Source organism: Mesorhizobium sp. B2-2-4, from assembly GCF_006442375.1.
In the GTDB taxonomy this organism is placed as follows: Bacteria; Pseudomonadota; Alphaproteobacteria; order Rhizobiales; family Rhizobiaceae; genus Mesorhizobium.
Map to the genome: position 1 here is coordinate 1 of NZ_VFWB01000008.1, position 112,031 is coordinate 112,031.

Here is a 112,031-nt window from a genome sequence, read left to right on the forward strand (position 1 = left end):
GTAGTCGAAGGTGGTCTGCTGGAGCTGCGGCAATATTTGCGTGGTGCTGAACAGCACCGCGCCGACCGCCATCATCACCAGGAAAGATGTGCCGAACTGGCGGGTGAAAACCAGCCGCATGTCGACGATCGGATCGCGATGGCGAAACTCCCAGGGGATCAGGAAAAGGAACGAGACGGCCGAGATCACGGCGAACGTCGTGATGAAGCCCGACGCAAACCAGTCGTTGCGCTGGCCCTCGTCAAGGAAGATCTCAAGGGATCCGAGCGCCAGCACGACGAAGATGAAGCCGACCCAGTCGATCTTGAGGCCATCCTTCAGCCTCTCTTGGCGCTCGCGCTCCAGCACGTCTGGTTCGACCAGCAGCCATTGCACAAGGGCCAACGACATGATGCCGAAGGGCACGTTGATGAAGAAGATCCAGTGCCAGGAGAAATGGTCGGTCAGCCAGCCGCCGATGGTCGGCCCGACCGTCGGTGCAACGATGACGGCGATGCCGTAGAGCGCGAAGGCCTGCGAGCGTTTTTCGGGCGGGAAAGTATCGGCGAGGATCGACTGCTCGCTGGGTGCCATCCCACCGCCGCCCAGTCCCTGAAGGATGCGAAACAGGATCAGCATTTCCAGGTTCGGCGCGAGGCCGCAGAGCAGCGACGCGAGCGTGAAGGTAGCGACGCAGATCATGTAGTAGCGTTTGCGGCCGATCACGCCTGCGAGCCAGCCGCTGATCGGGATGATGACGGAATTGGCGACCAGATAGGTGGTGATGATCCAGGTGCTTTCGTCCATTCCGGCCGCGAGGCTGCCGGCTATGTTGCGCAGCGCCACATTGGCAATGGACGTATCGAGCACCAGCATGAAGGTGGCGATGGAGACGACGATGGCGATAAGCCAGGGATTGCGCCCGCCCGCGGCGGACCGGCTTTCGCCGGCTTGCGCGGTCGCCTGGCCGGTCATCGCACCTTGACCGTCGGCACGACGGACATGCCGGGCCCGAGCAGCAGGCCGGTCTTCTTGTCGAAGACGATCTTCACGGGCACGCGCTGCACCACCTTGACGAAATTGCCGGTCGCGTTCTCTGCGGGCAGCAGGCTGAAAGCGGTTCCGCTGCCGGCCTGGATGCTGTCGACGTGGCCCCTGAAGGTCTGCTCCGGGTAGGCGTCGATATCGATCTCGACGGGCTGGCCAGGCCGCATAAGGTCGAGTTGTGTTTCCTTGAAGTTGGCCTTCACCCACACGTCCTCGGGCACGAACATCATCAGCACTTGCCCCGGTTGGGCATATGCGCCCACGGCGGCGGATATGTTCGTCGCCCGTCCGGCCACCGGAGCGGTGATCGAGGTGCGGGAAAGCGCGGTGCGGGCCTGCTCTTCGCTGGCATGGGCCTGGTCGAGTTTTGCCGCCACGCTTTTGCGCTGGGCCTCGAGGACGGCGACTTGTCTCTGGGCCGCCACGACGTTCGCCTGCGAGCTGTCGAGCGTCGCCTGGGCCTGGCGAAGCGTCGAGGCAGCCTGTTGCGCCTGCTGCAGCGTTCCGGTTCCCTTGGCAAGCAATTCGCTGTTGCGCTGATTTTCGGCTTTCGCGAAATCAAGCGCTGCCCGGCCTTGCGACACCTGCTTCTGGGCTTGGTCCACCTTGGCCTGCTGCGCTTCGATCTGGGCTGCGATGTCGGCGGTTTCGGCGTCGGCCTGCGCCACCTGCGCCTGAACCTGCTTGAGGGATGCCTGATAATCCCTGTCGTCGATGCGCAGCAGGACGTCGCCGGCCTTTACGCTCTGATTGTCGGTCACCGCCACATCGGTGATGCGGCCGGCGATTTCGGCACCTATGGTTACGGTACGGGCGTCGATGAAGGCATCGTCGGTCCATTCATACTGTCGCGCCTGGAGCCACCAGATTATCGCTGCGGCCGATGCCAGCAGCAGAACAAGGATGACCGCGGCGGTGACGTAGGGGTGCCGCCTGAGCGAGCCGAACAGGCCCTCTTTGTTCCCGGCGGAAGCATCGAGGTCCTGTTTCGGTTGTGGGCGCGACGAGGCGCGCTTCGGTCGTGCATCGGGGCGACGTTTTGTTTGAGGTCTTTCGTCGACCGGTGCGACGTCTGGAGAGTTCGTGTCCACGTTAGCGGTCCGCGGTAGGGTTGGTGCGGCAAAGGCCGCGTGCTGGAAGGACGTAAATCAACGGACCCGCGTCCGAAAAAGTTCCTGTTTCAGATTGAGCGTTTGTGGCCGGCCGCGCTAGGCGAAGTGCAGCAGCATCATCACCAGCACGATGCCGACAAGTCCCGCAATGAAGACGATACGGCGCGTTCGCGTTCGCAGGATAATCTCGCCTTGCCGCGCATCCTCTGCGGAAAAACAGGCCCCTCCTTGTCGGGATCGTTGCTCATGAGCTGCTCCTTCCGACGAATTTGGAGTGTCTCAGGCAGCTAAACCTGCTCATCCCGGCAAGGTTCCCCAGAAATCACGGGGGCTGACGGCCGGGGTCACGCTTTGCCAGCCGACAAGCGCAAGCCAGTCCGGGCCACGCCGGGAGCGCCATCAGTCGGCCGGCAACGCATAGGCGATCACGTCGTCGCCGACCTTCGTCTCCATGAAATGATGACCGCCGGGCGCGATGACGACATATTGCCGGCCGCCGACCTCATAGGTCATCGGGGTGGTCTGGCCGCCAGCGGGCAGATCCGTCTGCCAGACCACCTTGCCGGTCTTGATGTCGATGGCGCGCAGCTTGTCGTCCGTCGCCGCCGCGATGAAGATCAGGCCGCCGGCGGTCACGAGCGGCCCGCCATTGTTTGGCGTGCCGATATCCAGCGGCAGCATGGACGGGATGCGCCAAGGGCCATTCTCGACCGCCTCGCCGAGCGGCTTGTCCCAGAGCGTCTTGCCTGTCTTCAGCTCGATGGCACGGATATGGCCGTAAGGCGGCTCGGAACAAAGCAGCCCCGTCGAGAGGCGCCAGCCCGCGTTGACGGCAATGGCGTAGGGCGAACCCATCTGCGGGTCACCCATGTCCTTGGCCCTTTTCGAAGCGCCGCCCTGTTCGATCGACCTGAAGCCTATCTGGTCCGCCTTTTGGCGCGGTATCAACTGATCATAGTTGGGCATGTCGTTGTAATTGGCGACCAGGATGCCGGCGTCGGTGTCGACGGCAACGCTTCCCCAGTCGGAGCCGCCATTGTAGCCGGGATATTCGATGAAAGGCTTGTCCACCGTGGGGGGCGTATATTCGCCCTGGTAGGAAGCCTGCCGGAACTGGATGCGGCAGTAGAGCTGGTCGAGCGGACTCATGCCCCACATATCCTTCTCGGTCAGCACAGGCTGGTCGAGATGGGCATAGCCGGAATAAGGCTGCGTCCTGGACAATTTCTCTGGTTCGACGCCGCCCGACGGCACCGGCCGTTCTTCGACCGGGAACAGCGATTTTCCGGTCTTGCGATCGAGCACATAGGTCTGGCCCTGCTTGCTGGGCACGATGATTGCGGGAACCTTTCCGTCGGTAGACGGAATATCGACGAGCGTCGGCTGCGAACCGAGGTCATAGTCCCAAAGGTCGTGATGGACGGTCTGAAAATGCCAGACCGGCTTGCCCGTCGTGACATCGATGGCGACGATTGAGGAATTGTATTGGTTTTCGAAGTCCTTGCGATCGACACCATAATAGTCGACGGCGGCGTTGCCGAGCGGCAGGAAGACATAGCCGAGCTGCGGATCGGCGGCGGCTACGGTCCACATGTTCGGCGTGCCGCGCGTGTAGGTATCGCCCTGGGGCGGTGCGCCCGTGCGGTCCGGATGGCCCATGTCCCAAGCCCAGACCAGTCTCCCCGACATCACGTCATAGCCGCGCACGACGCCTGACGGCGCATCCTCGGCCTGGCCGTCCAGTACCTGGGCGCCAAGCACGGCAATGCCGCGCACGACGGTCGGAGGCGCCGTCACCGAATACCAGCCGGGCACGGTCTTGCCGAGCCCCTGGGTGAGATCGACGACGCCCTGCTGGCCGAAATCGCCACATGCCTTTCCGGTCCTGGCGTCGATGGCAATCAGCCTTGCATCGAGCGTGCCCCACAGGATGCGTGTTGCGCATGGTCGATCGGCGCTTGCGCCTGGAACGGCGTAGTAGGCGACGCCCCGGCAACTGGCGCCGTATGGGATGGCGGCGTCGGATACCTTCGGATCATAGCGCCACTCCTCCTTGCCGGTTGCCGCGTTGGCCGAGATGACGATGCCCTTGGCCGAACATGCAAACAGGTGCCCGTCCACTTCGAGGGGGGTGTTTTCCGGGGAGTATTTGTCGGTCGCCGCCTTGCTTGGCATATCGCCCGTGTGGAAATCCCAAACTTTGGTCAGCTTCGCGACGTTGTCGGCGGTGATCTGTTTGAGAGGCGAATAGCGGGTGGCAAGTTCCGAGCCGCCATAGACGGGCCAATTCGGTCCAGCCTGGTGTATCGCGACATCGGGCTGAGGGCTGACCGGAGACTGACCAGATGCGCTTCCTGCGGCGGGTGGCGTGACCGGGGCAACCGGGGATGCCTCCTGGGATTGTGCCGAGGGCGTGAAATGCTGAAGCCCGATCGCGCAGCCGACAATGAAAAGGGCAGCGGATGCGGTCGCGCAGCCGCGGTCGCGAACCCGTTTCGCGTGCCCGGCGCGAAAGGCAGGCAAGGTCAAAAGAACGAAGATCAGGGTGACCGTCGGCGCGAGCACCCGGGGCATCAACCCCCAGCCGTCCATGCCAACTTCCCAATAAGCCCAGGCGAGCGTCGCGATCCAGGTCAGGACGTAGAGCCAGACTCCGGCGGCATTGCCGCTCAAAAGCAAAACACCCGCCGCCAGGAGAGCCACTCCGGTGGGCAAATAGTACCAGGAGCCGCCCAGCGCGACGAGCCAGGCGCCGCCTGCGCCGATCAGCAGACCAAGTATTGCCAGCAGCACACCCACGAACATAGTCCACCAGAAGGCGACGCCGGAGCGACGCCTGTCCGCGAGATTCGGATTGGCAGAAGTCATGACAGCATTTCCATTACGACAGGCTCATGATTGTTTCGAACGCTGGCCGTCCCGCATGGTTGCGATCGGCCGCGGTTTTCGAGGGTGCTCCCAACTCACCATTTTGTGAGCATTCCGCGCCGACGGAACCTTTGTCGCTTTGCCGCCGTTAGGCGCTCGATCCAAAAGCTTGTTCCAAGCGAAAAATCGGCGAGGATGCCGCAGGTCTTTTCCAGCAACGCCAATGGGATTGCCCGCTTCTTTCTGTGGGGTGTTTGCTGTTTCGCGCTTCTGGCGGCCGTCGGCGGCACGGCGTTTTTGCGTTCAGGGTTCGTTACCGGCGTGGGGCAACCGGTGGCTCAGGCCGTTCCGTTCAGCCACAAGCATCATGTCGGCGATATCGGACTGGACTGTCGTTATTGCCACAACGGGGTCGAGACATCAGCCTCGGCGGGGCTGCCGGCGACAGAAGTGTGCATGACCTGTCATTCGCAGCTCTTCACCAATGCCGAGATGTTGGCGCCGGTGCGCGCAAGTCTCGCCTCGGGACAGCCGCTGCAATGGCAGCGGGTCAATTCGGTGCCGGATTTCGTTTACTTCAACCACTCCATCCATATCGCCAAGGGCATCGCCTGCGAGACCTGCCATGGCGCGGTCGACGAGATGCCGCTGACGCGACGGGCGCATTCATTGTCGATGGAATGGTGCCTTGGCTGCCACCGCGACCCCGGTCCCAACCTTCGCCCGCCGCAAGCCGTTTTCCTGATGCACTGGAAGCCGCCTAACGACATCGAGCAGATCCGGCGTTCCCTGATCAGCGTGCTCGACATTCATCCCGAGACCATGACGGATTGCTATGTCTGCCACCGTTGACCGAAATCCGGCTTTCGATCTTGCGGCATTGCGGGTCGCCGCGGCGGGGCGCGAGCCATGGCGAAGCATGGACGAACTGGCTGACACGGCGGAGTTCCAGCGCTTTGTGGAGGCGGAATTCCCCGCGATGGCCGATCCCCTTCAGCCTGGCTTCGACCGGCGCACCGTCCTGAAACTGATGGGTGCATCGCTGTCGCTGGCCGGACTGGCCGCCTGCAGCGAGGCCGAGAGCATCGTGCCTTATGTCCGCCAGCCGGAGAACATCATTCCCGGCCGGCCGCTCTACTACGCGACAGCCCTCTCCAGCGACGGCTACGGCATCGGAGCCGTGATCGAGAGCCATGAGGGCCGGCCGACAAAGGTCGAGGGTAACCCGGATCATCCGGCATCGCGCGGCGCCACCGATGCCGTCATGCAGGCGGCGGTGTTGTCGCTGTTCGATCCCGAGCGATCTCGCACGCCGCTCAAGCTGGGCGAGCCCGCAAGTTACGATGAGTTCCTGAAAGATATCGCCGAACTGGCTGGTGGATTCCTCGCTTCAGGCGGGCAAGGGCTGGCATTGCTGCTCGAGGCGACGACATCGCCGACGACGAAGGCGCAGATCGCGGCGCTGAGGGTGCGCTATCCCAGACTTCGCGTCTTCCGCCACGATCCGCTTGCGGCCAATTCCGGTGAACAGGCAACGGGTACATTGTTCGGCAGGCCGTTGACGGCGATCTACCGTTTCGACCGCGCCGATGTGATCGTCAGCCTGGATGCCGATTTCCTGGGCGATGGGCCGGGGCGCCTGGCCTATGCTCGTGATTTCGCGCAGCGGCGGCGGGTGCGCAAATCGACGGACACGATGAGTCGCCTCTATGTCGTCGAGACGACTCCCACCATCACGGGTGCTGCCGCCGACCATCGCCGAGCTATCAGGTCAAGCGCCGTCGCAAGCGTTGCGGCGGCGATCAAGGCCGCCCTCGATGGCGACAATGCCGCGGCCGGCTTGTCGCCGCTCGATCCGGAGTGGATAAAGGCGCTTGCCGATGATCTGCACAGTGCCGGCCGCAATGCGCTTGTGGTGGCCGGAGCGCACCAGGCACCGATCGTGCATGCCTTGGCCCTAGCGATGAATGCCAGGCTTGGTGCCCTTGGCAACACGCTGCAATTGATCGAGCCGCCTGATGCCATGCCGGTGGATGGCGATCTTGCCACGCTCTGCCGGGCCATCACGGATGGTTCGATCGACAAGACCGTCGTGCTCGGCGCCAATCCCTTGCACACGGCGCCATCGGACATCGATGCGCGGAAGGCTCTTTCGAGCCTGAAGCTTCTTGTCCACTGGGGACTCTACCGCGATGAGACGGCGTTTCTGGCTCGCTGGCATATCCCAGCCGCGCACGAGTTGGAGAGCTGGAGCGATATCCGGGCCTATGACGGTACGGTCTCGATCGTGCAGCCGCTCATAGAGCCTCTGTTCGGTGGCAAGAGCCTGCATCAGTTGCTTGCCGCGCTGGGCGGTGAATTCGGCCCCAATGCGCAGGCACCGGTGCGCCGGACGTGGGCCGCCATGGACGAGGTGGCCTGGCGCAAGGCGCTGCGCGAGGGCATCGTGCCGAACACTGCTGCTGGTCCCGCTGCCGTTTCGGCACCGCCGGATAGCGATGGCTCGGCACCCAATGCCGCCACCAAGGGGTTGGAGGTTCGCTTCGTCGCCGATCCCTGGCTTCGCGACGGCCGCCACGCCAATTCATCCTGGCTTCAGGAATTGCCCCGGCCGTTAAGCAAGCTCGTCTGGGGCAATGCGGCGCTGGTCTCGCCAGCCACCGCGCAGCGCCTGAGGCTCGAAAACGGGCAGGTGGTCAACCTGGCGCGGGACGGCAGGACGCTGGACGCACCCGTCTGGATCACGCCGGGACAGCCTGACGACACAGTGACGCTGTCGCTCGGTTTTGGACGCAAGGCCGGCTCGGTGGCGGCACTCGCGGGCGGCTACGATGCCTTCGCGATCCGGACCAGCGATGCGCCATGGTTTGCCGACGATGTCGTCCTGAGCCCGCGCGGCGGTTCGGCGCGTGTAGTCACGACCCAACATCATCAAGCGATGGAGGGCAGGGCGATCATCCGCCATGCTTCGCTCGATGCGTTCAGGGCAAATCCCCATTTCGTGCGCGACCACGCGCCCCCAGCGCCCGTGGAATCGCTCTACCCCGACTGGAGCTACGACCAGGAAGCCTGGGGCATGTCGATAGACCTGTCGGCCTGCATCGGCTGCATGGCCTGCGTGTCGGCCTGTCAGGCCGAGAACAACATCGCAACGGTGGGGCCGGACGAGGCGGCACTCGGACACGAAATGCACTGGCTGCGCGTCGACCGCTACTATGCGGGCGGGATCGACGATCCGGACATGTTCTTCCAGCCAGTGCCGTGCATGCATTGCGAGAAGGCCCCCTGCGAGGTCGTCTGTCCGGTCAATGCGACCATCCATACGCATGACGGTCTGAACGCGCAGGTGTACAACCGCTGCATCGGCACGCGCTACTGTTCGCAGAACTGTCCCTACAAGGTGCGGCGGTTCAATTTCCTGGAGTACCAGGAGTTCGACAATGACAGCGCGGGACCGGAGCAGGCCGTCCACAATCCCGATGTCACCGTGCGTTCGCGCGGCGTCATGGAAAAATGCAGCTACTGCGTACAGCGCATTTCGCAAAAACGGATCCGCGCCCAGATCGAGAACCGGGAGATCGAGGACGGTGAGATCGTCACCGCCTGCCAGCAGGCGTGCCCGACAAAAGCCATCACCTTCGGCGATCTCAACAGGAAGGATTCGCAGGTCGTCCAGGAAAAGGCCTCGCCACACAATTACGCGCTGCTCGAAGAACTGAACACAAGACCGCGCACCACCTATCTGGGCAAGGTCAGCAACCCTAACGACAGGCTCGCCGCGACATCCGGCTCGGAGGGCGGCGATGGCTGACGTGGCCGCCCGCAGGACGAGCAAAGGCATGACACCTGTGCTGCGCGGGCGTCACGATTTTCCAGAGATCAGCGGCCGTATCAGCGCGGTGGTCCTGCAAGGGAAGTTGCCGCGGTTCTTCTGGTCGGCGTTCTTCGTCTGCTTCGCATTCGTATTGCTGTTCCTCTATTCCATCACCTACCTGGTCTCGGTCGGCGTTGGCGCCTATGGGGTCAACATTCCCGTGGTCTGGGGCACGATGATCTCGAGTTTCGTGTGGTGGATCGGCATTGGCCATGCCGGTACGCTGATCTCAGCGGTGCTGCTGCTGCTGCGCCAGCCCTGGCGCGCCTCGATCAACCGCTTCGCCGAGGCGATGACGCTGTTTGCCGTGGCGATGGCCGGCCTCTACCCTATCCTGCATCTTGGCCGGCCGTGGTTCTTCTATTGGCTCCTGCCCCTGCCCAACACCCACATGCATTGGCCACAATGGCGCAGCCCGCTGGTCTGGGACTTCGCCGCGATTTCCACCTACGCCACCGTCTCGCTGCTGTTCTGGTACACGGGATTGCTGCCTGATCTCGGCGTGCTGCGCGACCGGGCGAAGTCGCGTGGCGGGCAACTTTTCTACGGCGTCCTCGCGCTGGGCTGGCGCGGCTCGGCCTATCATTGGGCGCGCTATCGGACGGTCTATTTCCTGATGGCGGCACTCGCAACACCGCTGGTCGTTTCGGTTCATTCGATCGTCGCTCTCGATTTCACCTTCGCCATCACGCCGGGCTTCCATTCGACGATCTTTCCGCCCTATTTCGTCGCCGGCGCGCTCCTCTCCGGCTTCGCCATGGTGCTGACCATAGCCATTCCCTTGCGCTGGGCATTCGCTGTGGAAGACCTGATCACGCCGCGCCACATGGACAACGCCGCCAAACTGATGATCGCGGCCGGCATGGTCGTCATTTACGGCTATGCATCGGAAGCGTTCTTCTCCTGGTATTCGGGTGAGCCTTACGAGCGCGCGATGATGGTCCAGCGCGCCGTCGGCCCTTATGCGCCGCTGTTCTGGACCATGCTCTTCTGCAATTGCGCGGTGCTGCAACTGCTTTGGTTTCGCCGTGTGCGATCCAATATGCCGCTGCTGTTTTCGATCGCTCTGGTCATCAACATCGGCATGTGGCTCGAACGCTACATCATCGTGGTGACCGGCCCGAGCCGCGACTACCTGCCGTCGTCCTGGGGCGAGCAGTCGCTGACCTGGCTCGATTTCGGCATCCTGTTCGGATCGATCGGCACCTTCTTCGCGCTGGTCTTCCTGTTTATCCGCATCCTGCCGGCGATAACCATCTTCGAGGTCGAGGAACTGGCCGAGCAGAAAGGCGGCGCGGCATGAGCGTCCATGGCGTCATCGCGGCTTTCGCCGATCCGGATGCGCTGACCAGGGCGGCGCAAGCGATGCGCGACAAGGGGTACCGGCATATGGATGCGTTCTCGCCGTTCGAGGTGCACGGCCTGACAGACATATTGGGCATGCGAAAGACACGGCTGCCATGGGTCATGCTGGCGGGTGGCGTCGCCGGCGGCGTGCTGGTGTATGCATTGATCCTTTATTCCGTCGAGATCGACTATCCGGTCAATGTCGGCGGCCGGCCGCTGCATTCCTGGCCGCCGTTCACGGTCATCGCCTTCGAAGCCGCGATCCTGGCCAGCGTGTTTGCCGGCTTCTTCGGCATGCTGGCCGAGAACCGGCTGCCGCAATATTATCACCCCGTCTTCAACGCCGAGAGCTTCACCTACGCGAGCGGCGGCAAGTTCTACCTGCTGATCGAGGCCACCGACCCGAAATACCGCAAGGGCGTCACCAAGGGGCAGCTGACACGGCTTGGCGCCGAGACGGTCGAAGAGGTGGCGATATGAACCCGCGGCTGCTTTTGCCGGTTTGCCTGCTCCTCGGCGCCTGCAAGCAGGACATGGCCGACCAGCCTCGCTACGATCCGCTCGAAACCAGCAGAGAGTTCGCCGACGGCATGTCGGCAAGGACACCGGTCGAAGGCACGGTGACGCGCGACGCCGACCTGGCGGCGACGCCGGACAAATTCCCGTACCCGATCACCATGGCGCTGCTTCAGCGTGGGCAGCAACGCTTCGATATATTCTGCTCTCCCTGCCATGGCCGCACCGGCGACGGGCACGGGATGGTGGTCAGGCGTGGTTTCCCGCCGCCTCCGACCTACCATCAAGATGCGCTGCGCAAGGCGCCGGACCGGCATTTCTACGACGTCATCACCGACGGTTACGGTGCGATGTATCCCTATGCCGCGCGTGTCGAGCCGCGGGACCGCTGGGCGATCGTGGCCTATATCCGGGCGCTGCAATATTCGCGACATGCTGCGGCCGGCACGCTGCCCGAATCCGTTCGCGCGAAACTCGATGCCGAGGCGGCACGATGAAGCGCGCCGCCCGGCCCGACGACCACCTCGTCCTGCTGCTCGCAGCCGCCGCCGCAGGGCTCTCTCTGTGCGCGGCCGGGCTGTTCGTCGCCCCGCGCGCGACACTGGCCGGCTGGCTGATGACGGCGGTGTTCCTGCTCGGATTGCCGCTTGGCGCAATGACCCTGCTCATGGTGCACGGGCTGACCGGGGGGCGCTGGGGCGACGCGTTGCGGCCGCCGCTGCGGGCCGCCGTCGCGACCTTGCCTGTCGCGCTGCTGTTGATGCTGCCGGTGCTTGCGCGGCTCGATCTGGTCTTTCCCTGGGCAGGAGCCGACCCGGCGCTGACGGAAGCGGTGCGCCAGAAAATGACCTATCTCAACGTGCCATTCTTCGTCGTTCGTTTCATCGTCTATGCTGTCGTCTGGCTGGCGCTGGCCTGGCTTGTACTTGGCTGGACGGCGCCCGGTTCGGCCTCAAGCAGGACCGGCGGCGGCTACGCCATCGGGCTCGTCGCGCACGGCTTTGCCGTGACGGTGTTTGCCATCGATTGGATGATGTCGATAGAGCCGGATTTTTCCTCCACCATCTATGCGATGCTCGAAGCGGCGGCCGAGGTCGTCGGCGTGTGCGGGCTGGCGCTGGCGGTGCTCTCGGCCGGCCGTGCGATCGAGTCGGCGCCGGGTGGCGAGGAGGACGTGGCGCTCGGCGAAGACCTCGCCAACATGATGTTCGGCTTCATGCTCATCTGGGCCTATCTGGCATTCATGCAGTGGCTGGTCGTCTGGGGCGGCGACCTGCCCGACGAAATCCATTGGTATGTCATCCGTGGTCGAAATGGCTGGCAGTATCTGCTTTGGCTGCTGATCGCGCTGCAATTTGCCTTGCCCTTCGCCGGTTTCCTGAACCGCTCCGTCAAGCGCAGCCGCGTTGGCCTGATAGGGCTCGGCGCGTTCCTGCTGGCCGGACATTTCGCCGATGTCGCCTGGCGCGTCCGGCCGGCTTTGTCCGCCCTCGGTGCAGGAGTGTCGTGGCCGGACCTCGCGGCAATGGTCGGCGCGGGCGGCATCTGGTTCGGGTGCTTCGTCTATATCTGGACCAGGCCTGATCGCATCGTCGTCTGGCGCGGGAGGCTGGCCCGTGGCTAAGGTCGTGCGTCATCCCGAAACACGCGATGTCTGGCCGAGGGCGCTCGTGCTCATTGGCCTCGGCCTGCTTGTCTTCCTGGCGCTCGCCGCGCTTGGGCTGAGACTGATTTTCGATACGGCCCCGTTCTGGCCACTTGCGGGCACGCAGATGAACGGCAGCGCCGCAGGTCCCGCCTTGCAGGATTTCCCCGGGGCCGATCTTGCCGCGTTCCGTCAGCAGGAAGATCGTGAACTCGGCATGCTTGCATGGGTCGACCGCAATGGTGGCATCGCGCGCATTCCGATCGACGACGCCATGAAGCTGATCGCCGCGCAGGGACTGCCGGAGGCGGTAACGCCCGCTGCGGCCGGTGAGGACTGCGCCTTGCTCGAAGGCCAGGTTCCGCGCGCGCCGCAGGCCGGCATTTGCCGCGCCCGAGCGGACGCGGCGCAGCCAAACGCCAGGGCGCCGCAGCAGGGCCAGGCCGCACCGGCCATGGGGGCGAGGCCATGAGGCGTTTGGTCCTGCCGCTCGTGCTCCTGGCTGCAATGACCGCCAGCGTGCGCGCGCGGCCGGTTTTCGAACCGCAGATCGGCGCGCAGCTCAGCCTCGATACAGTCTTCCGCGAGGCTTCGGGCGGACGGCAGACGCTTTCCGGCATTCTCGGCGGGCGGCCGGCGCTGCTCATCTTCGGTTACGACAAATGCCCCAACCTCTGCGGCGTGACCCAGCAGGCGGTTGCCTCGGATCTGAACAAGACCGGCCTCGATCCCGCGACCTACCACGCTCTCTTCGTCTCGATAGATGCTTCCGAGACCGTCGCGGATGCGGCGTCCATCCAAGCCGAAGTCGGGCGGTCCGCCGGTCAGGCAGGGTTGTCCGCGTGGCGCTTCTTGACCAGCGAGGATGGCGCTGGCGCCGCCCTTGCCGTGGAGGCCGGCATCACATTCGACCGGCGCGACCGGATCTCGCAATATGTCCACCCGATCGCGGTCATCGCGCTGACGCCGCAAGGCCGCATCGCGCAAGTACTTCCGGCGCTGAGTTTCGAGCCGCGAGATCTCAGGCTTGCCCTGGTCGAGGCGTCGGCCGGGCGGCTTGGCTCCATCGCCGATCACGTCTTTCTGCTGTGTGCCGGCTTCGATGCATCAAAGGGCCAGTACACGCCAGCGGTCTGGGCAGTCGTGAAGGTGACTGGCATGGCGACGCTGCTTGGCCTTGGCGCCACCATCCTCGTTCTGTCGCGAAGGAGGCCGATTTGACGTTCGGCATCCCTTTTACGCCGCCGCAGGCCTCCTCGATTGCCGGCAGTGTCGACGCCCTGTTCTACGTGCTGCTTGCCTTCACCGTCGCGCTGGGCGTCTTCCTGACCAGCCTGGTCGTTTTCTACGCCATCAAATATCGCGCCGGCTCCAAGGTGGAGCGAACGGGGGAGCGTGCGCGCAGCACGCCGCTCGAGGTGACCTGGACAGTCGCCAGCCTGCTGATCGCTTTCACCATCTTCGGATGGGGAGCCGTGCTGTTCCTGCGCCGCGAACACCCGCCCCTTGACGCACTCGAGATCGCCGGCCTTGGCAAGCAATGGATGTGGGAGTTCCGTCATCCTGGCGGCCAGCGTGAAATCAACGAACTGCATGTGCCGGTCGGCAAGGCGGTGATCGTGTCGCTGGCATCGCAGGACGTGATCCACTCATTCTTCGTACCTGCCTTCCGGGTCAAGCAGGACGCGGTGCCGGGGCGCACCACGCATGTCTGGTTCATCGCCAGCGAGCCCGGGCGGTATCATTTGTTCTGCGCGCAATATTGCGGCACCCAGCATTCGGAGATGGGCGGCTGGGTGACCGTGATGCCGCCGCAAGAATATGCGGCGTGGCTGGGCAACCAGGGCCAGGGTGAAACGCTTGCGGCCGACGGCGAAAAACTCTTCCGCGCGCTCGGCTGCTCCGGCTGCCATGGCAATTCCAGCAAGGTGAGGGCGCCGGATCTGGCTGGGGTCTTCGGACGGCCGGTGGCCTTGGACAATCAACAGACCGTCATCGCCGACGACCGCTATTTGCGCGATTCCATCCTCAATCCGAAGAAGGAGATCGCCGCCGGGTATGAACCCGTGATGCCGAGCTTTGACGGCCTTGTCGACGAGCAGGAGCTACAGATGCTGCTGGCATATCTCAAATCCCTGTCGCCGCGAGCAACCAGGGAAAGCGGGGCGACCCAATGAGCAGGCAAGCCTTGGCGCCTTCGAGCTATCTGCATGGGGAGGCCGGACCTGCCGCCTGGCTCTTGACCACCGACCACAAGCGCGTCGCCTGGCTCTACCTGATGTCGCTGACGGCGTTCTTTTTTCTTGGCGGTGCCTTTGCCGTGATGATCCGGATCGAACTCGCGTCGCCTGCGGGCGATCTGGTGTCGGACGATGTCTATAACAGGCTGTTTTCCCTGCATGGCATCATCATGGTGTGGTTCTTCCTGGTGCCGTCGATCCCCGCGACGCTCGGCAATTTCCTGCTGCCGCTGATGATCGGCGCGCGCGATCTCGCTTTTCCGCGGCTCAATCTCGCCAGCTGGTACGTGTTCATCTTCGGCAGCGCCTTTGCCCTGGCCGCGGTGCTCGCCGGCGGTGTCGACACGGGTTGGACCTTCTACACGCCGCTCTCGACGCTCTATGCCAACGGCTTCGTTTCGATGGCCGCGCTGGGTGTCTTCATCGTCGGCTTCTCGACGATCATGACCGGCATCAACTTCATCGTCACCGTCCACACGTTACGCGCGCCGGGGCTGACCTGGTTCAGACTGCCGATCTTCGTCTGGACGATGTATGCGACCGCGCTGGTCATGGTGCTGGCGACACCGGTGCTGGCCGCCTCGCTGATCCTGATCGTGCTGGAGCGTGCCTTCGGTATCGGCATCTTCAATCCCGCTCTGGGCGGCGACCCGCTGCTGTTCCAGCATCTGTTCTGGTTCTACTCACATCCCGCGGTCTACATCATGATCCTGCCCGGCATGGGCGTGGTTTCCGAAGTGCTGCCCTGCTTCAGCAAGCGCCCGCTGTTCGGCTACAAGGCGGTGGCGATGTCTTCGATGGCGATTGCCGTGTTCGGCTTCCTGGTCTGGGGTCACCATATGTTCGTATCAGGCCAGTCGGCCTATGCCGGCATCGTGTTCTCGTTCCTGTCGTTCTGCGTCGCGATCCCCTCGGCGATAAAGGTGTTCAACTGGACGCTGACGCTGCGCAAGGGCGAAATCACTTTCGAGACGCCCATGCTTTATGCGCTGTTTTTCCTGGCGCTGTTCACTTTCGGGGGGCTGGCCGGCCTGTTCCTGGCCGCTCTCGCCGTCGACGTCCACGTTCATGACACCTATTTCGTCGTGGCGCATTTCCATTACATCATGGTCGGCGGCATGGTGACGGCCTACATGGCGGGGTTGCATTTCTGGTGGCCGAAGATCACCGGCCGCGTCTATTCCGAAACCTGGGGCCGTATCGCCGCGACCGTGACCTTCCTCGGCTTCAACCTGACTTTCTTCCCGCAATTCGTGCTCGGTTTTCTCGGCATGCCGCGGCGCTATCACACCTATCCGCCGGAGTTTCAGTTCTGGCACGTATTGTCCTCGGCCGGCGCGGTCGTTCTGGCCGTCGGCTATCTTATGCCGCTGCTCTATCTCGGCTGGTCGCTGTTTCGCGGGACGCGGGCGCCGGCCAACCCGTGGGGCGCGACCGGCCTTGAATGGCAGACGGCTTCGCCGCCGCCCCCGCATAATTTCGACACCATGCCCGTGGTCAGGCGGCCGGCCTATGACTATGCCATGAAAGGCCTGAGGCACGAGACGTTCAGCCCGCACAGGGACGAAGCCTCATGAGCGGGCCGACCGAAAGCATTGCCTTCGATACACGGGCCCGCGAGAAGGCGGCCGATGCGTTCGGCATGTGGATTTTCATCGGCTCCGAGGCGATGCTGTTCGGCGCGATCGTGCTGGTGTTCCTCTACGCCCGATTGAGCTATGGCGCGGCATTCGCCGCGGCGTCGCAACATCTGTCATTGCCGCTCGGCACGCTGAATACGGCGGTTCTGATCACCAGCAGCTTCGCGATGGCGCTTGCCCATATGTTCACGGCTGCCCGGCGTTGGCGGCCCGCCTTCTGGGCCTTGATGTCCACGAGCCTGCTTGGCTGCATCTTTCTGGTGATCAAGGCCGTCGAATACAGCAAGGAATTCAGCGAGGGCCTGGCGCCGGTGCTCGGCGCGTCGTTCCGCTTCGCAGGCCCAGATCCGGCCCATGCCGAATTCTTCTTCGCGCTCTATTTCGCCATGACATCGCTGCACGCGCTGCATCTGATAGGCGGCATCGCGGTGATTGCCGGCATGCTGTTGCTCTGGCCGAGGACCGCGCAGGCGAGCCGGGCGCGCCGCGTGCAGGCGATCGGACTCTACTGGCATTTCGTCGACATCGTCTGGGTGTTCCTGTTCCCGGTCCTCTATCTGATCAACCGGGCCTGATGACGATGAGCGACCTCGCCAAGCTCACATTCGCCTATCTCGCGCTGCTCGCCTTGCTGGCGCTTACCGTCGGCTCTTCGTTTGTCGACCTCGGTGGGTTCAATTCCGCGATCAACCTTGCCGCGGCGGCTGCCAAGACAGTGGTGATCGCGCTGCTGTTCATGCATCTGGCGGGCGAGGGCATCCTCCCCAGGCTCGCGGTCGCGGCGGTGGGCCTGTGGCTGGCCATTCTCTTTGGCCTGACCCTGATCGGGCAATAGCCTGCGGGGCCTAGTGTGGCGCGCGTCATCAACGGTCACGCGGATTGCCCAAGGCTGGATCGCGGCGCCTCGTGTAGCCGTCGACGCGGGGCAAGCCGTCGGCCATGTCGATGAATGGCAGGCGCATATCCCAATAGGCCTGTGCCTGTGGCGGAAACCGCTCCGGCGCGTCCATGAAGCCGATCGAGACATAGAGTTCGTCACGCAGGCCTTCGTCGGCATAGAAGATCGAGGTACCGCAATCGGCGCAGAAGGAGCGGACGACTCCCTTCGTCTTCGAAAAGGTCTTAGGCTTCCCGGCGGTCAGCTTGACCTGGTGCGGACGATAGCCGATCCAGATGGTCATCGGTCCGCCGATCGCCCGCCGGCAATCGTCGTCATGGTCGAAGCAGATCCAGAAGGGCTCTCCTTCCATCACCGCCGTGACGGCACCGCAGAAACAATGTCCGCGCTCGATGCGAGCCATGTTGCTGCCCGTTGTCAGAGACTGTCGGTCGTCAGGACGGCGCTTCCGCTGCGGTCGAGCATGAATTTTCTCCGAAGCTGTTGGGGGATCTGATCCTGCGGGGTCAACGCAGCGCCGCCAAATTGGTTTCCGGCCATAGGAGCGGCGGCGGATTCAAATCTGCGCTTCCGGCCTAGCCGCTGGAACCTGCCGGTCGAAACCAGGTTATGACTGTGCCAAAGGAGGACCGGCCATGACTGGAAGCGAAAATCGCCGCGAGACTGGTGCCACCAAATATCCGGCCAGGAGCGACGGCGATCCCGCCGATTCATTCTCCCAGGACGCCGCAGGCAACAAGCCGCCGGCGTCCGGGCAAGGCCTGACGCGCCCTTCAGGCGAGGTGAATGAGAAAACGCATCAGTCCGAGGGGCAGAATCCATCCCGGCGGGCGACCCCAGACCAGCCGTCCAGAAAAGGCGCCGGCTCAGCCACTTCCGAGCACTCAAAAGACGGCCAAGTGCCGCCCGGAGGCCGGGAGCCTGGTGCGTTCGACAAGGAATGAACGATTCACAATTGACAAGCCGGCGGTGCTTGTGGATTAGTGAGAACGTTCTCAGAGAACGTTCTCACCGCTGCGGCGGACTTGCCTTTTGGGAGCAGGTATGGGTACCGACGAGATCCGGCTGGCTGTTCGCATCGCGAACATTGCAAAATCCTACGGACCGACAGTCGCACTCGATTCCGTCTCTATTGATCTGCGGCCAGGCGAAGTCCATGCGCTGTTGGGCGAGAACGGCGCCGGCAAATCGACGCTCGTAAAAATCCTCAGCGGCGTCGTGACGCCTGACGGCGGATCCATGTCGATCTTCGGCAAGCCTTATGCGCCGCATGGCATCATCGATGCGCGGGCGCAGGGCGTGGCGACGGCCTTTCAGGAACTCAGCCTGCTGCCGAATCTCAGCATCGCCGAGAATCTCGTGCTGCCGAAAATGCCGAAGGGCAAGCTAGGTCTCGTCTCGCGCCGCACCGCCACGGCATCAGCTGGCAAGGTTCTTAACGACTACGCTCTCTCCCACTTTGATCCTGACACGCCCGTCGGCGTGCTTTCGCTTTCGGATCGTCAGCGGCTTGAGATCGTGCGCGCCTTCACCCATGCCTCGAAGCTCTTGATCCTCGATGAGCCGACGGCCGCGCTGGCGGACGTCGAATGGCTGTTTGAGCTCGTGCGCCGGCAGAAGAACCTGCAGACCGCCATCCTCTACATTTCCCACCGCCTCGGCGAGGTGCGCACCCTGTGTTCGCGCGCCACCATCCTGCGCAATGGCCGCAGCATCGGCACCGTCGAGTTGTCCGGCGCTTCGGACGAGAACATTTTCGAGATGATGGTCGGCCGAAGCGCGCGTGAGACGACCGCCTCGCAGCCTTTGGTCGCCGACACCGCGCCCGTCGCGCTCAGCGTTCGGGGCCTCTCCGGCGGCATTTTGCGCGACGTGTCGTTTGATGTCAGGCGAGGTGAGATCGTCGGCATCGCCGCGCTCGAGGGGCAGGGCCAACGCGACCTGTTCAGGACGATGATCGGCCTCTCCAAGGCGAAAAGCGGCGGCATCGAGATCGACGGCGTGCCCGCCCAGATCGCCAGCCCGGGCGCCGCGCTCCATTTCGGCAACGGCCTTGCCTACCTGCCGGAGGACCGCAAGTCGGAAGGGATTTTCGCCGGCCTCAGCACCGCCAGCAACATGGTGTTGCCTATCATTTCGCGTATCGCGCAGGGTGGCGTCGTCTGGCCGGCCAGCGAGCGTCGCATTGCGAAAAAAACCGCTGAGGCGGTCGAACTGCAGGAGCGCTATCTGCAGTTCAAGATCGACGAGCTTTCCGGTGGCAACCAGCAGAAGGCGCTTCTGGCGCGCGTCATGATGACGGGTGCGCGCACTCTACTGCTTTTCGATCCGACGCGTGGAGTCGATGTCGGAACCAAGCAGTCGATCTACGAGGCGATCCGGAAGTTCGCTGCCGATGGCGGCTCGGTGCTCTTTTACTCGTCCGAACTGCCGGAACTCGTCCATCTCGCGCATCGCTGCATGGTGCTCTATGGCGGCCGCGTCTTCGCCGAATATCAGGGCGATGCCATCGATGAGCCGACTATCGTCGGCGCGCTGATCGGCCACGCTGCGGGCGCGGTGAATGGAGTGGCCGCATGACCGCGGTCCAGGCAAATCCCGCGCCCCGCCGCTCCGCGTTATGGAGGGCTGTCATCAGCGGCACCGGCATCGTGGCGATGATCTATGTCCTGCTTTATGCGCTCTACGCGTTCTGGCAACCGGATGCGCTTTCGGTCTACACCTTCACCGACCTCGTCAACAACTCGACGCCATTGGCGCTCGCGGCAGCGGGCGAGACGCTGGTCGTCATCAGCCGCGGCTTCGATTTGTCCGTCGCAGGCGTCGTCTCGCTGACCAATGTGCTGATGGCGGTCTATCCGTTCGATGGTCCGGGCGGTGCCCTGGCCAGCCTTCTGATGTGCTGCGCGATCGGCGGTGCCGTCGGCGCAGTCAACGGCATTCTCGTGGCCAGGCTTGGGCTGCAGACCATCGCGGCGACGCTCGGCACGATGATCGTCTGCCAAGGGCTTGCGCTGGTTATCCTGGACGCGCCTGGCGGTATGGTTGCCGACTTCATCACCTACACGCTGACCGACACCCTGTTCGGTATCATCCCGATCGCCGGGCTGTTTCTGGTTGCCGCCATCGCGCTTTGGCTTGCCTTCCGGCGGACCAATACCGGGATCGGCCTCTATGCGATCGGCGCCGACGAGCAGTCGGCTCGCTTCTCCGGCGTGCCCGTGGCAGGGGTACGCATCACGGCCTTTGTCGGCGCCGGCATCCTTTACGGCGTCGCCGGCTTCATGCTGAGCGCCCAGACGGCGACAGGAAATCCGACAGCCGGCACGCCATTCCTGATGCTCACCTTTGCCGCAGTGGCGCTCGGCGGCACGCCGTTGAGCGGCGGCCGGGGCAGCCTCGTTGGCTCGATCCTGGGCGCCGGTACGCTGATGCTTTTGCAGAAGGTGCTTTTCTCGGGTGGGGTCTCGTCCTTCTACACCGGCATATTCCAAGGTTTCGTGCTGGTGCTTGCGATCGTGTTCGGCAGCGCCGTGGCGCGCCTGCTCAAGAAGGAAGAGATCCGGTGAACGCGCATAAGGACGTTGCGACGCGTTTCGAGGCCAACTCCGACCGGCGCGGCAGGCAAAGGCTCGACCGGGAGGTGGTCAATACGCTTGTCGTATTTGGGCTGAGTATCGTGCTTGTGGTGTGCTCGCGCTTCATCAGTCCGGCGCTGGGTTCCTGGGATCAGGTGCTGACGGTTCTCATCCTCGCGTCCTTCCTGATCGTGTTGTCGTTTGGGCAAGGGCTCGTCATCCTGATCGGTGGGCTCGACCTATCGGTCCCCGCCCTCATCACGCTCGGCGGCGTGTTGACGACGACGTGGATTGGTAGCGGCGATGCCGGCATCTGGTACATGCTGCCGGCCATTCTGGTCATTTGCGCGCTGGTCGGCACGATCAGCGGACTGGGAATTGTCTGGCTGAAGGTTCCTCCCTTCATCATGACCATGGCGACCTCGATCGTCGTGGCATCGGTGGCGCTGGGCTACACCAGCGGGACGCCGCGCGGCGGTTCTCCGTCCGCCTTGCTGTGGCTGATGAAGGAATGGTTCCTCGGCGTGCCGCTGGTCATCTACTTCACCGTCGCTTTCATCCTGTTCGGCTGGTTCTTGCAGAATTTCACTGCGCTCGGCCGCCGGCTCTACGCCCTTGGCACCAACAGGAACGCCGCTCTCATCGCCGGCGTCGCTGTCAATCGGCTCGAGCTCGTCCCCTATGCGATCAGTGCCGCTTGCGCAGGCTTCGTCGGCATGATGCTGGTGGGCTATTCGAACGGGGCGACGCTGAGGATGGGCGACAGCTACATGCTGCCTTCCATTGCTGCCGTCGTGGTCGGCGGCTCCTCGATCCTCGGCGGCAGCGGAACTTTCATCGGGACGGTCGGCGGCGCAATTCTTCTGACGACGCTTGGCACCGTTATCTCCGCTATCGGCCTCAACGAAGGATGGCGCACCGTCATAGAGGGCGCAATCATTGTCGCCGCCCTGCTGGTGCTGCGCGGTGAATTCCTGGCCGATCTCGGAAATCGAATGCTGACGCGGAGGAAGTGACCATGCCTGTGCGTGGAAATGCGTTTTGTCCAATTGTGAGAACGTTCTCACAAGCTCTGGTCCGGCACCTGCAAGGGCCAAATTCCAACGGGAGGTTGATCGAAATGAGGCTGTTAAAAAGACTGGGACTGGCCGCGTCGCTGACGCTTGCCACCGCCATGGGCGTTGGGATGGTTGTCGACCATGCCCAAGCGCAGGACAAGAAGTTCAAGATATATCTGTCGCTGAGCTACAGCGGCAATTCGTGGCAGTCGGAGGCTGCGAACATTGTCAAGGCGTTGGCGCAGACGCCGCCCTACGACAAGACGGTGGAGCTGAAGGAAGTCATCTCGGGAACCGACCCCCAGGCTCAGATCTCGGCCTATGAAAGCATGATACAGGCTGGCGCCGACGGCATCATCAGCTTCCCGATCTCGTCGACGGCGCTGAACCGCACGGTCCATCGCGGCTGCCAGAAGGGCGTGCTCTTCTTCATGTACGACGCCACGGTGACCGAGCCTTGCGCCTACAATGTCAGCTATATCACCGCAGGCTTCGGCGAGAATACCGCCCAGGCCTTGGTCAACATCCTGGGAGGCAAGGGCAAGATCTTCCTGAGCCGTGGCGTCCCGGGCAACTCGGTGGATAAGCGCCACACCGACGGCGCGATGCACATTTTCAACCAGTATCCCGGCATCAAGGTCGTCGCGGAATACTACTCCTACTGGGATGACCGCACCACGCAGCAGGAGACAGCCAAGGCTCTCGCGGCGCATCCCGACGTCGACGGCATCTGGGCTCAGGCAGGCGAATATGGCGCCGTACAAGCGCTACTCGACAAGGGCAACAAACTGGTTCCGATGACCGGCGAGAACTCGGACGGTTTTCGTCTCGGACTGGCAGACCCGAAGATGCAAGGCATGGGTCTCAAGGGTGTATCCGCCGGTTCGCCGCCCGCTACGTCAGGCTATGCCTTCAAGCTGATGATGGAGATCCTGACCAAGAAGCGCGACCTGAAGCCGATGAACATCGAGTACCCGCTGCCTTGGGTGCCAGCGGATCAAGTCAAATCCTGCAAAGCCGATACCTTCGCCGACGGGTGCAATGTTTTCCCGTCCGACAAGGTCCCGAGTTCCTTCGTCACCGAGGTCTTCAATCCCGATTTGCTGCCGGAACTGTCGCTGCAGTCGGCGCTCGAGGGCAAGCCAACACCAGGAGCGACCATTCAGGCATTGCCCGCGGACGTGAAGCAGGCGCCCGATGCCCCTGGCATCAACTGCTCATCGTGCAAGGCTCTGGCCGACGAATACAAGCTCACCAAGATCGAGCCGACGGTAAAACCCTGACGATCAGCAATGCAACAGGTGGACGGCATCCTGCCGCCCACCTGACTCAACATAAGGATGAGAATATGCCGACTTTTCTGAAACGGGGCAGGGATCCCGAAGCTGTCGCCCAGAGCGATGCGGCCGTCCGGACGACCGTCGAGACGATCCTTGCCGACATAGAAAAGCGAGGCGATACCGCTGTCCGGGAGTTGTCGGAGCGTTTCGACAAATGGTCGCCGCCAAGCTTCCGGCTCAGCGACAGCGAGATCGAGCAGGCGATGTCCAAGGTGTCGGCAAGCGACATCGAGGATATTCGCTTCGCCCAGGCCCAGGTTCGCAATTTCGCCGAGAAGCAGCGCGCCTGCCTCCAGGACCTCGAAGTGGAAACGCTTCCCGGCGTTGTCCTCGGCCACAAGAACATTCCCGTGGAAACAGTCGGCTGCTACGTGCCGGGCGGGAAATACCCGATGGTCGCCTCCGCGCATATGAGCGTGGTGACGGCCAAGGTCGCCGGGGTGAAGAAGATCATCGCCTGCGCGCCGCCGTTCCAGGGCGGTCCGCATCCGGCTATCGTGGCCGCGATGCACATGGCCGGCGCGGACGAGATCTACGTTCTGGGCGGTGTGCAGGCCGTCGGCGCCATGGCGCTCGGAACCGAAACCATCGGGCGCGTCGACATGCTCGTCGGTCCTGGCAATGCCTTCGTCGCTGAAGCCAAGCGGCAATTGTACGGCCGTATCGGCATCGACCTGTTCGCCGGCCCGACCGAGACGCTGGTCATTGCCGACGACAGTGTCGACGGCGAGATCTGCGCGACCGATCTGCTCGGCCAGGCCGAGCATGGTCCGACCAGTCCCGCCGTGCTTCTGACAAATTCGGAGAAGCTCGCGCGCGACACCCTCACCGAGATCGAGCGGCAGCTGAAGGTCCTGCCGACCGCCGAGATCGCCGCCAAGGCATGGGCGGACTATGGCGAAGTGATCGTCTGCGCTTCCTATGAGGAGATGGTCGCCGAGGCCGACCGGATCGCATCCGAGCACGTCCAGGTCATGACGCGCGATCCGGACTACTTCCTCGACAACATGCACAATTACGGCGCTCTGTTTCTGGGAGCGCGTACGAATGTTGCCTATGGCGACAAGGTCATCGGCACCAACCATACGCTGCCGACCAAGAAGGCGGCCCGTTACACAGGCGGTTTGTGGGTTGGCAAGTTCATCAAGACCTGCACCTATCAGCGCGTCCTGACCGACGAAGCGAGCGCCATGATAGGCGAGTACTGTTCGCGCCTGTGTGTCCTCGAGGGATTCTATGGGCATGCCGAGCAGGCGAACATCCGGGTCCGCCGCTATGGAGGTCGCAACCAGGCCTAAGCCAGCGCGCCAACGGAGTTTTCATGTCGATCATCGCCCGCAACAAGAACAGCAAGCCCCGCCTGACCGTGAAGGATCTGGCGCGCGATCTCGGCATGTCTGTTTCGACCGTATCCAGGGCCTTTCACGCCGATGCCGTGATCGCCAAGAATACGCGGGACCTGGTGCTGAACCGTGCGAGGGAGATCGGCTATTCGCCGAACCCTTTCGCGCGCAGCCTCATCACCAAGAAGACGCGTATCGTGGGTATCGTCGTCGCGGACATCAAGAACCCGTTCTATCCGGAAGTGCTGACGCGGCTGACCACCGCCCTTCGTGCCATCGACATGAACGTGATGCTCGTCGCCGCCGACCAGTCGGGAGACGTCGACCAGGCGCTACGCCTGCTGCTCAACTACCAGCCAGATCTTGCCATCATCCTGGCGGCCACCCTGTCTTCGGCGGCCGCGCAGGAATGCCGTAGGGCCGGCACTCCGGTGATCTTTTTCAACCGACTCTCGGCCGACGACCACGCGTTCGGCATTTCCTGCGACAATATACTCGGCGGCCGCAGCATCGCCGACTATCTCGTCGATACCGGCCACCAGCGCCTGGCCTACATCGCCGCCTTGCCCGATGCCTCCACCAATGTCGCACGCCACAGGGGCTTCAGCGAACGCGCCGTCGAGCGTGGCCTCGCCGCGCCGATAGTTATCGAGGCCGGCCAGTTCAGCTATCACGCCGGCTACGAAGCGGCGCGCAAGCTGCGTGACCTGAAAGAGGTTCCCGACGGTGTCTTCTGCGCCAACGACATTCTCGCCATTGGCTTTCTCGACGGCGTGCGGCGAGAGCTGGCGCTCGGCGTGCCGGACGACATTTCGATCGTCGGCTTCGACGATATCGAGATGGCCCACTGGCCTTCGCACGGGCTGACGACCGTCCGGCAGCCCATTGACCAGATGCTCGAGGCCACGGTCAGCCTGGCGAAGGAATTGAGCACGAATTCCGGCCGGGAGCCGATCGTTCAACTAATCCCGCCCGGCGCGGTGATCGAGCGCGCGACGACGCGAAAAAGGCACCATGGCTGATATCCCGGGAAAGCGCTTCTTCGAGCGGGCGGTAAGCGTCCACCGCTATGACTGCGAGGTCGTCGCGGCGCCCCATGTCTCCGTCACCGGAAGCGAGGAACCCGTCGCCACCGTGAACGATGCCGCGTTGGCCGACGAAGCCATCGTCCGCTACGTCGTGGCAACCCGCCCCGTCTACGAAGGCCTGCGCCGGCTGATCGGCCAACTCGCTGGCCTGCTGGTCCTGGCTCAGGCCGGCGGACGCCGCGACGTGCTCGATCTGCCTGACATTCCGGTGGCCCGCGAACGGTGGACGGAGGTGGAGCAGCGGCTGGGCGCCTTGCACGCGCCGCATGGGCTCGAAAGCCATTGCGCGCGTCTGGGGGCCGCTCATGCAACGCTGGGCGAGGTCCTGGACGATTTCGGTTCGGCCCGACTGCGGCGCGACTGGCAGCAGGAGCTCGACCGGGCCGGGGAGAGGATCAAACGCGCCTACGCCGGGCTGCAGGCGGCGTCGGAACCGCGGGCCGGTATGACGCCGGTCGATTTCAATCACGCCTGCTGCAGCTGTGCGCAGCGTTGGCGACAACAGGGAGGAAGCAATGGGCCAATATTCGATCTGGGTGCTTGAGTACAGCTATGTCAGCAACTACCACAAGAGCGGGGTGCTCTACGGCGCCCACAACCAGGGCTACGTGAAACTTCCCTACTGCTACGCGCTGATCAAGGGCAACGGTCGCGTTGCCATGGTCGATGTCGGCTACAACAACAAGGACTACGGCAAGCATCTCGCCGACAAATTTGGCGTCGAGAACTGGCACTCGCCCGACGCCGTTCTTGGCGAAATCGGCCTCTCGCCCAAGAACGTCGACACAGTTTTCGTCACGCACGCGCATTTCGACCATTTCGGCAATGTCGAGGACTTCCCGAATGCGACCTTCTACATCCAGGAGAGGGAGATCGCGAAGTGGGTCTGGGCGATGTCGCTGCCGGACCGCATGCGCTGGATGAACGTAGCCGTCGACCCCGGCGACATCGTGCGCGGCGTCGATCTGGCCCGTCAGAAGCGGTTGGTAACGATCGACGGATCGAAACAGGACGTCCTGCCCGACATCGATCTCCATGCCGCTTTTGACAGCCATACCTACGGGTCGATGTGGGTCACCGTGCGCAACGGCAAGGACGACACCTGGGTGCTGGCTGGCGATCTGGTCTACGTCTTCGACAACATCGAGGGCTCGGGAGCTGCCGTCGATATCGAGACGCTCTACGTTCCGGTGGGGCTTGCGGTCGGCAGCCAGACCAATCTCGTTCTCGCTACCGAGGAGATGATGAAGCAGGTGGGCCACGAGGCACGGCGGGTTATTCCCATCCACGAAGAGCGGTTGAAGGACCGGTTCCCATCCCGCATCACTCAGGATGGCCTGCGGATCACCGAAATTTGCCTCGCGGACGGCGAGACGTCACGGGTGCAATGATGGATGCAATCCGCAAAGTCGCCATTGTCGGTGCCGGACTGGTCGGCCGTGGCTGGGCGATCGTCTTCGCCCGGGCCGGCCATGATGTGACCATCTATGACGGCAGCGCCGACATCCGCGCCGCGGTGCTCGACAAGATCCGGGCCAGCCTTGCCGATATGCAAGAGGCCGGGCTGGTAGATGCCGTCGATGCAGTCATGCGGCGGCTGAACGTTGTCGATACGCTGGAGGGTGCGGTAGCGGATGCCGACTACATCCAGGAGTCGGTGCTGGAAGTGCGCGACATCAAGGAGGCGGTCTGTCTGGAGATTGACCGGGCGATGCGGCCCGACGCGGTCGTAGGCAGCTCCAGCTCCGGCATTCCGGCCTCGGCCTTCACCGGGTCCTGTGCCAACCGCCGGCGTTTTCTTGTCGCTCATCCCGTCAATCCACCGCATTTGATCCCGTTGGTGGAACTGGTCCCGGCGCCCTGGACCGACGCGGAGGCCGTTGCGTGGCTGCGGGTGCAGATGCAGGCCGTAGGGCAGGCTGCCGTGATCGTGCGCAAGGAAGTCGAAGGGTTCGTCCTCAACCGGCTTCAGGGGGCATTGCTGAACGAAGCCTGGGCCCTGCTCGAGGAGGGCGTGGCAAGTGCCGCCGATATCGACCTTACGGTGTCGCATGGGCTCGGCTACCGGTGGTCCTTCATGGGGCCTTTCGAGACGATCGATCTGAATGCGCCCGGCGGGATCGCGGACTACGCGAGACGTCTGGGACCGCTCTACCATTCGATCGCCCTCGCCAGGCGCGATCCGGCCCCCTGGTCGGAAGGGCTGGTTGCCAAGGCCGAGGAAGCGCGCCGCGAAAAGTTGTCAGCATCCCAACTCGCCGAACGCAGCGCCTGGCGCGACCGCAATCTAATGGCGCTGGCCGCCCATAAGCGAAGCACCGGGGTTTGACACTCAGGAGACGGCCATGACAGCCACACTCACAGGCAAGGTTGCCCTGGTCACTGGAGCAACCGGCGGCATCGGCGCGCGGATCGTATCCAGGCTTGCTGCGGAAGGGGCTTCGGTTGTCATCGGCTACAACCGTTCGCGGCAGACGGCCGACGATCTGGTTTCGTCATTGGCGTACGGCGATCACTTCGTCGCCGAGGCGACCGTGACGGACAGCGATTGCCTCGCGCGCCTCGCTGGTCAGATCGAGAAAAGCTTTGGCCGGCTGGATGTCCTGGTCAATTGCGCCGGGACAACCCGCTTCGTGCCACATCCGGACCTCGACAGCCTGGACGATGAATTGATCGACCGCATCTTCAGCGTCAACGTGCGCGGTGTGATTGCTGCGACGCGGGCCATGCGGCCGCTGCTCGACCGCACCGGCAGCGGGGTTGTTGTCAACATCTCGTCGATCGCAGGGGTCACCGCCATGGGAAGCAACGTCGCCTATTGTGCGTCGAAAGCCGCTGTCGATAATCTGACCAAGTCGCTGGCGCGTGCCCTGGCCCCGAGAATCAGGGTCGTGTCGGTCTCGCCCGGCGTCGTCGACACCGACTTCATCAAGGGCCGTGACGAATCCTGGCGGGACGAACAGGCAAGCCGGACGCCGCTGGGGCGGCTGGGCACGCCCGACGATGTCGCCGAGGCGGTTTTGGCGGCTGCGACCCATCTCCGTTTCGTGACCGGCGTTATCATTCCGGTCGACGGCGGTCGGCCCCTGGCCTAGAGCCCGGGACAGGATCAGGTCGAACGGACCTCGTTTCTACGCGTGGCCGCCAATCATCGATCTGCGGTCAAGAAGTGCCCGCGCCCGCTGATCGATCTAATCCTCCAGCAGATAGCCTGTCCGGTGGGCGAGGGGCTTTTGGCCCACCACCTTGGCAATGACCTGATTGGCGGCGACAAGTTTCTTCAGCCTTCGCGTCACCACGAGCCCGTCGGTGCGCGCCCGTACCGTCACGCGCGCCTCGCGGCCCAGCGAAGAAGGCACGATGATGTCCGCGATCGGCTGTCCACAAGTGACGCGTTCACCCAGTTCGGCGCGGTAGACGATGACACCGAAAGCGGGCGTGCGAACCACATCGCACGCATCGAAGCCGGTGATCTCGCAAAGCGCGGCGGGCGGCAGGCCCGCTTGCCCCGCGACGTAGCCGCGGCGGCGAAGCACGTTGAGCAAGGCGGAAGCGTCAGCCGACGCCATCTCATCACTGATGTCGATGAAGCCGCGCAGTTCCACCGTCGCGGCGAGGCAGCCGATCGGGATCACCTTATCGGGAAGGGCAGCCGCAAGCCTGATCCAGGGCTCGACGCTTGCTTCGGCGAAGGTTGAGCCGCCCGACGAACCCTGTGAGAACACCGCCCGGCAACCGAGTTCCCGCGCAAGGTCGGACAATTCGGCCGAGATCTCGGGCCGCACGAACAGATGCATCAGCCCTTCGTCGTCGCAGTGCAGATCCAGCACAAGATCGGAATCGAAAGCCTCGCGTGCCAAGGCGGTGTAAAGGGAATCGACAGGCTGCCCTGCGCCGCGTTCGTCGAGAATTTCGCGAATCGTGCTGCGGATGAGCACCGTGTTGTCGTCGGCGCTGCTTCCGAGCCGATCGGCAAGTCGGATGGTCAATTCGCCGGCGACATCAGGCCATTTGCGGTTGAAATTCCGGCCGCTGGCCAGATCGTAACGCCCCAGATGATCGCCATTGACGAACTGCGCCAGGCCGAGCGGGTTGGCGTAGGGAACGACGACGATCTGGCCCCGGATTTCGCCGCGCGCGTCGGCGGCGTCAAGCTGCTCGACCAGATGGTGTAACACCAGCAGGCCGGGCGCTTCGTCGGCATGCAGCGCGGCATGTATGTAGGCTTTCGGGCGCGCGTCGGCGGCACCATACCGGATGATGCGCACGCTGTGTTGGCTGCCCGGCGTGCCGTTGGCAAGAGGAACATCGAGGATTTCACGAGACATTGGTGGCTCCGGCGAGCGCACGTTCCGATAGCGGGAAGTGGCAATTGAAGACATGGCGGGGATCTTCCCGGTCGGCTGCCCGGGACGGGAAGACGCTTTTGCAGATGCCCTGCGCATAGCGGCAGCGGGTGTGAAACTCGCAGCCCGTTGGGCGCGTCATCAGGCTCGGCACCTCGCCGCTGAGCTCGACCCTGTCGAGCACGGCGTCCGGGTCGGGTTCCGGATTGGCCGACAGCAGCGCCTCCGTATAGGGGTGGCGCGGCTGCGCGAATATCCGCTCGGTCGAGCCGACCTCGATGAAGCGGCCGAGATACATGATCGCCATGCGATCGGTCATGTGGCGCACGACATTGAGATTATGCGTGATGATGAGAATGGCGATGCCGAGTTCGCCCTGCAAACGTCCAAGCAGATTGAGGACTTCACCCTGAACGGACACGTCCAGTCCCGCGGTCGGCTCGTCGGCGATGATAAGATCGGGTTGCAATGCAAGGGCCCGCGCCACGCCGACGCGGCGCGCTTGGCCTCCGGAAAGCTGGTGTGGATATCGCCGCCCGAAATCGGCGGGCAGGCCGACCATGTTGAGCAGGCGTTCCGCTTCGGCGGCGGGGTCGCGGCCGGTAACGCCGTGAATGCGGAAAGGCTCCATCAGCAGTGAGCGTACAGTGAGTCGCGGCGACAGCGATCCGACCGGATCCTGGAACATCATCGCCATGCGCCGAAGATGCGGCTTGCGCTCCGTCGGGGCGAGGCCGTTCAGCACCTGACCATCGAAGCGTATCGTGCCGCCCGTTGGCGGCCGCAGGCCCATGATGGCGCGGGCGATGGTGGATTTTCCCGAACCGCTTTCACCGACGAGGCCGAGCGTTTCGCCCTTGCGGATCTCGAAGGAAACGCCGCAGACGGCGTCCACGAACGGGTTCTTAACGCCGCTGGCGAGCGCCTTCAGCGCGCCCATGGTGCGGAAGCGTACGCGAAGATCCTCGACAGAAAGCAGGGGGCTCATACCGGCGCCACCAGCGTGTCGTCGAGACGATGGCAACGTGCGGTGTGCGTTGCGCCGATAGCGCACGGGACAGGACTGTCATCCACGCACCGGGTAAAGGCTTGCGGGCAGCGCCGACGGAAGATGCAACCCGCCTGGGTACCGAGGAGGCTCGGCACCTCGCCTGGGATCGTCGGCAACTGGCGGGTGCGTTGCCTGATGCGTCCGGGATCACATTCGAGCAGCGCGCGCGTATAGGGATGCCCCGGTCGGCGGAAGATGTCGCGCACGGTGCCGTATTCGACCACCTCGCCCGCATACATGACCGCCACCCGGTCGCAGAGCTCGGCGACAGCGCCGAGGTGGTGAGAGACGAACAGGATCGAGCAGCCGATCTCCTTTTGCAGCTCTTTCAACAGATGGATGATCTGCACCTCCAGCGTCGCGTCGAGCGCTGTGGTCGGTTCGTCCGCGATGAGCAGCGCCGGCTTCACCAGCAGCGCCATGGCGATGCAGATACGCTGGCGCATGCCACCGGAAAACTCGTGCGGATAGCCGCCGATGCGGCTCTCCGGGTCCGGAATGCCGACCCGATGGAGCATATCCAGGGCGCGCTGGCGCTTGGCCCGGTGCGAGCCGCCCTCGTGATGCTGGATATCGATCATCTGGCTTTCGATGCTGCGCACAGGGTTCAACGCCGTCATCGGATCCTGGAAGATCATCGACATGCGGTTGCCGAGTAAGCCGCGCCGCTCCGCCGGAGCCATGCCGAGCAGGTCGCGCCCCTCGAACAGGATGGCGCCGTTCACCATCTCGGCATTTTCCGCCAGCAGCCCCATCACGGCATAGGCGAGCGTCGATTTGCCCGAACCGCTTTCGCCGACGATGCCGACCACTTCGCCCGCCGGCACGTCGATATGGATATCGCGCAGTGCATGGGCGCGACCGCGCGGCGTGCCGAAATCGAGAGACAGACCACGGATCGCCAGAAGCGGGTCGCGGTTTGGAGAATGTCCTGCCTGAGCGCCGGGATTCATAGGTCTTTCCGAAGCTTGGGGTCGAAAATGTCGCGCAGCGCCTCGCCGAGGAAAGTGAAGCCCAGCGTGGTTATGACGATCGGGATGCCGCCGGCGATCACCAGCCACACCGTCTTGTGGATATAGCCATAGCCGTCACTGAGGATGGTTCCCCAGTCCGGCGTCGGCGGACGGACACCCATGCCTAGGAAGCTCATGCCGGCCTCCAGCGTGATGACCAGCGGAACATCCATGCTGACCAGGATCAGCAGCGGCCCGATCACATTGGGCAGCACGTGCACGGCAAGGATTCGCACGATGCCGGCGCCCATGGCGCGCTCCGCAGTGATGAACTCGCTCTCGCGCAGTGCGTGGGCCTGCGTGCGCACCACGCGCGCATAGATCGGCACGGACGTGATCGCGACGACGAAGATGACGCTGGCAAGGCTCGGCCCGAGCAGCGTCACCACTGCCAAGGCGAAGATGATAACCGGAAAGGAGCGGATCGTGTCGAAGACCAGCAGCAGCAGATTGTCCAGCCAGCGCGGACCGAAGGCGGCGATGAGGCCGAGCACAAGCCCTGCGCTGAGCGAGGCGCCCAACGAGACGAAGGCGACGAGCAGCGCGATCCTTCCGCCCATGACGACCCGCGAGAAGACATCGCGTCCCAACTGATCGGTGCCGAGAAGAAAATGCAAAGAGGGCGGCGCCAGCCGGGGCCCAACCATGATCTTGATCGGATCGTGAGGCACGATCCAGGTGGCGAAGACCGCAGTCGCCACCATCAGCACGACCAGCACGGCGCCCATCATGCCGAGCGGAGACTTGCGCAATTGCCGCAGGAACATGGTGGCCGCGCCCGGCCCGCGGCGTTCATCGACCGCCTCGCGAATGATTTGAACTTCGGACACGCTACAAATTCTCGCGAATTCTTGGATCGAGCGCCGCGTTGACGAGGTCGGCGAGCGTCGTGGAGATGACGAACAGAACGGTGGTGACGAGGACCGTGCCCATGACGATCGGATAGTTGCGCGAGTCCACCGCCTTGACGATCAGCGCGCCGATGCCGGGCCGGGCGAAGACCACCTCGACGAAAACCGCCGCCGAGAGCAGGTGCGCCATGCCGACGCCGATGATCGTCACTGTCGGCACGATCGCGAGCGGCAGCGCGTAGCGCGCCACGATGCGCCGCTCTGAAAGGCCGAAGGAGCGCGCCATGCGAATGTGGTTCTCGCCAAGAATCTCCAGCATGGAGGCGCGCACGATGCGCGAGATGTAGCCCACCCAGCCGATACCGACGACGAAGGCTGGAAGGATGAGATGGACGAACCCGTCGCGGAAGCCTGAGCCGGCGCCGATGGCCGGCAGCCAGCGCAGGCCGACCGAGAAGATCAACAGCGCATAGATCGCCATGACGAAGGACGGGATGGCGATGGTTCCGACCGCGAATACACCCACGACCTTGTCGATCACGGAGTTGCGGCGCAGCGCCGAATAGCAGCCGAGCGGCACGCCGACGATAACGGCCCAGGCGATCGAAACCAGGATGAGTTCGATCGTGTAAGGCAATTGCTCGAAAACGATGGCCGCGACAGGGCGCTGGGTAAAGACATCGGTGCCGAGATTACCGTGCAGCAGCCCCCCGAAGAATGAGACGATCTGCACGGGCAGCGGCTTGTCGAGGCCCATTTCCTCGTGCAATTGCGCCTTCAGTTCCGGCGTCGCACGCGGTCCGAGCAGGACCGCGGCGGGATCGCCGGGAACGGCCTGGATCATCAGGAACAGCAGCGTGACGGCAACGACGACAATTGCCGCCGCCAGCACGATACGCTTGCCAAGATATAACCACATGTTTTGACTCAGCCTGTCCCAGCGACCGCGTCAGAGCGGTTCAGCGTTTGATAGAATCGCCGACCCGCTCTAACCCTTTGTTTTTTCGCAATTCCGGACGGAAAACCGCTACGCACTTTTCCTAGAACGCCCTAGGCCGATTTCGGCTCAAAGCCGAGATAGAGTGGCCGCCCGTCTGGGCGCGTCTCGGCCTCGAGTTGCGTCGTTCGGTACATGATCGGCGAGCCTTCATGGGTGAGGAACCGGTAGGAGCCGGAATCTTCCATGATGTCCTGCATCTCATAATACATCTTGGCCCGTTCCTGCGGGTCTTCGACGGTTACCGCCTTGGCGTTGAGCTCGTCGAAGCGCTCGCTGCGGAAGCGCTCCCAGTTCCACACACCGACCTGGTCGCGCACGAAAAAGGTGGTGGCGTAATAGGGATCCGGCACCATCGAGAAACGCTGCACGATCAGCTGCATGTCCTTCCAACGTTCGCCTTCCGATTCCATGCCGATGGTCCAGAACGAACCGGAATCCTGAACATTGACCTCGACCGTGATGCCGATCTGCGACAGCTGCGCCTGGACCATTTCCGCGATCGTGGAGAAGGTGGTCACGTTGAGCGCGTCGATGGTGAGGCTGAGTTCGGTGATGCCGGCCTTCTCAAGATACTGCTTCGCCTTTTCGAGATCGCCCTCCGGCGGTATCAGCGCTTTTTCCCGGTGTCCCACCAAGCCTGGAGCGATAAGGCCGGTCGCGACCTGGGCCTGGCCTGAATAGGCCGCGTCCATGATCTGCGGCACATTGATGGCCCATTGAATCGCCTTGCGGACATTGACGTCCTTCAGCTTCGGATGGTCCGAGTTCATGCCGATATAGACATAGTAGAGCGAAGGCTTTTCTTCGATCTTGGTGTTTTCGGGCGGGCTGTCCTTCAACGTGGCCAGCGAATCGAGGCTGAAATCGGTGAAGTCGATGTCGCCTGCCTGATAGGCGCGCTCGGCGGTCTTGATATCGCTCATGGGCAGGATATGAATTTCGTCGAAGCCCGGCCTAGGGCCTTTCCATTCGGGATTTCGGGTCAACAGGACGAGCTGGTTCGGCTTCCAGTCCGACAACACGTAGGGACCTGAATAGCAGGGCGGCTTCATGCCGAAATCGCCGCCGTCGGCAACTGCCTTCGTCACCGCTTTTTTCGAGACGATGTGGCCGCAACCATAGGGAAGAGTGATGTTCCAGAGCGGCACGAAAGGCGTCTTGAGCACGATCACGCCAGTATGGTCGTCCTCGATCTCGATGCGGTCAAGCGGACCCCAGTCGCCCTTGACCGGAGAATTGTGCTGGATGACGCGCTCAAACGAGAACTTCACGTCCTCGGCGGTCATTTCGCCAAATCCGCCAGTGAAGTTGATGCCCTTCTTCAGGCGGAAGCGGATGTGCGTCGGATCGATCTGCTCGACGGATTCGGCGGCCTCGAGTTCCCAGCCCCACTCCGAACCCGGTTTATAGCGCGTAAGCTTGGTGTAGATGCAGTTCATGACGTCGACATTGTACGCGTTCTGGTAGAAGCCAGGATCGAGCTTGTCGATATCGGAATAGGCGCGGGCCTTGAGTACCTTGCCTTCGGCCGCCCATACGGCCTGCGACAAGGGCAGGCCGGAGGCGATGATCCCCGCGCCGAGGCCGGCGCCTGCCTGCAGGAAATGCCTGCGATTCAATTTCATTCCATTCACGGTTTCGTTCCCCTTTCAACTGAGCGGGTTTCCCGGCGATTGCCGGGATCCCTCTTTTTGGTACCGCGCCGCCTGATGGGGCCGCGAGTTCGGACGGCGCATTCTTCAATTCAGCCGGCAAGCCGGTCAATTTCGCTGCCGACGCAGATGTGAGCGAGATTAGCGTCAGTTCGCGAATGTCACAGCAGGCGACGCTCTATCGCCTCGGTCCATTTCTGTTCGTGGACAAGCTCGTCGCCTTCCCATGCCTCGAGATGCGCCTCGACGTGGAAGTGCGATGGCGTCGCGGTCATGGTCGTTTCGGTCACAGAACGCATGCGCCAATCAGCGCGCGAAAATTCGAACTCCCATTTCGCCTCGGCCCTGGCCGACCCGAAATCGTCGCCGCGGAAGGAATAGCGTTCGCGGCCGAGCGAGGTAATGGTTAGGTCGTTGTCGACGATGCGATAGGTGCCGGCGCCTTCGCCGATCTCAACGACGGTCGAAGCGACTGCCAGATTCTCCGTGATCGTCCAATCCTTTTGCGGCTTTGAGATCGTCTCCACCCGTAAGGGCGGCGCCCCTTCGGGTTCGGCAAAAGGCGCCGGTGCCGGATCTCCGGCGCCCCCGACGCGGACCGGAAGTTCAAGGCGGCAATCCGCCGGATGGACGGTGAGCGTGACCGGCTCGGGCGAAGGCCAAGCGATCGGGAAGTAATTTGTCGAGATGGCAAGGCGTATGCGATGCCCCGCGCTGAAGCGCTGTGCTACGTGCTTGAAGGGGACAGAGGTGCGGTAGCGCCTTGCCGGTTCGAGCGGTTCGGGCCTCTCATGGCTATCGCGATGCGTCAGGTTCAAAAGGCCGTAGCTGACGCGCGTCGTCGCGCCATCGGGGGCGACATCCGAAAGACGGACGGCCACCATGGCGACGGGCCTGTCGCTTTCGAAGACAAGATCGAGCATTGCATCGCCGGCGATCTCAACATCGTGCGCCAGCTCTTGCGTCTCATAGACCAGACTGCCGGCATCGTCGCCGCGCTGGTCAGCCGGCTGGTCGCCGGGCACGGCATAGGAGCACCATTTGCCGCCGCGCAGGCCAACCGACAAGGGCGAGCGGACCGTCTGCGTTCCGGCCGCATCGTCTGCCCGGCGTAGGGACAGGCGCCCATTGCCGGAAAGGAAGAAGGACTGCCGCTCGATATTCGGCGATGGCCATGCCGGCTCCGTGACCCAGCGTCCGGCGCGCGTCTCGTAGGAAGTTTGCGGCGGGGCGCTATCCTGCATGAACAGGCGCAGCATCGGCTCGTCCATGATGCCGGTGTCACGGCCCTTCAGCCATTGATCCCACCAGCGGACGCATTCCTGCAGAAAGCCGATGGCAGGACCAGGCTTGCCGATATGGGGATAAGTGTGCGCCCATGGCCCGACCAGCCCCTTGCGCGGGCCCTGCAGCTTTTCCATCAGGCGGAAGACCGAGCGGCAATAACCATCGGCCCAGCCGCTGACGGCGTAGACCGGGCAGGTGATCGCGCCGAAATCCTCGCAGACCGAACCGTGTTTCCAGAACTTGTCGCGGTGCTGGTGCTCCAGCCAGTTCTTCAGCCATAGCCCGCTTTCCTTCAATCGACTGTGCCACAAAGCGCGCCAATTGTGCGGCTTGTTGCGTGGGTCGGGCGGCAGCGTGTTGCGCCCGAACATGATCGCCGCCCAGGAGAGATTGTCGATGAGCAGCGTGCCACCCATGTGGTGGACATCGTCGGCGTAGCGGTCGTCGGTCGAGGCGCAACTGATCACCGCCTTCAGCGCAGGCGGCCGCATGGCCGCGATCTGCAATCCGTTGAAGCCGCCCCAGGAGATGCCGATCATGCCGACGTTGCCGTCGCACCAGGGCTGGGAGGCCAGCCATTCGATGACCGAGCAGCCGTCGTCCAGCTCCTGCTGAAGGTACTCGTCGAGCATCAGCCCTTCGGAATCGCCGGTTCCGCGCAGGTCGACGCGCACCACTGCGTAGCCGTGGCCGGCCACGTAGGGGTGCATGACGACATCACGCGCGGCGGTCAGATCGTTCTTGCGATAGGGGATGTATTCCAGGATAGCCGGCACCGGCTTTTGTTCGGCACCCTCGGGGAGCCACATGCGCGCCGCAAGCCGGCAACCGTCCGGCATCGGAATCTCGAAATGGTCGACCGAGCGGATCGGATGGGGGAAGTTGGACACTGTGCGCATGACGAGGCCTCTGTTGGAGAGCGCCACTTTGGGCAAATCGGCGGTGCCGCACAATTTCGCGACCCTTCGCGACTTGACACTGTTCTGGCGTCAGTATGCATTAGGTCATGCAGACCGAACCGCTTCCCCAGAACCTCGCCTTCCTGTGCAGCTATTATCCGTCTATCGCCGCCGTGTGCCGGCGCCTGCAGATCAACCGCCAGCAGTTCAACAAATATCTGAGCGGCCAGACCTGGCCGTCCCGCCGCAACATGCGCAAGATCTGCGATTTCTTCGGCGTGAGCGAAGGCGAGCTTTTGATGGACCAGCAGCGCTTTGCCGAGATCGTCGGCCTGCGCCGCCGCCCGCTCGGCGTCCACGCGCCGTCGGACATGCTGGTGCATATGGAGCAGCTCTATCAGCGTTCCGGCGATCTCGGGCGCTATGTCGGCTACTATTTCCGCTATTTCTACTCGTTCGGCTATGCCGGCAAGATCATCAAATGCCTGGTCGTGATCTATGAAAAGGAAGGCCGCTATTTCTGGAAATGCATGGAAAGGCTCGTCCATTTCGGCAAATATGGCGTGAAGACCTCGAAATATTCGGCCGCCCTGCTGCTGCTCGGCGATCGCATATTCGCGCTCGAATCCGAAACCCTGCTCAAGACCAGCATCACCCAGGTGATCCTCTATCCGAGCTACCAGACGAGCGTCGCCTATCTGGTCGGCATCCAGACGGGCATGCCCCTTTTACGAGGGCGGAGACCAGCGGCCTCGGTCGTGCTTCTGGAATATCTCGGCCGCTCCGTCGACCAGCGCAAGGCGCTGCAGGCCTGCGGCCTATTCGACGAAACTGACCCCGCCATCGATGCCGGCATCCGCGCCATGATCACCAACCGCATCCCCGTTGGGACATTCGTGCTCGAGACGGAAGAGGTGTAGACGTTCCTCCCCACGCGACCCGCATCAGCGTGGGCCTGTCCAACCCGTTCAGCGCGAGGTTGTCACCCATGTCTTAGGTACAGTCTGTTACCTATGTCTCCGGGCCGTACAGGTGAGAGGTGGTAGCGGGAGAGGGACTTGAACCCCCGACCCCAGGATTATGATTCCCGTGCTCTAACCAACTGAGCTACCCCGCCAGGGCGGCGAAAGGCCCGAAATCCGCCTTAAATCGCAAGGCATTTCGAGGCGTTCGCCAAGGTCGCGCGGATATAAGGTTGGGAGGGTGAGCCTGTCAAGCTTCGAACCGCTCGGCAGGGGCGCTTATTCTCGCTGCCGAAAAGCTTTGCCGCGCCGATAATTGGTTGCAGCCGCCGGGGTTGAGTTCGAAGAGGCACGTCGCTATGTCTCGGCCACGAGTTTTTAGAGTTTGAGAACAGATGAAGCCGCGCATTGCAGTCCTCGGTTGCGGATACTGGGGCTCCAACCACATCCGCACCCTCAAGGCGCTCGGCACGCTGCACGCGGTCTCCGACGCCAACCGTGCCCGCGCCGAAGGCTTTGCCAGCGAACAGGACTGCCTCGCGATCGAACCGGACCAGTTGTTCGTCCGCAATGACATCGACGCCATCGTCATGGCGCTGCCGCCGCAATTTCATGCCGAGATGGCGGTGCGCGCCACCGAAAGCGGCAAGGACGTGCTGGTGGAGAAGCCGATCGCGTTGACGGTTGCCGATGCCGAGCGCTCGGTGCAGGCGGCGAAGGACAAGGGCCGCGTCTTCATGGTCGGCCACGTCTTGCGCTTCCATCCCGCGTTCGAGACGCTGAAGGCGCTCATCGACAAGGGCGAGCTCGGCGAGGTCCGCTACATCCATTCGCACCGGCTCGGCCTCGGCAAATTCCACACCGAGAACGATGCGCTATGGGACCTGGCGCCGCATGACCTGTCGATGATCCTGGCCATCACCGGCACCGAACCGATCGAGGTGCGCGGCGAAGGGGCGGCGCTGCTCGACAATCTCAGCGACTTCGCGCATCTGCACATGCGCTTTCCCAACGGTTTGCGCAGCCATCTCTTCGCCTCGCGGCTGAACCCTTACCGCGAACGGCGGCTGACCGTGGTCGGCACCAAGGCGATGGCTGTCTTCGACGATGTCGAACCATGGGAGCGCAAGCTCGCCGTCTATCGCCACGCGGTCTGGCAGGACAGCGGCCAATGGGCGTTCACCACCAATGAGCCCTCCTATGTCGCGGTTGGCCAAGGCATGCCGCTGACGCGCGAACTCGAGCACTTCATCCATTGCATCGAAACGCGGGCCGAACCGCGCACCAGCGGCGAGGAGGCAATCCGGGTGCTGCGCATCCTGACCGCAGGTACGGTCACGCACACCAAATCCAATCCCTGAAGAAGATCGGGCCGCGTCGCGGCGGAGAGATCGTTGCCTACTCGGCGGGAACCTGCGCCGGTGACGCGGCAAGTCGGCTCAACATCGCCTCGGCCTCGGCGCCGCGCTCGGAGCGTTCGATGAAGCCGCCGCCGAACACGCGGGCCTCGTTGCCGTCGTCGGAATAGAGCACGCAAGCCTGTCCAGGCGCGATACCGGACTCGCCATCGGCCAATTCGACCGATGTGACGCCCGCCTCGTGACGCAGCATCGCCGGGCGTGGCGGCCTGGTCGAGCGAACCTTGGCGAACAGTTCCAGCCCGCCCGCGGGCATGTCGGCCAGCGCGCCGTCACCAAGCCAGTTCATGTTGCGCAGGTAGATCTTGTGCGTCTCCAGCGCCTCGCGCGGCCCGACCACGACACGGGCGCGCTCGGCGTCGAGATGGACGACATAGAGCGGCTCGCCGGAGGCCACGCCGATGCCGCGGCGCTGGCCGATGGTGTAGCGCAGAATGCCTTCATGGCGGCCGAGCACCCGGCCGTCGATATGGACGATGTCACCCGGATTGGCGGCCGTCGGCTTCAGCTTGGCAATGATGTCGGAATATTTGCCCTGGGGCACGAAGCAGATGTCCTGGCTGTCCTGCTTGGCGGCTACCGTCAGGCCCATCTCCTCGGCAATGGCGCGAACCTGCGGCTTCGGCAGGCCGCCGAGCGGAAAGCGCAGATAATCGATCTGCGCCTGCGTGGTGGCGAAGAGGAAATAGCTCTGGTCGCGATCGGCGTCGACCGGCCTATAGAGCGCGCGATGGGCGCCATTGGCGCCGGAGCGAATGTAGTGGCCCGTGGCCAGCGCGTCGGCGCCGAGATCCTTGGCGGTGGCCAGCAGATCAGCGAACTTCACCGTCTGGTTGCAGGAAACGCAAGGGATCGGCGTCTCGCCGGCGACATAGCTCTCAGCGAAGGGATCGATGACCGCCTTGCGGAAGCGCTCTTCGTAGTCGAGCACATAATGCGGAATGCCGAGCGTCTCGGAAACGCGGCGGGCGTCATCGATATCCTGCCCGGCACAGCAGGACCCGGCCCGGTGCGTCGCGGCGCCATGATCGTAAAGCTGCAAGGTGACGCCGACGACATCATAGCCTTCGCGCTTCAAGAGACCCGCGACAACGGACGAATCAACGCCGCCCGACATGGCGACGACGATACGGGTGTTTTCGGGACGTCCGGGGAGATCGAGGCTGTTCATGGTTCTTTCGTTCTGCGCGGCGCTTGCATGCCAATGACTCGAATATAGGTCAAGCTTGGCGGCTGCGCCAGCTTGCGGGACCGATCGGCGGGCAACTGCCGGCCCGGTGACCGCGCAGATTTTTCGAGCGAATCCGGAACTTCCCGGCAGATATTTCAAATGTTTGCGAAAAGACTAACGCGGCGTTCATGATCATTACCTAGCTGTTAGGGTCTGCTTAGGCAATTTTTAAAGCTGTGGCGGTAACGTGGTGGGGATTGGGTCTTTGAGTTTTTTGTAGAGAGTACGATGACCGATCTGGTTAGACCGCGAGTCAAATATGTTATCGGGCCTGACGGCAGCCCTCTCACAATTGCCGATCTGCCGCCGACGAATACACGTCGCTGGGTTATCCGGCGCAAGGCAGAAGTGGTTGCAGCGGTGCGCGGCGGGCTTTTGAGCCTCGAGGAGGCATGCCAGCGCTACAAGCTGACCACCGAGGAGTTCCTGTCCTGGCAGGCCTCGATCGACGAATACGGCCTGGCCGGGCTGCGCACGACGCGCATCCAGCAATACCGGCACTGACACTCAAGAATCTGCAAAGGGCGCGAAGTTCGCGCCCTTTTGGTCTCTTGACAGCATTTGCGCGTTTCAGACCGTCAGCACCACCTTGCCGACCGGCTTGCTGGCGAGGAAAGCGTGCGCGGCGCCGGCCTGTTCGAGCGAGAAGGTCTTTGCCACATGCACGGTAAGCTTTCCCGCATCGACGAGCCTGCCAAGTTCCAGCAGGCCTTCGCGGTCGGGAACAACGGACATGCGTTCGACGCGGATGCTTCGCGCCTTGGCATCCGCCCTGGTCTTGTCGCTGATGTCGAGCAGTGACACCAGCACGCCGCCGTCCCTGAGCACCTTCAACGATTGATGGGCGTGTTCGCCGCCCACCGTCTCGAGCACCAGGTCGATGTCCTTCGCCTTGTCGGTAAAATCATCCTTGGTGTAGTCGATGACCTCGTCGGCGCCGAGCTTGTGGACGAAATCCAATTTTTCCGTGCTGACGGTGGCGGCAACCCAGGCGCCGCCCGCCTTGGCGACCTGCACCGCCAGATGGCCGACGCCGCCGGCCCCGGCGTGGACCAGCACGCGCTGGCCGGCTTTCATCGCGCCATGACGCACGAGGCCTTGCCAGGCGGTGAGGCCGGCCAGCGGCAATGCGCCTGCCTGGACGTAATCGGCGTGCGCGGGCTTGCGCGCGATTTCATCGGCGGGCACCGCGGCCAGTTCGGCATAGGCTGCCGCCTGCTTTGGGAAGCGCGGCATGCCGAACACCGCGTCACCTGGTTTCAGGCCGCTGACACCAGGCCCCAGCGCCTCGACGGTTCCCGAAAGGTCCCAGCCGAGGATGAAGGGTGGTTCGCCGAGCAGCGGGTAATAGCCGGCGCGCACGGCGCCATCGACCGGATTGATGCCGGCCGCCTTGATGCGGACCAGCACTTCGCCGGCGTTGGGCGAGGGCGCCGGGCGCTCGGCGATGACAAGGACATCGGGTCCGCCGACGGAATTCTGGATAATGGCACGCATAAGATTTCTCCTGATTGACCGGTCCCACTATCATTTGGAGAGTAATGGTCTCTTGTCTAGTATGTACCTTTTTGATATATAGGCACCGTATGGATAGTGATCTCGACTCCCCCTTCGGCTATGATGCATTCCGGCGGACCTGTCCCTCACACACGGTGCTGGAGACGCTGGCCAGCAAGTGGGTTTACCTGGTTGTTTGTGCGCTGCGCCAAGGCCGGCAGCGCAATGGCGAGCTTGCCCGCAAGCTCGAAGGCGTCACGCCGAAGATGCTGACGCAGACGTTGCGCGTGCTCGAGCGCGACGGCCTGGTGCGGCGCGAGGTGTTTGCGGTCGTCCCGCCTCGGGTCGAATATGAATTGACCGAACTTGGCCAGAATCTGGCGGGATTGCTCAACCAGATCAGATCCTGGTCGGAACAACACGTTCCCGACATCAAGGAGGCCCGGGCGCGGGCTGCGGCCGTGAATGAAGGGGAGTGGGCCGTTTAGCGCTCGCCCAATGCGTTGCGCGCCCGCTTGGACGTGCTCAAAGACGCGGATATCGGGCGGTTCAGCCGATCATCGCGCTACGACCGCCAGTTTCGGCCTCGCGAATCTTGGTGTCGCGCGATTCGAGCATTTCCGCCTTGGAAAGCTCCGCTTCAGCTTCGCCGAGTAATGATTCGGCGGCGCTTCGCTGCTGGGCGAGGTCGCCTTGCGAATTTCTGAGGTTGTCGCGGCGCAAACGGGCCGCCTTGGCGAAGGTCGGATAGGCGAAATGATTGATGTCGGTGATACCGGCCTTCTTTTCCTCGGCGCTGATCTGAAGCTCCAGCTCGGCGGCCATGCGTTCGAATTCGGCGATCATCATGTCGAGCTGCAGCAGCTGCCGCCGCTTCTCATTCACCTGAAACTGTTTCAGCCGAACGAGGTTTTCACGTGACTTCATGATTCGGTACTCCCGGAAACGCACACCTGCACATATCGTCCAAACCACTTGGAAAGGCCCAAGCGCTGCCCGTGTCCACCGGCTTTCCCCGCACTATGGGAAACAAAACCCTAAAGTTTTTTGCCGACGGTAACCATTCGTTTACGGGCATTGTTAATCATACGGGTCAGGACTTAAGGCCGGGTAAAAATCCGGCTGGCGACATGGAAGCGATGTCGATGAGTCCCTGGAGTCACTTAGTCCAGGTTTTTAATGTGTTGCATTAGCGGTTTGGTCCTGTGATTCGGTATTAAATTCAAGAGGGTGTAGAAAGTGGTTAAAAAATCTGGTACCGTCATCGACGCGGAATTAGGTTTTGTTAACCATTCCATGGCAGCCTCTGCACCAGGCAATCACTGCTCCGGTCCCGGATGGGTCGCAAGATGGTCCGGCAGCAGAAAAGGGGAATGAAATGCGTGTTCTGCTGATAGAAGATGACAGTGCAACCGCACAAAGCATCGAGCTGATGCTGAAATCGGAAAGCTTTAATGTCTATACGACCGACCTCGGCGAAGAGGGTGTCGATCTGGGCAAGCTCTACGACTATGACATCATCCTTCTCGACCTCAACCTGCCCGATATGTCCGGCTATGAGGTCTTGAGAACGCTTCGTCTTTCCAAGGTGAAGACGCCGATCCTCATCCTTTCCGGCATGGCCGGCATCGAGGACAAGGTGCGCGGCCTCGGCTTCGGCGCAGACGATTACATGACCAAGCCGTTCCACAAGGACGAGCTGGTGGCGCGCATCCACGCCATCGTGCGCCGTTCGAAGGGACATGCCCAATCGGTCATCACCACCGGCGACCTGGTGGTCAATCTCGATGCCAAGACCGTCGAAGTCGGCGGCCAGCGCGTGCACCTTACCGGCAAGGAATACCAGATGCTGGAGCTGCTCTCGCTGCGCAAGGGCACCACGCTCACCAAGGAAATGTTCCTCAACCACCTCTATGGCGGCATGGACGAGCCGGAACTGAAGATCATCGACGTCTTCATCTGCAAGCTGCGCAAGAAGCTCGATGCTGCGTCCGGCGGCCAGAATTATATCGAGACGGTCTGGGGCCGCGGCTATGTGCTGCGCGAACCTGAAGACATCCGCGTCAGCGCCTGAGCGACGGCCGATCGAAATTCCAGACAAAAACCCGGCGGCAGCCGGGTTTTTGCGTCATAGACCGGTGGTAACCGCGATCCGACGGATCAGGCAGCGATCTTCAGGGTGCGAAAGCGCTCGAGTAGCTGCGGGCGGTTGAACGGCTTCAACAGATAGCCTTGGGCGCCGGCGCGTTTGGCTCGCATGATCGAGGCGATGTCCAGTTCGACCAGCGAGATCAGGATCTGCGGCTTGGTCGGGCTTTCCATGGCGCGCACGCGCCGGATCAGGTCGACCGCCTGTACATCCGGCAGTGCACCGTCGACGACGATGATATCAGGCATATCGGCGGCGCACATCTCCAGCGCGTCAAGCCCGCTGGCGGCTTCGATGACCATCATGTCGGAACCGCCCAGGATGCGCTTCGCAACTTTCCTGATGACGCTAGAATCGTCGACGAACATGCAGCGTTTCATTTCCGGGTCCTCTTTGCCTTGTGGCAATCCGGTCGCGTCGGGGTATCTGCGGCACAGCATAGGCCGATCTGGTAAAGAAGCCGAAAAGCCATTAGGTAAAATTTTTGCAAATATGCCAGTTGGCAAGCTTTTCTTTGCAGATGCTTTGGCCTGCGCTGTCAGGCGAAGTTGATCTTCCGCCGGTAGGTCCATTCAATCAATATTACAGAACTGAAATACTTTGCTGCTAGTTTGTGCGGATCTCAGGCCGCCGAAAGCACGATCTCTTCCGCGGTCGCATGGATCGATATCGTCATGTTGGCCTCCCGCGCCAGAAGCAGCGTATAGTAAGGCTGCACCGAATGCGCGTCGATCGGTTCTTCCGGCTTGTGGCCGGAATGCAGTTCGAGGAATTTCGGCGGCACCCGCAACATGGGGCCGCTCGCCGAAAGCGCGAAGCGAGGCTCGGTCTCGAGATTCTCCAGCGTCACCGAAAGCTTGCCGCCGCGTGGAATGGCGGCGTTGGCGACCAGGATCAGGTTGAGCAGCAGCTTGACCTTGTTCTTGGGCAACAGTGCACGGGTTCCATTCCAGATGAGTTCCGGCTTCTCGTTCTTGAGGAAGGCGATAGCGACGGCTTCGGCATCGCCGGTGTCGATCTGCATGCCGGCGGAACCAGCCGCGCCGAAGGCAATGCGGGCGAACTGCAGGCGCGCCGAGGCGTTGCGGGCGCTCTGGCGGATCAGCTTCATGGCGTCCTCGTCGGCGCCGCCTTCATCGAGCAGTTCAAGCCCGTTGTTGATCGCGCCAACAGGCGAGATGATGTCGTGGCAGACCCGGCTGCACAAAAGTGCCGCCAGATCGGGTGCGGAAAGGGTGAAAAGATCGGACATCGGCGAAAATCCCTGCAAAAATCCCATAAATCATGGCCGCGCGATCGATCGACGCCTGCCCACGCGAATCACGCTCTCTTCCCGAGCTTTCTGAATACACAGCGCCCGTGCGTGCAGCAACAAACCCAAAATCGCCGTTGGGGCCTATGGCGCGTTCACGCAGGCTGCTTGCCTGTATGAACGACCCCAACAGCCTTCGAACCGCCATCTTCATGTGCGAGTTTAATGGTTGAAAAAGGATTACGGCATAGTTTGCCCCTAACAGCCATCCTTAACGGCCGCCTAAAGAGCCGTACGGGTGCGAGGCGTCGGCGAAAGTGCTCCCTGACGGAGATTGGAAGCATGTTTTCCCGATTCTACGGCCGGAGTTTTCTCCGTGTCCTCTCAATGGCGATCACGCTCATGGGCGTTCTCGTCTTCTCGACATCGGCCCTGCGGGCCCAGGAGTACACCGCTCAGGAGATTGTCGATTCCGGTCACAAGTTCTTCGGCGCGACATCGGGCGGCCTTGCCACAGTCGTGGAGAAGATTTTTGCTTCCTATGGCTTGCCCAATGGCTATCTGCTTGGCGAGGAGGGATCCGGCGCGCTGATCGGCGGCCTGACCTATGGCGAAGGCACGCTCTACACCAAGAATGCCGGCGACCATAAAGTGTTCTGGCAAGGCCCGTCGCTCGGCTGGGATTTCGGCGGCGAGGGATCGCGGGTGATGATGCTCGTCTATAATCTCGATGACGTCGGCAATCTCTACAACCGTTATGGCGGCGTCGCCGGCTCGGCCTATGTGGTGGCGGGCGTCGGATTCAATGTGCTGAAGAACAACAATGTGCTGCTGGTGCCGATCCGCACCGGCGTCGGCGCCCGGCTCGGCGTCAATCTCGGCTACCTGAAGCTTACCGAACGGGCGACGTGGAATCCGTTCTGACCCGAGGTCACGACCGGAATGTGTATACGCTTCGATAAGAATCCAGATCCGATGACCCATATGCGCCGCGGCGAGCCCTTGCCGCAGCGCCTGATTTCCGTCATGCCAACAGAGTAACGGTCAAAAGTCGCGACGGCTTTTGATCCTCGTATTGTTGCATGTCGGCGCGCGATAACGGATAGTCACTTGGTTCAGTCGGTCCTGTTCTTTGCTCTCGGCTTTCTCTGCGCCGGCTTTCTGGCGCTGATGGTGGCTCCGGCCATCTGGCGGCGGGCGGTCGCTCTGACGCGCAAACGCATCGAAGCCTCGATCCCGCTGACGCAAGCCGAAATTGGGGCCGACAAGGACCGGATCCGGGCGGAGTTCGCCATGGCGACGCGCCGCCTCGAGATGAACGTCAAGGCGCTGCGCGAGAAGTCGACCGAGCAGCTCATCGAGATCAATCGCGGCCGCGAGGCCCTGAAGGGGCTGGCGATGGAGCGCATGGACAAGAACCAGGTGCTCGATGAACTGGCTGCCAAGAACGCGGCGCTGCACCAGCGCGAGGATGAACTGCACCGGTTGTCCGAGCGGCTCAAGGAGACCGAACGCAAACTGGAGAAACGCGCGCTTGAGCTTGAGAAGCTGGAACGCATGTATGACGACGCCAGCTTCTCCTCCAGCAGCCGCCAGATCGAACTTGTGGCGCGCGAATCCGAGTTGCAGAAGCTCGCCAGCGATATCGCGCTGCTGCGCGGCCAGCGCAAGGAGGCGGACAGGCGCAATCAGGAGATCGCGGCCGAAAGCAAGGCCGCGCGTGAGGCGCTGAAGGCCGAGAGGAAAAAAACCGCCGAACTGGACAAGAAAGTCGAACGGTTGCTCGCCGCGCTTGCCGACCGAGAGGAGAAGCTCGAACGCCGCGAGAAAGATCTGGCGCGGCAGCGCGAAAAAGCGAAGGCCGAGGACGGCGCGTCGGCCTTGCGGTTGATCAGCGGGCAGGTACAGGCGGACAGGCGCGACGACGTCGAAAAGGCGATCGCCAGGCTCGATGCCGACCGTGAGCGGCTGGAGGCCAGACTGACGGCACTGGTACGCGAGAACAAGCGGCTGAAGGCGGATCTGTCCGCCGCCGAGGCCGCCGGCCCACAGGGCGATACACGCCACGCAAGTTCCATGTTGCGCGAACAGATGAATGACCTGGCGGCGGAAGTCGTCAACTTGACAGCCAAGCTCGAAGGGCCGGGGTCGCCGATCGCCAAGGCGCTGGAGGCGCAGCAGGATGCGCGTCCGAACAGCGGCGGCCGCAGCCTTGCCGACCGCGTGCGGGCGTTACAGAAGGCGGTTGCGGCAGATTGAATTCAGGCACCGCCGGCGCAGAAATGATGCAGGGCGATGGCGGATGCGGCCGCGACGTTCAGGCTGTCGAAGCCTTCCGACATGTTGATCCGAACAGTATTGAGACGGGCGAGCAGGCTTTCGGGCAGGCCTTGGCCCTCAGTCCCGAGGTAGAGTGCCAGGCGTTCGGCCGGTTTTGCATCGCGTATGTCTGATGTCCCGCGCGGCGACAGCGCAAATTGGGTAAAGCCACGCCGGTCGAGCGTCGCGGCGAACCGCGCGGTGTCGCTGAACGAGGCGAACGGGACCTTCAAGGCCGCGCCGACCGAAACGCGGATCGCCTTGCGATAGAGCGGATCGCAGCAGGTCGCATCCAAAAGGATCGCGTTGGCGCCGAACGCGGCGGCGTTGCGGAAAATCGAGCCCATGTTGTCATGGTTGGCGATGCCGACGAGCACCACGATCAATGCTCGGGCAGGCAAGCCGTCCAGCAGGGCCTCGGCCAGCTGGGGCGTCTCCTTGCGACCGATGGCAAGGATGCCGCGATGCATGTGAAACCCGGCAATGGCATCCATCACAGCTCCGGCGGCGACATAGACCGGCAGGTCAGGAGACGCCTTGTGCAGGATTTCTTCGAGGCCGGCCAAGCGGTTCTCCAGAACCAGCACCGATTCGGCGCGGAAGCGCGCGGCCGACAGTAGGATGTCGAGCACGACCTTGCCCTCGGCAATGAAGCGGCCCTGTCGACCGGCGAGGTCACGCTCGCGGATGTCGAGATAGGCGGCGACGCGCGGATCCCGCGGATCGTCGATGTGGACAAGGGTCATCTGAGCCTCGGCTGACAATCGGAATCGGTTGCCAAGAACATGATGCGCGGATGCAGTGTCAAAGTGTATTTGCGCGCCCAGGATGGACGCACATTGCCGAATGCCGCTGGTGGCGTAAACGTTTACGCGACCAGCCGTTCAAGTTCCGGCGCGGCGCAGCCTTTGTGCCATCTGGGACAGATCATCCTTGCCGCTGCCGAAAATGCCGTCGAGCGTGGCAAGCAGTTCGCGCACGGCGTCGGATTTGCAGGAATAGTAGATCATCTGGCGATCGCGGCGGGTGTCCACAAGGTCCAGCGCCCGCAACTTTGCCAAATGCTGCGACAGGGCGGACTGGCTGAGCATCACCTTCTCGGCGATGGCTCCGACCGACATTTCACCGTCGATCAGATAACTCATGATCAAAAGCCGTTTTTCATTGCCCATCAGCATCAGAAATTCGGCCGCCGATCCGGCGTTGGCGATTAGCTTTGTCGAGATCATCGATCCCCCATGCTCTTTGCTCATCGAGGCACCATGGGGGCAATGGTGCCTGAATCCATAAACTCAGTTGTGAATGGTCGCCAACGAGTCAGCGCCACAGCCAAAGGGTAGAACATTTCATTCAAATCTCAAGCGTTGCTTTTGATCAAACGTAATTTAAGTGCGGTTATTTGGCGACGTTGCCGCCCGGCCGCTCTTGGCCATGTCGACCAAGACGTGCCTCAACTCATGCGCTGTGACCAAGGGCTGCGGAAAGAAGACCCTGCCGGCATCGTCGCCAGAGGCCAGATCCATGCCGTCGGCATCGAATCCGGCGATGACCCAGCCGTCGCCGGATGCCCGGGCAAAATGATGCGCGTAGAGGGCGACGGCGTCGAGATGGTCCGCATTCATGTGGTCGATCGCGGATTGCTCGCTGGCTGCCAGTTCCTCGACGATCGGCCCGTCGGTGATGAGATCGGTGCGGTCAAGCAGGTAGGCCTTGCCGAAGCCGCCGTTCAGGCTGGCGCGCTGCGGTTCGAGACGAAAGATCGAAAAGTCGCCGAGGCCGGCATAGAGGCTGGCCTTCGGATTGTGGTTGAGATAGCGGCGTTCGGCGCGTGCATGCGCGTCCGATCCGCGCTCGATCCGCGCTGCCCGGCAAATCAGCGTCAACCGGGGATGCGCGAGCGGGTCGCCCTTGCCCGGCTCGCCGAGCAGTAGCGAACAGCGCGGGTCCGCAAGTATGGCGGGCGTATGGGCCGAAAGCTGCGACACCAGGATCAGCGGCGTGCCGTCGATGTCGGTGGCGACGCCGACCCGACTCGCCAGCGGCGAACCCGTTTGCGGCTCCAACACCGCCAAGGCGCCGAAGCGGGCGCGGCGCATGAGTGTCTTGGCCTGCCGGATCGCCTCGGCGTCGGTCTCGCGGATCACGTCCTTCGTTCGATCGGCCAAATGCTCGCCCTGCTAAGTTGATTTGGCTATTCCACTTATCAGACGATGGCGCCAGGCTGGCAAGTGCTACTTCGGAGCCATGCGAATGGCGCCATCGAGACGAATGGTCTCGCCGTTGAGCATCTGGTTCTCGATGATGTGCAAGGCAAGGGCCGCATATTCCGACGGCTCGCCGAGGCGCGAGGGGAAGGGCACCGCGGCGCCCAGCGAATCCTGCACCTCCTGCGGCATGCCGGCCATCATCGGCGTCCTGAATATGCCGGGTGCGATGGTGCAGACCCGGATGCCGGAACGGGCAAGATCGCGCGCCACGGGCAGCGTCATGCCGACGACCCCGCCCTTTGATGCCGAATAGGCGGCCTGGCCGATCTGGCCGTCATAGGCGGCGACGGATGCGGTGTTGACGACGACGCCGCGCTCGCCGCCCTGCAGCGGGTCGAGCTTTGCGGCGCGGTCGGCGACGAGGCGGATCATGTTGAAAGTGCCGATCAGATTGACTTCGATCACCTTGCGGTACTGATCGAGCGAATGGGGACCATCCTTGCCGATCGTCTTCACGCCGATGGCAATGCCGGCGCAATTGACCAGGATGCGCGGTTCGCCCAGCTTGGCCGCGACCTCGGCAAGCGCGGCAACACCGCTGTCGGCGCTGCCGACATCGCATTGGACGGCGATGCCGCCGATCTCGGCCGCCACCTTGGCCGCCCGATCGACGCCGATATCCAAGATGGCGACGCGGGCGCCCCTGGCGGCCAGCGCGCGCGCCGTCGCCTCGCCAAGGCCGGAGCCGCCGCCGGTAACAACCGCGACCTCGCCGTTTGGATTCATGGCGTCATCCTTTCACATGAGAGTCAGGCGTGGATCAGGCGCGCAATCGGCGCGAATGGTCAAGCCATCGCGGCAAAGTGCTCGGCGACCCTGGCCTGGTCGGCATGGCAGACCTCGCCCGTGAGCCTTGCAACCGCGCCCGGCATGATCTCGTGCGACAGCAGCCTGTCGAGATCGACGGGGCGTGGCATCGATATCTGGCCGCGCGGGATACGCTTGAAGCCGAGCGGTCCATAATAGGGCTCGTCGCCGACCAGCATGACGGCGGGCGCTCGGGCCTTGGCGGCCGCTTCCAGCGCGATCGCCACCAGCCGGCGGCCGATGCCGAGATTCTTGAAGGCCGGCCGCACCGCGAGCGGCCCGAGCATCAGCGCGCGTCCGGCGCCTGCGGCGATGCGGGTCATGCGAACTGATGCGACCACGAGATCGCCGTCCATGGCGACGAAGGACAGCGCGCGTTCATGCCCGCCGGCCTCGCGGATCTTGTAGGCGGCCAGCACAAAACGGCCGGGCCCGAAGGCTTCGTCATTGATGGCTTCGATCTGAGGGTCGTGCGCCGGAGTTTCCGGCAGGTATTCTACGTCGGCAAGGCTCATGGTCTTTGCGTTCCGGTACAGGAGGAAAGGTTTGCTGCAAACGGCAGCATTCGCCAATCAGCGCTTTATCAAGCGTGGGCGCCCTTTCGTCGTCGGTCGAACCGGATCAAAGCAAAATCGAACATGCGGAGTGTCCGCTAGCATCAATTTCCCGCCGCTGCAATCGGCGGTTTTGCAGGTAGAGAGCAACGGGCGCCGCGACGTGCTTGACGATCTGTTCAGCGCCCGGCGATTCCATGCAACGACTTGGAGCCCTACATGATGTACTAGACAGGAAAGGACAAGCGATGGGATTGCTGGTCGAAGGCAAATGGCAGGACCGCTGGTACGACACCAAAGGCAGCGGCGGCAAATTCGTGCGGGCGCAGTCGCAATGGCGCGACTGGATCACTCGTGACGGGGCGCCTGCCGAAGGCCGCGGCCGCGGCCGCGGCTTCAAGGCGGAGCCCGGTCGCTATCACCTCTATGTCTCGCTTGCCTGTCCCTGGGCGCACCGAACGCTGATCTTCCGGGCGCTGAAGAAGCTTGAAGGCATCATCTCCGTGTCGGTCGTCCATCATTTCATGGGCGCCGATGGCTGGACGTTCCTGGCGCAGGACGGAGCCACAGGTGACACGCTCTATGGCCTGGACTTCCTGCACCAGATCTACACCAGGGCCGACCCTAACTATTCCGGCCGGGTCACGGTGCCGGTGCTGTGGGATAAAAGGGATGAGACCATCGTCTCCAACGAATCCTCCGAAATCATCCGGATGCTGAATTCAGTTTTCGACGCTTGGGGTGACGCCAACCTCGACTTCTATCCGCAGGCGCTACGCGGCGAGATCGACGCGGTCAATGCACTGGTCTATCCCGCCATCAACAACGGCGTCTATCGCGCTGGCTTCGCCACCACGCAGGCCGCCTACGAGCAAGCGTTCGGGGAGTTGTTCGCCGCGCTCGACACGCTGGAGCATCGGCTGTCGAATCAGCGCTATCTCGTCGGCGAGCGGATCACCGAAGCCGACTGGCGGCTGTTCACCACGCTGGTGCGCTTCGACCCGGTCTATGTCGGCCATTTCAAATGCAATCGGCGCCGCATCGCCGACTATCCCAACCTGTCGAACTATCTGCGCGATCTTTACCAGGTGCCTGGCGTAGCCGGCACGGTGAACCTCAATCATATCAAGTCGCACTATTACGGCAGCCACGAAACGATCAACCCGACGCGTATAGTGCCTGTGGGGCCGGAAATTGACTACGGCGCGGGGCATGACAGGGCACGGTTCGCCAAGGCGGCTGCCTGAACTACCAATAGGGTGACGGCGGCTTCCCGCCAAAAACCTCGGCGATGCGCCGCAGCGTTGCCGGGGTCGTACCCTGGGGCAAACGGTCGAGCGGAAAGAAACCGGCCTCGGCGATCTCGCGGTCCGGCAGTTTCGGGGCCGCCTGGCTGAATTTTTCGATCAGGTACAGGCCGACATGGTCGCGGCGGCTGGCGCGGCGGTTGAAATGCATCGAGCGCAGCACCGGCGGAGCGGTCAGCGTGATATTGCCCTCTTCCGCCAGTTCGCGCGCCAGCGCTTCGGCCATCGTCTCGCCGATCTCGACCCCGCCACCGGGAAGCTGCCAGCCCGGCACATAGGTGTGGCGGATGAGGAAGAGGGAGTTGGATGCCGTTTCGTGGATGAGCCCGCGCACGCCAAGCGTCATTGGCCGCCGCAGCACGAAGTAGAGATGGAACAGCCTGGCTCGCAGCCCCGGCCAGCCGGTCTGGCGCAAAGTGCTCTCGGGATCGGTCGTCATCAGTCGCGAAACCGTGGGTGGAAAGCCGCGTGCGCGTCGCCTATGAAGGAGAAATGTTCAGGCTCGCACATATTTCCGATATCCATTTGGGGCCACTCCCTGAAGTAACCTATCGCGATCTCGCCTCCAAGCGGGTGCTGGGCTACGTCAACTGGCAGCGCAACCGCCGCCGGCACATGCACGATGCGGTGATCGACACCATCGTGGCCGATATCAAGGCCAGCGCGCCCGATCACCTCGCGGTTACCGGGGATCTCGTCAACCTGGCGCTCGATGGCGAGATCGAGATGGCCAAGCACTGGCTGGAGACGCTCGGCTCGCCGCATGACGTGTCGGTGGTGCCGGGAAATCATGACGCCTATGTGCCTGGCGCCTTCGACAAGGTGTGCCGGTCCTGGGCGGCATGGATGACGGGCGACGGCGTCAACAGTCCGGTCGATCGCAATTCGTTTCCCTATCTGCGCGTGCGCGGCAATGTCGCGTTGATCGGCATCACCACGGCGCGTGCCACGGCACCCTTCATGGCCAACGGCTTCTTCATGGAAGGCCAGGCCGAGCGGCTGCGCAAAATGCTCGATGCGACGGCGAAGCAAGGGTTGTTCCGTGCGATCATGATCCATCATCCGCCGGTGCGGGGCGCCGTCCCGCAGCACAAGCGGCTGTTCGGCATCGCCCGCTTCCACAAAATCATTCGCCGGCACGGTGCCGAGCTCGTCCTGCATGGCCATTCACATCTGCCGTCGCTGTTTCAGATCGGCCCGCGCGACGCCAAGGTCCCGGTGGTTGGCGTCGCCGCGGCCGGCCAGGCTCCCGGCGGCAAGCCTCCGGCGGCGCAGTACAATCTGTTCGACATAGACGGTGAAAAAGGCGATTGGCGCATCCGCCTGACGCGGCGCGGCTTGACGGGGTCGGCGATACCACCTTCGGATCTGCAGACGCTGGAGCTCGGGGCGCAACCGGCTATGGCCGCAAGCTGAGCCCCAGCGCCACGATACGGTCCCAGAACAGCACGATCGAAACCGCCAGTCCCACCAGCGCGCCTGCGGCGATCAGGCCAAGGCCGGACAGGACGGCCGACCAGCCCTTGCTGCGCGGCGGCGATCGCAAAGGCGGCTCGGCTTCCGGCACCACGTGCCGCTTCATCCCGGGAACGGCAGCCTCGACGCCACCCTCCATCATTCTCTGACGTTCGACGATCCGCTCGGCGACATAGCGCGTCACGGAATCGGCAACCGGCTTCATCTCGCTCGATTCGGCCAGCACCACACGGCCGATGCGGGTGTCCTTCAGGAACCGGTAGGTGCGGCGATCGCGCCCCATGGCGACATGGCTGACGGCGTCGATCCACAGGCGCGGCTGCAGACCGGACGAGACGACGAAGTCGAAACTGTCCATGTCGGCGGGAACGTCGGCAAAAACGGGCGCGAGTTCGGTGGCAAGAAGGTCGAGCCGCATGCGATGCGCCTCGCGCATGTCGACGACGACGTCGTCGCGATCGGCAAAGGCATTCTTTACATCGCGAATGGCATCGGACAATTTTCTCGACGGGTCGATGATCTTTTCGCCTGCATCCTTCATGGGCGTGGCCTCGCGGGTTTGGTTAACATGGAGTTAACACAGCCGCCGGCAAAATGCACTGGCGAGATCAATGCATCAAGGGTCGCCGTTGGCGGCGCAGACGGAAGAAGTCAGCTGGCCGCGGCGGACAGTTTCACCCGTTGCGGTCCGACGCGGCGATTGCTGTTGCGGCGAATGATCTCGGCGATCAGGTCGGGCGCTTCCTCGGCCAGCATATGGCCGGCCTCCAGCACATGGTGCACATGGAAGCGCTCCGGCGGGTTATCCACTTGGGTAAAGGGTAGAACGGCGTCATCCGATCCCCACGCCACCATCACCGGCATGTTCAGCGCATCGAGCCGCTCGCGCGGGATGACGCCCTGTCGATCGCTCCTGGTCATGGCGGCCGCGATCTCGACGAGCTTTTCGGTTTGTCCGGGGCGGCCGCGCATTTCGCAAAGCAATTCGGCCATGCGACGCGAGGGCGCGGCTCGAGGGCCGGACATTTCGGCGAGGCAGGCCTGGACTTCGGCCAGGTCCTGCGCGCGGGCAAAGCGGCGCAACAACGGTCCATTGATTTCGGGGCCAAAACCGCCCGGCGCCAGGAGCGTCAGCGAGGCGACTTTTGCCGGCTCCGCCAACGCCATCAGCGCGGCAACCGCGCCGCCCATCGAATGGCCGACGAGGTGGACGCGCTTGATCGCGCGTGCGGAGAGGTCGGCAAGGATGGCGTTTGCCGCGACCTTGGCCGGTCCGGCCGACGGAAAGTCGAGCGACAGGCCGTGTCCCGGCAGATCATAGGCCAATGTGCGTACGGAAGGCGGCAGCAAGGAGATCACCTCGCGCCAGACATCGTGGCTGCCGCCAAAACCATGCAGCAGGACGATGGTCTTCGAACCCACACCCCGCTCGTCGGCATAAAGTGATGAAGTCATGAAAGATTGAGGCTTTATTCGAGAAGGCGCGATGGAAATGTGGCTGAATTGCTCCTAGTCCAGAGCATTCGCCAGTAAAATTTTCGCGATTAGGCGATTGGCCGAACAGCGAGCCGGCTGCTGGTGGATGCCGCTCCCAAAAGCGACCTCGATTTGGGCGAACGACACGCACGAGCAAAAAGACCTAAGGCGTGTCGCATGAATCCGTTTCGACGCGAAACGCTTTTGGGCCTTTCACTATTCGATGGACTCGCTGTCCGCTTTAAGTCCTCATTTTCACGCAACTCCGGAAGGGAACCCGGCACTAGCTGCCCTGGAATGGCTCACATCTAGCTCGCGTTGAAGAGCCCGGCGGCACGCAAGGCGTCGACCAGCCGCTCGGTCAGATCGGCGGGATATTTTCTGTCGATGAAGGTTGCGCGCGGATTGGCGGCGAATTTCGGAAATTCGGTTATCAGCTCATCAAGCAGCCTGCGTGCCTGGTTGTCCCGACCGGCGATCTTGGCGCCGATCAGACGGGCGGCGAGATAGTGCGATTTCGCCGCAGTGGTTCTCAGAGCGCTGCTGGCTATCGCTGCCTTGCTGGTATCGCCCAGCATTAATTCTCCGGCGAAAAGCCCAAAGTCCCACCAGGTCGGGTGGCCGCTCGAGGCATCCACGGCATGCGCCAGAAGAGGTGTTCCTTCGGCGTACCGGCCGGCGAAAACCAGCCCGTAGCCATAGGCGGCGGCCATGGCAAGATCGTAGGGGTTAAGATCATGGGCCTTCCGCATCCATCGCAGGGCCTCGTCGGCATTGCCGAGGCGCGAATTGATGTAGCCGTAGGAGCGATGTGCGTACGGGCTGGTCGGCCCCATCTGCACGGCGCGATGGGCAAACGTCATCGCCTTCTCGATCGTTGCGTCCGGCGGGTAGGCGTAGTGGTCGGTCACGGCCTCCAAATGCAATGAGGCGAGTTCCGAATAAACCAGTGACGATTTCGCGCCACTGTTGGCAAGGGCTTCGAGGCAACGATAGGCGGTCTCGTGAGTCCTGGCGTTCTGGTCGAGATAGTATTTGTCGTTGAGCAGCAGGCACTGCGTCAGGCCGGTCTCCGCGCCGGACTGCTCGATGTAATTGTAGATGGTGCCAGAAGCGGGAAGTGCGGCACTGAGAATGCCGGATATGCGATCCTCGACTACGGTTGGTGCGCTGTCGGCGGCGGTCAGGTTGCGCGACAACAGCACCCGTCCGGACGCCAAGCTTTGCAGTTCGATGGTAACGTCGCCCGCGTCTGGTCCAGGCAGGATATCGAAAATGAAACTCGTCGCATCGGCGACCGGATCGGCCTTGTTGACGGTGTTGCGACCGATGAAGTCGATCGTATCAAAGCCGCTCAGGCCGGCACGCAGCGATGCGGCGACGCGACTGGCATTGGGAGTGTTGGCCCTGAGGGCGATGTAGACGAGCGGCAGCGCTTCGACCATGGGCGACGGCGTGATGCTGCCGGTTTCGCCGGCGGTCTCGAACGTTGCCGGGATGTCGCCTCCCGCCAGCAAGGCACCGCCGCCCTGGCGCAGGATCAGAAGGCCCAACATGGCGATAACCACGGCAATCGCGATCCAGAAGAACCTGAGATGGCGCGTCACCGAGAGGCCCGCCGCAGGAACCTGGCCGAGCAAGGCCGCCATGGGTGCGGCATCATCGGCGGCACCGGACTGTTCGGGCAGGCTGGCTGTCGGCTCTGCGTGACTGGCGGCTTCCGCTGCTTGCGGCAGGCGGATGGCATTGAGTTCGTAGGCCGGGACGTAACCGCCGCGCGGAATGGCTATGCGGACCGGCTCGGCAATGCCTTCATTGGCGAAATAATGTTGCAGCAGTTCGCGCAGGCGGCCCGCCTGCACCCGCACGACGGCATCGGTGGACGGATCGAAATCGCCGTCCTTGCCGAAAACATCCATAGCGATGGAAAAGCCCTTGAGCCTGTCGGCTTCCCCGGCCTGCTCGCGCTCGACGAGATAGCGAAGCAATTTGCGCGCGCGCTCGGATCTCCCGAACGTTTCGCTGGCAAGCAGTCGCTCCAGTGTCTCGCGCACTGCGGGGGCGGCAGGCGTGGCATGCTGCAAGTGTCGATCCTCTCGAAGTCGGCACAGGTTGAGGCGCGATCATATCGTTGCCGCACCACCGTACAAGCATACACGTATTATGCGATCGCGTACCACACCGGATAATTTCCCGGTGGTTAATGACACAAAAGTCGGGACCAATCGCTAAACGACGATGGTCCCGAATTCGTTCCAAGCCTGTATCAACCGGCTCTTTTGCCGATAATCCGGTTGGCGGCGGACACCACGGCCTCCAGCGAGGCAGCGACGATGTTGGTGTTGATGCCTGCGCCGAACAGCTTGCCGTCAGGATGTTCCATCTCGACATAGGAAATGGCCGAGGCGTTCGAACCGCGCTGCATCGAGTGCTCGGAATAGTCGAGCACCGACATATCGACGCCGACATGGCGCGACAGCGCATCGACGAAGCCGTCGATCGGGCCTGTGCCTGTGCCTGATATCGTCATCTCCTTGCCGTCGTCGATAATGACCGCCTCGACAACGCGCCGGCCCTTTACCTCGGTGTCCGGATAGGTGTGGTGATCGAGGAATTTCAGCCTGGCGCCCGGCTGGTCGACATAGGTATCGAGGAAGCGCTCATAGATGCGCCTGGCCGGCACTTCCTTGCCTTCGGCATCGGTGATCGCCTGGATTGCCTGGCTAAACTCGATCTGCAGGTTGCGCGGCAGGTTGAGCCCGTAATCCGCCTGCAGCACATAGGCGATGCCGCCCTTGCCGGACTGCGAGTTGATGCGGATGATGGCTTCGTAGCTGCGGCCGACGTCGGCCGGGTCAATCGGCAGATAGGGAACCTCCCACACTGGCGTGTTGGCCTTCTTCAGCGCCTTCATACCCTTGTTGATGGCATCCTGGTGCGAGCCGGAAAAGGCGGTGTAGACGAGTTCGCCCACATAGGGATGGCGCTCGGGAATCTTCAGCTGGTTCGAATATTCGTAGACATCCTTCATCCGGTTGATGTCGGAGCAGTCCAGCTTCGGATCGACGCCTTGCGTGTACATGTTGAGCGCCAGCGTGACGATGTCGACATTGCCGGTGCGCTCGCCATTGCCGAACAGCGTGCCTTCGACGCGATCGGCGCCGGCCATCAGGCCGAGCTCGGTGGTGGCGACGCCGGTGCCACGGTCATTATGCGGGTGCAGCGAAATGATCAGGTTCTCGCGCCTGTCGAGATTGCGGCACATCCACTCGATGCGGTCGGCATAGATATTGGGCGTCGACATCTCGACGGTCGACGGCAGGTTGATGATGAGTTTGTTGTCAGGCGTCGGCTTCACGATCTCGGTGACCGCGTTGCAGATCTCCAGCGCCACCTCGAGTTCGGTGCCGGTGAAGCTTTCGGGCGAGTATTCGAAACGGTAGCCGCCGCCGGCACCCGCTGCCATGTCGGTGATCATCTTGGCGGCATCGGTGGCGATGCGCTTGATGCCGGCAACGTCCTTCTCGAAGACGACGCGGCGCTGCAACTCGCTGGTCGAATTGTAGAAATGCACGATCGGGTTGGTGGCGCCTCTGAGCGCTTCGAAGGTGCGGGTGATCAGTTCGGGCCGGCACTGCACCAGCACCTGCAGCGAAACGTCGGCCGGTACGCTGCCCTCTTCGATGCACCAGCGGGCGAAGTCGAAATCGGTCTGCGAGGCCGAAGGGAAACCGATCTCGATCTCCTTGAAACCCATGTCGAGCAGCAGCGCGAACATGCGCGCCTTGCGTTCGTGGCCCATCGGGTCGATCAGCGCCTGGTTGCCGTCGCGCAGGTCGACCGAGCACCAGATTGGCGTCTTGTCGATCACTTTCGAGGGCCAGGTCCGGTCGGTGAGGCCCACGATTGGATAGGGTTGGTACTTGCGGGCGGCGTCCGGCATGCCGCCGTTCTGCTGGCCCGCCGGGGCCTCGCTTACGCGGATTTCTTCTCGTGCGTTCATCGTCGTTTCTCCCGGCGACCCTCGAATCCGCCTTCAGGCGGATGGGTGGCGAGTGGCGCCTTTACCAGTTTTTCGTTCGCTTGATGTGACTGCCAAGGAGCATGCGCTTGCGCGGCGGCTCGACCGCCGGGCGCTCCTTCAGCGAACCCGGCGATCGCCGATAAGGCCGAGAAGAAGCAGCGTCGAGGCAAGCGCGCGCACGGTCTCGCCGGCAAAGCCGGTCTGACGGGAAGCGGTGGTGGCGCGCGTGTTCATGGCGGTTTTCATACAGGAGCGGCCAGCCGGAGGCAAGCCGTACCGAAAGCCATGCCGACAGTCGGGCGCGTGCCGGGCCACGTTCCGTCTGACGTCGTCGCCGACGTGCGTGCCCTTCCAACAGGCCGAGGCCGGACCTGGCCGCCAACGGGACGTAGCGGTTCAATATATAAGATGACCTATGTATTCAAGTTTCTGTCGAAACTTCGGAACGTCTATGGCATGCCGCTGCCGGCGCGGCCCTCCTGCGGCCGATTGCTTCAAACCGTTTCGAAAGACGCGAACGATGGACCAACTGCGAGCGCAAACCCGGATCAGCGATGCGGCGATCAGGTCGGTGATGGACCGGCTGCGCACCGAGCACAGCGAATTCGAGGTCGAGACCGGTGTTGCCGATCGATGGGAACTTCGCCTGTACTACGGTTCGCTGAGCGCGGCACTCGAGGGCGACTCCATGCTGATCCGCGTCTCGGCCGTAGACGAAACCTGCCTGTCCTACATGAAGATGACGGTCGCCGGCCACGTCGCGCAGCACCTTGGAACGACGAGCGGACTGCGCTGGCAAGGCGACGGCAGCGACACCGGCACCCCACTCTTCTTCCGCGAAATCACGGTTGTGTCGTCAACGCGGATTTCTCCGCATATGCAGCGCCTGCGCTTTGCAGGCGATGATCTTGGCCGGTTTACTCATGGCGGCCTGCACATCCGGCTGCTGCTGCCGCCGCGGGGCAGGCCGCCCGTTTGGCCCTCGATGGGCGCCGACGGCCTGCTTGTGTGGCCTGCCGGTGAGGATGCGCTCACCGTGCGCATCTACACGATCCGGGCGGTGGATCCGACAAGCGGTTGGCTCGATGTCGATTTCGTGCTGCACCCCGACCATGACACGCCCGCTGCCACATTCGCGCAGAACGCGGTGGCGGGAGACGTCATCGGCATGATCGGGCCAAGCGGCGGCGAGACGCCGACGGCGCCGACCCTGCTGCTGGTCGGCGACGACACAGCGCTGCCGGCAATTGGCCGGATTCTGGGGGAACTGCGGCCGTCAACCCGCGTCGAGGCGCTCATCGAGGTCGATGGCCCGGACGACCGCATCGCGCTGGCGCAAGGCGACAACATCGAAATCACTTGGCTTTACCGGCACGACCGCGCGGCCGGCACCGCCGGCCTGCTGGCGGCCGCCCTGCGCGAGCGCAGCCACATGGCGCTTGCCGATGGCCTCTACGTCTGGGCCGGATGCGAGTTCACCGACTTCCGCGAGATCCGCAAGATCGTGCGCAAGGAGTGGGGCCTGGGCCGCGACCGGCACCTGGTAACGGCCTATTGGCGTCGCGACGCGCAGGCCGAGGGCGACGACGAGGATTAGGATCGATCCATAAGTATGCCGGCAGCCGGGGCGGAGCAGCCTATTCCTTCACCGCGCGCGCTACCAGCCGCGCGATGCTCGGGCCAACAAGCAGCACGATCAGGAAACGCGCCGACTGGAGCGCCATGATGAAGGAGATGTCGACGTTCTGGGCGGCGGCGGCGATGATGGCGACGCTGTCCATGCCGCCGGGGCTGGTCGCGAGATAGGCGGTCAGCGGATCGATGCCGAGCAGATGGCTGATCATGAAGGCGAGGCCGCCGCAAAAAGCGATCAGAGCCACGATCGAAGCGACGATCTGCGGCAGGGCACGTGTCGCATGGCGCAGGATCGGCCTTGTGAAGTTCAGCCCGATCGACCATCCGACCATGGCGTAACTGACAGCCAGCAGCCAAGGCGGCAATTGCATCGGCACGCCGAGGCCAAGGTGGATCACCGCGCCGAAGATGAAGGTGCCCAGAAAGGAGGGCGAAGGCAACCGGCAAAGCCTTCCCGCCAGCCCGCCGACCAGCGCGATGCCAATGGTTGCTGCTAAGGCTTGGGCATCGATCGGCGGAAACCAGATAATCGGCGGGATTTCGACGCCTGACGTGTCGACCCACATCTTGGCGACAATGGCCGCCGTCATCGAGACGAAGATGACACGCAGATACTGCATGAAGGCGACGAGGCGCTGGTCGGCGCCGAAGGCGCCGGCCATCAGCACCATTGCGGTGGCGGCGCCTGGGGAGGATCCCCAGACGGCGGTCGTGCCGGGCAGGATGCGCCACCGGCTGATCAGCCAGCCGAGCAGGCTGGACGCCGTGACGGTGGCTGTCACTGCGCCGAGGAACAGCGGCCATTCGGCATAGAAGACGCGAAAAATGTCGGCCGAGATCGAAGCGGCGATGAGGCAGCCGACGATCGCCTGGGCGGAGCCGAACAGAAGCCGCGGCACGCGCACGGTAGCGCCGTTGGTGCCGGCGACGATAGCCGCCAGCATCGGCCCGATGAGCAGCGCCGCCGGCAGCGCGGCCAGTTCGAGCGCACCGGCAAACAGCACGGAAATGACGAGGAGGGCCAGCCATTGCCAAGGCTTGCGCATGCGCGCCATGCGCTCGACGGCCGGCTGGCCAGGAGACGGCTGCTTGGGCGAGGAATCCATGTTCTGGTCTTAGACTGAGCGGTAAGGGATGCGAACCCCCGCTGCATCGAAAAGCGATCGCCTCAGATGTCTGTGCCGAACAGTTGCTCGATTTCTCCACCGCTCATGCGATCGAAACGGTCGGACACCGAAAACTGACCAGCCATAAAGCCAACCCGTCGCGATTGTACCGGCACCGATTGATCCATAGGAATGACCTTGACCAATGACTTGCCAGCCTTGGCGATAATGAAAGGTTCGCCGTTGGCGGCTCGCTGAACGAGACGTGAAAGATTGGCCTTCGCATCGCTAATGTTTACGATCTGCGTCGAGTCGTCCACCCGGATCAGCCCGTCTTGTCGTCAGCCAATCCAAAGCCGCCGACGGGGTTGGTTTCCACCTGGAACTCGAAGCCGGCGATGAAGGGCCTCGCCTTGGCGATGGCCGCCTGGACTTCGGGAAGCTGCAGCGAGGCTTTGTGGCTTGCCTGGTCAGTCCACACTTCTGTGACCCAGATGGCATCGGCATCGGCCGGGTCGGTGGCAACGATATAGCTCAGGCAGCCGGGCAGGGCGCCGGTGCTGGCGCGCAGGACGTCCATGACAGCGTCGCGCTGGCCGCGGGCCGCCCGCATCTTGCCGATCAGACCGTACATCCCTTCGTCTCCCTTCAGCGTTTTCGACAAGAGTATACCGTTCGTCAGTATGCAGGTCGCGGCTCAAGGCATCAACTGGCCACCATTCACCTCGATCACCTGGCCGGTGATGTAGCCGCTCAACAGATCGGAGGAGAGGAACAGATAAGCACCGACGCAATCTTCAGCCGTGCCGGCGCGCCCCTGCGGAATGGTGGCAACCATGCCCCTGATCTGCTCTTCGGTCGAGTAGCGTTCGTGGAACGGCGTGAGAATGGTGCCGGGTGCCACCGCGTTGACGCGAATGCCGAAGCCGATCAGTTCCTTGGCCATGCCGCGCGTGACGTTGGAGACGAAAGCCTTGGCCGAGCCGTAAAGCCCGGCGCCACCGCCGGCGCCGTTGCGGGCGGCGATCGAGGAGGTGTTGACGATGAAGCCGCCTTGTCTCTTCAACCACGGCATCGCCTTGCGCGAGGCGGCCAACACCGAACGCGCGTTGAGATCCATCACCGCGTCGTAATGCGCCTCTGTCTGCTCGGCGTAGGGCACGCGGCCGAGCATCCCGCCGGCATTGTTGACCAGCCCGTCGAGGCGGCCGAAATGCTGCGCGCTGTCCTCGACGACGCGTTCGACGTCGGCGGCCAGGGAAAAATCGCCCTGGACGAGAAGCACCTCGCCGCCATTGTCGCGAATGGCCTTGCCAAGTTTCTCGGCGGCGTCACGGCTGGAATTGTAGTGCAGTGCGACCAGACATTTCTGCGTCGCATAAGCCAACGCGAGTGCCGCGCCGATGCCGGTCGAGGCGCCGGTGACCAGCACCGCCTTGCCGGCGAGATCGGGAATGACAAGCCCGAGGGGAGTGGTTGTCGCTGGCACTGTCGTTTCTCCGGGATTTCGCGGTTCTTAGCTGGTCTTGCTACCCTTGCATTCAGTCCATGCAGCTTCAAGGCCTGAGATAGGCATAGCCCTGGCTTTGCAGTTCGGCGAGCTTGACGACGCCGCCACTGTCGGCCGCATGAAAACCGTCGAGCAGGTCGGCGAGCGAAATATCCATGCCGTGCATGGTGTTGGCGCAGGCATGCGGATCGAGCCCTTGCTGGACGAGACCGGTGAAACGACCGGAGATCGCCGCCGATATGCCCTTCGACTTGAAACCGGCAAGAGCCGGACCATGGACGACCAGCGCGATATCGACATTGCCGCCGGTGCCTTCGTAATGGTTCTTGATGTTGCCCAGCACGAAATTGACCTTGTCGAGGTCACTGAGATGATAGGCGACCTTCAATCTCGTGGCCTCGGTGGCCGCGGCTTGCGCCACCCGCAGTCCAATCAGCGTGCCGGCTCCGACGAGAATCGCGCGGAACATGTCGCGTCGACGCATGGCGATGGTTCCCCCCGGGTTGACAGATGGCCGCGAATTGCGTGGCCGCGACGCCGAGTGTAGCATAAATCGGCGTCGCGTCCTGCCGATGCGGAGGGGTCACATGGCGTTCGAACAGAGACTGGCAAGCGTCCTGTCCGGAGCGGCCTTGTTGAGCCTGCTGGGCGCGACGGCTTTCGCCGACGAGGCGGCCAAGCTCACCGAACTCAGTCCCAACGGTCAGGACGCCTGTTTCGGCCGCATCTACGATGCCAACCACCTCAAGGCGCATCCGGAGCAGAAGGTGGCCCGGATCTTCTTCTACTACGGCCATGATCCGGTCAGCAGGCCGAACGAGGAACCGGCCGCGAATGCCGGCACGTCCTACAATGGCTTCGTCACCACCACGGTGCGTGGCGCCAAGGCTCCGGAATGGGCCGGCGGCTGGTGTAGTCACCAATCCGAGGATGGCGCATCAAACCCGATCCATTGCGGCATGGAATGCGACCGCACGCTGGCGTCGCTGAAAGTCGACCACAAGGGCCGGCTGATCCTTTCGGACCTGCAGCCCGATATCTATCTCGATGCCGGTTCCGAGGAGGAACTCGGCACGACTGAATACAACAGGCAGGCGCTGGGGTCGCGGGACGACAATTTCCGCCTCGACCCGATGCCGGCAGCGACCTGCAAGGCGGAGTTCGCCCGCATCGACCCGATCGACCCAGCGATGGGTCCGCCGCTGCGCGACCGGCTGAAGCCCGACCAGGCCTTCTGCTACGGACGCGACTACGATGCCGCGCATTTCGGTTCGCATCCCGACCAACTGACCCAGTCGATCCGCGTGTTCCGTGGGCCGGTCGAACTGGCTTCATTCGCGGCGGGCGGCGACCTTGCCAATTGGCCTGACGGCGCCGACATCGCCGTTTCGGTCACGACGCGGCAAAAGTCGGGCAAGGTCACGCAGGCGTATTCCTGCCAGGGCGAGGCCGACCAGTGGCGCTGCGCGGCGAGTTCGAAGATGAGCGATTTCTCCTGCGATATCACGCAGAAGGAGATTTTCCTCAAGCGCGGCGCCAACGGCATGATGATGCTGGCCAATCCCAACAACAGCCTGGCAATCGTCGATTTCTGTTCACAGGCAGCCGACGGCAAGACGAAGTCGGACGACAAGATCTACCGGCTGGAACCGATGCCGCAATCGGCTTGCGCGCCTTAAGCGGAGCCCTGGTTAGGTCAGCACGAAGGGATATATCTTTGCTATATCTCATTTGAGGATAGCACGATGAACAAAGCGAAAGTGTTCTGGTCAGGCAGGTCCTAAGCCGTGCGCCTGCCGAAGGAGTTCCGTTTCGACACAGAGGAGGTCTCGATACGCCGTCACGGGCAAACCGTCATCTTGGAACCGCTTGCGCAGGACTGGGCGTGGCTCGACCAAGTGATTGGACTGCTTGATGATGATTTCGCCCAGGCAGCACTGGAACGTCAGGACGGGCAGGATCGACCTGCCTTGGAAGACGTCTTCAAGTGATCTACCTGCTCGACACCAATGCTGTCATCGCGGTCATGAAGGGGCGATGAGGGTCTGCTTGCCTGCTGAAACGGCATAGGCCGCAGGACTTTGCCGTCTCGCCTATTGTGTCGAAAATTTGGCGCGTATCGAAGCTCTGCAGTTTCCTGTGCTCGAATTCGATCGGGAAGATGCGAGACATTCCGGAGGGCAACGCTTGCCACATTGGGAACTCCAATTGGTCCCTACGATGCGTTGACTGGTGGGCAGGCGCGCTCGCGGAATCTTACGCTGATGACCCGCAATATCCGGGACTTCGAGCGGATCAAAGCTCTGTCAATCGAGACGTGGTGAACTGCCTCACGCGAACGGCACCGCCGTCGTGCCCTTGGGCAGCTTGGCTTCATCATCGGGCTCGACATGGATGGTGACGCGCACGGAAGGGATTTCCGCCTGCAGCGAATCCTCGATGCGGTCGCAGATGACATGGCTGGCGCCAACCGACATGTCGGCATCGACGACCAGATGGAATTCGATGAAGGTGGCGCGGCCGGCGATGCGTGTCTTGAGGTCGTGCACTTCGAGCGCGCCTTTGCAATTGGCCGAAATGATGTCGCGGATGCGCATGTGCTCCTGGGTATCGACGGCGCGGTCCATCAGCCCGTTCATCGACGAGCCGATAACATGCCAGCCCTGCCAAAGAATGTTGAGCGCGACGATCACGGCCAGCGCCGGATCGAGGATCTGCCATCCGGTCAGCACCGCGCCGACGAGGCCGGCGAAGACGCCGACCGAGGTCACGACGTCGGTCATGATGTGCTGGCCGTCGGCGACCAGTGCCGGCGATCTTGCGTTGCGCCCTGTACGGATCAGCGCCCAGGCCCAGAAAGCGTTGATGACCGTCGCCACACCGTTGACGGCAAGGCCTTCCCATGGCTGCTGGAGCGGGACGGGGTTGAGCCAGGATTGCCAGACCTCGTTCAGGATCAGGAGTGCCGCCACCACGATCAGCACGCCTTCCAGGACGGCCGAGAAATACTCGGCCTTGTGGTGGCCGAACGGATGGTCCTGGTCGGCTGGCTTGTAGCTCACCTGGATCGCCCAGAAAGCGGCGGCCGAGGCGATGACGTTGACGATCGATTCCAGCGCGTCCGAATAGAGTGCGACGGAACCGGTGATGTACCAGGCGGCAAGCTTGAGTGCGAGCACCACGCAAGCGACGACGATCGACCAGAAGGCAAGCCTTGCGACCTTTCGCCTGGTCGCGGCCTTCGCCGCGATCGCCGTCGTGTCCCGCGTTTCGACCATCGTCTCTAGGCGGCCTTGTCCTTGGCCTTGCGCGGCAGGTGGGCGACGATGTTCTCGATGATGCGCATGCCGGCATTGTGGCCGAGCGTCATGATCGATTCCGGATGAAATTGCACGGCGGCGATTGGCTCCTTGCGGTGCTCGAAGGCCATGATGACGCCGTCTTCGGTCTCGGCGGTGACCACGAAATCGTCGGGTAGCCGCACCGGATCGGCGAAGATCGAATGGTAACGGCCGACGGTGACTTCCTTGGGCAGGCCGGAGAAGATGATGCCGGGCTTGGAGACGCGAATGCGCGACGGCTTGCCGTGCATCGGCACATGCAGCTGCCGCAATTCGCCGCCATAGGCCTCGGCCAGCGCCTGCAGGCCGAGGCAGACGCCGAAGATCGGCAGCTCGCGGGCGCGCGCTCGTCCGATGGTGGCGGCGCAGTCGAAATCTTTGGGCGTGCCGGGACCAGGCGACAGCACGACGAGATCCGGCTTCAGCCGGTCGAAAACTTCTTCCGGCACGGGGGTGCGCACGGTCGAGACATTAGCGCCGGTCTGACGGAAGTAATTGGCCAGCGTGTGGACGAAGCTGTCTTCATGGTCGACGAGCAGGATGTTGACGCCGTCGCCGACGCGCGCGGTGGTGCGCTCGGTGCTGGCGGCATTGCCCGTCTTGGCGTCGCGGATGGCGGAGAGCATGGCGGAGGCCTTCAGTTCGGTTTCGGCTTCTTCTTCCTCGGGAATGCTGTCGAACAGTAATGTGGCGCCGGCACGCACCTCGGCAATGCCGTCCTTGATGCGGATGGTGCGCAGTGTCAGGCCGGTGTTCATGTCGCCGTTGAAATTGACCATGCCGATGGCGCCGCCATACCAGGCGCGCGGGCTCTTCTCGTTCTGCTCGATGAAGCGCATGGCCCATAGTTTCGGCGCGCCGGTAACGGTCACCGCCCAGGCGTGCGAGAGAAACGCGTCGAAGGCGTCCATGCCTTCGCGCAGCCTGCCCTCGATATGGTCAACCGTATGGATAAGCCGCGAATACATCTCGATCTGGCGGCGGCCGATGACGCGCACCGAACCCGGCTCGCAGACGCGCGACTTGTCGTTGCGGTCGACATCCGAGCACATTGTGAGCTCGGATTCATCCTTCTTGGAATTGAGCAGCTTCAGGATCTGCTCTGAGTCGGAAATGGCGTCGTCGCCACGCTTGATCGTGCCCGAGATCGGGCAGGTCTCGACACGGCGGCCGTTGACGCGCACGAACATTTCGGGCGAAGCGCCGATCAGGTATTCGCCTTCACCCAGATTGATGAAGAAGGAATAGGGCGAGGGGTTGATCGACTTCAGCTTGCGCGAAATATCGGAGGGTTGGGTCTCGCAGCGTTCGTAGAACATCTGCCCGGGTACGACCTCGAACAGGTCACCGCGCTTGAAGCTGTCCATCGCGCGGCGCACAAGAGTGGCGTATTCGCCGGGTTCATGGTCGCCGCGCGGCGGGATACGGTCGGCAGTCTTGAACGGCTCGGCGATCTCGTCGCGCGGCAGGCCTTCGGTCGAAAAACCCTTGCCGGCGTAGTCATATCGATCGGTCCAGGCCTTGGCCGAATAATGATCGACGACCAGGATCTCGTCGGGCAGGAACAGCACGAGATCGCGCTGGCTTGGCTTGCGTTCGAGCTTGTAGTCGACCGGATCGAACTGGAAGGCGAGGTCGTAGCCGAAGGCGCCGTAAAGGCCGAGATTGGCGTCTTCGGCGGTCTTGAACAAGGCGGTAATGGCGCGCAGAACCGTGAAGACGGAAGGAACGCGGCTGCGCTCTTCTTCGGTGAAGACACGGCCCGGTTTGGCGACGTCGAGGCGGATCAACTTTTTCGACGCCTCGGCGATCGTGATCTCGGGCAGATCGCCGAGCGTCTTGACGATGACCGGCAGAAGCACCTCGCCCCGGCGGTTCAGCGCCTCGATGCGCATGGACCGGCCACGCGCCGAGATCACCAGGGGCGGGTCGATGATGGCGGTGTCCCAACGCGTATAGCGGCCGGGATATTCATAGTTCGAAGAAAACACCGCGCCCCGGCGCGCATTCAGCCCGTCAACATAGGCGTCGATGGCGCCTTCATAGGGCCGGTCGTGGCGCTCGCGGGTGATGGTGATGCCACCCCCGGTCACAAAACTCTCTGCGCCGTTGTCCAGAACCTTCATCGTCATTGCCGTCTCCATCAGCTTCTTGGGCAACGGACCCGGGAATGGCTTGGAAAAAACAAATGGCCGCCCGGACATTCCGCTGCGGCCACCCTCTCTTTTCACGCGCACGCGTTCGAACAGGCCGCTGTCAGCAGGCCCACCACCAAACGGTCTTGATCGAACGCATGTTCATGGCGATTCCCATAGCGGCGATTGAGCGACCGCGCAACTGGATTCGATGGAGGCTCAATCTTCCAGTGTGCCGGACCTTGCGTCGGCGCTCTTCCTGTCGCCCACCAGTTTCAACAGATCCTCGCCGGCGCGGATGATACGGCGCGAGCGCCGGGTCAGGACGATGCCGGCCTGCGGCGCGAACACCTCGGTGCGGCCATCGGCTTCGCCCGGTGCGTGGACGATGACGGCAAGCCGCGTATCCTTGGCCACGCGGTCGCCGGGCTCCACGTCGTAAAGCACGGCACCTGCCCGGGGCGCCGGCATCATGTCGATGTTTTCGAGCGGTGCGACAACCCCGGTGAAGGCACCGGGTGAGGGCAGGGCCGGGTCGGCGACCACGCCGCGCGCCACCAGCAGCCGGTAGAGCCCCGCGGCGTCCGACGCCGCGAACGCGCCATCGACATCGAGGATGCCGCGATATTCGACCGTCGTGACGACGCGCCGGCCGAGCTTCGCCACATCGGCGGGAACGTTCTGATAGGGCATGATTGAGGCGCCCTCGAAAGTGCCGTCCGTGTCTTCACTCCACAGCACCACCGCCTCGACGCCCATGGCGGCGGCGCAGTCGGCCATTGCCGGCCACAGGCTGGTGTGGACATACAGGTAGGAGAGACCCTCGTCGTCGCAATGCAGGTCGAGCACGATGTCGTGGCCGAGTGAAAGCTGCACCAGTCTCGTCTTCAGCCGCTGGTCGGGCGTGCCATGCGCGGTGTCGGGCAGGAGTGCCGTGTCGGGTGCGGCGAGCAGCGGAAAACCACGGTTGAAGTTGGTGCGCGTGCCCAGATGAAAACGGCCCTGATGTTCGCCGAAATGATACTGGGCGCGGCCGATCGGATTGGCCCAGGGCACGATGGTGATGTCGCCCTTGATGCGCCCCTCCGCCTCGGCCCTGGCCAGCATCGGCATCAGCGCGTCAATGGCGACTACTCCGGGCAGTTCGCCGGCATGGAGTGCTGCCTGCAGATAGGCCGAAGGCGCGGATTCGTCGGTTCCAGCGAAGCGAAACAGCGGGAATTCATAGGAAACGCCCTCGCTGTCGCCGGCTATGCGTTCGATCGATTTCTGCATGGGGTCTTTCTCCGTCGAGAGGCGAGAAGACATTCCTCTTCGACTGTGCGCTTGTCGATTGGTCCAGGCTGTCGCGCTATGGGCGCAAGCAGCTACTGCGCGGCAGGTTGAAGAGTGACGACCGGAGCGCGCTGGTCCAGTGCCCGCGAGGCAACGGCTACGGCGACCGCCAGCAGAGCGAGTGCCGCGCCCACCAGCGGCAGGTTGGCATAGGAAACGCCCCAGGAGAGCGCCACGCCGCCGATCCAGGCGCCGCTGGCGTTGCCGACATTGAAGGCGCCCTGGTTCAGCGTGGCGGCAAGGTTCGGTCCCTCGGAAGCGGCTTCCACGACACGGATCTGCAACGGCGGCACGACGACGAAGACGAGCATGCCCCACAAGAAGACGATGCCTATGGCGACACTGGCGATAGCGCCGAACTGCATGAAGCCGACAAACAGGACCGCCAGCAGCAGCAGCGTGCCGATGACCGTCGGCATCAGCTTCCAGTCGGCCAGCCGGCCGCCGATGATGTTGCCGATGGTCATGCCGGCGCCGAACAGCAAGAGCACCCAGGTGACCGCTGAAGTCGAGAGGCCGGACACGTCGGTGAGATAGGGTTTGATGTAGGTGAAGACGGCAAACAGGCTGGCTGAGGCGAGCGCCGCGATCAGCATGGCCAGCCACACCTGCAGCTTGCCGAGCACGCGCAATTCGCCGCTCAAGCCGTCGCCGCTTGGTTCAGTGACATCCGGCGGCACTAGCCAAGCGATCGCCGCGACCGAGATCAGCCCGATGCCGACCACCGCCAGGAAGGTGGCGCGCCAGCCGAAGGCTTCGCCAAGCGCCGTTCCGGCGGGAACGCCGAGGATGTTGGCCAGCGTCAGGCCGGCGAACATCAGCGCGATGGCGCTGGCACGCTTGTTGCGAGGCACCAGGCTGGCGGCGACGACCGAACCGATGCCGAAGAAGGCGCCGTGGCCGAAGGCGGTGAAGACGCGCGCGCCCATCAGCATCCAGTAATTGGGCGCGATGGCGCAGAGCAGGTTGCCGACAACGAACAGTGCGGCCAGTCCGACCAGCACCGGCTTGCGCGGCAGATGCGCGGTGGCCATCGCCACGATTGGCGCGCCGAAGACCACGCCCAGCGCATAGCCAGTGACCAGCAGCCCGGCCGCGGGAATGGTCACGCCAAGGTCGGCGGCGACCTCCGGCAGCAGACCCATGATGACGAATTCGGTGGTGCCGATGCAGAAGGACGCAATGGCAAGCGCAAGGATCGGCAAAGGCATGGGAGGTCCAGACTGAATCGGTTCAAATGGAAACTGCGCGAGCGCCCCATGGCGCACAAGCGCCATTGCCGCAATGCAGCAATGCAGAAAGCGGAGAGCAAAGAGGCACTGGCAGCGGTGCTTATGCCGTGCTGCCTAAACGACCCTGACCGAACCCGGCCGAGCGGCCGAACCGACCGCTGAAGCCGGAGTTCAGACCAGCGGCTTCAACTCCTGGGCGATGGTTGGCAGCAGTTCCGAGACATTGGGGTGGATGTGCATGGCGCGCGCCAGCGTGTCCACAGGCGCCTTGGCATACATCAGGTCAAGCACGCAATGCACGGCTTCATCGCCGCCGGGGCCAAGCACGCAGCAGCCGAGGATTTCCCTTGTGTCGGCGTCGACGAGGATCTTCATGAAGCCTTGCGTCTCGCCTTTCTCGACGGCGCGGCCGACGCGGGTCATCGGTCGCTGGCCGACCAGCGCGCGGCGTCCCGACTTCTTCACTGACGCCTCGGTCATGCCGCAGCGGCCGAGCGGCGGGTCGATGTAGAGAGCGTAGGCCTCGATGCGGTCGCTGACCTTGCGCGGATCATTGTCGAGCAAATTGGCCGCGACGATCTCGTAATCGTTGTAGGACGTGTGGGTGAAGGCGCCCTTGCCATTGCAGTCGCCCATCGCCCAGATGCCGGGCACGCTGGTGCGCAACTGGTCGTCGACGGTGATGAAGCCGCGTTTGTCGACTTCGATGCCGGCCTTGTCGAGGCCGAGATCGTCGGTATTGGGCGTTCGCCCCAGAGCCAGGAGCACATGCGAGCCGACGGCCGGCGGCTTGCCGGCGGAGAAGGCAACGGCAATATCCTCGCCCTGCCTGGCAAAGCTTATGGCGTCGGCGCCGAGATGGACCGCGATGCCTTCGTTTTCGAGGATCGACAGGATGGCGTCGGACACATCCTCGTCTTCGCGGCCGATCAGCCGCGAGCCCTTTTCGACAATCGTGACCTCCGCGCCGAAGCGGCGGAACATCTGCGCGAATTCGAGCGAGATGTAGCTGCCGCCGACCACCACGAGGTGGCGCGGCAACACGTCGAGGTCCATCATCGAAGAGTTGGTGAGAAAGTCGATGTCGTGAATGCCGGGCAGATCCGGTACCGATGCGCGGCCGCCGGTGTTGAGAAAGATCTTGCCGGCGGTCAGGAGATCATCGCCGACGCGCACCGTGTTGGCGGATTCGAAACGCGCATGGCCGCGATAGAGCGTGCATTTATCCATGCCGGCGATCCAGGTTTCCAGATTGCCGCGGGCGTCGTTCGACACCTTGTCCTTGCGCGCCTTGACCTTGGCATAGTCGACGCCGACCGGGCCGGAGAGGGTCACGCCATAGTCCGCGGCGCGCCGCGCCAGATGCGCGGCATAGGCGCTGGCGACCATGGCCTTGGTCGGCATGCAGCCGGTGTTGACGCAGGTGCCGCCGACCAGCTTGCGCTCGATCAGCGCCACGCTCATGCCGGCCGCGGTCAGCCGGCCGGCCAGCGAAGGGCCGGCCTGGCCGGCACCGATGACGATGGCATCGAAGGTTTTCGCCGTCATGCCACCGCCGCCACGATCAAGAGGCCGCCAACGATCGCGACCGCGTCCTCGATGAAGGCCGCGGGCTGGTCCTTGCCGAAGGCGGCCGCCAGCCGGCCGCGCGCCTCCGCGCCGCCGAGCGTGCCGATAACGGCCCCTATGGCGCCGGCGATCAGGCAGACGATGGTGGCGCCGCCAGTGGCGCCGATCACGGCGCCGCTGAAGGCACCGAGCAGGATACGGGCGCCGAATTGCTGCGGCACCTTGCGGCTCGGCGTCGACGGCAACTGGTCGGTGACCAGCTCGACGATGGCCAGGATAGTGAAAATGCCGACAGCGGCCCAGTGGCTCATGAAGCTTGCCCAGGTGCCGGCAACCGGCAGCCAGCCGAGCCAGGCGCCCCAGGCGACGGCGGCCGGCGCGGTCATGGCGCGCAGGCCGGCAATGACCCCGATCAGAAGTGCAAGAATGTAAAGCATGTTGATCCCCCTCGATCCCGGGCCGGGACAGCCCTGAAAAGGCAGGCTACCATAGGTCCGGTATTTGGCCAGTACTTGCATAGGCGCTCTCTTACGCCGCAACGGTGCGTGGCAATGATGACGGAGGCACCGCATGGCTGAGAGCGAACGCGCAAAAATGGCGGCGGGCGAGTGGTATACGTGCATGGATGACGAACTGGAGGCGCTGCGCGGCGTGGCTGCGGGCGCCGTATTCGAGCACAATTCGCTTGCGCCCCGTCAGCGCGGCAACATCGGGCCTGCCTTGCAGGATCTGCTCGGCGGCGCGGACGAGGGCGCCCGCATCGAGGCGCCGTTCCACTGTGCCTATGGCTTCAACGTCTTCCTCGGGGACGGCGTCTTTCTCAATGCCGGCTGCATCATTCTCGACACGGCAAGCGTGCGCATCGGCAAGGGAACGCTGCTCGGCCCCAATGTGCAGATCTATTGCGCCGAGCATCACAGGGAGGTCGCCGGGCGGCAAGCCGGACTCGAAGTCGCGCGGCCTGTCGAGATCGGCGCCAATGCCTGGATCGGCGGCAGCGCGGTGATCCTCGGCGGGATCAGCATCGGCGAGGGCGCCATCGTCGGCGCCGGCGCCGTGGTGACGCGCGACGTGCCCGCGAACATGACGGTGATCGGCAATCCGGCGCGGGCGGTCAAACGCGGTTGAGTGCCCGGCGGGCGCTCAGTGCGAAAGCGCGTGCGGCGACCGGTCGCCCTGGTCGGCCCGCCTGGAAAATTCACGCCGGTATTGCGCCGGAGAGGTCCTGAGACGCGCCGAAAAATGCTGGCGTAGCGAAGCGGCGCTGCCGAAGCCGGCCTCGAAGGCCACGACGTCCATCGATTTTTCCGTCGCCTCGAGCAGACGCTGCGCCAGTTCAAGCCGTTGCTCGATCAGCCAATCGCCGAAACTGGTGCCGATCGATTTCTGGAAGCGGCGGGTGAAGGTGCGCCGGGTCAGGCCGGCGGCTTCGGCGACGCGGTCCAGGCTGTGCGCTTCGCTGAGTGTCGCACGCACCGCGTCGAGTGCTTGTGTGAACCTGTCGGTATCGGCGCTCCTCGCCAGCGGACGCTCGATGAACTGCGCCTGTCCGCCTTGCCGGTGCGGGGAGAGCACGATCTGCCGCGCGAGCCGCAGTGCTGCCTCGGCGCCGTAGCGGGCGCGAACGATATGGAGGCAGCAGTCGAGCCCGGCCGCGACGCCGGCCGACGTCACCACGTCGCCATTGTCGACATAGAGCACCTCGGCGTCCACCGCGATGTCGGGATGAAGCTTCTGAAGCCGCTCGGCATAGGCCCAATGCGTGGCCGCACGCCGACCGCCAAGCAGTCCGGCAGCAGCGACTGCGAATGTTCCCAGGCAAAGGCCGACGATCAGGGCACCACTGCGGTGGGCCCGCCGCAATGCCTGGGTCAGCGGTTCCGGCAGCGGGTCTTCGAGATCCCGCCAACTCGGCACGATGACGATGTCGGCGCCGTCGAGCCCCTCAAGCCCATGCGGCGCGGCGACGCTCAGCCCGGCCTCGGTGTGGACGGGACCGGCCTCGATCGCGCAGATGCGGAAGTCGAAGCGCGGCAGGCCGAACGATGTGCGATCTTCGCCGAACACCAGGCAAGGCACGGAGAGATGGAACGGGCTGATGCCGTCGAAGGCGAGGACGGCGACGACGGCGACGATCTGGTGGGTCATGTCTTCCGGGGATTTCTGCGCGGGGTTATGCGGATTGTCCCAATTCTTTCGAATGATGTCAATCGGGCCACTTTCGTCCGATGGTGGCGGACCTACGCTCGGGCATCACATCAAGCCTGAAAGGAATGCATCATGTCCGAACCAGCCAGCAAGACGCCGCGCCGCGCGCTCGTCGTCGTGGACGTCCAGAATGACTATGACGGCGGCAATCTCGCCATCCAGCATCCGCCGTTCCGCGACAGCGTCGTCAACGTGGCGCGCGCCATGGACGCGGCAGCCGCGGCCGGCATCAAGGTGGTGGTCGTCAAGCAGATGGCGCCGGAGACGTCACCAATCTTCGCCAAGGGCAGCCATGGCGCGGAATTGCATCCCGAGATATCGAGGCGGCCACGCGACCACTATGTCGAGAAGACGCTGCCTTCCGCCTTCACCGGCACCGATCTCGAAGAGTGGCTGCGCGCCAACGCTGTCGAGACGATCGTGGTGGTCGGCTACATGACGCATAATTGCGACCTGTCGACCATCATCCATGCCGTGCATATGGGCTTTGCCGTCGAGTTCCTGTCCGACGCGACCGGCTCGGTGCCTTACGCCAACAGCGCCGGCTATGCCTCGGCCGAGGAGATCCACCGCGTGGTGACAATCATCCTGCAGTCGCGCTTCGCCGCCGTGCTCAAGACCGCCGAATGGATCGAGTGCCTGAAGACCGGCACCTTGCCGGAACGCGACACGATCTTCGGCTCCAACCAGCGGGCGCTGGCTCGCAACGCTGCGTAGTCGTCTGCGGAAATACAAAGGGCGTCGCATCGCTGCGGCGCCCTTTGCACTTTTTGGAATTGAGGATTTCTAGAACAGGCCTTCGATCTGGCCGGCTTCGTTGAGGAAGATCTTTTCCGACGACGGCGCCCTGGGCAGGCCGGGCATGGTCATGACCTCGCCGCAGATGATGACGACGAAGCCGGCACCCGCCGAAAGCCTGACCTCGCGCACCGGTACGGTGTGACCGGTCGGCGCGCCGCGCAGGTTCGGGTCGGTCGAGAAGGAATACTGCGTCTTGGCCATGCAGACCGGCAAGTGGCCGTAGCCGGCCTGCTCCCAGGCGTGCAACTGGTCGCGCACCGACTTGTCGGCGATCGCTTCCGAGCCGCGATAGATGCGCTGGACAATGGTGTTGATCTTCTCGAACAGCGGCATGGCGTCGGGATAGAGCGGCGCGAACTGCGAGGCACCGGATTCGGCCAGCGCCACCACTTTCTTGGCGAGATCCTCAATGCCGGCCGAGCCGTTGGCCCAGTGCTTGCACAGGATCGCCTCTTCGCCCATCGAGGCGACATAATCCTTCATCGCCTGGATTTCGCCATCCGTGTCGGAGTAGAAGTGGTTGATGGCGACTACCGCCGGCACGCCGAACTGCCTGATGTTCTCGATGTGGCGGCCGAGATTGGCGCAGCCCTTCTTCACCGCCTCGATGTTTTCCTTGCCGAGGTCTTCCTTCTTGACGCCGCCATTCATTTTCATGGCGCGTACGGTGGCGACGATGACCGCCGCCGCCGGCTTCAGCCCGGCCTTGCGGCACTTGATGTCGAAGAATTTTTCCGCGCCGAGGTCGGCGCCGAAGCCGGCTTCCGTGACGACGTAGTCGGCAAGCTTGAGCGCCGTCGTGGTGGCGACCACCGAGTTGCAGCCATGCGCGATGTTGGCGAACGGGCCGCCATGCACGAAGGCCGGATTGTTCTCCAGCGTCTGCACCAGATTCGGCTGCATGGCGTCCTTGAGCAGCACGGCCATGGCGCCGTCGGCCTTGAGGTCGCGGGCATAGACCGGCGACTTGTCGCGGCGATAGGCGACGATGATGTCGCCCAGGCGCTTCTCCAGGTCCTTCAGGTCGGTGGCGAGGCACAGGATGGCCATGACCTCCGAGGCGACGGTGATGTCGAACCCGGCCTCGCGCGGATAGCCGTTGGCGACGCCGCCGAGCGAGCAGATGATCTCGCGCAGCGCCCGGTCGTTCATGTCCATGACGCGACGCCAGGCGACGCGGCGGGTGTCGATGCCGAGCTCATTGCCCCAGTAGATGTGGTTGTCGATCAACGCCGACAGAAGGTTGTGCGCCGTGGTGATGGCATGAAAGTCGCCGGTGAAATGGAGGTTCATGTCCTCCATCGGCACGACCTGCGCGTAGCCGCCGCCGGCCGCACCGCCCTTGACGCCGAAATTCGGACCGAGCGAGGCTTCGCGAATACAGATGATCGCTTTCTTGCCGATGCGGTTCAGGCCGTCGCCGAGGCCGACGGTGGTGGTCGTCTTGCCTTCGCCGGCCGGGGTCGGGTTGATGGCGGTGACCAGGATCAGCTTGCCGTCCTTGTTGCCCTTCACCGATTTGATGAATTCGGCGGAGACCTTCGCCTTGTCATGGCCATAGGGCAAAAGGTGTTCGGTCGGGATGCCGATCTTGGCGCCGATCTCCTGGATCTGTTTTTTCTTCGCACCGCGGGCGATCTCGATGTCGGACTTCACTTCTGCCATGACGGCTTTCCTCTGGATTGGACGGTGGAGGGGACGGGTTGATCACTGGTGCATGTTCGATACGCCGCGCGGGCAAGGGCATGTTCTAGCCCTCTCGCTGCCGTGGCGTCAACTTTCATGCAACTATGTTTCCTATGAAGAAAATTCCTCTGCGGCGGGCCGACCTGCCTCCGGTTCTTTCTGGCTCCGCTTGCCGCGCCGTATAGAAGCCAGAGCAGGGACGCGTCCGCCGTCTCAAAACAGCCGCGCAATGCACGGAATGCGACAGACACGGCGGCGCAAATTCGCCATCGCCGGCCCTAAAGCGCATCGCGCTTCAGGCATTTGTTTCCACGCATGCCTTCTCCCAAGGCCGGAACCACTTTGGGCCACATGCATTGGGCCGACCAGCCCTACTGCGTCAGCACGTTGCTGATTTCGACCATGTTGGAACGCACCCTGAGCACATAGAAACCCATGGTCGTCAGATGCGTGGGCAGGAGCCAGCCGTCCTCGCGGCCATTGGCGATGATGAAGGGCTGGATGCGCAGCGCCGAGACGAACTGCGCGTCCATCGTATCCCACAGGCTCTGCAGGTGTTTTTCCTTGATGACGTCCTCGAAGTCGGCCTGCGCGCCCTTCATCAGTCCATAATAGGCGTAGAGTTGGCCATAGGCGAACCAGTAGCGATCGTCGGCGCGGAAATCGAACCAGCCATTGTTATGGTTTTCGGCACGTTCCTTGAGGATGGCCGAGGTCGAGCCGATATCGCTGGCGATACGGTCGATATATTGCTTCAGATTGTCGGCGCGGGCATCGAAGGTGGCCTGGCAGGTGGCGAGGCGGGCGTTGAAGGAGCGCAGCTTGCGCACGGCGTCGCGATAATAGCTCGGGGTCGGCGTCTTCGGGCCGAACGGGCTTACACCGAAATACCAGGTGTACTCGTCGAACTGCAGATTGCCGCGCGCATCCTGCAGGTCGGCGTCGATCTGCGATGTCGTGCGCACACGGCCGAGATTGTCGGCGAGCTCGGTCGCGGTGCGGCGCACCGCCTGGTTGATGCCGCGCTGGAACGAGGCCTTGTTGTCCATCCACGGCGTGTTGTCCCAGCTGATGCCGAACAGGCCGAGCTTGTAGAGGATCATCGACGAGATCCAGGCATTCTGGTTAACGTTGAAGTCGGTCAAATCGGCGGCAATCTGGGCGATGCCGGAGTTGCCACAGGTCCTGGCAGTGTCGGCACCGGCACTGGCTGCTACCTGTTCGCCCGCCGAGATGTTGCGCTTCTCGAACGTGTAGGTGTCGGGATAGCTCGGATTGAAATTATTCCACCACTGGGTGGCGTAGAAGAAATTGGCGTAGAGGCCGAGCAGCACCAACAGGGCGAGGCCGAGCACGGCCTTGAGGATCCAACCGCGCTGCGCATACCAGCGGCCGGCCCACATGAACGGCCACAAGATGACGCCGATCAGGAGGCCGATGCCGCGGCCGATCCATTGGAAAATCCTGACGAAGAAGTTCACGATCGGATCGAGCATGGCTGTGTCACCCCTCAAGGCATAATGTCAAAAAGTTGCGGACTTTTGGATAACATCATGCGCCAAAACAACAAGTTAGAACGAAATGACGGCCGGTTTCGTTCTAGTCAGTCAGGCCGTAGAGGCGCGTGCGGAACGCCACCTTGTCCTTCAGATATGTGGTTTTCAGAACGTCCACAACATGCGATCGCCAGGCGTCGCTGAAGCCCTCATAGTCCTTGTAGAAGCCCTGCTTGTTGAAGACGTAGCGCGAGACGAAGTCCGACGGCACGAAATCCGAGATCAGCCGGTTGGTCAGCCAGGCGTCGGGATGGTCGGGCTTGGCGCGGACCACCAGGAAGCGCTGCTGCGGGAACACATCCTCGATCTTGAGATGGCCGAGCTGGGCAATCTCGCGCTTGGCGGCGTTGAGGAAGGGGAAATTGCCGTCCCTGGTGATCAGGTCGGCATGGCCCTGGATCCAGGTCTGCAGCCAGACCTTGTCGACGTCGGTCAGATTGCGATCCGGCTCGGCGTCGCGGATCAGCGCGCGCACCACCATCTCGGCGCGGTGCTCGAGATAGCCCGAGGCTTCGATCCAGGAGGCGCGCGGCAGTTCGATGCGGCCGGTGGCAGCGAGGAACTTGAACACCTTGTCGGCGTCCTTGATCGAGAGATAGCTTACCTGCCACGGCCGCGAGCGGCGGAAACCGGGGGCCGCCGGATCGCTGATGACGGTCGTCATGTCGGGGTCGACGAACACGTAGAGCCCGCCGAAATGGCTGGTCCAGTAGGCGTTGTGGCGGAAGATTACCTGGTCGGGCACCAGCGCGTTCTCGCGGATGTCGCCGCAGATCTTGGCCAGTTCCACCATGCGGGTGAGCATGGCGTTGTCGCGCCAGGCGTCAGGCTCCTGTTTCAGGCGGTCGACGAGCTTGCCGAGCTCCGCGGCCTTGCCCAGCACATCTTCGGCCGACAGCACCTTGAACTCGACCTGGTTGATCGACAGCAGATCCTCGATATCGTTGACCTTGGGAATGGAATCCTCGATCTCGCCGTAGATGACATCCTTGATGGTCAGCGCGTCGATGGCGCGCTGATTCCTGGACATGAACTCGAACATCAGCTGCGAGGTGTTGGAGAAGGCGGTGTGCACCACCGGCAGGTCGATCTGCGACGGCGTCAGGATGATGAAGCGGCGGTTGACCTCATTGGGATCGAGGTAGCCGTAGTCGCCGCATTCCTCCGCCACTTCCGGCGAAAAACCGGTGCGGTCGATCTGGAAGCTCTTCAGCTTGGTGGGCTCGAGGCCAAAGGCGGCAAGCGCCTTGTTGTAGCGCTCGATGAGATGCGGCTCGTCGACGACGAGCAGCCGGCCGTAAATGAGCTCGTTGTCGCGCAGGAGATCGGGTTTGCGGGCCATTATTCCTTCTCCCACAAGGGGAGAAGGAAAGGCCGGAGCGCATCACGCATTCCACAGCCCCTTTTTCTTCATCTCCTCCATCTCACGCGCTGCCCGTTCGCGCAGCCGCGCGTCGCGTAATAGCTTTTCCACTGCGGCGTCGTCGGACTTGTCGGAGTAGCGGAACTCGCTGTCGGCGTAGCGGTTGATCTCCTGCATGACCATGTCCATCGAGAACGGGCCGCGCAGTTGCTCGATCATCACTTTCTTCTCGTCATAGCTCTTGTGCATGAAAACCTCTGGTTTTTCGAACCAGTCGTCGGGAAGCTCGATGTCCATGGCGCGCATCTTGATGGCGTCGGTCACGTTCTTGATGGCGCGGCCGGTGAAGCGCGGCTCGGCCTGCTTGATCAGGTGCAGATAGGTGCCGATGTCGGCCATGGTCTTGGGCGCGCCATTCTCCTTCATGTAGCGCTCATGGACCCGCATCAGCCCGTCCTCCTGCGGCTTCTCGTGCTCCTCATAGGCTTCGGCCACGGCGCGCTGGATCTCCTGCGCGGCGTAGAGTTCGTGGTCGCCGAGCGGGATCTTGTGGTTCTTGCCGGCGAGCAGCACGAAAATGTCGATGTAATCGTCACGGGTCTGCGGCCCGTCGACCAGCCAGCGGGCGCCGGCGCGCTGGCGCAGCGCATCGTCGACATTTTCGGGATAGTTGGAGAACATGCCGAACGAGCAGTTGCCGCGCACCACTGTGGCGGCACCGGCGAAGGCGTCCATCAGCACGCCGGTGATCTCCTGCTGGCCGGCCGAGGCGCGGTCGTCGGAACGGCGCGCCGCCACCTGGTCGATGTCGTCGATGGTGCCGAAGCCGATGACGCGCGGGTTCAACACATTGTTGATGAACTGGCGGCAGTTCTGGCCGGACTTGCCCTGATAGGACGAGATCTGGTCGACGCCGAAGTTCTCGTAGGCGAAGGGATATCCGGCGACCTGGCAGTAACCATTGACGAGACCGGCAATCATCTGGATCAGCGTCGTCTTGCCGGTGCCCGGCGCGCCGTCGCCGATGAAGGTGAACAGGAAGCCGCCGAGCTCGACGAACGGGTTCAGCTCGCGCTCGAAATCATAGGCCATCAACATCTTGGCGAGCTTGACCGACTGATATTTGGCGATGTGGTTGCCGACGACCTCTTCCGGCTTCTTGAAGGTCATCACCAGCGGCTTGGAACGCTTGCCCGGCGCGACGTCGAAGCCGTCGAGCGTGAAATCGTCGGCATCGATGCGGATATGCGCGTTCTCGAACGGGCCGATGCCGTCGAAGCGGCCTTTTCGCGCCAGGAGGCCGTCGATGGCGACGCGGGCGAAGGCGCGCGCCCTGGTCATCAGGTCGGCATCGTCGGATGCGCCCGAAATCGCCTTGTCGAGGCCGGCCAGGATCGACTTCACCGCGTCCTGCGGCGTGTCGAAGAGGAAATCCGGCTCGGGAATGTCGTTGGGCGCCTCGCCGTCGCTGTCGATGAGCTGGAACAGATAGGAGGACAGGCTGAAGGCGGCAATGTAAGCCGAGGCCGACAGAAGCTTCTTGAACGTGGCGGCCTCGTCGCCTTCGAGGGGAGCGCGGGTGTTCCTGGCCTGCAGGCTTTCGAGATCCGAGCCTTCGGCGAAAACATCCGATATGGCGAGCGCGAGCGCCGTACCGCGCCGGGCACGAAACAAAAGCGTGTGCTGCGGGATGGTCAGTAACTGGTCGTCGGGGTGAACGGCGCCGACGGTCTTCGCCAGCTCGACCTCGCGCGTGCGGCGCACCGAACCGACCGAGACGGTGGAGACGAAGCGGCGATTGGTGCCGGCAAGCGCGGAGCCGGAGGAGCTAGACGGGTCTTCCAGCACGACGATGCGGGTGATGAAGCTTTGCGCGGTGGCGCGGTGCTTCTCGATCGCCGCTTCCGGGATGGTGGTCAGGCCGGTATCCATGAAGGTTGCTCCGTGGTGTGACGGTCAGACGTCCGAGATGACCTGTCCGTTGGACAGGATATGGACCTTGTAGCCGGAAAAGATCTTCTGCGCCTCGCCGGCGGCATAGAGCGCCTGGTAGGCCTCGTGCGGGATCAATGCGTGGTTTTCGTAGCTCGACACGCCCTGGCGCGCGGCCTCGAGGTCGTCGGTGTTGATGAAGAACTCCTGCGTCGTCTTCTCGCTCGAAAACAGCCCCTTGCGGCCGGGCTTCTCGCCCTTGGAATAGACCTCCTGGATGGTCCAGGTCAGCAGCCAGGCGTTCTCCGGCTTGCGCACCTTGGCCAGAACCTCGGTCACCGTAGAATTGTTGTCGGTGATCCCGGCCGAATAGAAGGGGCCGAGCACGACGCGCCGAAGCTGCTTGGGGTGCAGCGGCTCGAAGTCCTTGTCGAGGTTGACGGCGATGGTTGCCGGCGACAGTGTGTAGGCCGAGTTCTTTTCGGTGAAATCGTCGAAGCGATGGGCAAGCTCGGGATTGAGCAGGCCATCGACTGGCAATGGAATGTCGATCTGGTCGTTGAGCTTGCCATTGCGGTCGACGAGCTGGCGGATCATGTCTTCGGAGGAATCTTCCACCGTCACCATGTAGACCAGCGGCAGGTTGGCGCTGCCGTCGAAGGTCGCCCAATGGACGAGGTAGTAGGGCCGCGCCGTCTTCGGATTGACGGAAACCTTGGCCGTCTGCGCCAGGGTGAAGGGGCCGAAGGTCTGCTCGCTCTTGACGTCCTCGAGATAAAGCCTCTCGGCCATCGACTTCTGCAGCGCTTGGGGGAATTCCTTGTGGCGCAGGATGAAGTCGGCCATCTCCTCGCGCAATTCGTCGGCCAGCGGGATGTTGGCGAGCCGCGTGTCAGCCTGGCGGCGGTCGTTTTCGAGCTCAAGCAGGTTCTGGAACACCGGGAATCCGCTTTCGGCGCGCGAAATGCGGAACGTGTCCATGAAGCCCAGCCGGTTGCGCCAGCAGGAGAAGGATTTGTCGAGCCGGGCGATGTATTCGGCCACGATCTTGGCGACGATGCCGTGCCGGTAGAGCGGCGAGCGATCGTCGCGCATGAACACTTCCAGCCCGCCGAGTGCTGCCGTGATTGCCGAGAAATACCGCGCCGCCGCGTCGTTTTCGGAGGTCATGCTATTGGGCCTTGGCATTGTCGCACCGGTGCGGGCGGCAATTACGACTGCACGTAATTGGCCGAATTGTGCTTCTTCAGCACCTCGTCGAAACGGCGGGCGAAGGCGTCGTCGGCCAGTTTCTTGCGGCGCTGGATGTCGGCGGTGGCAACCATGTTCTTCTCGTGCATCTCGAGCAGGTCGCCAATGTGCTTCTGCGAGGCGGCGCCGATGCCGGCCATGGTCTCCTCGGCGGTGTTGTCGACCTGGCTGCCCAGCGTGTTGATCTTGTGGGCCACATCCTGCTGGGCGGCGGTCTTCAGCGAATCCTCCAGTGCCTTGTAGAGGACGATGCGCTGCTCGGTGTCGATGGTCAGCTTGTTGATCAGCGTCGACTGCGCTGCGATCTGGTTGTTGAGCGAATCGACGAAGGTCTGGAACATCGAGGTGTAGCGCTCCAGCGTCTGGCTCTCGGCCAGCAACTCCTGTTCCTTGGCCTGCTTCTCATTGTATTCCGTGGCGAGCTTGGAACGTTCGCCCTCAAGTTGCGTGCGTTCCTTCTGGCTGGTGGAGGCCGCGATCTTGTTTTCGATGTCGAGCAGCATCGGATTGAGCTCCTCGATGCGCTTCTGCACGGTTTCCAGGTTGGACATGGTGGCCTTGCGGCGCTCGATAACCTGCGACAGGCTGGTCTCGGAGGTTTTGTAGCGCTGGTCGAGGACTTCTTTCTGCGCCTTCAATATGCCGACGATGGTGTCGGACTTGGCCAGCAATTCCTGCAGGTTGCCCGCCAGTGACATGTTGCGGACGCGGTCGGTGCGCAGACGCTGCTTGCGTTGGCTGGAGAAGATGCCGATGAAGTTTTCCCAGCCGGTGTAGTTCTTCATGCTCTCGAACTCGGCGCCGAAAACGTTGGTGGCGTCCTCCAGCCCGATGATCAGGTCGGCAATATTGCCTTCCATCACCTTCTGCTGCTTCAGCACGTCTTCGATGCGGGCGTTCTCGATATCGAAATTGGCGTCGCCGATCTTCTTGTCGGCGGTGGCAAGTTTGTCGAGCACGGCGCCGGACTGGTCTATCTTGGTGCGCATGTCCTGGACGACCTGCTTGGTCCTGGCAATTTCGGCATCGAAATTCTGCAATGTCGCCATAAGGGCCTCCCGCTCCGGCATCAGGTCGCTGATTGCGAACAGCGGCGAATATATGTGGGGCTTCAGGGGATTGAAAGACGTGAAGACAGGGGCGCTTCGAAAACAAAAACCTTGCCCACGCCCTTGAAACGCAATCGATCCGCGATCATGGCGAAAGGATCGTTTGGAATACGCGTGGTTCAACTGTCATTGAACTTCAACGTCGGCGGATGTCGGCCAGGCATTCAGTCCCCCGCTGCCACGAATGCCTGAAATCCGACGGAGCATCGAGCGCGGTGAGGACGGTGGCAGCTCGGCGTCCATCGCGGGGACGGAATAATCCTGGCTCAGGGCTTGGGATCGGCCTTCAGATAAGCGATGACATTGGCGATGTCCTCGTCGTTGTTCAGGCCGGCAAAGGCCATCTTGTTACCGGGCACTTTTTGCCGCGGCGCCTTCAGATACCCGGCGAGGTTGGCCTCGTCCCAGACGAGACCGGCGGCGCCTGCACTCTTCATCGCTTCGGAGTAATGGCCGAGGAAGCTCTCGGCACTGCCGGCGGCGCGGCCGACGACACCCATCAGGTGCGGGCCGACCTTGTCGCGGTCGCTCGCTGCTTCATGGCAGGCCATGCATCGGTTGAAGACCCTCTTGCCCAGTGCCGGATCGCCGCCGGCATGGGCGGCAAGGACGCCGGCAAGCAGAAAGGCTGCGGCAGACGAAGCGGCTCGAAACATGGCTATCCCCGACGAGTTCTGGCTGGAACGAGAGGACGCAGAATAGGACCGGGGCCTTAACAAACGCTGCATCGTGGCGGGATCGCGAAAGCCGATCGATGGCGGCAAGTGTGGCGGCCGTGATGCCACAGCCCGGTCAAGGCGCGACAAAGCCGATGAAATCGTCGGGGGCGGCGCGACCCATTTCTTCTTCCCAATGGCGACGGCAGAGCGAGACATAGACGTCCTTGCCGATCGCCACCTGCTCCCCCTGCCGAGCGACCTTGCCGTCGGGGCCGAGGCGCACCACCATCGTCGCCTTGCGGCCGCAGCGGCAGATGGTGCGCACTTCGCGCAGCTCATCGGCTATGGCCAGCAAGGCGCGCGAGCCGGAAAACAGCTTGCCCTGGAAGTCCGTGCGCAGGCCATAGCACATGACCGGGATGTCGAGCCGGTCGGCGATCCGGGCGAGCTGCCAGACCTGTTCCTCCTCGAGGAACTGCGCCTCGTCGACGAAGACGCAATGCACGGCACCGTGCTGATGATGTTCGGCGACGCGGGCGAACAGGTCGTCGCCGTCACGAAACATCTCGGCTTCCGTTTCCAGTCCGATGCGTGACGAAATCAGGCCGGTGTCGCCCTTGCGGTAGTGGCCGGCGACGAACAGCATCGTCGTCATGCCGCGCTCGCGGTAATTGTACGACGCCTGCAGGAGCATCGTCGTCTTGCCCGCATTCATCGTCGCGTAGTGGAAATACAGTTTGGCCATGGCGCCCTTTTAAGCCCACTTGGCCGGGCCCGGGGAAGGCCCCTGGCAGGCCTTCCACCAAAAAAGCCGGCTCGCATGGAAAAAGCGGCTGACGTGTCGCTGATCGGCCAGCCAGCGCCGTTGATCGTGATTGCCTTAATGCTTGAAACCGCACGAGAATGGTGTTTGGCTGACGAAACAAGGCGGGCACAAAAACCGTGACTTCGCCTCGCCAAAGAATCGAAATGGGAGAAAGTTCATGTCGCGTATGAATTCCTTCGTCGCAGGCCTCGGCCTTGCGGCTTTCTTGTCGACGAGCGCTGCCTTCGCCGGGGATCCGGCTAGCTGCAAGGCGGTACGCCTTTCCGATGTCGGATGGACCGATATCCAGGCGACGACCGGCATCGCCTCGGTGCTGCTCACGGCGCTCGGCTACGAGCCGCAGGTAATCCAGCTGTCGGTGCCGGTGACGATGGCGTCGCTGAAGAACAAGGACCTCGATGTCTTCCTGGGCAACTGGATGCCGTCGATGACCAACGACATCAAGGACTACACGGCCGACGGTTCGGTGGAGACCATCAGCACGAACCTGACCGGCGCCGGCTACGGCATCGTCGTGCCGACCTATGTGGCGGATGCCGGCGTCAAGACACTGACCGACCTCGGCAAGTTCAAGGACAAGTTCGACGGCAAGATCTACGGCATCGAGGCCGGCAATGACGGCAACCGCATCATCCTCGACATGATCAAGAACCCGAAGGACAATCTCGAAGGCTTCGAACTGGTCGAATCCTCGGAGGCCGGCATGCTGACGCAGGCCGAGCAGTCGATGAAGAACAATGAGTGGATCGCCTTCCTCGGCTGGACGCCGCACCCGGTGATGGGCGCCATGAAGATCACCTATCTCGACGGCATGGGCGACAGCGGCTTCGGTGCCGCCACCGTCCACACCAATGTGCGCAAGGGCTACACCACCGAATGCCCGAACGCCGGCAAGCTCATTGCCAACCTCAAGTTCAACCTGGACATGGAAGGCCAGTTGATGGACGCCATCCTCAAGGGCGGCGACGCCCAGACTGTCGCCACCGACTGGCTGAAGAAAAATCCGGATGCCGTGACACCCTGGATCGCCGGCGTGACCACCTTCGACGGCGGCGATGCGGCAGCGGCCATCAAGACCGCACTGGGGAGCTGAGCCGACTGACTTCGGCATGCACGCGTGAGAACAAAAGGGCAGCCACTGGAAAAGGCTGCCCTTTTTCATATGCTGTGAGAAGATGACGTGACGACAGCGGACACCGCGGCAAAGCGATGCCGGTAGGAGAGGGGGCAAGATGGATCCGATTTCCAAATTCCTGGTCAGCTACAAGATTCCCATCGGCCCATGGGGCAAGGCGTTCTTCGGGTTCCTCACCGACAATTTCGACACCGTCTTCAGGGCCTTTTCCAACGGCCTGAACTTCATTCTCGACAGCCTGGTCGACCTCCTGCTGGTCGTGCCGCCGGTGCTGCTGGCGCTCATCATCGCCATCATCGCCTGGTTGCTGCAGCGTTCGCGCCCGCTCGCCATCGGCGTCTTCCTCGGCCTGATCTTCATCATCAACCAGAACCTGTGGAAGCAGACGGTGCAGACGCTGGTGCTGGTCGTGGCCGCCGCCGCCATGGCGATGGCCATCGGCGTGCCGCTCGGCATCTGGGCGGCGCACAAGCCGAAGGTCTACCGCTTCATGCTGCCGGTGCTCGACCTGATGCAGACGCTGCCGACCTTCGTCTACCTGATCCCGGTGCTGACCCTGTTCGGCCTTGGCAACGCGCCCGGCCTCATCGTCACCATCATCTTCGTCATCCCGACCGCGGTCCGGCTCACGCATCTCGGCGTCGTCTCCGTGCCCAAATCGATCATCGAGGCCGGCGAGGCGTTCGGCGCCACCAGGAGCCAGCTGCTGTGGAAGGTCGAACTGCCCTCGGCGCTGCCCACCATCATGGCGGGCCTGACCCAGTCGATCATGCTGTCGCTGTCGATGGTGGTGTTCGCAGCGCTGATCGGCGCCGGCGGGCTCGGCACCGAGATCAACCGCGCGCTCGGTTCGCGCCGCATCGATCTCGGCCTCGAGGCCGGGCTCGCCATTGTCGTGCTCGCCATCGTGCTCGACCGCATGACCCGCATTGGCGTTGGAGGCAAGAAATGACCGTCGCCGTCGATTTCAGGAACGTCGATATCGTCTTCGGCGCCGACCAGGCGGGTTCGCTGGCGCTGATCGACAAGGGCGCGACGCGCGCCGAGATCCTCGAGCAGACCGGCAATGTGCTCGGTTGTGCCGGCGCCAGCCTTACCGTGCATGAGGGCGAGATTTCCGTCCTCATGGGTCTGTCCGGCTCGGGCAAGTCGACACTGCTGAGAGCGGTCAATCGCCTGAACGTCGTCTCGCGCGGCCAGGTTCTGGTCAAGGATGGCGACCGCACCGTCGATGTCGTCACCTGCGACGAGGCTACCTTGCGGCGCCTGCGGCAGAAGCAGGTTGCGATGGTGTTCCAGCAGTTCGGCCTGCTGCCGTGGCGGACGGTGGAAGAGAATGTCGGGCTTGGCCTCGAACTTGCCGGCGTGCCGGATGCCGAGCGCAAGGAGCGCGTCCACAGGCAGCTCAAGCTGGTCAATCTCGAGCAGTGGTCGAAGAAATACGCGCATGAGCTTTCGGGTGGCATGCAGCAGCGCGTCGGGTTGGCGCGCGCCTTCGCCACCGAGGCGCCGATCCTTCTGATGGACGAGCCGTTCTCGGCGCTCGACCCGCTGATCCGCACCAAGCTGCAAGACGAGTTGCTGCAGCTGCAAGCCGAACTGAAGAAGACCATCATCTTCGTCAGCCACGACCTCGAGGAAGCGCTGAAGATCGGCAGCCACATCACAATCATGGAGGGTGGACGCATCGTGCAGACCGGCGCGGCGGAGGACATCGTGCTCAAGCCCGCCAACGATTATGTCCGCGACTTCATCGCCAATGTGAATCCGCTGTCGGTGCTGACCGCCTGGAACGTGATGCGCGATCGCCGCGATCTCGAACAGGGCAAGGACGGCTGGGTGTGGCTCGACCGGCGCAAGACGACGCGCTTCAAGATCGACGACCATGGCCTTGTGGCGGCGGCTGAGCGTGACGGCAAGCCGGCGGTATGGGTGTCCTGCGCCGACGTCGAAGGCCAGCCCGAGGAAGCGGCCCAGGTGTTCTGGGCCAATCCCGGAACGTCGCTGAAGACCGTGATGCTGGCCATGCACCGGTCGCAGACTGCGCCCGTGGCGCTGTTCGATGACCAGTCGCGCTTCGTCGGCGCGATCGGCATCAGGGACGTGCTGAGCGCGGTGCTGCGGCGGTAATCCCTCAGTCGCGTCTCAAGTCGCCAGCGGCAGGCGCAGCTCCGTCAGCAGGCCGCCGTCCGGATGGTTGGACAGGCGGATCTCGCCGCCGGCGGCACGCGCGATGTTGCGGGCGATGGTGAGGCCGAGGCCGAGGCCGCCGGTCTGGCGGTTGCGGGACTGTTCCAGGCGCACGAAAGATCCGAACACGGCGTCGATCTGGGCTTGCGGAATACCCGGCCCCTCGTCGCGTATGGCCAGCGTGATCATGTCGCCCGACCGGTACAGGCTGAGATGCGCCTTCTTGCCGTAGGTAACTGCATTTTGCACAAGATTGGTGACGCAGCGCTTGAGCGCGACCGGTCGCGCCATGCAGATCAGGCCGCGCGAGCGCGTATCATCATTGTCGAAGGAGACCTCGGCGTAGCCGTCGGCGATCGATTCCACCAGCGACCAAAAGTCAATGCGCTCGCTCTTTTCCTCGTTCACCTCGAAAGTGGCGAAGTCGATGACCGAACTGGCGATGCTCTCGACATCGGCGAGATCGTGCGCCAGCGCCTCGCGAACCGCCGACTTGCGCAACAGTTCCAGGCGCAGCCGCATCCTGGTCATCGGCGTGCGCAGGTCGTGCGCCAGCGCGGCGGCCAGGTGCTCACGGTCCTCGACATATTCACGCAATCTCGCCTGCATGGCGTTGATCGCCTTGGCGGCGGCGCGCACCTCGCGGCTGCCGCTTTCGGCGATCGGCGGGCTCTTGAGGTCATTGCCGATCCGGTTCACGGCGGTTTCCATCATCCGGTAGGGCGCGGTCAGCCGGCGCAGCGACCAGATCGACATGATCACCACCAGCCCCGCTATCAGCGAATAGAGCGGCAGGCTGTCGAAGCTCAGGATCGGGCCGACCGGCGTGATCGGCTCGGTGAAGTTCAGCCATTGGCCGTCGGCGAAGCGCAGCGAGGCGGTCAGCTTGTCACTCTGGGCGAAATTCGCCGCCAGCACCAGGAGATCGCGTTCCACCTGGCCGACGTCCCTGTTCATGACCTCGCCACCGGGGCTGTCGGATTCCTGCGTCGCCGGATCGCGCCGGACGCGCGCGTCGGTGACGCCGAACTTCGACAGCCGTCCAACGAGAATGTCTTCCAGCTCGGCGAGTTCATCGTCGCCGGCGATCGACGAGGTGACCGCGGGGGTGTCTGAAACCGTGAGAGCGTAGGTGGCGTTGAACAGGCCGGATGCGGTCGCCTTGCGCTCCTCGGGCGTGGCGGCATGCATCAGCTGCACCAGCGAATAGGCGCGGTCGTTGAGGCGGTAGAGATCGACCACGTCATTGGCGGCTGCGCGGTCGCGCGACACGATGTAGAGCGTCGCGACCTGACTGATCAACAGGCCGGCAATGACGATCAGCAGCACCCACACAGGCAGGGTCTGCGGCAGGAAACGTCTCATTCGGAAGTCGTTTCGGGGAGGAACTGATAGCCGCCGCTGCGCACCGTCAGGATCAGCTTGGGCGTCTTGGGGTCATCTTCCATCTTGCGCCGCAGCCGGCTGACCAGGATGTCGATGCTGCGGTCGAAGGAATAATCGCTATCGCCGCCGGAGAGTTCGATGAGCTGGTCGCGGGTCAGCACGCGCTGTGCGCTCTTGACGAAGGTCTGCAACAGATTGAACTCCGCCATGGTCAGTTCGACCCTGACATCGTCGGGCGCGGTCAGCCGGCGCCGCGAACAATCCATCGTCCAGCCGGCGAAGCGGTAGATCTGCTTCGATGTGACGCGTTTGGGCTCGGGGGCACCGTTGCGCCGCAGCACGGCGCGTATGCGGGCCAGCAATTCGCGGGGGTCGAAAGGTTTGGGCACATAGTCGTCGGCGCCCATCTCGAGGCCAACCACGCGGTCTGTCGTCTCGGTGACGGCGGTCAACATGATGATCGGCGTCGAATACTGGGCCCGGATGTCACGGCACAGTTCCAGCCCGCTCCTGCCGGGCAGCATGACGTCGAGCACGATGAGATCGACCTGTGCACGGCGCAGGATCGTTTCCATCTCGGTGCCGTCGGCGGCAACCGATGTGTGCAGGCCGCGCTTCTGGAAGAACTCCTGCAGCAGGTCGCGAATGCCCTTGTCGTCGTCGACGATCAGTATGTGTGCGTCGGATTTCACGGGGATCCTGTCTTCGTTGACCTGCCAAGCCGGCAGGCGGCCACCCACACGATAGAATTCGGGCCATATGTTGGCCAGTGCCTTGGATTTCAAGGCAAGGTAAATCTGGCAATCTCCACACCGAATGCGCTGGAGGCCTCCCGCCGGGGCGCACAGACACAATCCAGAAACAAAATTCTATAATCGGGAAAAACTCCTGAAAAACTAGGCCGGCATAACGGTGCCGTGGCGGTCAGGTCATTTGGCCGCGACGCAAGTCTCCGGGTTCACGGATTAACCGATGCCAAGGTTGTCGATCAGTTTGTTGGGTGCGTTGATGGGCATTTCGCTCGTCACAGCCGCTGCTGGACAATCGGATGCAAAAGTGACGCCCACCACCCGGACCGAGCGGTGTGCCAATCTCAGCCACCAATTCGATGAAGCCCTCGAAACCCATGCCACGGCAACGCAGGTCACCGCGGCAAAGGCACTTCAGAGAAAGGGCAACCGGTACTGCGCCGCCAAGAAACAGGCACAGGGTATCCGGATGCTCGCCAACGCTTTGAAGTTGCTGGGGGTGACACCGAACGACCCGGTTCAGTGACACTCGAAACCCGACCCGCATGAAAAGGAAATGAAGCCATGAAAAAGTCCATCCTCTCCGCCACCGGTCTCGCCGTTGCTCTCGCCTTCGCCATGCCGGCTCTCGGCAACGCCGCTGCCACCACGACCGCCGCTCCGGCTGCTTCCTCGACGACCACCGCTCCGGCGACCACGACCGCCAAGCCTCCGGTGAAGAAGGTCGTTGCCAAGAAGCACAAGAAGGCGAAGAAGACTGTCAAGAAGACCGACAAGAAGGTCGCTCCGAAGGCTTAATCCAGGTCGGGCACACTGCCTGCCTTATGACAAGGCCGCTCCAGTCGCGTTTTGCTGGAGCGGCCTTCTTCCTGTCCGAAAAAGCCGAAGGCCGTGTATCGGCAGTGAAGCGAACGGACAGGTCCGAACGATGTGGCCGAAGCCGGCGCCGGCGGCTTTGTCTCGATCGGCCTTAACCCGATTGCAAGGCCGGCGCCGTAGGACAATCCGCATGAAGAGGCGGCTTTCGTCCATTCTGCGCTCGATCGTGTTCGGCAGCCTGGTCGCCACCGGCGCCGCCCGGCTTATGATCCTGTTCACCGCCAGTCCCGTGCCGGATCCGGCCAGCGGCCGCACCGAGCCGTCACTGTTCGCGCCTGTGATTTCCACCGACTGGGATTACATCACGCCCGCGCAGACCTGGCTGCTCATCGCACTTGCCAGCGTGACGCTGATCTGCGTCGTCGCCTGGCCGGTCGCATCCTGGATGGAACGCCGGTCGGATGCTGCCGGAAACTTGCCCTCCCGGAGCGGCTTCGGCCGCCAGGGCCGTTGAACCGCGGGCCGCACTTCCCACATAGCTCTGTGATTGGACGCTCGCTTTCGCCCGTGCGAAAATAGGGGCGTAGCCGAGGCTCGCGCAATTGCCGGTTCCCATGCCTGAAATCACGACAAAACCCCGTACGCAGACCCTACCCAAGACCGAGCGGCCGAAGCTCTACAAGGTCATCCTGCTCAATGACGATTTCACGCCGCGTGAATTCGTGGTGACGGTGCTGAAGGGCGAGTTCAAGCTCAGCGAAGACCAGGCGCATCGGGTGATGATCACGGCGCATCGGCGCGGCGTCTGCGTCGTCGCCGTCTTCACCAAGGACGTCGCCGAGACAAAGGCGACACGGGCCACCGACGCCGGCAAGGCCAAGGGCTATCCGCTGATGTTCACGACGGAGCCGGAGGAGTAGAGCAGGGCTCCTTCATAGCCTTGGCTCCCTTCGCAACGCCGATAATTGGCGAAACCATCCGCGACAGCGTCTTTCTCCCCGTATAGTGACGGGGAGAAGGAAGCTACCGCCCTTCGCGGTACCACATCGAACCCATCGCCAGCAGCAGCAGGCCGAGACCGAGGAAGCCGCCGAACAGCGGCACGCGCGAGACCGCCTTGAGTACGCTGTCGTCGGTGGTGCGCAGGCCGATCCAGTCGGCGCCGGACGCTTCGCCCGAGGACCGTACGGGGACGATCGAGGGCAAGGTCACGTCGCCGCCTCCAAGGGTCGATCCCGCAAGCCTGCGAACGCTGCCGCCGGTGGCTTCGGCGGGAGCCTTCAGCCGGTCCTGCGTGGAAACGACGTCGGCGAATTCGGGTGCGTTGACCGGCCCGACATGGGCGAGCGCGGTAAGGTCGCCATTGCCGACCTGGTAAAGGCCGATCTCGGAGGTCTGGGCGCTGCCCAGGAAGACACCGGGTTCGGATTTCTCGAGCTTGACGGTAATGGTCTTGCCGGAGGGCGTAATGATCTGGGCCGGGCCGGGGTCGTCGGCCATGGTCTGGCGGCGGATTTCCAGCACCATGCCGCGCCCGTCGGCGGTCAGCCGTTCCTCCTCGAGCTCTGGCTCCTTCATCAGCCAGTGGGCGATGCGGCGGTAGAGCTGGACATGCGGGCCGCCGCCTTCGAAGCCGCGCGCCCACAGCCAGCCCTGGTCGGACAGAAGCATGCCGACGCGGCCTTCTCCCTTGCGGTCGAGCAGGAGCAGCGGCCGGTTGTCGGCCCCCTTCATCACCACCTCGCCTTCGGGATTCTGCACGCCTATGGTGCGGAACCAGCGGCTCCAGTGCGGCGGCTCGCTGGCAGAACCGTCGAGACCGCGCGTCACCGGATGGCGCTGGCCGATGTCGGTGAGGCGTGGGTAGAACGCCTTGTCGACGACCTCGCCGGTCGGCATCGCCGGCAGCGCCGACATCAGCGGCGTGCGCGCGATCGAGCTTTCACCGGCATATTCGGGTCCGGCCGCAATCAGCAGCGCGCCGCCTTTTTCGACATATTCGGAGATGTAGTCGTAATAGAGGATCGGCAGCACGTCGCGGTGCTGGTAGCGGTCGAAGATGATCAGGTCGAAATCCTTGATCTTCTCGACGAACAGTTCCCGCGTCGGGAAGGCGATCAGCGACAATTCGTTGATCGGCGTGCCGTCCTGCTTCTCCGGTGGCCGCAGGATGGTGAAATGGACGAGATCGACCGAGGCGTCGGATTTCAACAGATTGCGCCAGGTGCGCTCGCCCGCATGCGGCTCGCCAGAGACGAGCAGCACGCGCAGGTTCTCGCGAATGCCGTCGACCAGCGCGATGGCGCGGTTGTTGGTGTCGGTGAGCTCGCCCGGCTCGCGATCGATGGCGAGTTCGATGATGTTGCGCCCAGCGCCGGGAATGGTCACGTGCAGCGGCATGGCCTGGCCGACGGTGGCATGCTCGACAGCGACCTGCTCGCCATTGACCGAAACGCGCACATCGACCGGCCCGGTTTCGTTGCTGGTTGAAATGACGCGATAGGTCATATCGAGCGGCTTGCCGACGAGGGCGAAGCGGGGCGCGTTCTCGAAACGTATGCGGCGATCCTTCTCGTGGTCGTTGCCGGTGATCAAGGCGTGCAGCGGGGCATTGAAATCAGGCGCGCCGGCGGGTGCGTCATGCACTTCGCCATCGGTTATCATGACGGCGCCGCCGATGCGCGAGGGCGGCACGTCGCGGAAGGCGTTTTCGAGCGCGCCGAACAGCCGCGTTTCCGTGCGTTCCTCGGCGGCTTCCGACTTGCCGGCCTCGACGACGCGGACGTCGAACTGCTTGAAGCGGCCGAGGCGCTGCTCAAGCCCGGCCAGCGCCTCGTCGGTCTGTTTGGTCCGTTCACCGATGTCCTGGCTCTGGCTCCGGTCGACGATCAGGGCAACCACGCTTTGCTGCGGCTCGCGCTCCTCGTTGAGGAACACCGGATTGAAGAGAGCGGCGGCGAGCGCCAGCAATGCGACGAGGCGCAGGACCGCGCCGCGCTGGCGAAACCACAGGCCGACGGCCGCGAGCAGGGCCAGCGGCACCAGCACAAGGGCCAGCAGCGGCCAGGAGATCAGCGGTTCGAAGGAGATCGACCAGTTCATGCCTTACCCTCCCCCTTGCAGGGAGGGCCGATCCGGGGAGCGAGCGCAAGAAGGAGCGTCATCTTACTGGCCCAACCGTTCAAGCAATATGGGCACGTGCACCTGGTCGGATTTGTAGTTGCCGGTCAGCATGTACATCATGATGTTGACCCCGGCGCGCAACGCATAGATGCGCTGCATCGGGTCGTTGGGCACGGTCGGCAGCAGCGGGTCGCCATTCTCGTCGACGGCCCAGGCGCCGGCGAAATCATTAGCGGTGATCATGATCGGCGAGACGCCGTCACCGGTACGCACCGGCCGGTTTTCGGCATTGCTGGCGTCGAGCGATGCCTCGACCCAGAGCGGGCTGCCGGCGAAGCGGCCGGGGAATTCGGGCAGGATAAAGAAGGATTTGGTCAGCACATGATCCGACGGCACCGGCTCCAGCGGCGGCACGTTGAGGTTGCCGAGGATGTCGCGCAGCCGCTCGGTGGCGGGGCTGGTCGAGTCGGCGCCGATGCCGTTGGCGAACTGGTCGCGCGTGTCGAACAGCACGGTGCCGCCCTGCTGCATATAGGCATCGATACGGGCAATCGCGGCCTGGCTGGGCATGGCTGCGGCCGGATCGATCGGCCAATAGATGAGGGGAAAGAACGAAAGCTCGTCCTTGGAGATGTCGACGCCGGCCGGCGCGCCCGGCTCGAGCGCGGTCTTCTCGATGAGGAAGCGGGTCAGGCCCTCGAGCCCGGCGCGACTGATCGAATCGTCGCCGGGCACGCCGGTCAGCACATAGGCGATCCGGGTCTTGGAGATGTCCTCTATCGCGGCGGTGTCGCCAGGCTTGGCATCGTCGGCGCGCGCGGGGCCGACATGGCCGAACAGCGCGCCGAGCCCGATCAGAATGGCCGCCATGGTGGTTACGGCCGCAGCGCGGCGCGGCCTGCGCGTCAACAGGCCGCCCATCCAGAACACCGCCAGCGTATCGAGCACCATCAGCGCCAGCGCGGCGGCCACCAGCGCGCCCTTCAAATTGCGCGATTCGTCAAAGGCATACTGAATTGTGGTGACCGGGACAGTGATTTGCGGGCGCGCCAGCGGCGCAAGTGTGCTTGTCGCATCGAGCAGATTGTGGGCGAAAACGCCGGCCTCAGAGCCATAGAGGCCGGGCGGGTTTTCGAAGGTCACCGGCAGTGTACCGGCGCCCGGCACCAGCGGGCGCGCATCCGGCGTCGGCGGCACCAGCATTCCGTCGGCCGCTATCATGCGGTAGGGCGCCAGCGAGGTGGCGGCGGCTTCCGCATTGGCGATGGCGGCGCCCTGGTTGCGCGACAACTGCACGATGCGGCGCAGCATCTCGACGAAGCTGCCGGAGATCGGCAGGTTCGACCAGGTCGCTTCGGGCGTGACGTGGAACAGCACGAGCGTGCCCTTGCCCTTCTTCAGGCCGGTGACCAGAGGCGTGCCGTCGGCAAGCGCTGCCCAGGTGCGCTCGACGATATCGGGCGTCGGTTCGGCCAGCACTTGCCTGGAAACGGTCACCTCGGTCGGCGGCGCCAGGTCGGCGAAGGGGCCAGCCTTGGGGAATTCGGTGACCGGCTGCGGCGTGGTCCATGACAATGCGCCGCCGAGCGAGCGTTCGCCGGTGCGCAGACGCACCGGCAGAAGGTCGTCGTCATTGCCGGCGGCGGCCAGCCGCGACCCGGCGAAACGCACCAGGGTGCCGCCCTTTTCAACCCAGTCGACGAGCCTTGGCCTGATCTGTGCGGGAATGGTGCCGATATCGGCCATGACGATCATCGCCGGCTTCTGGTCGAGGATCTGCGGAATGGCGTCGGCCAGGTCGGCGCTGGAAGGTTCGACCAGGTCGGCGAAGGGCTGCAGCGCGCGCCTGATATAGTAGAGCGGCGACAGCAGCGGCTGCGCCTGGTCGGCCTCGGCCTGCGACAGGAGTCCGACGCGGCGGCGCTTGGAGCTTTCGTCCAGCACGCGCACCGCGCCCGCCTGACGCTCGCCATCGAGCGCGATCGAGGCGAAATCGTTGCGCAGCTCGAACGGCACCGCCATGGTGCCGGTGGCGGTGGATTGGCCGGGTGCGAAAGTCAGCGTCGCATCGGCGATGCGGCGGCCCTTGTCGTCGAAGGCGCCAGCGGTGACTTGCGCCGGTGCCGCATCGCCGGGCGCCCGGATGGCGGTGAGGGCAAAACCGTCGACCTCGTTCTCGGCGCCCGTCAGGCCGGTCAGCGACATCCGGTCGGCAACGGCCCACACGACGCGGGCGGCGTTTTTGGACAGGAGCGTGTTGAAGGCGGCCTCGTCGCCCTTCGCCGCCAGTCCGTCGGCCAGCACGGCGACGCTGGCGCCCGGCAGGCGCTCCAGGGCGGCGGCGACGCGGGCGTAGACCGCCGGCCGGTCGGTCGGGATCGGCCGCGGCTTTGCCGCGCGCAGGCGGTCGAGCGCCGCGGCCGCATCGAAGGGGCCGATCTCGGCATTGGGTTTTTCGGCGGTGAAGGCGATGATGACCGGCACGCCGTTCGAACCGGCGTCGGCGATCAGCCGCTCGGCGGTTGCGATGCGCTTGTTCCAGTCGGCGGCGCTTGCCCAGCCATTGTCGACGACCAGCGCCAGGGCCGCGCCCTCGGCCGGCAGTTTCTCGCGCGGATTGAAGACCGGTTCGGCAAGGGCGGCGACGATGAGCGCCGCCATCAGCAGCCTGAGCAGCGTCAGCCACCAGGGGCTCTGCTGCGGGGTTTCCTCGCGCTTCAGCACGCGCGCCAGGATCTTCAGCGGCGGAAACACCTCGGTCTGCGGCCTGGGCGGGGTCAGCCTGAGCAGCCACCAGATCACCGGCAGCGCCAAAAGACCCCACAGCAGCATGGGCGCGCCAAAGGAAAGCGGCAGCCAGCTCATGCGACGGCCTTTCCTGGCTGATCGCCACCAGCGATCATGCCGCCACGACCGCCAGCGGTCGGCCCGGGCTGATCGCCACCGGCGATCATGCCGACGTGGCCAATAGCGGTCAGCCCGGGCTGACCGCCATCCGTCATCGCCATGTGCAGGCGTACCAGGGCGTCGGAAGCCAGCCGATCGGTGTGGTTGACGGTGAAGCTCCAGCCGAGCCGTTTGCACCAGCTGGCCAGTTCCTGGCGTCGGGCGCCATAGAGCAGGCGATACTCATCGGCCAGCATCTCGGCGCGGCCGGCGGTCAGCTTCTCGCCGCTCTCCGGGTCGGTGAATTCGGTGCGGCCGGCATAGGGGAATGTCTCCTCGGCCGGGTCGGCGACCTCGATCAGATGCGCGCGCACGCCATGGCGGGCGAGCACGTCGAGCCAGGCCATCGTTTCCTCGACCGGGTCGAGGAAATCACTGGCGATGACGATGTCGCAGAAGCGGCGGATGCCGGAGAGATCGGGTTTGGCCGGCAAGTCGCCGGCATGCATGAGCTGGGCGGCGATGCGCTCGGCGCCGTTGCGGGCGGTGAACGGATCGGTAAGGCCGGGCCAGGCGATGCGCTCACCGCTGCGCGACAGCAGCTCGGCCATGGCCAGCGCCAGCACCAGGCCGCGCGATTGCTTGGAAACGGCGGCACCGGTCGATTTGTAGAGCATGGACGGTGAGGGGTCGGCCCACAGCCACACCGTATGGGCAGCTTCCCATTCGCGGTCGCGCACATAGGTGTGGTCGTCGCGAGCCGAGCGGCGCCAGTCGATGCGCGAGGAATCGCCTTCGACATAGGGCCGGAACTGCCAGAAATTCTCGCCGATGCCGCGCTTGCGGCGGCCATGCCAGCCGGCGATCACGGTGTTGACGATGCGGCGCGCCTCGACCAGCAAGTCGGGCACGAGCGAAGCCCGCAACCGGCCGCGGGCGAGCGCGTCGCGCGTCGCTGCCGGAGCCTGGAGCTCGCCGATGCGCGCCATCAAATCCCTTTCACGAGCTTGGCCACCACATCGCGCACGCTGGTGCCTTCGGCGCGGGCGGCGAAGGTCAGCGCCATGCGGTGCTGGAGCACCGGCTCGGCCAGAGCCCGCACATCGTCGACCGACGGCGCCAGCCGCCCATCATAGAGCGCGCGCGCCCTCGTGCACAGCATCAGTGCCTGGCTGGCGCGGGGACCCGGGCCCCAGGCGACATGCCTGTCGGTTTCGGCGTTGCCCTGGCCGGGGCGCGCCGAGCGCACCAGGGCCAGGATTGCCTCGACCACGCTTTCAGGCACCGGCATGCGGCGGATCAGCGTCTGGATATCCCTCAGCCGCGCCGGCTGCAGCACATTCTGTGCCTTCGCGTCCTCGACCCCAGTGGTTTCCAAAAGGATGCGGCGCTCGGCCTCGAGTTCGGGATAGAGGATGTCGACCTGCATCAAAAAACGGTCGAGCTGTGCCTCGGGCAGCGGATAGGTGCCTTCCTGTTCCAGCGGGTTTTGCGTCGCGAGCACATGGAAAGGCGAGGGCAGGTCGTGGCGGGCACCGGCAATGGTGACGTGATACTCCTGCATGGCCTGCAGCAGCGCCGACTGGGTGCGCGGCGAGGCGCGGTTGATCTCGTCGGCCATCAGCAACTGCGCGAAGATCGGCCCGGAAATGAAGCGGAAGGAGCGCTTGCCGAATTCGTCCTGCTCCATCACCTCGGAGCCGAGAATGTCCGAGGGCATCAGGTCGGGGGTGAATTGGATGCGGCGCGAATCGAGGCCGAGCACGATGCCCAGCGTCTCGACCAGCTTGGTCTTGGCGAGGCCCGGCACGCCGACCAGCAGCGCGTGGCCGCCGGCCAGAAGCGCCACCAGAGCGCGTTCGACGACACTTTCCTGGCCGAAGATGATGCGACCGACCCCGTCGCGGACCCTGGAAATGTCGGCCAGCGCCTTCTCGGCCTCGGCGATCATGTCTTTTTCGCTGATCGGGCTTTCCTTGACCATCACGCTCATGCAGCATCGATCCTTGTGGTTGGAAATACCAGCTTGACGCAGAATGCCGCGATTCGGCTCCGTCTGGCGCCTGCCTTCAAATTTAAATCACAGAGTTAGGCTGACAAGCGCAACAACAGTGACTATTTCGTGACGATGGCAGAGGGCTCCGAACAAAGACAGCAAAGCCTGGCGGCCGCGACCGAGGCGCGCGGCCTCGAGGCGCTGATCTCGCGTGCGGCCCGCGCCGGCAAGGGGCCGGCCCCGGTGGAGCGCTGGAATCCTGACTTCTGCGGCGATTTGGATATGGAAATCAAGGCTGACGGCACCTGGTTCTATCTCGGCACGCCGATCGGCCGCATGCCGCTGGTACAGCTTTTTTCCTCGGTGCTGCGCAAGGACGCGGACGGCAGGACCTATCTGGTGACGCCGGTGGAAAAGGTCGGCATCCGCGTCGCCGACGCACCCTTCATCGCCGTCGAGATGGATGTCTCGGGCAGCGGCGAGGGCCAGATCATCACGTTCCGCACCAATGTCGGCGACGTCGTCGAGGCCGGACCGGAGCGGCCGCTGCGCTTCGTCGACGAGCACGAGACCGGCGGGCTGAAGCCTTATGTGCTGGTGCGCGGGCGGCTGGAGGCGCTGGTGGCGCGGCCGGTGATGTACGAACTGGTCGAGCATGGCGAGGAGATCGAGATCGGCGGCAGGTTGATGTTTGCCGTTCGTTCGAAAGGCCAGGCCTATCCGATCATGCCGGCCGACAGGCTGAGGCAGCTGAGCGCGTGACGGACAGTTCATGATGGACCAGGTGACGCCGACGCCCTTTTCCATTGCCGATCTGCGCGCGCGCTTTGCCGCGCAGCCGCAGGCGCATGCCGGCGACGACTATGGCGATCATCGCTTCAATCCAGGCCATCCGCGCCTCCACCGGGCGAAACCGCTGCGCGAAGCGGCGGTGCTGATCCCGATCGTCGATCACCAGGACGATGCCACGGTTCTTTTGACCAAGCGGGCCGAGACGCTGCGCAACCATTCCGGGCAGGTGGCCTTTCCCGGCGGGACGATCGATCCGACCGACGCCAGTCCGGAAGCGGCGGCGCTGCGCGAGGCTTTCGAGGAGATCGGCCTTGGCCGGGACCATATCGAGGTCATCGGCCGTATGCCCGATTATGTCGCGGGCAGTGGTTACAGGATCGCGCCGGTGCTGGGCATCGTGCGGCCGCCTTTCCAGCTGACGCTCAATGCCGAGGAGGTCGACTTGGCCTTCGAAGTGCCGCTGCGCTTCCTCATGGATCCGGCCAACCACATCAGGGACAGCCGCATTTGGAACGATCTCGAATGGTTCTTCTATGACATGCCCTATGGCGACCGGCGCATCTGGGGCGTCACCGCCGGCATCATCCGCACGCTCTATGAAAGGCTCTATGGGTGAAGGTCTCGATCGCTGACAGGGCCGACTGGCTCGGCGACAAGCATCTGCAGCGCCTGCTTGCCATTCTGGCGAGTGGCGGCGAGGCAGCGCGGGTCGCCGGCGGCGCGGTGCGCAACACGCTGATCGGCCAGCCCGTCGCCGACATCGACATCGCCACCACCTGCCTGCCGCAGGAGACGATCCGCCGCGCCGAGGCGGCGAGGTTCAAGACGGTTCCGACCGGCATCGAGCACGGCACGATCACCGTGATTGCCGGCGGCAAGCCTTATGAAATCACCACGCTGCGCGCGGATATCGAGACCGACGGCCGCCGCGCCAAGGTGTCGTTCGGGCGAGACTGGAAGCTTGACGCCGAGCGGCGCGACTTCACCATCAACGCGCTCTACGCGGAAGCCGACGGTACGGTCGTTGATCTGGTCGGCGGCGTCGCCGACATAGAGGGGCGCCGGCTGCGCTTCATCGGCGATCCGGAAGCGCGTATCCGCGAGGACTATCTGCGTATCCTGCGCTTTTTCCGCTTCTTCGCCTGGTATGGCGAAGGCCGGCCGGACGCTGAGGGGCTGAAGGCTTGCGCCCGGCTGAAGGGAGGGCTCGTGCAGCTCTCGGCCGAGCGCGTCTGGTCCGAACTCAAGAAGCTGTTGTCGGCGGCCGATCCGTCCCGCGCGCTGTTGTGGATGCGGCAGGCAAGCGTTTTGACCAGCGTGCTGCCGGAAAGCGAGAAATGGGGCATCGACGCGATCCACGGCCTGGCCAGAGCCGAGAAGGATCTGGGCTGGACTGCGGACCCGCTGCTCAGGCTGGAGGCGATCGTGCCGCCGGATGCGGCGCGCATGAAGACGCTGGCCGAGCGGCTGAGACTGTCGACGGCGGAAGCAAACCGTTTGCGCGACTGGGCGCTTACGCCGGGAATCGAGCCGAAAACGACCGAAGGCGAACTGGCCAAGACGCTCTACCGGGGCGACCGGCAGGGGGTCGTCGACCGGCTTCGCCTGTCACTCGCAGCGGCACGGGTGCGCGCGGTGGACCAGACCAATGCGCTCATCGAGGCAGGCGGCTTTTCCCGACTTCTCGCCTTCGCATTGAGATGGGAAAGGCCCGTGTTTCCGCTCAAGGGCGCCGATCTGACGGCGATTGGGGGGATGCCCGGGCCAAAACTCGGCGCGATCCTCAGGAATCTCGAAGTGGAATGGGTCGATGCCGGGTTTGGGCCCGATCGCGACGCGCTGCTCAAGCGCGCCGCGCAGGCCCTGAAGGCCGGATAAAGCATTCGTCAACGCAATCCGGGCGGAAATCGCCACGATTTCCGGTACTTGCTCCAAATCAGGCGGCGTCGCGGACCTTCTCGATGCGCGAGCGGATCGCTTCGATCATCGTTTCGCGGATGATCGTCTCGCCATGCGTCTCGCGCATATGTTCGACGGCACGGCGCATGACCTCGGCTTCCTCCTCGGCGCGCGTGTGCCATTCACAACCTGGAACGAGCGAGCCGCAGTGGAATTCCTTCATGGGATTTCTCCTTTTCCTCCATGGAGTCCGGTCGACCGTCCTGCAAAAGGCGGCAGGGACTCCGCATCTTCTTGGCCCGTTGTCCGACCTTGAGACTGGTTGGACCACGAGCGGGTGAAACCATAACACAGATGGGGTGGCATTGATTGCCGTCAACGACAAAAAGGCGGAGCAGCGCTGCTCCGCCCTCTTACGCCACCCCTATGGGCAGGTCATCACTTCATGATCTTGACTGCCTCGGCAACCTTATCCTTGCCGCTCATGTCCCATGAAACTCTGACCTTCTCGCCGACCTTCAGGCCAGGATCCTTGAAGGTCCGGGGAAGCGTAAAAGACGATCCATTGTCGAGAACCAGGCTTTTGGCCGCCGTATCAAAGGTCTTGATCGTGCCGGTGGTGTGCTTGACGGCGGCGAATGCCACCGAACCGGAAGCAAGAAGGGCAGCCGCTGCGGCCGAAACAATGATCTTGCGCATTGCGAAGTACTCCTGGAAAGCGCGGGCACCCTTTTGGCAGAGGTGTCCCGCATCGTCCTGGGCCGTCCGGTTGCGTCGAGTCGCGATCCGCTTCGTTCTGACGCAATTCCGACGGAGCACCGCTCTGCACTCCTGGAATTGCGCAGGCGAACCGCCGGCGCTTCCCGACCCGTCCCGACAAATAGCCCAGTCTTTTCCGAAGCCTATTAGACGAAAAAGAAACTTTGCGACGGCTCCCGCGCCACATTCGATGCCCATTTCGAAGCGAATGGGACATCAATGCGGCTCACGGCGCGCTCACCATCTTTTTACGGCCAGCGGGCCTCCGGCGGCAGGCTGGAGAGAATCGAGGCGACATTGCCGCCGGTTTTCAGGCCGAAAATGGTGCCGCGATCATGAAGCAGGTTGAACTCGACATAACGGCCGCGGCGGATGAGCTGTTCGTCGCGGTCGCCATCAGTCCAGTTCTCGTTGAAATTGCCTCGCACGAGATGGCCATAGACGACGAGAAAAGCGCGCCCGACATCCTGGACGAAGTTGAAGTCGGCATTCCAGCCGCCTTTGTCCTCGCCCGAATGCAGCCAGTCGAAAAAGATGCCGCCGGTGCCGCGCGGCTCGTTGCGATGCGGAAGGAAGAAATACTCGTCGCACCAGGCCTTGAATTTCGCATGGTCGGCGACGCCGGCATTCTTCTCGCAGGCGAACTGCATGGCGCGGTGGAAGGCTGTCGTGTCGGGGTCGTCCTGTGTGCGGCGCCGGTCGAGCACCGGGGTGAGGTCGGCGCCGCCGCCGAACCAATGGCGCGAGGTGACGACCATGCGCGTATTCATGTGCACGGCCGGAACGTTGGGGTTCCAAGGGTGCGCGATCAGCGAAATGCCGGATGCCCAGAAGCGCGGGTCCTCCTCGGCGCCGGGCATCTGCTTCCTGAATTCGGGCGAGAACTCGCCGTAAACCGTCGAGGTGTGGACGCCAACCTTCTCGAAGACTCGGCCGTGCATCATCGACATGGTTCCGCCACCGCCCTTGCCGGAGTCACGCTCCCACGGCGTCCTTTCGAACCGGCCCGGCGACCATGAAGCGAGCGGGCCCTGGAGATCCTGCTCGATCTGCTCGAAGGCGCCGCAGATGCGTTCTCGCAGCGCCTCGAACCACAGCCGTGCCTTCATCTTCTTTTCTTCGATGTCGGCGGGCAGGCCAACCGGTATTTCAGGTCGTTCCAAGTGCTGTCTCCGGTTTCGGGGCGGCCGGCCCCTACAAATGACTCGTCTTTTGCCGGCGCGATCCCTAATCTCTTAGGGGAAAGGGTCAAGTCTGATCTGATCGGAGCAAGGAGACCTTCGTGCGCACCCCGGCAAGACCGCCGTTGGATGGCCTGAAGAAAAGGCTCGATCAAAGCCGGGCCGAACGCGCGCGCATGCCGCGCGACGGATTTTTGCGCGAAACCTTCGTCCTGCCGCGTTCGGACGCTCGCCTCAAGGCAAAGGAATGGTTCGAGCGCTTCCCCAAGCAGGCTTACTGGACCGAGATCGAAAGCTGGTTCGAACGGCCGGGCGATTTGATCGAATTCACCATAAGGCGCCTGCCGGCGGCGGATTAGAATTCCTCGCCCTGTTTACGGGGACAACCCAATACAGGCGTCGCCCCTTGTATCCGCCTTCACTACGCTCAGGCACCTTCTCTCCGTGAACCGAGAGAAGGAAGAACCAGCCTTCTCGCCCCTGTTCCTTCCCTGGCCAGCCGGTCATCCTTGTTGCGGAGCGGACATTTGTCGATCGACATGCAGCCGCAGCCGATGCAGTCGGTCAGCCCGTCGCGCAATTTCTTCAATTGACCGATCTTGCGGTCGAGCCCGTCGCGCCAGGCGGTCGACAGCAGGCTCCAGTCGTCGCGCGTCGGGGTGCGGCCCTCGGGCAGGGATTGAAGCGCCGTCGCTATCTCGGCCAGCGAAATGCCGACCTCCTGCGCGATCTTGATGATGGCAACGCGCCTCAGCACGTCGCGGCCGTAGCGGCGCTGGTTGCCTGACGTGCGGTGGCTGCGGATCAGGCCGCGAGCTTCGTAGAAATGCAGCGCCGACACCGCGACACCGCTGCGCGCGGCCACTTGGCCAACCGTCAATTCCGCTGCTGGCGCCATCTCGCACTTTTCCGCTTGACCTCAAGTTAAGTTGAGCTTGTAGCGAAGAAGCCATCGACATGCAAACGACAGGAGATGGCGATGTGCGCCTGGGTGAGGATGACGGGCGAGGGCCGTGTCGCGGGCGCCGGCGGGACCGTGGCCGCCGCTTCAGCGGATGGCATTCTGGCCCAGTTGTCGCGTGGCTTCGCCGGCCACCATGGCGGTGGAGAGGGCCACATTGATGCTGCGCGCGCCGGCCTGCATCGGGATCGTCAGCCGCGCGTCCGCCGCCTGATGGACCGGATCCGGCACGCCTGCGGATTCACGGCCGAACAAAAGGATATCGCCAGTGGCGAAGTTGAAGCTGGTGTATGGGGTCGCAGCCTTGGTCGACAGCAGCACCAGCCGGCGCGCGCGGGCCTTGCGCCACTCCTCGAAGGCGTGCCAGTCGACATGCCGGGTCAGGGCAGCCATTTCGAGGTAATCCATGCCGGCGCGCCTGAGCGCTTTATCGGAGAGCGGAAAGCCGGCCGGTTCGATGATGTCGACGCCGATCCCGAGGCAGGCGGCGAAGCGCAGGATTGTGCCGGTGTTGCCGGCGATGTCAGGCTGGTAGAGGGCGATGCGGAGACGGTCGTTCATTTCCGCATCCTTCTATTAAGTGGCAAATCGGCCACAGCGGCTTCGCGGTTTTGGAAATTGCTGGACCTGCGGGTGGCCATTTTCTGCGAAGTCGGGTATACAGCGTACATTGTCAACCCGAACCGAAGGAGGGGTAATTCATGATGACCATGCACATCCAGCACCCTCTCCGTGGGCTTACATGCCCGGTGGCGGTTTCGGTACGACGGTTCTCCTGATCTCTTAGACGCTTCCGCACCGATTTCCGCCGAAACCATTCCCTGGTCTTCGAAGGAATCCTGCGATGTTTTTCAAGCTGCCGAAGGGGCCGATGGCCCCGCCCCAACGCGTCTCGACTGATCAGCCGCCGATCCCGCGGCAGGACGTCGAGCACCCTTTTTATCTCTATTTTCACACGGAGGACGGACCGATGTTCGATCCCTACAGAATACCGGGCTCGAGGAGCCTGCATATCCACCGGCTGCCGACCTGGGCGCTGCTGATCGGCGAAACCTATTCGTCGGCGGTCCACGCCGAGGTTCGCCGGCGTCCGCATCGCGGCATGCTGCCCGATGTCGATTTCTCGCGCGCGGTTCCCGACCCGAGCCGGCCCTCGTTGGTGCGCCGTATCATCCGGGCGATCCGGCCGGGCGCGAAGATTCGCCTTGTCGACACCGCACCGTCAGGATCAACAAAAGAGCCTGTCGGCGAAAAGCCCGCGAACCCCTATATAGCGCGAAGCAGGGCCGACGGTCCGGATGATTCCGGACCGTCGGCCCTCGGCGCCATGCGGTCCGAGGACTTCGTACGTTCACGCGCCGCGTGAGCGGAAACAGATTTCATGAGCATGACCTATGTTGTTGTTTAGCTGGTTTGAAAAAAGGCTCGATCCGTTCCCGGGCGCGGAGCCGGTCGAGCCGCCCAAGACGCTGGTTGCCTTCTGCCTGCATTACACGCGCGGCGCATGGCCCTATATCCTGGTCGATGCGGTGCTGGTGGCGGCAATCGCCATCGCGGAAGTGTGGATGTTCGGCTTCCTCGGCCGCATCGTCGACTGGCTTTCGGCGCAGAACCGCGAAACCTTCCTGCAGACGGAGGGCTGGAAGCTCGCCAGCATGGCCTTTATCGTGCTGTTCGCGCTGCCTGGCACGGTATGGCTGCATTCGCTGCTCAACCAGCAGACGCTGATGGGCAACTATCCCATGCGTATCCGCTGGCAGGTGCATCGCTATCTGCTCAAGCAGTCGATGAGCTTCTACCAGGACGAATTCGCAGGCCGCATCGCCACCAAGCTGATGCAGACGGCACTCGCCGTGCGCGAATGCGTGATCAAGGTGATCGACGTCCTGAACTACGTCATCGTCTATTTCCTCGGCATGCTGCTCATCGTCGGCTCGGCCGACTGGCGGCTGGCCGCACCGCTCGGCGTCTGGATGGTCGGCTACATCCTTCTGCTGCGCTATTTCATTCCTCGGCTGGGCAAGGTCGGCGAGGAACAGGCCAATGCGCGCTCGGTCATGACCGGCCGCGTTGTCGACAGCTACTCCAACATCCAGACGGTCAAGCTGTTCAGCCATGCCCGCCGCGAGGCCTCCTTCGCCAAGGAGGGCATGATGGGCTTCCTCGACACGGTCTACCGGTCGATGCGGCTGGTGACGGTGCTGTTCGGCTCGCTCTACATCCTGAATGCGCTTCTCCTGTTCTCGGTTACCGCCATCTCGTTGTGGCTGTGGCTGGGCCAGGCGGTGACGATCGGCGCGGTCGCCGTGGTCATCGGCCTGGTTCTGCGGATGTGGGGCATGTCGCAGTGGATCATGTGGGAAATGTCGGGCCTGTTCGAGAACATCGGCACGGTGCAGGACGGCATCGCCTCGATTTCGCTGCCGCGCCTTGTCGAGGACAGGCCCGGTGCGAAGGAGATCACGGTCTCCAAAGGCGAGATACGCTTCGAGGACATCCGCTTCCACTATGGCAAGCAGAAGGGCGTCATCGAGAACCTGTCGCTGGTGGTGAAACCGGGCGAGAAGGTCGGCATTGTCGGCCGCTCCGGCGCCGGCAAGTCGACGCTGGTCAACCTTTTGCTGCGATTCTACGACCTCGAAGCCGGCCGTATCCTGATCGACGGCCAGGAGATCGCAGCGGTGAAACAGGATTCGCTGCGCGCCCAGATCGGCATGGTCACGCAGGACACCTCGCTGCTGCATCGTTCGGTGCGCGAAAACATCCTCTATGGCCGGCCCGACGCCAGCGACGACATGCTTGTCGAGGCTGCGCGGCGCGCCGAGGCGCTGGACTTCATCGGCGGGCTTTCGGACCATAGCGGCCGCAAGGGATTCGACGCCTATGTCGGCGACCGCGGCGTCAAACTGTCCGGCGGCCAGCGGCAACGCATCGCCATTGCTCGCGTTATGTTGAAGGACGCGCCCATACTTATCCTTGACGAGGCGACGTCGGCGCTGGATTCCGAGGCGGAAGCGGCCATCCAGGAGAACCTCTACAAGCTCATGCAAGGCAAGACCGTCATCGCCATCGCCCACCGGCTGTCGACCATCGCGGCGATGGACAGGCTTGTGGTGATGGACCAGGGCCGTGTCATCGAGGAAGGTTCGCACGAGGAATTGGTGGCCAAGGGCGGACTCTACGCGCAGCTCTGGCAGCGCCAGTCGGGCGGTTTCCTGCTGGATGACGGCCCGATCGGTGCCGCAAACGACGTTGTTGCCAATGACGTTGGCGCAAAGGGACAAGCCGCTGAATGATGGCCGCCGCCGCATGATGACAGCCGTCTATCGCTGGTTCGAGAACTGGGTCTATCCGTTCAGGGAGCCCACGAATCTTCGGCCGCCGTCCGGCGTCGCCGGCTTTCTCTGGCACTATGTCGGCCAGGCCAAGTTCGCCTTCTTTGCCATGCTGGTCATCGGCGGCATCGCGCCGCTGGTCGAGGCCGGGCTGTTCTACTTTGTCGGGCGGCTGGTCGACATCCTCGACCAGCTTCCCGGCGAACGCAGCTGGCATGCGCTGTGGACGGCCGCCGGGCCGGAACTTGTGTTCATGATCGTCGTGGTGCTGGTCGTCCGCACCATCGTCGTCGGCCTGTCGGCCCTGGTCGACGAGCAGACGATCACGCCCGGCTTCTACAATCTGGTGCGTTGGCAGGCGCACCGGCACGTGTCGCGCCAGTCCTACTCCTTCTTCCAGAACGATTTCGCCGGCCGCATCGCGACAAAAGTCTGGCAGGCCGGGCAAGCGACCGGCGACCTGATGGAAAGCTTCATCGAGGTCGTCTGGTTCATGATCGTCTATACGGTGACGACGCTGGCGCTGGTCGCGGGGCTCGATATCAGGCTCGCAGTGCTGGTGGTGATCTGGATCGCGGCCTTCGCCTGGCTGGCCAGGCTCTATCTGCCGGCAATCCGCAAACATGCCGAGGCGACCGCCGAGGCGGGGTCGATGATCACCGGCCGCATCGTCGATTCCTACTCCAACGTACAGACGCTGAAACTGTTCTCCGCCGATGGCGACGACCGCTACATCAGGAGCGGCTTCGACATCTATCTCGACGCGTTGCGCCCGTTCACGCGCCGGCTGACCGGCGTGCGCATGGCGCTGACGACGCTGTCGGGCATCATGATCACGGCGATCGGCTGCTTTGCCGTCTATCTCTGGGTCGAGGGCTCGATCACCGTCGGGGCGGTCGCCTTCACGCTATCGCTGGTGCTGCGGCTCAACATGCTGCTTGGCCGGCTGATGATGCAGCTCAACAGCATCCTGCGCAATCTCGGCGTGCTGGAGAATTCCAAGGCGCTGATCTCGCAGCCGCTCGGTCTGGTCGACGCACCCGACGCCCGGGAACTGGTCGTGGCCGGCGGGCGCATCGAGGTGAAGAATGTCGAGTTCCACTACGGCAAGGGGTTCGGCGTGCTCAACGGCATCGATCTCGTGGTGCGGCCGGG

At 63.4% G+C, this 112,031-nt stretch carries 109 protein-coding genes and 1 tRNA gene (1 of these 110 running past the window's edge); 52 read left to right on the forward strand and 58 right to left on the reverse strand.

From position 1 onward, the window contains the following. A partial coding sequence (locus tag FJ959_RS20670; RefSeq protein ID WP_140556196.1) for a DHA2 family efflux MFS transporter permease subunit occupies positions 1 to 954 on the reverse strand: 954 nt, incomplete at its 3' end. Continuing rightward, the gene (locus FJ959_RS20675) at positions 951 to 2,117 is read right to left on the reverse strand and encodes an HlyD family secretion protein (protein WP_140556194.1); all 1,167 of its coding nucleotides are present in this window, start codon (positions 2,115 to 2,117) and stop codon (positions 951 to 953) included. The genes FJ959_RS20670 and FJ959_RS20675, both read right to left, overlap by 4 nt. A gap of 39 nt (positions 2,118 to 2,156) precedes the next feature. Between FJ959_RS20675 and FJ959_RS31875 the strand changes: the two genes are divergently transcribed. Then, positions 2,157 to 2,429, forward strand: coding sequence for a hypothetical protein (locus FJ959_RS31875; protein WP_181165225.1), 273 nt, complete (start codon positions 2,157 to 2,159; stop codon positions 2,427 to 2,429). A 108-nt stretch (positions 2,430 to 2,537) separates the two neighbouring features. Here the strand turns inward: FJ959_RS31875 and FJ959_RS20685 are convergent, their stop codons facing one another. Further along, on the reverse strand, positions 2,538 to 5,006 hold the full coding sequence (locus FJ959_RS20685; RefSeq protein WP_140631748.1) for a membrane-bound PQQ-dependent dehydrogenase, glucose/quinate/shikimate family: 2,469 nt from the start codon (positions 5,004 to 5,006) through the stop codon (positions 2,538 to 2,540). 333 nt (positions 5,007 to 5,339) lie between these two features. On the opposite strand from FJ959_RS20685, the gene FJ959_RS20690 reads away from it, so the two are divergent. Genes FJ959_RS20690 through FJ959_RS20745 form a run of 12 tightly spaced genes read left to right on the forward strand, consistent with a single transcriptional unit; the run spans position 5,340 to position 17,103 of the window. Beyond that, the gene (locus FJ959_RS20690) at positions 5,340 to 5,858 is read left to right on the forward strand and encodes a cytochrome c3 family protein (RefSeq protein WP_246678999.1); all 519 of its coding nucleotides are present in this window, start codon (positions 5,340 to 5,342) and stop codon (positions 5,856 to 5,858) included. Then, positions 5,842 to 8,817, forward strand: a complete 2,976-nt coding sequence (locus FJ959_RS20695; RefSeq protein WP_140631750.1) for a TAT-variant-translocated molybdopterin oxidoreductase — start codon at positions 5,842 to 5,844, stop codon at positions 8,815 to 8,817. The genes FJ959_RS20690 and FJ959_RS20695 overlap by 17 nt, the downstream gene beginning before the upstream one ends. Continuing rightward, positions 8,810 to 10,183, forward strand: a complete 1,374-nt coding sequence (gene nrfD, locus FJ959_RS20700; protein ID WP_140518004.1) for an NrfD/PsrC family molybdoenzyme membrane anchor subunit — start codon at positions 8,810 to 8,812, stop codon at positions 10,181 to 10,183. Before FJ959_RS20695 ends, nrfD begins: the two co-directional genes overlap by 8 nt. Next, entirely contained in the window at positions 10,180 to 10,707 is a 528-nt protein-coding gene (locus FJ959_RS20705; RefSeq protein WP_140518005.1) for a DUF3341 domain-containing protein, read from the forward strand. Before nrfD ends, FJ959_RS20705 begins: the two co-directional genes overlap by 4 nt. Continuing rightward, positions 10,704 to 11,240: a cytochrome c gene (locus FJ959_RS20710; RefSeq protein ID WP_140518006.1), complete on the forward strand. Its 537-nt coding sequence runs from the start codon at positions 10,704 to 10,706 to the stop codon at positions 11,238 to 11,240. The genes FJ959_RS20705 and FJ959_RS20710 overlap by 4 nt, the downstream gene beginning before the upstream one ends. Continuing rightward, on the forward strand, positions 11,237 to 12,367 hold the full coding sequence (locus tag FJ959_RS20715) for a hypothetical protein (RefSeq protein ID WP_140631752.1): 1,131 nt from the start codon (positions 11,237 to 11,239) through the stop codon (positions 12,365 to 12,367). Before FJ959_RS20710 ends, FJ959_RS20715 begins: the two co-directional genes overlap by 4 nt. Continuing rightward, positions 12,360 to 12,860 (forward strand): hypothetical protein, encoded by a 501-nt coding sequence (locus tag FJ959_RS20720; RefSeq protein ID WP_140496129.1) that lies wholly within the window; start codon positions 12,360 to 12,362, stop codon positions 12,858 to 12,860. The genes FJ959_RS20715 and FJ959_RS20720 overlap by 8 nt, the downstream gene beginning before the upstream one ends. Then, a complete protein-coding gene (locus FJ959_RS20725) occupies positions 12,857 to 13,609 on the forward strand; it encodes an SCO family protein (protein WP_140518008.1) in 753 nt (250 codons plus the stop codon). Before FJ959_RS20720 ends, FJ959_RS20725 begins: the two co-directional genes overlap by 4 nt. After that, complete coding sequence (coxB, locus tag FJ959_RS20730; RefSeq protein ID WP_140518009.1) at positions 13,606 to 14,565, forward strand: cytochrome c oxidase subunit II; 960 nt, start codon at positions 13,606 to 13,608, stop codon at positions 14,563 to 14,565. Before FJ959_RS20725 ends, coxB begins: the two co-directional genes overlap by 4 nt. Further along, the gene (gene ctaD / locus FJ959_RS20735) at positions 14,562 to 16,205 is read left to right on the forward strand and encodes a cytochrome c oxidase subunit I (protein WP_140518010.1); all 1,644 of its coding nucleotides are present in this window, start codon (positions 14,562 to 14,564) and stop codon (positions 16,203 to 16,205) included. The genes coxB and ctaD overlap by 4 nt, the downstream gene beginning before the upstream one ends. Next, complete coding sequence (locus FJ959_RS20740) at positions 16,202 to 16,843, forward strand: cytochrome c oxidase subunit 3 (RefSeq protein WP_140496125.1); 642 nt, start codon at positions 16,202 to 16,204, stop codon at positions 16,841 to 16,843. Before ctaD ends, FJ959_RS20740 begins: the two co-directional genes overlap by 4 nt. A gap of 5 nt (positions 16,844 to 16,848) precedes the next feature. Beyond that, entirely contained in the window at positions 16,849 to 17,103 is a 255-nt protein-coding gene (locus FJ959_RS20745) for a cytochrome C oxidase subunit IV family protein (protein ID WP_140522223.1), read from the forward strand. A gap of 28 nt (positions 17,104 to 17,131) precedes the next feature. Here FJ959_RS20745 and FJ959_RS20750 read toward each other — a convergent pair whose 3' ends face one another. Beyond that, positions 17,132 to 17,569, reverse strand: a complete 438-nt coding sequence (locus tag FJ959_RS20750; RefSeq protein WP_140556180.1) for a GFA family protein — start codon at positions 17,567 to 17,569, stop codon at positions 17,132 to 17,134. A 641-nt stretch (positions 17,570 to 18,210) separates the two neighbouring features. Here FJ959_RS20750 and FJ959_RS20760 point away from each other — a divergent pair. The 10 genes from FJ959_RS20760 (at position 18,211) to FJ959_RS20805 (ending at position 28,668) form a co-directional block, all read left to right on the forward strand. Beyond that, entirely contained in the window at positions 18,211 to 19,746 is a 1,536-nt protein-coding gene (locus FJ959_RS20760; RefSeq protein WP_140556178.1) for a sugar ABC transporter ATP-binding protein, read from the forward strand. Beyond that, positions 19,743 to 20,735 (forward strand): ABC transporter permease, encoded by a 993-nt coding sequence (locus tag FJ959_RS20765; RefSeq protein WP_140631758.1) that lies wholly within the window; start codon positions 19,743 to 19,745, stop codon positions 20,733 to 20,735. Before FJ959_RS20760 ends, FJ959_RS20765 begins: the two co-directional genes overlap by 4 nt. Next, positions 20,732 to 21,760 carry an ABC transporter permease gene (locus tag FJ959_RS20770; RefSeq protein ID WP_181169642.1) on the forward strand — a complete coding sequence of 343 codons (1,029 nt, stop codon included), beginning with the start codon at positions 20,732 to 20,734 and terminating at the stop codon, positions 21,758 to 21,760. The genes FJ959_RS20765 and FJ959_RS20770 overlap by 4 nt, the downstream gene beginning before the upstream one ends. A gap of 104 nt (positions 21,761 to 21,864) precedes the next feature. Then, positions 21,865 to 23,085: a sugar ABC transporter substrate-binding protein gene (locus FJ959_RS20775; protein ID WP_246678998.1), complete on the forward strand. Its 1,221-nt coding sequence runs from the start codon at positions 21,865 to 21,867 to the stop codon at positions 23,083 to 23,085. Between the two features lie 65 nt (positions 23,086 to 23,150). Next, positions 23,151 to 24,440, forward strand: a complete 1,290-nt coding sequence (hisD, locus tag FJ959_RS20780) for a histidinol dehydrogenase (protein WP_140563985.1) — start codon at positions 23,151 to 23,153, stop codon at positions 24,438 to 24,440. A 23-nt stretch (positions 24,441 to 24,463) separates the two neighbouring features. Beyond that, on the forward strand, positions 24,464 to 25,507 hold the full coding sequence (locus FJ959_RS20785; protein ID WP_140624208.1) for a LacI family DNA-binding transcriptional regulator: 1,044 nt from the start codon (positions 24,464 to 24,466) through the stop codon (positions 25,505 to 25,507). After that, positions 25,500 to 26,117, forward strand: a complete 618-nt coding sequence (locus FJ959_RS20790; RefSeq protein WP_140547228.1) for a hypothetical protein — start codon at positions 25,500 to 25,502, stop codon at positions 26,115 to 26,117. The genes FJ959_RS20785 and FJ959_RS20790 overlap by 8 nt, the downstream gene beginning before the upstream one ends. Then, entirely contained in the window at positions 26,089 to 26,964 is an 876-nt protein-coding gene (locus tag FJ959_RS20795) for an N-acyl homoserine lactonase family protein (protein ID WP_140518016.1), read from the forward strand. Before FJ959_RS20790 ends, FJ959_RS20795 begins: the two co-directional genes overlap by 29 nt. Continuing rightward, positions 26,964 to 27,902: a 3-hydroxyacyl-CoA dehydrogenase gene (locus FJ959_RS20800; RefSeq protein WP_246671786.1), complete on the forward strand. Its 939-nt coding sequence runs from the start codon at positions 26,964 to 26,966 to the stop codon at positions 27,900 to 27,902. The genes FJ959_RS20795 and FJ959_RS20800 overlap by 1 nt, the downstream gene beginning before the upstream one ends. 16 nt (positions 27,903 to 27,918) lie before the next feature. After that, positions 27,919 to 28,668, forward strand: coding sequence for an SDR family oxidoreductase (locus tag FJ959_RS20805; protein WP_140556170.1), 750 nt, complete (start codon positions 27,919 to 27,921; stop codon positions 28,666 to 28,668). A 96-nt stretch (positions 28,669 to 28,764) separates the two neighbouring features. Here the strand turns inward: FJ959_RS20805 and FJ959_RS20810 are convergent, their stop codons facing one another. The 7 genes from FJ959_RS20810 to FJ959_RS20840 form a co-directional block, all read right to left on the reverse strand. Beyond that, complete coding sequence (locus FJ959_RS20810; protein WP_181168601.1) at positions 28,765 to 29,901, reverse strand: succinylglutamate desuccinylase/aspartoacylase family protein; 1,137 nt, start codon at positions 29,899 to 29,901, stop codon at positions 28,765 to 28,767. Next, complete coding sequence (locus FJ959_RS20815) at positions 29,891 to 30,907, reverse strand: ABC transporter ATP-binding protein (protein ID WP_140522206.1); 1,017 nt, start codon at positions 30,905 to 30,907, stop codon at positions 29,891 to 29,893. Before FJ959_RS20815 ends, FJ959_RS20810 begins: the two co-directional genes overlap by 11 nt. After that, positions 30,904 to 31,923 carry an ABC transporter ATP-binding protein gene (locus FJ959_RS20820; RefSeq protein ID WP_140631763.1) on the reverse strand — a complete coding sequence of 340 codons (1,020 nt, stop codon included), beginning with the start codon at positions 31,921 to 31,923 and terminating at the stop codon, positions 30,904 to 30,906. Before FJ959_RS20820 ends, FJ959_RS20815 begins: the two co-directional genes overlap by 4 nt. Beyond that, positions 31,920 to 32,813, reverse strand: coding sequence for an ABC transporter permease (locus FJ959_RS20825; RefSeq protein ID WP_246678997.1), 894 nt, complete (start codon positions 32,811 to 32,813; stop codon positions 31,920 to 31,922). The genes FJ959_RS20820 and FJ959_RS20825 overlap by 4 nt, the downstream gene beginning before the upstream one ends. Before the next feature lies 1 nt (position 32,814). After that, the gene (locus FJ959_RS20830) at positions 32,815 to 33,753 is read right to left on the reverse strand and encodes an ABC transporter permease (RefSeq protein ID WP_140522202.1); all 939 of its coding nucleotides are present in this window, start codon (positions 33,751 to 33,753) and stop codon (positions 32,815 to 32,817) included. Between the two features lie 131 nt (positions 33,754 to 33,884). Continuing rightward, positions 33,885 to 35,459 (reverse strand): ABC transporter substrate-binding protein, encoded by a 1,575-nt coding sequence (locus FJ959_RS20835; protein WP_140496108.1) that lies wholly within the window; start codon positions 35,457 to 35,459, stop codon positions 33,885 to 33,887. 188 nt (positions 35,460 to 35,647) lie between these two features. Then, positions 35,648 to 37,672 carry a CocE/NonD family hydrolase gene (locus FJ959_RS20840; protein ID WP_140496107.1) on the reverse strand — a complete coding sequence of 675 codons (2,025 nt, stop codon included), beginning with the start codon at positions 37,670 to 37,672 and terminating at the stop codon, positions 35,648 to 35,650. Between the two features lie 107 nt (positions 37,673 to 37,779). Here FJ959_RS20840 and FJ959_RS20845 point away from each other — a divergent pair, with 107 nt between their 5' ends. Further along, positions 37,780 to 38,592 (forward strand): helix-turn-helix transcriptional regulator, encoded by an 813-nt coding sequence (locus tag FJ959_RS20845; RefSeq protein WP_140631766.1) that lies wholly within the window; start codon positions 37,780 to 37,782, stop codon positions 38,590 to 38,592. A 120-nt stretch (positions 38,593 to 38,712) separates the two neighbouring features. On the opposite strand, the gene FJ959_RS20850 is transcribed toward FJ959_RS20845, so the two are convergent. After that, positions 38,713 to 38,789: transfer RNA gene (locus FJ959_RS20850), tRNA-Met, on the reverse strand. Positions 38,790 to 39,029: 240 nt separating this feature from the next. On the opposite strand from FJ959_RS20850, the gene FJ959_RS20855 reads away from it, so the two are divergent. Next, the gene (locus FJ959_RS20855; RefSeq protein ID WP_140582221.1) at positions 39,030 to 39,995 is read left to right on the forward strand and encodes a Gfo/Idh/MocA family oxidoreductase; all 966 of its coding nucleotides are present in this window, start codon (positions 39,030 to 39,032) and stop codon (positions 39,993 to 39,995) included. Between the two features lie 37 nt (positions 39,996 to 40,032). Here the strand turns inward: FJ959_RS20855 and mnmA are convergent, their stop codons facing one another. After that, positions 40,033 to 41,223 carry a tRNA 2-thiouridine(34) synthase MnmA gene (gene mnmA, locus FJ959_RS20860; RefSeq protein WP_140496104.1) on the reverse strand — a complete coding sequence of 397 codons (1,191 nt, stop codon included), beginning with the start codon at positions 41,221 to 41,223 and terminating at the stop codon, positions 40,033 to 40,035. 288 nt (positions 41,224 to 41,511) lie between these two features. Here mnmA and FJ959_RS20865 point away from each other — a divergent pair, with 288 nt between their 5' ends. Continuing rightward, entirely contained in the window at positions 41,512 to 41,787 is a 276-nt protein-coding gene (locus tag FJ959_RS20865) for a DUF1153 domain-containing protein (RefSeq protein ID WP_006203587.1), read from the forward strand. A 66-nt stretch (positions 41,788 to 41,853) separates the two neighbouring features. On the opposite strand, the gene FJ959_RS20870 is transcribed toward FJ959_RS20865, so the two are convergent. After that, positions 41,854 to 42,780 (reverse strand): NADP-dependent oxidoreductase, encoded by a 927-nt coding sequence (locus tag FJ959_RS20870; RefSeq protein ID WP_140582218.1) that lies wholly within the window; start codon positions 42,778 to 42,780, stop codon positions 41,854 to 41,856. 89 nt (positions 42,781 to 42,869) lie between these two features. Between FJ959_RS20870 and FJ959_RS20875 the strand changes: the two genes are divergently transcribed. Then, positions 42,870 to 43,268: a helix-turn-helix domain-containing protein gene (locus FJ959_RS20875; RefSeq protein ID WP_140556158.1), complete on the forward strand. Its 399-nt coding sequence runs from the start codon at positions 42,870 to 42,872 to the stop codon at positions 43,266 to 43,268. 61 nt (positions 43,269 to 43,329) lie between these two features. Here FJ959_RS20875 and FJ959_RS20880 read toward each other — a convergent pair whose 3' ends face one another. After that, positions 43,330 to 43,707: a flagellar export protein FliJ gene (locus FJ959_RS20880; protein ID WP_140496101.1), complete on the reverse strand. Its 378-nt coding sequence runs from the start codon at positions 43,705 to 43,707 to the stop codon at positions 43,330 to 43,332. A gap of 451 nt (positions 43,708 to 44,158) precedes the next feature. Here FJ959_RS20880 and ctrA point away from each other — a divergent pair, with 451 nt between their 5' ends. Beyond that, positions 44,159 to 44,854 (forward strand): cell cycle two-component system response regulator CtrA, encoded by a 696-nt coding sequence (gene ctrA / locus FJ959_RS20885; RefSeq protein ID WP_006203583.1) that lies wholly within the window; start codon positions 44,159 to 44,161, stop codon positions 44,852 to 44,854. 86 nt (positions 44,855 to 44,940) lie between these two features. On the opposite strand, the gene FJ959_RS20890 is transcribed toward ctrA, so the two are convergent. Both FJ959_RS20890 and FJ959_RS20895 read right to left on the reverse strand, forming a co-directional pair. Continuing rightward, positions 44,941 to 45,309, reverse strand: coding sequence for a response regulator (locus FJ959_RS20890; protein WP_140496100.1), 369 nt, complete (start codon positions 45,307 to 45,309; stop codon positions 44,941 to 44,943). Positions 45,310 to 45,551: 242 nt separating this feature from the next. Then, complete coding sequence (locus FJ959_RS20895; RefSeq protein ID WP_140582215.1) at positions 45,552 to 46,181, reverse strand: histidine phosphotransferase family protein; 630 nt, start codon at positions 46,179 to 46,181, stop codon at positions 45,552 to 45,554. Positions 46,182 to 46,568: 387 nt separating this feature from the next. Here FJ959_RS20895 and FJ959_RS20900 point away from each other — a divergent pair, with 387 nt between their 5' ends. Further along, a complete protein-coding gene (locus FJ959_RS20900) occupies positions 46,569 to 47,105 on the forward strand; it encodes an EipA family protein (protein WP_224518884.1) in 537 nt (178 codons plus the stop codon). Between the two features lie 186 nt (positions 47,106 to 47,291). Beyond that, entirely contained in the window at positions 47,292 to 48,440 is a 1,149-nt protein-coding gene (locus FJ959_RS20905) for a hypothetical protein (RefSeq protein ID WP_140582212.1), read from the forward strand. Between the two features lie 2 nt (positions 48,441 to 48,442). Here the strand turns inward: FJ959_RS20905 and FJ959_RS20910 are convergent, their stop codons facing one another. From FJ959_RS20910 to FJ959_RS20930, 5 genes are all read right to left on the reverse strand, one after another. Continuing rightward, positions 48,443 to 49,246: an RNA methyltransferase gene (locus FJ959_RS20910; RefSeq protein ID WP_140631767.1), complete on the reverse strand. Its 804-nt coding sequence runs from the start codon at positions 49,244 to 49,246 to the stop codon at positions 48,443 to 48,445. 138 nt (positions 49,247 to 49,384) lie between these two features. Next, positions 49,385 to 49,729 carry a metalloregulator ArsR/SmtB family transcription factor gene (locus FJ959_RS20915; protein ID WP_140496438.1) on the reverse strand — a complete coding sequence of 115 codons (345 nt, stop codon included), beginning with the start codon at positions 49,727 to 49,729 and terminating at the stop codon, positions 49,385 to 49,387. A 156-nt stretch (positions 49,730 to 49,885) separates the two neighbouring features. Next, a complete protein-coding gene (locus tag FJ959_RS20920; protein ID WP_140582207.1) occupies positions 49,886 to 50,665 on the reverse strand; it encodes a HugZ family protein in 780 nt (259 codons plus the stop codon). A gap of 66 nt (positions 50,666 to 50,731) precedes the next feature. Further along, positions 50,732 to 51,493, reverse strand: a complete 762-nt coding sequence (locus FJ959_RS20925) for a 3-hydroxyacyl-CoA dehydrogenase (RefSeq protein WP_140518304.1) — start codon at positions 51,491 to 51,493, stop codon at positions 50,732 to 50,734. Positions 51,494 to 51,552: 59 nt separating this feature from the next. Beyond that, positions 51,553 to 52,089 carry an N-acetyltransferase gene (locus FJ959_RS20930; RefSeq protein WP_140496094.1) on the reverse strand — a complete coding sequence of 179 codons (537 nt, stop codon included), beginning with the start codon at positions 52,087 to 52,089 and terminating at the stop codon, positions 51,553 to 51,555. Between the two features lie 287 nt (positions 52,090 to 52,376). Between FJ959_RS20930 and FJ959_RS20935 the strand changes: the two genes are divergently transcribed. Further along, a complete protein-coding gene (locus FJ959_RS20935) occupies positions 52,377 to 53,375 on the forward strand; it encodes a glutathione S-transferase family protein (RefSeq protein ID WP_140631769.1) in 999 nt (332 codons plus the stop codon). Between the two features lies 1 nt (position 53,376). Here FJ959_RS20935 and FJ959_RS20940 read toward each other — a convergent pair whose 3' ends face one another. Further along, on the reverse strand, positions 53,377 to 53,874 hold the full coding sequence (locus tag FJ959_RS20940; protein WP_140556147.1) for an NUDIX domain-containing protein: 498 nt from the start codon (positions 53,872 to 53,874) through the stop codon (positions 53,377 to 53,379). Positions 53,875 to 53,927: 53 nt separating this feature from the next. On the opposite strand from FJ959_RS20940, the gene FJ959_RS20945 reads away from it, so the two are divergent. Further along, the gene (locus FJ959_RS20945; RefSeq protein ID WP_140631771.1) at positions 53,928 to 54,851 is read left to right on the forward strand and encodes a metallophosphoesterase; all 924 of its coding nucleotides are present in this window, start codon (positions 53,928 to 53,930) and stop codon (positions 54,849 to 54,851) included. Here the strand turns inward: FJ959_RS20945 and FJ959_RS20950 are convergent. The 4 genes from FJ959_RS20950 to leuA all read right to left on the reverse strand — a co-directional run bounded on the left by FJ959_RS20950 (position 54,835) and on the right by leuA (position 60,390). Next, positions 54,835 to 55,452 (reverse strand): hypothetical protein, encoded by a 618-nt coding sequence (locus FJ959_RS20950; RefSeq protein ID WP_140496090.1) that lies wholly within the window; start codon positions 55,450 to 55,452, stop codon positions 54,835 to 54,837. The two genes, FJ959_RS20945 and FJ959_RS20950, sit on opposite strands and share 17 nt — an antisense overlap. Before the next feature lie 110 nt (positions 55,453 to 55,562). Beyond that, positions 55,563 to 56,366, reverse strand: a complete 804-nt coding sequence (locus FJ959_RS20955; protein ID WP_140556143.1) for an alpha/beta fold hydrolase — start codon at positions 56,364 to 56,366, stop codon at positions 55,563 to 55,565. Between the two features lie 329 nt (positions 56,367 to 56,695). Then, positions 56,696 to 58,471 carry a hypothetical protein gene (locus tag FJ959_RS20960; RefSeq protein ID WP_140631773.1) on the reverse strand — a complete coding sequence of 592 codons (1,776 nt, stop codon included), beginning with the start codon at positions 58,469 to 58,471 and terminating at the stop codon, positions 56,696 to 56,698. A 182-nt stretch (positions 58,472 to 58,653) separates the two neighbouring features. Continuing rightward, positions 58,654 to 60,390: a 2-isopropylmalate synthase gene (gene leuA, locus FJ959_RS20965; protein ID WP_140631775.1), complete on the reverse strand. Its 1,737-nt coding sequence runs from the start codon at positions 60,388 to 60,390 to the stop codon at positions 58,654 to 58,656. A gap of 541 nt (positions 60,391 to 60,931) precedes the next feature. Between leuA and FJ959_RS20975 the strand changes: the two genes are divergently transcribed. Beyond that, positions 60,932 to 62,008, forward strand: a complete 1,077-nt coding sequence (locus tag FJ959_RS20975; protein ID WP_140631777.1) for a siderophore-interacting protein — start codon at positions 60,932 to 60,934, stop codon at positions 62,006 to 62,008. Between the two features lie 40 nt (positions 62,009 to 62,048). Here FJ959_RS20975 and FJ959_RS20980 read toward each other — a convergent pair whose 3' ends face one another. The 5 genes from FJ959_RS20980 to FJ959_RS21000 all read right to left on the reverse strand — a co-directional run bounded on the left by FJ959_RS20980 (position 62,049) and on the right by FJ959_RS21000 (position 65,146). After that, entirely contained in the window at positions 62,049 to 63,152 is a 1,104-nt protein-coding gene (locus FJ959_RS20980; protein WP_140496085.1) for an AbrB family transcriptional regulator, read from the reverse strand. A gap of 62 nt (positions 63,153 to 63,214) precedes the next feature. After that, positions 63,215 to 63,472, reverse strand: coding sequence for a type II toxin-antitoxin system prevent-host-death family antitoxin (locus FJ959_RS20985; protein ID WP_140496084.1), 258 nt, complete (start codon positions 63,470 to 63,472; stop codon positions 63,215 to 63,217). A gap of 5 nt (positions 63,473 to 63,477) precedes the next feature. Next, positions 63,478 to 63,786 carry a putative quinol monooxygenase gene (locus tag FJ959_RS20990; protein WP_140496083.1) on the reverse strand — a complete coding sequence of 103 codons (309 nt, stop codon included), beginning with the start codon at positions 63,784 to 63,786 and terminating at the stop codon, positions 63,478 to 63,480. Between the two features lie 63 nt (positions 63,787 to 63,849). After that, positions 63,850 to 64,641: an SDR family oxidoreductase gene (locus FJ959_RS20995; protein WP_140556137.1), complete on the reverse strand. Its 792-nt coding sequence runs from the start codon at positions 64,639 to 64,641 to the stop codon at positions 63,850 to 63,852. Positions 64,642 to 64,708: 67 nt separating this feature from the next. Further along, entirely contained in the window at positions 64,709 to 65,146 is a 438-nt protein-coding gene (locus FJ959_RS21000; RefSeq protein ID WP_140524937.1) for a DsrE family protein, read from the reverse strand. Between the two features lie 103 nt (positions 65,147 to 65,249). On the opposite strand from FJ959_RS21000, the gene FJ959_RS21005 reads away from it, so the two are divergent. Both FJ959_RS21005 and FJ959_RS21010 read left to right on the forward strand, forming a co-directional pair. Next, positions 65,250 to 66,341, forward strand: a complete 1,092-nt coding sequence (locus tag FJ959_RS21005; protein WP_140631779.1) for a hypothetical protein — start codon at positions 65,250 to 65,252, stop codon at positions 66,339 to 66,341. 108 nt (positions 66,342 to 66,449) lie between these two features. Then, the gene (locus FJ959_RS21010; RefSeq protein WP_246678996.1) at positions 66,450 to 66,653 is read left to right on the forward strand and encodes an AbrB/MazE/SpoVT family DNA-binding domain-containing protein; all 204 of its coding nucleotides are present in this window, start codon (positions 66,450 to 66,452) and stop codon (positions 66,651 to 66,653) included. Between the two features lie 339 nt (positions 66,654 to 66,992). Here FJ959_RS21010 and FJ959_RS21020 read toward each other — a convergent pair whose 3' ends face one another. The 6 genes from FJ959_RS21020 to FJ959_RS21045 form a co-directional block, all read right to left on the reverse strand. Beyond that, positions 66,993 to 67,940, reverse strand: a complete 948-nt coding sequence (locus tag FJ959_RS21020) for a cation diffusion facilitator family transporter (protein WP_140631781.1) — start codon at positions 67,938 to 67,940, stop codon at positions 66,993 to 66,995. Between the two features lie 5 nt (positions 67,941 to 67,945). Further along, on the reverse strand, positions 67,946 to 70,135 hold the full coding sequence (locus FJ959_RS21025; protein ID WP_140631783.1) for an anthranilate synthase: 2,190 nt from the start codon (positions 70,133 to 70,135) through the stop codon (positions 67,946 to 67,948). Positions 70,136 to 70,357: 222 nt separating this feature from the next. Next, positions 70,358 to 71,413: a succinylglutamate desuccinylase/aspartoacylase family protein gene (locus tag FJ959_RS21030; protein WP_140524933.1), complete on the reverse strand. Its 1,056-nt coding sequence runs from the start codon at positions 71,411 to 71,413 to the stop codon at positions 70,358 to 70,360. Between the two features lie 92 nt (positions 71,414 to 71,505). Continuing rightward, positions 71,506 to 72,684 carry an MFS transporter gene (locus tag FJ959_RS21035; RefSeq protein ID WP_140631785.1) on the reverse strand — a complete coding sequence of 393 codons (1,179 nt, stop codon included), beginning with the start codon at positions 72,682 to 72,684 and terminating at the stop codon, positions 71,506 to 71,508. Between the two features lie 192 nt (positions 72,685 to 72,876). Then, positions 72,877 to 74,253, reverse strand: coding sequence for an FAD-containing oxidoreductase (locus tag FJ959_RS21040; protein ID WP_140631787.1), 1,377 nt, complete (start codon positions 74,251 to 74,253; stop codon positions 72,877 to 72,879). Further along, positions 74,250 to 74,711 (reverse strand): DUF4126 domain-containing protein, encoded by a 462-nt coding sequence (locus tag FJ959_RS21045; protein WP_140516958.1) that lies wholly within the window; start codon positions 74,709 to 74,711, stop codon positions 74,250 to 74,252. Before FJ959_RS21045 ends, FJ959_RS21040 begins: the two co-directional genes overlap by 4 nt. Positions 74,712 to 74,844: 133 nt before the next feature. Between FJ959_RS21045 and FJ959_RS21050 the strand changes: the two genes are divergently transcribed. After that, positions 74,845 to 75,402, forward strand: coding sequence for a sugar O-acetyltransferase (locus tag FJ959_RS21050; RefSeq protein WP_140631789.1), 558 nt, complete (start codon positions 74,845 to 74,847; stop codon positions 75,400 to 75,402). Between the two features lie 15 nt (positions 75,403 to 75,417). Here FJ959_RS21050 and FJ959_RS21055 read toward each other — a convergent pair whose 3' ends face one another. Beyond that, positions 75,418 to 76,422 (reverse strand): helix-turn-helix domain-containing protein, encoded by a 1,005-nt coding sequence (locus FJ959_RS21055; protein ID WP_140631791.1) that lies wholly within the window; start codon positions 76,420 to 76,422, stop codon positions 75,418 to 75,420. Positions 76,423 to 76,554: 132 nt separating this feature from the next. Here FJ959_RS21055 and FJ959_RS21060 point away from each other — a divergent pair, with 132 nt between their 5' ends. Next, positions 76,555 to 77,199 carry a cysteine hydrolase family protein gene (locus FJ959_RS21060; RefSeq protein ID WP_140631792.1) on the forward strand — a complete coding sequence of 215 codons (645 nt, stop codon included), beginning with the start codon at positions 76,555 to 76,557 and terminating at the stop codon, positions 77,197 to 77,199. Positions 77,200 to 77,268: 69 nt separating this feature from the next. Here the strand turns inward: FJ959_RS21060 and FJ959_RS21065 are convergent, their stop codons facing one another. From FJ959_RS21065 to FJ959_RS21100, 8 genes are all read right to left on the reverse strand, one after another. Further along, complete coding sequence (locus FJ959_RS21065) at positions 77,269 to 78,948, reverse strand: formate--tetrahydrofolate ligase (RefSeq protein ID WP_140496069.1); 1,680 nt, start codon at positions 78,946 to 78,948, stop codon at positions 77,269 to 77,271. Between the two features lie 392 nt (positions 78,949 to 79,340). Further along, positions 79,341 to 80,465, reverse strand: coding sequence for a DUF2333 family protein (locus FJ959_RS21070; protein WP_140631794.1), 1,125 nt, complete (start codon positions 80,463 to 80,465; stop codon positions 79,341 to 79,343). 103 nt (positions 80,466 to 80,568) lie between these two features. Continuing rightward, positions 80,569 to 81,867 (reverse strand): DUF6638 family protein, encoded by a 1,299-nt coding sequence (locus FJ959_RS21075; protein ID WP_140516948.1) that lies wholly within the window; start codon positions 81,865 to 81,867, stop codon positions 80,569 to 80,571. Positions 81,868 to 81,909: 42 nt separating this feature from the next. Continuing rightward, complete coding sequence (locus tag FJ959_RS21080; protein WP_140631796.1) at positions 81,910 to 83,820, reverse strand: ATP-binding protein; 1,911 nt, start codon at positions 83,818 to 83,820, stop codon at positions 81,910 to 81,912. 24 nt (positions 83,821 to 83,844) lie between these two features. Beyond that, positions 83,845 to 84,990: a hypothetical protein gene (locus tag FJ959_RS21085; RefSeq protein WP_140631798.1), complete on the reverse strand. Its 1,146-nt coding sequence runs from the start codon at positions 84,988 to 84,990 to the stop codon at positions 83,845 to 83,847. 41 nt (positions 84,991 to 85,031) lie between these two features. Further along, a complete protein-coding gene (locus FJ959_RS21090) occupies positions 85,032 to 86,120 on the reverse strand; it encodes a hypothetical protein (protein WP_140496064.1) in 1,089 nt (362 codons plus the stop codon). Positions 86,121 to 86,446: 326 nt separating this feature from the next. Next, positions 86,447 to 86,836 (reverse strand): cytochrome c family protein, encoded by a 390-nt coding sequence (locus tag FJ959_RS21095; protein WP_140561413.1) that lies wholly within the window; start codon positions 86,834 to 86,836, stop codon positions 86,447 to 86,449. A 136-nt stretch (positions 86,837 to 86,972) separates the two neighbouring features. Further along, on the reverse strand, positions 86,973 to 87,584 hold the full coding sequence (locus FJ959_RS21100; protein ID WP_140516940.1) for a thymidine kinase: 612 nt from the start codon (positions 87,582 to 87,584) through the stop codon (positions 86,973 to 86,975). A 75-nt stretch (positions 87,585 to 87,659) separates the two neighbouring features. Between FJ959_RS21100 and FJ959_RS32535 the strand changes: the two genes are divergently transcribed. The 4 genes from FJ959_RS32535 to choV all read left to right on the forward strand — a co-directional run bounded on the left by FJ959_RS32535 (position 87,660) and on the right by choV (position 90,930). Then, a complete protein-coding gene (locus tag FJ959_RS32535; RefSeq protein ID WP_263483040.1) occupies positions 87,660 to 87,785 on the forward strand; it encodes a hypothetical protein in 126 nt (41 codons plus the stop codon). A 37-nt stretch (positions 87,786 to 87,822) separates the two neighbouring features. Beyond that, positions 87,823 to 88,758 carry a choline ABC transporter substrate-binding protein gene (locus tag FJ959_RS21105; RefSeq protein ID WP_140496061.1) on the forward strand — a complete coding sequence of 312 codons (936 nt, stop codon included), beginning with the start codon at positions 87,823 to 87,825 and terminating at the stop codon, positions 88,756 to 88,758. Positions 88,759 to 88,897: 139 nt separating this feature from the next. Continuing rightward, a complete protein-coding gene (choW, locus tag FJ959_RS21110; RefSeq protein ID WP_140567114.1) occupies positions 88,898 to 89,752 on the forward strand; it encodes a choline ABC transporter permease subunit in 855 nt (284 codons plus the stop codon). Beyond that, on the forward strand, positions 89,749 to 90,930 hold the full coding sequence (gene choV, locus FJ959_RS21115) for a choline ABC transporter ATP-binding protein (protein ID WP_140631799.1): 1,182 nt from the start codon (positions 89,749 to 89,751) through the stop codon (positions 90,928 to 90,930). The genes choW and choV overlap by 4 nt, the downstream gene beginning before the upstream one ends. A gap of 15 nt (positions 90,931 to 90,945) precedes the next feature. On the opposite strand, the gene FJ959_RS21120 is transcribed toward choV, so the two are convergent. Beyond that, entirely contained in the window at positions 90,946 to 92,355 is a 1,410-nt protein-coding gene (locus FJ959_RS21120; protein ID WP_140496058.1) for an ATP-binding protein, read from the reverse strand. Beyond that, positions 92,352 to 93,068, reverse strand: coding sequence for a response regulator transcription factor (locus FJ959_RS21125; RefSeq protein ID WP_140561408.1), 717 nt, complete (start codon positions 93,066 to 93,068; stop codon positions 92,352 to 92,354). The genes FJ959_RS21120 and FJ959_RS21125 overlap by 4 nt, the downstream gene beginning before the upstream one ends. A gap of 280 nt (positions 93,069 to 93,348) precedes the next feature. Between FJ959_RS21125 and FJ959_RS21130 the strand changes: the two genes are divergently transcribed. The 4 genes from FJ959_RS21130 (at position 93,349) to clpS (ending at position 94,864) form a co-directional block, all read left to right on the forward strand. Then, positions 93,349 to 93,651, forward strand: coding sequence for a hypothetical protein (locus tag FJ959_RS21130; RefSeq protein WP_140556114.1), 303 nt, complete (start codon positions 93,349 to 93,351; stop codon positions 93,649 to 93,651). Between the two features lie 38 nt (positions 93,652 to 93,689). Further along, positions 93,690 to 93,923, forward strand: coding sequence for a hypothetical protein (locus tag FJ959_RS21135; protein ID WP_140496055.1), 234 nt, complete (start codon positions 93,690 to 93,692; stop codon positions 93,921 to 93,923). A gap of 211 nt (positions 93,924 to 94,134) precedes the next feature. After that, positions 94,135 to 94,458, forward strand: a complete 324-nt coding sequence (locus FJ959_RS21140) for a hypothetical protein (RefSeq protein WP_140496054.1) — start codon at positions 94,135 to 94,137, stop codon at positions 94,456 to 94,458. A 100-nt stretch (positions 94,459 to 94,558) separates the two neighbouring features. Beyond that, positions 94,559 to 94,864: an ATP-dependent Clp protease adapter ClpS gene (clpS, locus tag FJ959_RS21145; RefSeq protein ID WP_140496053.1), complete on the forward strand. Its 306-nt coding sequence runs from the start codon at positions 94,559 to 94,561 to the stop codon at positions 94,862 to 94,864. A gap of 103 nt (positions 94,865 to 94,967) precedes the next feature. On the opposite strand, the gene FJ959_RS21150 is transcribed toward clpS, so the two are convergent. The 4 genes from FJ959_RS21150 to FJ959_RS21165 form a co-directional block, all read right to left on the reverse strand. Next, the gene (locus tag FJ959_RS21150) at positions 94,968 to 97,046 is read right to left on the reverse strand and encodes a hypothetical protein (protein WP_140496052.1); all 2,079 of its coding nucleotides are present in this window, start codon (positions 97,044 to 97,046) and stop codon (positions 94,968 to 94,970) included. Between the two features lie 63 nt (positions 97,047 to 97,109). Continuing rightward, complete coding sequence (locus tag FJ959_RS21155) at positions 97,110 to 99,932, reverse strand: DUF4159 domain-containing protein (RefSeq protein ID WP_140631801.1); 2,823 nt, start codon at positions 99,930 to 99,932, stop codon at positions 97,110 to 97,112. Next, positions 99,929 to 100,942, reverse strand: a complete 1,014-nt coding sequence (locus FJ959_RS21160; protein ID WP_140631803.1) for a DUF58 domain-containing protein — start codon at positions 100,940 to 100,942, stop codon at positions 99,929 to 99,931. The genes FJ959_RS21155 and FJ959_RS21160 overlap by 4 nt, the downstream gene beginning before the upstream one ends. Further along, complete coding sequence (locus FJ959_RS21165) at positions 100,942 to 101,946, reverse strand: MoxR family ATPase (RefSeq protein WP_140496049.1); 1,005 nt, start codon at positions 101,944 to 101,946, stop codon at positions 100,942 to 100,944. The genes FJ959_RS21160 and FJ959_RS21165 overlap by 1 nt, the downstream gene beginning before the upstream one ends. Before the next feature lie 135 nt (positions 101,947 to 102,081). Between FJ959_RS21165 and FJ959_RS21170 the strand changes: the two genes are divergently transcribed. Genes FJ959_RS21170 through FJ959_RS21180 form a run of 3 tightly spaced genes read left to right on the forward strand, consistent with a single transcriptional unit; the run spans position 102,082 to position 104,619 of the window. Then, entirely contained in the window at positions 102,082 to 102,711 is a 630-nt protein-coding gene (locus FJ959_RS21170; protein ID WP_140517010.1) for a DUF1285 domain-containing protein, read from the forward strand. A gap of 13 nt (positions 102,712 to 102,724) precedes the next feature. Beyond that, the gene (locus FJ959_RS21175) at positions 102,725 to 103,357 is read left to right on the forward strand and encodes a CoA pyrophosphatase (RefSeq protein ID WP_140524963.1); all 633 of its coding nucleotides are present in this window, start codon (positions 102,725 to 102,727) and stop codon (positions 103,355 to 103,357) included. Next, positions 103,354 to 104,619: a CCA tRNA nucleotidyltransferase gene (locus FJ959_RS21180; RefSeq protein ID WP_140631805.1), complete on the forward strand. Its 1,266-nt coding sequence runs from the start codon at positions 103,354 to 103,356 to the stop codon at positions 104,617 to 104,619. The genes FJ959_RS21175 and FJ959_RS21180 overlap by 4 nt, the downstream gene beginning before the upstream one ends. Before the next feature lie 58 nt (positions 104,620 to 104,677). On the opposite strand, the gene FJ959_RS21185 is transcribed toward FJ959_RS21180, so the two are convergent. The 3 genes from FJ959_RS21185 to hemF form a co-directional block, all read right to left on the reverse strand. Further along, positions 104,678 to 104,863 (reverse strand): DUF1059 domain-containing protein, encoded by a 186-nt coding sequence (locus tag FJ959_RS21185; protein ID WP_140496047.1) that lies wholly within the window; start codon positions 104,861 to 104,863, stop codon positions 104,678 to 104,680. 215 nt (positions 104,864 to 105,078) lie between these two features. Further along, a complete protein-coding gene (locus tag FJ959_RS21190; RefSeq protein WP_140516926.1) occupies positions 105,079 to 105,339 on the reverse strand; it encodes a DUF1344 domain-containing protein in 261 nt (86 codons plus the stop codon). Between the two features lie 308 nt (positions 105,340 to 105,647). Continuing rightward, positions 105,648 to 106,562 carry an oxygen-dependent coproporphyrinogen oxidase gene (gene hemF, locus FJ959_RS21195; RefSeq protein WP_140496045.1) on the reverse strand — a complete coding sequence of 305 codons (915 nt, stop codon included), beginning with the start codon at positions 106,560 to 106,562 and terminating at the stop codon, positions 105,648 to 105,650. Positions 106,563 to 106,681: 119 nt separating this feature from the next. Between hemF and FJ959_RS21200 the strand changes: the two genes are divergently transcribed. After that, positions 106,682 to 106,939: a hypothetical protein gene (locus FJ959_RS21200; protein ID WP_023770299.1), complete on the forward strand. Its 258-nt coding sequence runs from the start codon at positions 106,682 to 106,684 to the stop codon at positions 106,937 to 106,939. Positions 106,940 to 107,007: 68 nt separating this feature from the next. Here FJ959_RS21200 and soxR read toward each other — a convergent pair whose 3' ends face one another. Further along, entirely contained in the window at positions 107,008 to 107,478 is a 471-nt protein-coding gene (soxR, locus tag FJ959_RS21205) for a redox-sensitive transcriptional activator SoxR (RefSeq protein WP_140496043.1), read from the reverse strand. 150 nt (positions 107,479 to 107,628) lie between these two features. Next, entirely contained in the window at positions 107,629 to 108,102 is a 474-nt protein-coding gene (locus FJ959_RS21210) for a tRNA (cytidine(34)-2'-O)-methyltransferase (protein WP_140631807.1), read from the reverse strand. A gap of 283 nt (positions 108,103 to 108,385) precedes the next feature. On the opposite strand from FJ959_RS21210, the gene FJ959_RS21215 reads away from it, so the two are divergent. The 3 genes in view from FJ959_RS21215 to FJ959_RS21225 are tightly spaced (at most 28 nt apart) and all read left to right on the forward strand, a layout consistent with a single transcriptional unit that may run on beyond the window. Next, positions 108,386 to 108,907 carry a hypothetical protein gene (locus FJ959_RS21215; RefSeq protein ID WP_181167235.1) on the forward strand — a complete coding sequence of 174 codons (522 nt, stop codon included), beginning with the start codon at positions 108,386 to 108,388 and terminating at the stop codon, positions 108,905 to 108,907. Positions 108,908 to 108,935: 28 nt separating this feature from the next. Next, the gene (locus tag FJ959_RS21220) at positions 108,936 to 110,837 is read left to right on the forward strand and encodes an ABC transporter ATP-binding protein (protein WP_140631809.1); all 1,902 of its coding nucleotides are present in this window, start codon (positions 108,936 to 108,938) and stop codon (positions 110,835 to 110,837) included. Between the two features lie 13 nt (positions 110,838 to 110,850). Then, positions 110,851 to 112,031 carry the 5' portion of an ABC transporter ATP-binding protein gene (locus FJ959_RS21225; RefSeq protein ID WP_140624168.1) on the forward strand. It continues 703 nt past the right edge of the window, so only the first 1,181 of its 1,884 coding nucleotides appear in the window; it begins with the start codon at positions 110,851 to 110,853; the stop codon falls past the right edge of the window.

Bases quoted from the DNA above. Each gene is read 5' to 3' on its own strand.
- FJ959_RS20685 (WP_140631748.1), bottom strand. From the start codon at position 5,006: ATGACTTCTGCCAATCCGAATCTCGCGGACAGGCGTCGCTCCGGCGTC.
- FJ959_RS20695 (WP_140631750.1), top strand. From the start codon at position 5,842: ATGTCTGCCACCGTTGACCGAAATCCGGCTTTCGATCTTGCGGCATTG.
- nrfD (WP_140518004.1), top strand. From the start codon at position 8,810: ATGGCTGACGTGGCCGCCCGCAGGACGAGCAAAGGCATGACACCTGTG.
- FJ959_RS20705 (WP_140518005.1), top strand. From the start codon at position 10,180: ATGAGCGTCCATGGCGTCATCGCGGCTTTCGCCGATCCGGATGCGCTG.
- FJ959_RS20710 (WP_140518006.1), top strand. From the start codon at position 10,704: ATGAACCCGCGGCTGCTTTTGCCGGTTTGCCTGCTCCTCGGCGCCTGC.
- FJ959_RS20715 (WP_140631752.1), top strand. From the start codon at position 11,237: ATGAAGCGCGCCGCCCGGCCCGACGACCACCTCGTCCTGCTGCTCGCA.
- FJ959_RS20725 (WP_140518008.1), top strand. From the start codon at position 12,857: ATGAGGCGTTTGGTCCTGCCGCTCGTGCTCCTGGCTGCAATGACCGCC.
- ctaD (WP_140518010.1), top strand. From the start codon at position 14,562: ATGAGCAGGCAAGCCTTGGCGCCTTCGAGCTATCTGCATGGGGAGGCC.
- FJ959_RS20740 (WP_140496125.1), top strand. From the start codon at position 16,202: ATGAGCGGGCCGACCGAAAGCATTGCCTTCGATACACGGGCCCGCGAG.
- FJ959_RS20745 (WP_140522223.1), top strand. From the start codon at position 16,849: ATGAGCGACCTCGCCAAGCTCACATTCGCCTATCTCGCGCTGCTCGCC.
- FJ959_RS20750 (WP_140556180.1), bottom strand. From the start codon at position 17,569: ATGGCTCGCATCGAGCGCGGACATTGTTTCTGCGGTGCCGTCACGGCG.
- FJ959_RS20760 (WP_140556178.1), top strand. From the start codon at position 18,211: ATGGGTACCGACGAGATCCGGCTGGCTGTTCGCATCGCGAACATTGCA.
- FJ959_RS20765 (WP_140631758.1), top strand. From the start codon at position 19,743: ATGACCGCGGTCCAGGCAAATCCCGCGCCCCGCCGCTCCGCGTTATGG.
- FJ959_RS20775 (WP_246678998.1), top strand. From the start codon at position 21,865: ATGAGGCTGTTAAAAAGACTGGGACTGGCCGCGTCGCTGACGCTTGCC.
- hisD (WP_140563985.1), top strand. From the start codon at position 23,151: ATGCCGACTTTTCTGAAACGGGGCAGGGATCCCGAAGCTGTCGCCCAG.
- FJ959_RS20785 (WP_140624208.1), top strand. From the start codon at position 24,464: ATGTCGATCATCGCCCGCAACAAGAACAGCAAGCCCCGCCTGACCGTG.
- FJ959_RS20790 (WP_140547228.1), top strand. From the start codon at position 25,500: ATGGCTGATATCCCGGGAAAGCGCTTCTTCGAGCGGGCGGTAAGCGTC.
- FJ959_RS20795 (WP_140518016.1), top strand. From the start codon at position 26,089: ATGGGCCAATATTCGATCTGGGTGCTTGAGTACAGCTATGTCAGCAAC.
- FJ959_RS20800 (WP_246671786.1), top strand. From the start codon at position 26,964: ATGGATGCAATCCGCAAAGTCGCCATTGTCGGTGCCGGACTGGTCGGC.
- FJ959_RS20805 (WP_140556170.1), top strand. From the start codon at position 27,919: ATGACAGCCACACTCACAGGCAAGGTTGCCCTGGTCACTGGAGCAACC.
- FJ959_RS20810 (WP_181168601.1), bottom strand. From the start codon at position 29,901: ATGTCTCGTGAAATCCTCGATGTTCCTCTTGCCAACGGCACGCCGGGC.
- FJ959_RS20815 (WP_140522206.1), bottom strand. From the start codon at position 30,907: ATGAGCCCCCTGCTTTCTGTCGAGGATCTTCGCGTACGCTTCCGCACC.
- FJ959_RS20820 (WP_140631763.1), bottom strand. From the start codon at position 31,923: ATGAATCCCGGCGCTCAGGCAGGACATTCTCCAAACCGCGACCCGCTT.
- FJ959_RS20830 (WP_140522202.1), bottom strand. From the start codon at position 33,753: ATGTGGTTATATCTTGGCAAGCGTATCGTGCTGGCGGCGGCAATTGTC.
- FJ959_RS20835 (WP_140496108.1), bottom strand. From the start codon at position 35,459: ATGAAATTGAATCGCAGGCATTTCCTGCAGGCAGGCGCCGGCCTCGGC.
- FJ959_RS20840 (WP_140496107.1), bottom strand. From the start codon at position 37,672: ATGCGCACAGTGTCCAACTTCCCCCATCCGATCCGCTCGGTCGACCAT.
- FJ959_RS20845 (WP_140631766.1), top strand. From the start codon at position 37,780: ATGCAGACCGAACCGCTTCCCCAGAACCTCGCCTTCCTGTGCAGCTAT.
- FJ959_RS20855 (WP_140582221.1), top strand. From the start codon at position 39,030: ATGAAGCCGCGCATTGCAGTCCTCGGTTGCGGATACTGGGGCTCCAAC.
- mnmA (WP_140496104.1), bottom strand. From the start codon at position 41,223: ATGAACAGCCTCGATCTCCCCGGACGTCCCGAAAACACCCGTATCGTC.
- FJ959_RS20865 (WP_006203587.1), top strand. From the start codon at position 41,512: ATGACCGATCTGGTTAGACCGCGAGTCAAATATGTTATCGGGCCTGAC.
- FJ959_RS20870 (WP_140582218.1), bottom strand. From the start codon at position 42,780: ATGCGTGCCATTATCCAGAATTCCGTCGGCGGACCCGATGTCCTTGTC.
- FJ959_RS20875 (WP_140556158.1), top strand. From the start codon at position 42,870: ATGGATAGTGATCTCGACTCCCCCTTCGGCTATGATGCATTCCGGCGG.
- FJ959_RS20880 (WP_140496101.1), bottom strand. From the start codon at position 43,707: ATGAAGTCACGTGAAAACCTCGTTCGGCTGAAACAGTTTCAGGTGAAT.
- ctrA (WP_006203583.1), top strand. From the start codon at position 44,159: ATGCGTGTTCTGCTGATAGAAGATGACAGTGCAACCGCACAAAGCATC.
- FJ959_RS20890 (WP_140496100.1), bottom strand. From the start codon at position 45,309: ATGAAACGCTGCATGTTCGTCGACGATTCTAGCGTCATCAGGAAAGTT.
- FJ959_RS20895 (WP_140582215.1), bottom strand. From the start codon at position 46,181: ATGTCCGATCTTTTCACCCTTTCCGCACCCGATCTGGCGGCACTTTTG.
- FJ959_RS20900 (WP_224518884.1), top strand. From the start codon at position 46,569: ATGGCGATCACGCTCATGGGCGTTCTCGTCTTCTCGACATCGGCCCTG.
- FJ959_RS20910 (WP_140631767.1), bottom strand. From the start codon at position 49,246: ATGACCCTTGTCCACATCGACGATCCGCGGGATCCGCGCGTCGCCGCC.
- FJ959_RS20915 (WP_140496438.1), bottom strand. From the start codon at position 49,729: ATGATCTCGACAAAGCTAATCGCCAACGCCGGATCGGCGGCCGAATTT.
- FJ959_RS20925 (WP_140518304.1), bottom strand. From the start codon at position 51,493: ATGAATCCAAACGGCGAGGTCGCGGTTGTTACCGGCGGCGGCTCCGGC.
- FJ959_RS20930 (WP_140496094.1), bottom strand. From the start codon at position 52,089: ATGAGCCTTGCCGACGTAGAATACCTGCCGGAAACTCCGGCGCACGAC.
- FJ959_RS20935 (WP_140631769.1), top strand. From the start codon at position 52,377: ATGGGATTGCTGGTCGAAGGCAAATGGCAGGACCGCTGGTACGACACC.
- FJ959_RS20940 (WP_140556147.1), bottom strand. From the start codon at position 53,874: ATGACGACCGATCCCGAGAGCACTTTGCGCCAGACCGGCTGGCCGGGG.
- FJ959_RS20945 (WP_140631771.1), top strand. From the start codon at position 53,928: ATGTTCAGGCTCGCACATATTTCCGATATCCATTTGGGGCCACTCCCT.
- FJ959_RS20950 (WP_140496090.1), bottom strand. From the start codon at position 55,452: ATGAAGGATGCAGGCGAAAAGATCATCGACCCGTCGAGAAAATTGTCC.
- FJ959_RS20955 (WP_140556143.1), bottom strand. From the start codon at position 56,366: ATGACTTCATCACTTTATGCCGACGAGCGGGGTGTGGGTTCGAAGACC.
- leuA (WP_140631775.1), bottom strand. From the start codon at position 60,390: ATGAACGCACGAGAAGAAATCCGCGTAAGCGAGGCCCCGGCGGGCCAG.
- FJ959_RS20975 (WP_140631777.1), top strand. From the start codon at position 60,932: ATGGACCAACTGCGAGCGCAAACCCGGATCAGCGATGCGGCGATCAGG.
- FJ959_RS20980 (WP_140496085.1), bottom strand. From the start codon at position 63,152: ATGGATTCCTCGCCCAAGCAGCCGTCTCCTGGCCAGCCGGCCGTCGAG.
- FJ959_RS20990 (WP_140496083.1), bottom strand. From the start codon at position 63,786: ATGTACGGTCTGATCGGCAAGATGCGGGCGGCCCGCGGCCAGCGCGAC.
- FJ959_RS21000 (WP_140524937.1), bottom strand. From the start codon at position 65,146: ATGCGTCGACGCGACATGTTCCGCGCGATTCTCGTCGGAGCCGGCACG.
- FJ959_RS21005 (WP_140631779.1), top strand. From the start codon at position 65,250: ATGGCGTTCGAACAGAGACTGGCAAGCGTCCTGTCCGGAGCGGCCTTG.
- FJ959_RS21020 (WP_140631781.1), bottom strand. From the start codon at position 67,940: ATGGTCGAAACGCGGGACACGACGGCGATCGCGGCGAAGGCCGCGACC.
- FJ959_RS21025 (WP_140631783.1), bottom strand. From the start codon at position 70,135: ATGACGATGAAGGTTCTGGACAACGGCGCAGAGAGTTTTGTGACCGGG.
- FJ959_RS21030 (WP_140524933.1), bottom strand. From the start codon at position 71,413: ATGCAGAAATCGATCGAACGCATAGCCGGCGACAGCGAGGGCGTTTCC.
- FJ959_RS21035 (WP_140631785.1), bottom strand. From the start codon at position 72,684: ATGCCTTTGCCGATCCTTGCGCTTGCCATTGCGTCCTTCTGCATCGGC.
- FJ959_RS21040 (WP_140631787.1), bottom strand. From the start codon at position 74,253: ATGACGGCGAAAACCTTCGATGCCATCGTCATCGGTGCCGGCCAGGCC.
- FJ959_RS21045 (WP_140516958.1), bottom strand. From the start codon at position 74,711: ATGCTTTACATTCTTGCACTTCTGATCGGGGTCATTGCCGGCCTGCGC.
- FJ959_RS21050 (WP_140631789.1), top strand. From the start codon at position 74,845: ATGGCTGAGAGCGAACGCGCAAAAATGGCGGCGGGCGAGTGGTATACG.
- FJ959_RS21055 (WP_140631791.1), bottom strand. From the start codon at position 76,422: ATGACCCACCAGATCGTCGCCGTCGTCGCCGTCCTCGCCTTCGACGGC.
- FJ959_RS21060 (WP_140631792.1), top strand. From the start codon at position 76,555: ATGTCCGAACCAGCCAGCAAGACGCCGCGCCGCGCGCTCGTCGTCGTG.
- FJ959_RS21065 (WP_140496069.1), bottom strand. From the start codon at position 78,948: ATGGCAGAAGTGAAGTCCGACATCGAGATCGCCCGCGGTGCGAAGAAA.
- FJ959_RS21070 (WP_140631794.1), bottom strand. From the start codon at position 80,465: ATGCTCGATCCGATCGTGAACTTCTTCGTCAGGATTTTCCAATGGATC.
- FJ959_RS21075 (WP_140516948.1), bottom strand. From the start codon at position 81,867: ATGGCCCGCAAACCCGATCTCCTGCGCGACAACGAGCTCATTTACGGC.
- FJ959_RS21080 (WP_140631796.1), bottom strand. From the start codon at position 83,820: ATGGATACCGGCCTGACCACCATCCCGGAAGCGGCGATCGAGAAGCAC.
- FJ959_RS21085 (WP_140631798.1), bottom strand. From the start codon at position 84,990: ATGACCTCCGAAAACGACGCGGCGGCGCGGTATTTCTCGGCAATCACG.
- FJ959_RS21090 (WP_140496064.1), bottom strand. From the start codon at position 86,120: ATGGCGACATTGCAGAATTTCGATGCCGAAATTGCCAGGACCAAGCAG.
- FJ959_RS21095 (WP_140561413.1), bottom strand. From the start codon at position 86,836: ATGTTTCGAGCCGCTTCGTCTGCCGCAGCCTTTCTGCTTGCCGGCGTC.
- FJ959_RS21100 (WP_140516940.1), bottom strand. From the start codon at position 87,584: ATGGCCAAACTGTATTTCCACTACGCGACGATGAATGCGGGCAAGACG.
- FJ959_RS32535 (WP_263483040.1), top strand. From the start codon at position 87,660: ATGGAAAAAGCGGCTGACGTGTCGCTGATCGGCCAGCCAGCGCCGTTG.
- FJ959_RS21105 (WP_140496061.1), top strand. From the start codon at position 87,823: ATGTCGCGTATGAATTCCTTCGTCGCAGGCCTCGGCCTTGCGGCTTTC.
- choW (WP_140567114.1), top strand. From the start codon at position 88,898: ATGGATCCGATTTCCAAATTCCTGGTCAGCTACAAGATTCCCATCGGC.
- choV (WP_140631799.1), top strand. From the start codon at position 89,749: ATGACCGTCGCCGTCGATTTCAGGAACGTCGATATCGTCTTCGGCGCC.
- FJ959_RS21120 (WP_140496058.1), bottom strand. From the start codon at position 92,355: ATGAGACGTTTCCTGCCGCAGACCCTGCCTGTGTGGGTGCTGCTGATC.
- FJ959_RS21130 (WP_140556114.1), top strand. From the start codon at position 93,349: ATGCCAAGGTTGTCGATCAGTTTGTTGGGTGCGTTGATGGGCATTTCG.
- FJ959_RS21135 (WP_140496055.1), top strand. From the start codon at position 93,690: ATGAAAAAGTCCATCCTCTCCGCCACCGGTCTCGCCGTTGCTCTCGCC.
- FJ959_RS21140 (WP_140496054.1), top strand. From the start codon at position 94,135: ATGAAGAGGCGGCTTTCGTCCATTCTGCGCTCGATCGTGTTCGGCAGC.
- clpS (WP_140496053.1), top strand. From the start codon at position 94,559: ATGCCTGAAATCACGACAAAACCCCGTACGCAGACCCTACCCAAGACC.
- FJ959_RS21150 (WP_140496052.1), bottom strand. From the start codon at position 97,046: ATGAACTGGTCGATCTCCTTCGAACCGCTGATCTCCTGGCCGCTGCTG.
- FJ959_RS21155 (WP_140631801.1), bottom strand. From the start codon at position 99,932: ATGAGCTGGCTGCCGCTTTCCTTTGGCGCGCCCATGCTGCTGTGGGGT.
- FJ959_RS21160 (WP_140631803.1), bottom strand. From the start codon at position 100,942: ATGGCGCGCATCGGCGAGCTCCAGGCTCCGGCAGCGACGCGCGACGCG.
- FJ959_RS21165 (WP_140496049.1), bottom strand. From the start codon at position 101,946: ATGAGCGTGATGGTCAAGGAAAGCCCGATCAGCGAAAAAGACATGATC.
- FJ959_RS21170 (WP_140517010.1), top strand. From the start codon at position 102,082: ATGGCAGAGGGCTCCGAACAAAGACAGCAAAGCCTGGCGGCCGCGACC.
- FJ959_RS21175 (WP_140524963.1), top strand. From the start codon at position 102,725: ATGGACCAGGTGACGCCGACGCCCTTTTCCATTGCCGATCTGCGCGCG.
- FJ959_RS21185 (WP_140496047.1), bottom strand. From the start codon at position 104,863: ATGAAGGAATTCCACTGCGGCTCGCTCGTTCCAGGTTGTGAATGGCAC.
- FJ959_RS21190 (WP_140516926.1), bottom strand. From the start codon at position 105,339: ATGCGCAAGATCATTGTTTCGGCCGCAGCGGCTGCCCTTCTTGCTTCC.
- soxR (WP_140496043.1), bottom strand. From the start codon at position 107,478: ATGGCGCCAGCAGCGGAATTGACGGTTGGCCAAGTGGCCGCGCGCAGC.
- FJ959_RS21210 (WP_140631807.1), bottom strand. From the start codon at position 108,102: ATGAACGACCGTCTCCGCATCGCCCTCTACCAGCCTGACATCGCCGGC.
- FJ959_RS21215 (WP_181167235.1), top strand. From the start codon at position 108,386: ATGTTTTTCAAGCTGCCGAAGGGGCCGATGGCCCCGCCCCAACGCGTC.
- FJ959_RS21220 (WP_140631809.1), top strand. From the start codon at position 108,936: ATGTTGTTGTTTAGCTGGTTTGAAAAAAGGCTCGATCCGTTCCCGGGC.